The sequence below is a fragment of the Streptomyces longisporus genome (assembly GCF_039532765.1).
Lineage (GTDB): Bacteria > Actinomycetota > Actinomycetes > Streptomycetales > Streptomycetaceae > Streptomyces > Streptomyces longisporus.
This window is the reverse complement of the sequence record NZ_BAAASG010000013.1, coordinates 1-110930: the sequence shown is the minus strand read 5'-3', so window position 1 is coordinate 110930 and position 110930 is coordinate 1. Positions and strand designations below refer to the sequence as shown.

The 110930-nt window shown below is 70.0% G+C and carries 113 protein-coding genes, 1 rRNA gene and 2 pseudogenes (1 of these 116 running past the window's edge); 41 read left to right on the top strand and 75 right to left on the bottom strand.

The window, feature by feature from the left end; all coding sequences use genetic code 11:
• The 4 genes in view from ABD355_RS28540 to ABD355_RS28525 are tightly spaced (at most 14 nt apart) and all read right to left on the bottom strand, a layout consistent with a single transcriptional unit that may run on beyond the window.
• Positions 1–909: the 5' portion of an NADH-quinone oxidoreductase subunit D gene (locus ABD355_RS28540; protein ID WP_344403594.1), read on the bottom strand. It extends 414 nt beyond the left edge of the window; the window shows 909 of its 1323 coding nt (coding positions 1–909); it begins with the start codon at positions 907–909; its stop codon lies beyond the left edge, outside the window.
• On the bottom strand, positions 906–1649 hold the full coding sequence (locus tag ABD355_RS28535; protein WP_344403593.1) for an NADH-quinone oxidoreductase subunit C: 744 nt from the start codon (positions 1647–1649) through the stop codon (positions 906–908). Before ABD355_RS28535 ends, ABD355_RS28540 begins: the two co-directional genes overlap by 4 nt.
• Positions 1646–2200: a NuoB/complex I 20 kDa subunit family protein gene (locus ABD355_RS28530; RefSeq protein ID WP_007383964.1), complete on the bottom strand. Its 555-nt coding sequence runs from the start codon at positions 2198–2200 to the stop codon at positions 1646–1648. The genes ABD355_RS28535 and ABD355_RS28530 overlap by 4 nt, the downstream gene beginning before the upstream one ends.
• A gap of 14 nt (positions 2201–2214) precedes the next feature.
• Positions 2215–2574 carry an NADH-quinone oxidoreductase subunit A gene (locus ABD355_RS28525; RefSeq protein ID WP_003992243.1) on the bottom strand — a complete coding sequence of 120 codons (360 nt, stop codon included), beginning with the start codon at positions 2572–2574 and terminating at the stop codon, positions 2215–2217.
• A 765-nt stretch (positions 2575–3339) separates the two neighbouring features.
• Here ABD355_RS28525 and ABD355_RS28520 point away from each other — a divergent pair.
• Together ABD355_RS28520 and ABD355_RS44740 are read left to right on the top strand one after the other, a co-directional pair.
• Positions 3340–4131 (top strand): C40 family peptidase, encoded by a 792-nt coding sequence (locus ABD355_RS28520; protein ID WP_344403592.1) that lies wholly within the window; start codon positions 3340–3342, stop codon positions 4129–4131.
• Positions 4132–4582: 451 nt separating this feature from the next.
• Positions 4583–4753: pseudogene (locus ABD355_RS44740) on the top strand (peptide deformylase); the annotation flags it as partial.
• A 6-nt stretch (positions 4754–4759) separates the two neighbouring features.
• Here the strand turns inward: ABD355_RS44740 and ABD355_RS28515 are convergent.
• The gene (locus ABD355_RS28515) at positions 4760–6076 is read right to left on the bottom strand and encodes a geranylgeranyl reductase family protein (RefSeq protein WP_344403591.1); all 1317 of its coding nucleotides are present in this window, start codon (positions 6074–6076) and stop codon (positions 4760–4762) included.
• 100 nt (positions 6077–6176) lie between these two features.
• Here ABD355_RS28515 and ABD355_RS28510 point away from each other — a divergent pair, with 100 nt between their 5' ends.
• Together ABD355_RS28510 and ABD355_RS28505 are read left to right on the top strand one after the other, a co-directional pair.
• Entirely contained in the window at positions 6177–6701 is a 525-nt protein-coding gene (locus tag ABD355_RS28510; RefSeq protein ID WP_344403590.1) for a GNAT family N-acetyltransferase, read from the top strand.
• 116 nt (positions 6702–6817) lie between these two features.
• Positions 6818–7120, top strand: coding sequence for a PASTA domain-containing protein (locus tag ABD355_RS28505; protein ID WP_344403589.1), 303 nt, complete (start codon positions 6818–6820; stop codon positions 7118–7120).
• Between the two features lie 3 nt (positions 7121–7123).
• Here the strand turns inward: ABD355_RS28505 and ABD355_RS28500 are convergent, their stop codons facing one another.
• The 5 genes from ABD355_RS28500 to ABD355_RS28480 all read right to left on the bottom strand — a co-directional run bounded on the left by ABD355_RS28500 (position 7124) and on the right by ABD355_RS28480 (position 10740).
• On the bottom strand, positions 7124–7816 hold the full coding sequence (locus ABD355_RS28500) for a demethylmenaquinone methyltransferase (protein ID WP_344403588.1): 693 nt from the start codon (positions 7814–7816) through the stop codon (positions 7124–7126).
• 137 nt (positions 7817–7953) lie between these two features.
• Positions 7954–8400, bottom strand: a complete 447-nt coding sequence (locus tag ABD355_RS28495; RefSeq protein WP_344403587.1) for an imidazolonepropionase-like domain-containing protein — start codon at positions 8398–8400, stop codon at positions 7954–7956.
• Positions 8401–8407: 7 nt separating this feature from the next.
• Positions 8408–9607 (bottom strand): cyclic dehypoxanthinyl futalosine synthase, encoded by a 1200-nt coding sequence (gene mqnC / locus ABD355_RS28490; RefSeq protein ID WP_115906557.1) that lies wholly within the window; start codon positions 9605–9607, stop codon positions 8408–8410.
• 49 nt (positions 9608–9656) lie between these two features.
• Positions 9657–10283 carry a prepilin peptidase gene (locus ABD355_RS28485; protein WP_344403585.1) on the bottom strand — a complete coding sequence of 209 codons (627 nt, stop codon included), beginning with the start codon at positions 10281–10283 and terminating at the stop codon, positions 9657–9659.
• 43 nt (positions 10284–10326) lie between these two features.
• A complete protein-coding gene (locus ABD355_RS28480; protein WP_344403584.1) occupies positions 10327–10740 on the bottom strand; it encodes an SsgA family sporulation/cell division regulator in 414 nt (137 codons plus the stop codon).
• Between the two features lie 241 nt (positions 10741–10981).
• Here ABD355_RS28480 and ABD355_RS28475 point away from each other — a divergent pair, with 241 nt between their 5' ends.
• Positions 10982–12721: a sigma-70 family RNA polymerase sigma factor gene (locus ABD355_RS28475; RefSeq protein ID WP_344403583.1), complete on the top strand. Its 1740-nt coding sequence runs from the start codon at positions 10982–10984 to the stop codon at positions 12719–12721.
• A 204-nt stretch (positions 12722–12925) separates the two neighbouring features.
• Positions 12926–13996, top strand: a complete 1071-nt coding sequence (locus ABD355_RS28470; RefSeq protein ID WP_344403581.1) for a sugar ABC transporter substrate-binding protein — start codon at positions 12926–12928, stop codon at positions 13994–13996.
• A gap of 12 nt (positions 13997–14008) precedes the next feature.
• On the opposite strand, the gene ABD355_RS28465 is transcribed toward ABD355_RS28470, so the two are convergent.
• Positions 14009–15769 (bottom strand): serine/threonine-protein kinase, encoded by a 1761-nt coding sequence (locus ABD355_RS28465; protein WP_344403580.1) that lies wholly within the window; start codon positions 15767–15769, stop codon positions 14009–14011.
• Between the two features lie 67 nt (positions 15770–15836).
• Positions 15837–16685, bottom strand: coding sequence for a menaquinone biosynthetic enzyme MqnA/MqnD family protein (locus tag ABD355_RS28460; RefSeq protein ID WP_344403579.1), 849 nt, complete (start codon positions 16683–16685; stop codon positions 15837–15839).
• Positions 16686–16992: 307 nt separating this feature from the next.
• On the opposite strand from ABD355_RS28460, the gene ABD355_RS28455 reads away from it, so the two are divergent.
• Positions 16993–17196 (top strand): cold-shock protein, encoded by a 204-nt coding sequence (locus ABD355_RS28455; RefSeq protein ID WP_003992177.1) that lies wholly within the window; start codon positions 16993–16995, stop codon positions 17194–17196.
• 113 nt (positions 17197–17309) lie between these two features.
• On the opposite strand, the gene ABD355_RS28450 is transcribed toward ABD355_RS28455, so the two are convergent.
• Positions 17310–17876 carry a helix-turn-helix domain-containing protein gene (locus ABD355_RS28450; protein ID WP_344403578.1) on the bottom strand — a complete coding sequence of 189 codons (567 nt, stop codon included), beginning with the start codon at positions 17874–17876 and terminating at the stop codon, positions 17310–17312.
• A 65-nt stretch (positions 17877–17941) separates the two neighbouring features.
• Between ABD355_RS28450 and ABD355_RS28445 the strand changes: the two genes are divergently transcribed.
• The 3 genes from ABD355_RS28445 (at position 17942) to ABD355_RS28435 (ending at position 19734) form a co-directional block, all read left to right on the top strand.
• Positions 17942–18652 (top strand): AzlC family ABC transporter permease, encoded by a 711-nt coding sequence (locus tag ABD355_RS28445; RefSeq protein WP_344403577.1) that lies wholly within the window; start codon positions 17942–17944, stop codon positions 18650–18652.
• Positions 18649–18963 carry an AzlD domain-containing protein gene (locus tag ABD355_RS28440; protein ID WP_344403575.1) on the top strand — a complete coding sequence of 105 codons (315 nt, stop codon included), beginning with the start codon at positions 18649–18651 and terminating at the stop codon, positions 18961–18963. Before ABD355_RS28445 ends, ABD355_RS28440 begins: the two co-directional genes overlap by 4 nt.
• 87 nt (positions 18964–19050) lie before the next feature.
• Positions 19051–19734 carry a class I SAM-dependent DNA methyltransferase gene (locus tag ABD355_RS28435; RefSeq protein ID WP_344403573.1) on the top strand — a complete coding sequence of 228 codons (684 nt, stop codon included), beginning with the start codon at positions 19051–19053 and terminating at the stop codon, positions 19732–19734.
• On the opposite strand, the gene kstD is transcribed toward ABD355_RS28435, so the two are convergent.
• The 6 genes from kstD to ABD355_RS28405 all read right to left on the bottom strand — a co-directional run bounded on the left by kstD (position 19731) and on the right by ABD355_RS28405 (position 29212).
• The gene (gene kstD / locus ABD355_RS28430; RefSeq protein WP_344403572.1) at positions 19731–21521 is read right to left on the bottom strand and encodes a 3-oxosteroid 1-dehydrogenase; all 1791 of its coding nucleotides are present in this window, start codon (positions 21519–21521) and stop codon (positions 19731–19733) included. The two genes, ABD355_RS28435 and kstD, sit on opposite strands and share 4 nt — an antisense overlap.
• 240 nt (positions 21522–21761) lie before the next feature.
• Positions 21762–22061 carry a DUF7701 domain-containing protein gene (locus ABD355_RS28425; protein WP_344403571.1) on the bottom strand — a complete coding sequence of 100 codons (300 nt, stop codon included), beginning with the start codon at positions 22059–22061 and terminating at the stop codon, positions 21762–21764.
• Complete coding sequence (locus ABD355_RS28420) at positions 22058–22558, bottom strand: RipA family octameric membrane protein (protein WP_344403570.1); 501 nt, start codon at positions 22556–22558, stop codon at positions 22058–22060. The genes ABD355_RS28425 and ABD355_RS28420 overlap by 4 nt, the downstream gene beginning before the upstream one ends.
• 90 nt (positions 22559–22648) lie before the next feature.
• The gene (locus tag ABD355_RS28415; RefSeq protein WP_344403569.1) at positions 22649–24958 is read right to left on the bottom strand and encodes an MFS transporter; all 2310 of its coding nucleotides are present in this window, start codon (positions 24956–24958) and stop codon (positions 22649–22651) included.
• A gap of 125 nt (positions 24959–25083) precedes the next feature.
• Complete coding sequence (locus tag ABD355_RS28410; RefSeq protein WP_344403567.1) at positions 25084–27000, bottom strand: AMP-dependent synthetase/ligase; 1917 nt, start codon at positions 26998–27000, stop codon at positions 25084–25086.
• A 259-nt stretch (positions 27001–27259) separates the two neighbouring features.
• On the bottom strand, positions 27260–29212 hold the full coding sequence (locus ABD355_RS28405; protein WP_344403566.1) for an AMP-dependent synthetase/ligase: 1953 nt from the start codon (positions 29210–29212) through the stop codon (positions 27260–27262).
• A 284-nt stretch (positions 29213–29496) separates the two neighbouring features.
• Between ABD355_RS28405 and ABD355_RS28400 the strand changes: the two genes are divergently transcribed.
• Positions 29497–30351 carry a MaoC family dehydratase gene (locus tag ABD355_RS28400; RefSeq protein ID WP_344403665.1) on the top strand — a complete coding sequence of 285 codons (855 nt, stop codon included), beginning with the start codon at positions 29497–29499 and terminating at the stop codon, positions 30349–30351.
• Here ABD355_RS28400 and ABD355_RS28395 read toward each other — a convergent pair.
• The 7 genes from ABD355_RS28395 to ABD355_RS28365 all read right to left on the bottom strand — a co-directional run bounded on the left by ABD355_RS28395 (position 30346) and on the right by ABD355_RS28365 (position 35141).
• A complete protein-coding gene (locus ABD355_RS28395; RefSeq protein ID WP_344403565.1) occupies positions 30346–30996 on the bottom strand; it encodes a TetR/AcrR family transcriptional regulator in 651 nt (216 codons plus the stop codon). The genes ABD355_RS28400 and ABD355_RS28395 overlap by 6 nt on opposite strands.
• A 38-nt stretch (positions 30997–31034) precedes the next feature.
• The gene (locus ABD355_RS28390; RefSeq protein ID WP_115906579.1) at positions 31035–31343 is read right to left on the bottom strand and encodes a DUF4229 domain-containing protein; all 309 of its coding nucleotides are present in this window, start codon (positions 31341–31343) and stop codon (positions 31035–31037) included.
• Positions 31344–31441: 98 nt separating this feature from the next.
• A complete protein-coding gene (locus ABD355_RS28385; RefSeq protein WP_344403564.1) occupies positions 31442–31966 on the bottom strand; it encodes a GNAT family N-acetyltransferase in 525 nt (174 codons plus the stop codon).
• 16 nt (positions 31967–31982) lie between these two features.
• The gene (locus ABD355_RS28380) at positions 31983–32630 is read right to left on the bottom strand and encodes a UdgX family uracil-DNA binding protein (protein WP_344403563.1); all 648 of its coding nucleotides are present in this window, start codon (positions 32628–32630) and stop codon (positions 31983–31985) included.
• A gap of 108 nt (positions 32631–32738) precedes the next feature.
• On the bottom strand, positions 32739–33902 hold the full coding sequence (gene mqnE, locus ABD355_RS28375; protein WP_344403562.1) for an aminofutalosine synthase MqnE: 1164 nt from the start codon (positions 33900–33902) through the stop codon (positions 32739–32741).
• Between the two features lie 92 nt (positions 33903–33994).
• On the bottom strand, positions 33995–34450 hold the full coding sequence (locus tag ABD355_RS28370) for an Lrp/AsnC family transcriptional regulator (RefSeq protein ID WP_030945405.1): 456 nt from the start codon (positions 34448–34450) through the stop codon (positions 33995–33997).
• Positions 34451–34508: 58 nt separating this feature from the next.
• Positions 34509–35141 carry a UbiX family flavin prenyltransferase gene (locus tag ABD355_RS28365; protein ID WP_344403561.1) on the bottom strand — a complete coding sequence of 211 codons (633 nt, stop codon included), beginning with the start codon at positions 35139–35141 and terminating at the stop codon, positions 34509–34511.
• A gap of 144 nt (positions 35142–35285) precedes the next feature.
• Here ABD355_RS28365 and ABD355_RS28360 point away from each other — a divergent pair, with 144 nt between their 5' ends.
• Positions 35286–35891, top strand: a complete 606-nt coding sequence (locus tag ABD355_RS28360) for a rhomboid family intramembrane serine protease (protein WP_344403560.1) — start codon at positions 35286–35288, stop codon at positions 35889–35891.
• Here ABD355_RS28360 and ABD355_RS28355 read toward each other — a convergent pair.
• From ABD355_RS28355 to ABD355_RS28340, 4 genes are all read right to left on the bottom strand, one after another.
• Positions 35882–36400 (bottom strand): Uma2 family endonuclease, encoded by a 519-nt coding sequence (locus tag ABD355_RS28355; protein WP_344403664.1) that lies wholly within the window; start codon positions 36398–36400, stop codon positions 35882–35884. The two genes, ABD355_RS28360 and ABD355_RS28355, sit on opposite strands and share 10 nt — an antisense overlap.
• A gap of 102 nt (positions 36401–36502) precedes the next feature.
• The gene (gene mqnP, locus ABD355_RS28350; RefSeq protein ID WP_344403559.1) at positions 36503–37405 is read right to left on the bottom strand and encodes a menaquinone biosynthesis prenyltransferase MqnP; all 903 of its coding nucleotides are present in this window, start codon (positions 37403–37405) and stop codon (positions 36503–36505) included.
• Positions 37402–38853: a menaquinone biosynthesis decarboxylase gene (locus ABD355_RS28345; RefSeq protein ID WP_344403558.1), complete on the bottom strand. Its 1452-nt coding sequence runs from the start codon at positions 38851–38853 to the stop codon at positions 37402–37404. Before ABD355_RS28345 ends, mqnP begins: the two co-directional genes overlap by 4 nt.
• Before the next feature lie 57 nt (positions 38854–38910).
• Positions 38911–39075 (bottom strand): hypothetical protein, encoded by a 165-nt coding sequence (locus ABD355_RS28340; protein ID WP_344403557.1) that lies wholly within the window; start codon positions 39073–39075, stop codon positions 38911–38913.
• A 120-nt stretch (positions 39076–39195) separates the two neighbouring features.
• Between ABD355_RS28340 and ABD355_RS28335 the strand changes: the two genes are divergently transcribed.
• Entirely contained in the window at positions 39196–39594 is a 399-nt protein-coding gene (locus ABD355_RS28335) for a PLD nuclease N-terminal domain-containing protein (protein ID WP_344403663.1), read from the top strand.
• A complete protein-coding gene (locus ABD355_RS28330) occupies positions 39594–40478 on the top strand; it encodes a LysR family transcriptional regulator (protein ID WP_344403556.1) in 885 nt (294 codons plus the stop codon). The genes ABD355_RS28335 and ABD355_RS28330 overlap by 1 nt, the downstream gene beginning before the upstream one ends.
• Here ABD355_RS28330 and ABD355_RS28325 read toward each other — a convergent pair.
• Complete coding sequence (locus ABD355_RS28325; RefSeq protein ID WP_344403555.1) at positions 40375–41337, bottom strand: DMT family transporter; 963 nt, start codon at positions 41335–41337, stop codon at positions 40375–40377. The genes ABD355_RS28330 and ABD355_RS28325 overlap by 104 nt on opposite strands.
• 169 nt (positions 41338–41506) lie before the next feature.
• Here ABD355_RS28325 and ABD355_RS28320 point away from each other — a divergent pair, with 169 nt between their 5' ends.
• Complete coding sequence (locus ABD355_RS28320) at positions 41507–42919, top strand: purine-cytosine permease family protein (protein WP_344403554.1); 1413 nt, start codon at positions 41507–41509, stop codon at positions 42917–42919.
• Here ABD355_RS28320 and ABD355_RS28315 read toward each other — a convergent pair.
• Together ABD355_RS28315 and ABD355_RS28310 are read right to left on the bottom strand one after the other, a co-directional pair.
• The gene (locus ABD355_RS28315) at positions 42892–43521 is read right to left on the bottom strand and encodes a hypothetical protein (protein ID WP_344403553.1); all 630 of its coding nucleotides are present in this window, start codon (positions 43519–43521) and stop codon (positions 42892–42894) included. The two genes, ABD355_RS28320 and ABD355_RS28315, sit on opposite strands and share 28 nt — an antisense overlap.
• Before the next feature lie 60 nt (positions 43522–43581).
• A complete protein-coding gene (locus tag ABD355_RS28310; protein WP_344403552.1) occupies positions 43582–43917 on the bottom strand; it encodes an ArsR/SmtB family transcription factor in 336 nt (111 codons plus the stop codon).
• A 135-nt stretch (positions 43918–44052) separates the two neighbouring features.
• Between ABD355_RS28310 and ABD355_RS28305 the strand changes: the two genes are divergently transcribed.
• Positions 44053–45027, top strand: a complete 975-nt coding sequence (locus tag ABD355_RS28305) for a quinone oxidoreductase family protein (protein WP_344403551.1) — start codon at positions 44053–44055, stop codon at positions 45025–45027.
• 115 nt (positions 45028–45142) lie between these two features.
• Entirely contained in the window at positions 45143–46042 is a 900-nt protein-coding gene (locus ABD355_RS28300) for a transglutaminase-like domain-containing protein (RefSeq protein ID WP_344403550.1), read from the top strand.
• Here the strand turns inward: ABD355_RS28300 and ABD355_RS28295 are convergent.
• Positions 46029–47405, bottom strand: a complete 1377-nt coding sequence (locus ABD355_RS28295; protein ID WP_344403549.1) for a PucR family transcriptional regulator — start codon at positions 47403–47405, stop codon at positions 46029–46031. The genes ABD355_RS28300 and ABD355_RS28295 overlap by 14 nt on opposite strands.
• Positions 47406–47510: 105 nt before the next feature.
• On the opposite strand from ABD355_RS28295, the gene ABD355_RS28290 reads away from it, so the two are divergent.
• Both ABD355_RS28290 and ABD355_RS28285 read left to right on the top strand, forming a co-directional pair.
• Positions 47511–47978 carry a nucleoside deaminase gene (locus ABD355_RS28290; RefSeq protein WP_344403548.1) on the top strand — a complete coding sequence of 156 codons (468 nt, stop codon included), beginning with the start codon at positions 47511–47513 and terminating at the stop codon, positions 47976–47978.
• The gene (locus tag ABD355_RS28285) at positions 47971–48936 is read left to right on the top strand and encodes an isopenicillin N synthase family dioxygenase (protein WP_344403546.1); all 966 of its coding nucleotides are present in this window, start codon (positions 47971–47973) and stop codon (positions 48934–48936) included. The genes ABD355_RS28290 and ABD355_RS28285 overlap by 8 nt, the downstream gene beginning before the upstream one ends.
• On the opposite strand, the gene ABD355_RS28280 is transcribed toward ABD355_RS28285, so the two are convergent.
• The 8 genes from ABD355_RS28280 to hemL form a co-directional block, all read right to left on the bottom strand.
• On the bottom strand, positions 48923–49315 hold the full coding sequence (locus ABD355_RS28280; protein ID WP_344403545.1) for an SRPBCC domain-containing protein: 393 nt from the start codon (positions 49313–49315) through the stop codon (positions 48923–48925). The two genes, ABD355_RS28285 and ABD355_RS28280, sit on opposite strands and share 14 nt — an antisense overlap.
• Before the next feature lie 25 nt (positions 49316–49340).
• Positions 49341–50438, bottom strand: coding sequence for a c-type cytochrome biogenesis protein CcsB (ccsB, locus tag ABD355_RS28275; protein ID WP_344403544.1), 1098 nt, complete (start codon positions 50436–50438; stop codon positions 49341–49343).
• A complete protein-coding gene (resB, locus tag ABD355_RS28270) occupies positions 50435–52201 on the bottom strand; it encodes a cytochrome c biogenesis protein ResB (protein ID WP_344403543.1) in 1767 nt (588 codons plus the stop codon). Before resB ends, ccsB begins: the two co-directional genes overlap by 4 nt.
• A gap of 3 nt (positions 52202–52204) precedes the next feature.
• On the bottom strand, positions 52205–52975 hold the full coding sequence (locus ABD355_RS28265; protein ID WP_344403542.1) for a cytochrome c biogenesis CcdA family protein: 771 nt from the start codon (positions 52973–52975) through the stop codon (positions 52205–52207).
• Between the two features lies 1 nt (position 52976).
• The gene (locus tag ABD355_RS28260) at positions 52977–53600 is read right to left on the bottom strand and encodes a TlpA family protein disulfide reductase (protein ID WP_344403541.1); all 624 of its coding nucleotides are present in this window, start codon (positions 53598–53600) and stop codon (positions 52977–52979) included.
• A gap of 66 nt (positions 53601–53666) precedes the next feature.
• A complete protein-coding gene (locus tag ABD355_RS28255) occupies positions 53667–54950 on the bottom strand; it encodes a polysaccharide deacetylase family protein (RefSeq protein ID WP_344403540.1) in 1284 nt (427 codons plus the stop codon).
• Positions 54951–55122: 172 nt separating this feature from the next.
• Positions 55123–55770: a histidine phosphatase family protein gene (locus tag ABD355_RS28250; RefSeq protein ID WP_344403662.1), complete on the bottom strand. Its 648-nt coding sequence runs from the start codon at positions 55768–55770 to the stop codon at positions 55123–55125.
• 38 nt (positions 55771–55808) lie between these two features.
• Positions 55809–57137 (bottom strand): glutamate-1-semialdehyde 2,1-aminomutase, encoded by a 1329-nt coding sequence (hemL, locus tag ABD355_RS28245; RefSeq protein ID WP_344403539.1) that lies wholly within the window; start codon positions 57135–57137, stop codon positions 55809–55811.
• 386 nt (positions 57138–57523) lie between these two features.
• On the opposite strand from hemL, the gene ABD355_RS28240 reads away from it, so the two are divergent.
• Together ABD355_RS28240 and ABD355_RS28235 are read left to right on the top strand one after the other, a co-directional pair.
• On the top strand, positions 57524–58162 hold the full coding sequence (locus tag ABD355_RS28240) for a hypothetical protein (protein WP_344403538.1): 639 nt from the start codon (positions 57524–57526) through the stop codon (positions 58160–58162).
• Between the two features lie 98 nt (positions 58163–58260).
• Positions 58261–58823: pseudogene (locus ABD355_RS28235) on the top strand (DinB family protein).
• 47 nt (positions 58824–58870) lie between these two features.
• On the opposite strand, the gene ABD355_RS28230 reads toward ABD355_RS28235, so the two are convergent.
• The 5 genes from ABD355_RS28230 to ABD355_RS28210 all read right to left on the bottom strand — a co-directional run bounded on the left by ABD355_RS28230 (position 58871) and on the right by ABD355_RS28210 (position 63223).
• Positions 58871–59203, bottom strand: a complete 333-nt coding sequence (locus ABD355_RS28230) for a hypothetical protein (RefSeq protein WP_344403537.1) — start codon at positions 59201–59203, stop codon at positions 58871–58873.
• A 61-nt stretch (positions 59204–59264) separates the two neighbouring features.
• The gene (locus tag ABD355_RS28225) at positions 59265–60704 is read right to left on the bottom strand and encodes a sensor histidine kinase (RefSeq protein ID WP_344403536.1); all 1440 of its coding nucleotides are present in this window, start codon (positions 60702–60704) and stop codon (positions 59265–59267) included.
• Positions 60704–61411, bottom strand: a complete 708-nt coding sequence (locus tag ABD355_RS28220; RefSeq protein WP_344403661.1) for a response regulator transcription factor — start codon at positions 61409–61411, stop codon at positions 60704–60706. The genes ABD355_RS28225 and ABD355_RS28220 overlap by 1 nt, the downstream gene beginning before the upstream one ends.
• Before the next feature lie 118 nt (positions 61412–61529).
• Positions 61530–62135, bottom strand: coding sequence for an FMN reductase (locus ABD355_RS28215; RefSeq protein WP_344403535.1), 606 nt, complete (start codon positions 62133–62135; stop codon positions 61530–61532).
• Entirely contained in the window at positions 62132–63223 is a 1092-nt protein-coding gene (locus ABD355_RS28210; protein WP_344403534.1) for an LLM class flavin-dependent oxidoreductase, read from the bottom strand. The genes ABD355_RS28215 and ABD355_RS28210 overlap by 4 nt, the downstream gene beginning before the upstream one ends.
• Positions 63224–63328: 105 nt before the next feature.
• On the opposite strand from ABD355_RS28210, the gene ABD355_RS28205 reads away from it, so the two are divergent.
• Positions 63329–64135 (top strand): DUF6597 domain-containing transcriptional factor, encoded by an 807-nt coding sequence (locus tag ABD355_RS28205; protein ID WP_344403532.1) that lies wholly within the window; start codon positions 63329–63331, stop codon positions 64133–64135.
• A 146-nt stretch (positions 64136–64281) separates the two neighbouring features.
• Here the strand turns inward: ABD355_RS28205 and ABD355_RS28200 are convergent, their stop codons facing one another.
• Together ABD355_RS28200 and ABD355_RS28195 are read right to left on the bottom strand one after the other, a co-directional pair.
• Positions 64282–64773, bottom strand: a complete 492-nt coding sequence (locus tag ABD355_RS28200) for a MarR family winged helix-turn-helix transcriptional regulator (protein ID WP_344403530.1) — start codon at positions 64771–64773, stop codon at positions 64282–64284.
• A gap of 31 nt (positions 64774–64804) precedes the next feature.
• Positions 64805–65269, bottom strand: coding sequence for a hypothetical protein (locus tag ABD355_RS28195; protein WP_344403528.1), 465 nt, complete (start codon positions 65267–65269; stop codon positions 64805–64807).
• Between the two features lie 119 nt (positions 65270–65388).
• On the opposite strand from ABD355_RS28195, the gene ABD355_RS28190 reads away from it, so the two are divergent.
• The 4 genes from ABD355_RS28190 to ABD355_RS28175 all read left to right on the top strand — a co-directional run bounded on the left by ABD355_RS28190 (position 65389) and on the right by ABD355_RS28175 (position 68221).
• A complete protein-coding gene (locus ABD355_RS28190) occupies positions 65389–65727 on the top strand; it encodes a YnfA family protein (protein WP_266958647.1) in 339 nt (112 codons plus the stop codon).
• 285 nt (positions 65728–66012) lie between these two features.
• Positions 66013–66789: an SDR family NAD(P)-dependent oxidoreductase gene (locus tag ABD355_RS28185; protein WP_344403526.1), complete on the top strand. Its 777-nt coding sequence runs from the start codon at positions 66013–66015 to the stop codon at positions 66787–66789.
• Complete coding sequence (locus ABD355_RS28180; RefSeq protein ID WP_180292214.1) at positions 66786–66938, top strand: hypothetical protein; 153 nt, start codon at positions 66786–66788, stop codon at positions 66936–66938. The genes ABD355_RS28185 and ABD355_RS28180 overlap by 4 nt, the downstream gene beginning before the upstream one ends.
• A 17-nt stretch (positions 66939–66955) precedes the next feature.
• Entirely contained in the window at positions 66956–68221 is a 1266-nt protein-coding gene (locus tag ABD355_RS28175) for a tyrosine-protein phosphatase (protein ID WP_344403525.1), read from the top strand.
• Between the two features lie 60 nt (positions 68222–68281).
• Here the strand turns inward: ABD355_RS28175 and ABD355_RS28170 are convergent, their stop codons facing one another.
• Entirely contained in the window at positions 68282–69475 is a 1194-nt protein-coding gene (locus ABD355_RS28170) for an RtcB family protein (RefSeq protein ID WP_344403523.1), read from the bottom strand.
• Positions 69476–69679: 204 nt separating this feature from the next.
• Between ABD355_RS28170 and ABD355_RS28165 the strand changes: the two genes are divergently transcribed.
• The 3 genes from ABD355_RS28165 to ABD355_RS28155 all read left to right on the top strand — a co-directional run bounded on the left by ABD355_RS28165 (position 69680) and on the right by ABD355_RS28155 (position 72909).
• Positions 69680–70507 (top strand): DUF3558 domain-containing protein, encoded by an 828-nt coding sequence (locus ABD355_RS28165; protein ID WP_344403522.1) that lies wholly within the window; start codon positions 69680–69682, stop codon positions 70505–70507.
• 135 nt (positions 70508–70642) lie between these two features.
• On the top strand, positions 70643–71530 hold the full coding sequence (locus ABD355_RS28160) for a DUF3558 family protein (RefSeq protein ID WP_425585799.1): 888 nt from the start codon (positions 70643–70645) through the stop codon (positions 71528–71530).
• 167 nt (positions 71531–71697) lie between these two features.
• Positions 71698–72909: a DUF2637 domain-containing protein gene (locus tag ABD355_RS28155; protein WP_344403520.1), complete on the top strand. Its 1212-nt coding sequence runs from the start codon at positions 71698–71700 to the stop codon at positions 72907–72909.
• Between the two features lie 45 nt (positions 72910–72954).
• On the opposite strand, the gene lysS is transcribed toward ABD355_RS28155, so the two are convergent.
• Positions 72955–74700, bottom strand: a complete 1746-nt coding sequence (gene lysS, locus ABD355_RS28150) for a lysine--tRNA ligase (RefSeq protein ID WP_344403519.1) — start codon at positions 74698–74700, stop codon at positions 72955–72957.
• Positions 74701–74915: 215 nt separating this feature from the next.
• On the opposite strand from lysS, the gene argS reads away from it, so the two are divergent.
• Entirely contained in the window at positions 74916–76676 is a 1761-nt protein-coding gene (gene argS, locus ABD355_RS28145; protein ID WP_344403517.1) for an arginine--tRNA ligase, read from the top strand.
• A 74-nt stretch (positions 76677–76750) separates the two neighbouring features.
• Here argS and ABD355_RS28140 read toward each other — a convergent pair whose 3' ends face one another.
• A complete protein-coding gene (locus ABD355_RS28140; protein WP_344403516.1) occupies positions 76751–77191 on the bottom strand; it encodes a peptidoglycan-binding domain-containing protein in 441 nt (146 codons plus the stop codon).
• Positions 77192–77491: 300 nt separating this feature from the next.
• Between ABD355_RS28140 and ABD355_RS28135 the strand changes: the two genes are divergently transcribed.
• Both ABD355_RS28135 and ABD355_RS28130 read left to right on the top strand, forming a co-directional pair.
• A complete protein-coding gene (locus tag ABD355_RS28135; RefSeq protein WP_344403515.1) occupies positions 77492–78277 on the top strand; it encodes a peptidoglycan-binding protein in 786 nt (261 codons plus the stop codon).
• A complete protein-coding gene (locus ABD355_RS28130; RefSeq protein WP_344403514.1) occupies positions 78274–79098 on the top strand; it encodes a helix-turn-helix domain-containing protein in 825 nt (274 codons plus the stop codon). Before ABD355_RS28135 ends, ABD355_RS28130 begins: the two co-directional genes overlap by 4 nt.
• Positions 79099–79105: 7 nt before the next feature.
• Here the strand turns inward: ABD355_RS28130 and ABD355_RS28125 are convergent, their stop codons facing one another.
• From ABD355_RS28125 to ABD355_RS28115, 3 genes are read right to left on the bottom strand one after another with little or no spacing between them, the layout of a single operon-like run.
• Positions 79106–80422 (bottom strand): serine/threonine-protein kinase, encoded by a 1317-nt coding sequence (locus ABD355_RS28125; RefSeq protein WP_344403513.1) that lies wholly within the window; start codon positions 80420–80422, stop codon positions 79106–79108.
• Between the two features lie 56 nt (positions 80423–80478).
• A complete protein-coding gene (locus tag ABD355_RS28120; protein WP_344403511.1) occupies positions 80479–82413 on the bottom strand; it encodes a P-loop ATPase, Sll1717 family in 1935 nt (644 codons plus the stop codon).
• 16 nt (positions 82414–82429) lie between these two features.
• Complete coding sequence (locus tag ABD355_RS28115) at positions 82430–82894, bottom strand: ATP-binding protein (RefSeq protein ID WP_344403510.1); 465 nt, start codon at positions 82892–82894, stop codon at positions 82430–82432.
• Positions 82895–83007: 113 nt separating this feature from the next.
• Here ABD355_RS28115 and ABD355_RS28110 point away from each other — a divergent pair, with 113 nt between their 5' ends.
• Both ABD355_RS28110 and ABD355_RS28105 read left to right on the top strand, forming a co-directional pair.
• The gene (locus ABD355_RS28110; RefSeq protein ID WP_344403509.1) at positions 83008–83835 is read left to right on the top strand and encodes a helix-turn-helix domain-containing protein; all 828 of its coding nucleotides are present in this window, start codon (positions 83008–83010) and stop codon (positions 83833–83835) included.
• Positions 83832–84074, top strand: a complete 243-nt coding sequence (locus ABD355_RS28105) for a DUF397 domain-containing protein (RefSeq protein WP_344403508.1) — start codon at positions 83832–83834, stop codon at positions 84072–84074. Before ABD355_RS28110 ends, ABD355_RS28105 begins: the two co-directional genes overlap by 4 nt.
• Here the strand turns inward: ABD355_RS28105 and ABD355_RS28100 are convergent.
• A complete protein-coding gene (locus ABD355_RS28100) occupies positions 84058–84918 on the bottom strand; it encodes a class I SAM-dependent methyltransferase (protein WP_344403507.1) in 861 nt (286 codons plus the stop codon). The two genes, ABD355_RS28105 and ABD355_RS28100, sit on opposite strands and share 17 nt — an antisense overlap.
• A gap of 73 nt (positions 84919–84991) precedes the next feature.
• Between ABD355_RS28100 and ABD355_RS28095 the strand changes: the two genes are divergently transcribed.
• Together ABD355_RS28095 and ABD355_RS28090 are read left to right on the top strand one after the other, a co-directional pair.
• The gene (locus ABD355_RS28095) at positions 84992–85579 is read left to right on the top strand and encodes a TetR/AcrR family transcriptional regulator (RefSeq protein WP_344403506.1); all 588 of its coding nucleotides are present in this window, start codon (positions 84992–84994) and stop codon (positions 85577–85579) included.
• Positions 85580–85624: 45 nt separating this feature from the next.
• The gene (locus ABD355_RS28090) at positions 85625–86401 is read left to right on the top strand and encodes a DUF4253 domain-containing protein (RefSeq protein ID WP_344403505.1); all 777 of its coding nucleotides are present in this window, start codon (positions 85625–85627) and stop codon (positions 86399–86401) included.
• Between the two features lie 191 nt (positions 86402–86592).
• On the opposite strand, the gene ABD355_RS28085 is transcribed toward ABD355_RS28090, so the two are convergent.
• The 4 genes from ABD355_RS28085 to hemB form a co-directional block, all read right to left on the bottom strand.
• Positions 86593–87819: an aminotransferase-like domain-containing protein gene (locus ABD355_RS28085; protein ID WP_344403504.1), complete on the bottom strand. Its 1227-nt coding sequence runs from the start codon at positions 87817–87819 to the stop codon at positions 86593–86595.
• 121 nt (positions 87820–87940) lie between these two features.
• Positions 87941–88843, bottom strand: coding sequence for an SAM-dependent methyltransferase (locus tag ABD355_RS28080; protein ID WP_344403503.1), 903 nt, complete (start codon positions 88841–88843; stop codon positions 87941–87943).
• A 493-nt stretch (positions 88844–89336) separates the two neighbouring features.
• A complete protein-coding gene (locus tag ABD355_RS28075; protein WP_344403502.1) occupies positions 89337–89696 on the bottom strand; it encodes a DUF805 domain-containing protein in 360 nt (119 codons plus the stop codon).
• Between the two features lie 300 nt (positions 89697–89996).
• Positions 89997–90989, bottom strand: coding sequence for a porphobilinogen synthase (gene hemB, locus ABD355_RS28070; RefSeq protein ID WP_030945597.1), 993 nt, complete (start codon positions 90987–90989; stop codon positions 89997–89999).
• A 187-nt stretch (positions 90990–91176) separates the two neighbouring features.
• Between hemB and ABD355_RS28065 the strand changes: the two genes are divergently transcribed.
• Entirely contained in the window at positions 91177–92580 is a 1404-nt protein-coding gene (locus ABD355_RS28065) for an FAD-binding oxidoreductase (protein ID WP_344403501.1), read from the top strand.
• A gap of 53 nt (positions 92581–92633) precedes the next feature.
• Here the strand turns inward: ABD355_RS28065 and ABD355_RS28060 are convergent, their stop codons facing one another.
• The 5 genes from ABD355_RS28060 to ABD355_RS28040 all read right to left on the bottom strand — a co-directional run bounded on the left by ABD355_RS28060 (position 92634) and on the right by ABD355_RS28040 (position 98371).
• Positions 92634–94337 carry a bifunctional uroporphyrinogen-III C-methyltransferase/uroporphyrinogen-III synthase gene (locus ABD355_RS28060; RefSeq protein ID WP_344403499.1) on the bottom strand — a complete coding sequence of 568 codons (1704 nt, stop codon included), beginning with the start codon at positions 94335–94337 and terminating at the stop codon, positions 92634–92636.
• Positions 94334–95293 (bottom strand): hydroxymethylbilane synthase, encoded by a 960-nt coding sequence (hemC, locus tag ABD355_RS28055; RefSeq protein ID WP_344403498.1) that lies wholly within the window; start codon positions 95291–95293, stop codon positions 94334–94336. Before hemC ends, ABD355_RS28060 begins: the two co-directional genes overlap by 4 nt.
• Positions 95290–97047 carry a glutamyl-tRNA reductase gene (locus tag ABD355_RS28050; protein WP_344403497.1) on the bottom strand — a complete coding sequence of 586 codons (1758 nt, stop codon included), beginning with the start codon at positions 97045–97047 and terminating at the stop codon, positions 95290–95292. The genes hemC and ABD355_RS28050 overlap by 4 nt, the downstream gene beginning before the upstream one ends.
• On the bottom strand, positions 97044–97814 hold the full coding sequence (locus tag ABD355_RS28045) for a redox-sensing transcriptional repressor Rex (RefSeq protein WP_344403496.1): 771 nt from the start codon (positions 97812–97814) through the stop codon (positions 97044–97046). Before ABD355_RS28045 ends, ABD355_RS28050 begins: the two co-directional genes overlap by 4 nt.
• A gap of 281 nt (positions 97815–98095) precedes the next feature.
• Positions 98096–98371 carry a glutaredoxin family protein gene (locus tag ABD355_RS28040; RefSeq protein ID WP_344403495.1) on the bottom strand — a complete coding sequence of 92 codons (276 nt, stop codon included), beginning with the start codon at positions 98369–98371 and terminating at the stop codon, positions 98096–98098.
• Positions 98372–98532: 161 nt separating this feature from the next.
• On the opposite strand from ABD355_RS28040, the gene ABD355_RS28035 reads away from it, so the two are divergent.
• The 3 genes from ABD355_RS28035 to ABD355_RS28025 all read left to right on the top strand — a co-directional run bounded on the left by ABD355_RS28035 (position 98533) and on the right by ABD355_RS28025 (position 102252).
• Positions 98533–99444 (top strand): HAD family hydrolase, encoded by a 912-nt coding sequence (locus ABD355_RS28035; protein WP_344403494.1) that lies wholly within the window; start codon positions 98533–98535, stop codon positions 99442–99444.
• Between the two features lie 537 nt (positions 99445–99981).
• Complete coding sequence (locus ABD355_RS28030) at positions 99982–100758, top strand: ECF subfamily RNA polymerase sigma factor, BldN family (protein ID WP_275781229.1); 777 nt, start codon at positions 99982–99984, stop codon at positions 100756–100758.
• Between the two features lie 267 nt (positions 100759–101025).
• Positions 101026–102252, top strand: a complete 1227-nt coding sequence (locus tag ABD355_RS28025; protein WP_344403493.1) for a DUF5667 domain-containing protein — start codon at positions 101026–101028, stop codon at positions 102250–102252.
• 62 nt (positions 102253–102314) lie between these two features.
• On the opposite strand, the gene ABD355_RS28020 is transcribed toward ABD355_RS28025, so the two are convergent.
• The 5 genes from ABD355_RS28020 to ABD355_RS28000 all read right to left on the bottom strand — a co-directional run bounded on the left by ABD355_RS28020 (position 102315) and on the right by ABD355_RS28000 (position 106131).
• Positions 102315–103367 (bottom strand): lysophospholipid acyltransferase family protein, encoded by a 1053-nt coding sequence (locus ABD355_RS28020; protein ID WP_344403492.1) that lies wholly within the window; start codon positions 103365–103367, stop codon positions 102315–102317.
• A 14-nt stretch (positions 103368–103381) separates the two neighbouring features.
• The gene (locus ABD355_RS28015; protein ID WP_344403491.1) at positions 103382–104443 is read right to left on the bottom strand and encodes an NAD-dependent epimerase/dehydratase family protein; all 1062 of its coding nucleotides are present in this window, start codon (positions 104441–104443) and stop codon (positions 103382–103384) included.
• 280 nt (positions 104444–104723) lie between these two features.
• Positions 104724–104822 (bottom strand): 30S ribosomal protein bS22, encoded by a 99-nt coding sequence (locus tag ABD355_RS28010; protein ID WP_003948845.1) that lies wholly within the window; start codon positions 104820–104822, stop codon positions 104724–104726.
• 154 nt (positions 104823–104976) lie between these two features.
• A complete protein-coding gene (locus ABD355_RS28005; RefSeq protein WP_016437488.1) occupies positions 104977–105186 on the bottom strand; it encodes a helix-turn-helix domain-containing protein in 210 nt (69 codons plus the stop codon).
• Between the two features lie 129 nt (positions 105187–105315).
• A complete protein-coding gene (locus ABD355_RS28000; protein WP_344403490.1) occupies positions 105316–106131 on the bottom strand; it encodes a phosphatase in 816 nt (271 codons plus the stop codon).
• A 207-nt stretch (positions 106132–106338) separates the two neighbouring features.
• Between ABD355_RS28000 and ABD355_RS27995 the strand changes: the two genes are divergently transcribed.
• The gene (locus ABD355_RS27995; RefSeq protein WP_344403489.1) at positions 106339–106770 is read left to right on the top strand and encodes a spore-associated protein A; all 432 of its coding nucleotides are present in this window, start codon (positions 106339–106341) and stop codon (positions 106768–106770) included.
• A gap of 45 nt (positions 106771–106815) precedes the next feature.
• Here ABD355_RS27995 and ABD355_RS27990 read toward each other — a convergent pair whose 3' ends face one another.
• The 5 genes from ABD355_RS27990 to rrf form a co-directional block, all read right to left on the bottom strand.
• A complete protein-coding gene (locus tag ABD355_RS27990) occupies positions 106816–107988 on the bottom strand; it encodes an acetoin utilization protein AcuC (RefSeq protein WP_344403488.1) in 1173 nt (390 codons plus the stop codon).
• Complete coding sequence (locus ABD355_RS27985; RefSeq protein WP_344403487.1) at positions 107939–109162, bottom strand: MFS transporter; 1224 nt, start codon at positions 109160–109162, stop codon at positions 107939–107941. Before ABD355_RS27985 ends, ABD355_RS27990 begins: the two co-directional genes overlap by 50 nt.
• 78 nt (positions 109163–109240) lie before the next feature.
• A complete protein-coding gene (locus ABD355_RS27980; protein WP_344403485.1) occupies positions 109241–109969 on the bottom strand; it encodes a VC0807 family protein in 729 nt (242 codons plus the stop codon).
• Positions 109970–110061: 92 nt separating this feature from the next.
• Entirely contained in the window at positions 110062–110706 is a 645-nt protein-coding gene (locus ABD355_RS27975; RefSeq protein ID WP_344403484.1) for an HAD family hydrolase, read from the bottom strand.
• A 61-nt stretch (positions 110707–110767) separates the two neighbouring features.
• Positions 110768–110884: ribosomal RNA gene (gene rrf / locus ABD355_RS27970) — 5S ribosomal RNA — on the bottom strand.
• Between the last annotated feature and the right edge of the window lie 46 nt (positions 110885–110930).

Sequence of the window (110930 nt, the reverse complement as noted above, 5' to 3'; positions counted from 1 at the left end):
CCTGAGGGACTGGCGCATCTCCTCCAGGCGGATCAGGAAGCGCCCGTAGGAGTCGCAGGTGTCGGCGGTCGGGACGTCGAAGTCGTACGTCTCGTAGTCGCAGTACGGCTGCGCCTTGCGCAGGTCGTGCGGCAGACCGGTGGAGCGCAGGATCGGGCCGGTGGCGCCGAGGGCCATGCAGCCGGCCAGGTCGAGATAGCCGACGTCCTGCATACGGGCCTTGAAGATGGGGTTCCCGGTGGCGAGCTTGTCGTACTCCGGGAGGTTCTTCTTCATCTTCTTCACGAACTCGCGGATGTGGTCCACCGCGCCGGGCGGCAGGTCCTGCGCGAGTCCGCCGGGCCGGATGTACGCGTGGTTCATCCTGAGACCCGTGATGAGCTCGTAGATGTCGAGAATCATTTCACGATCACGGAATCCGTAGATCATGATCGTGGTGGCGCCGAGTTCCATTCCGCCGGTGGCGATGCACACCAGATGCGAGGAGAGCCGGTTCAGCTCCATCAGGAGCACCCGGATGATCTTGGCACGCTCGGTGATCTGCTCCTCGATGCCGAGGAGTTTCTCGACGGCGAGGCAGTAGGCGGTCTCGTTGAAGAAGGACGTCAGATAGTCCATGCGCGTCACGAACGTGGTGCCCTGCGTCCACGTGCGGAACTCGAGGTTCTTCTCGATGCCGGTGTGCAGGTAGCCGATGCCGCAGCGGGCCTCGGTCACCGTCTCGCCGTCGATCTCCAGGATCAGCCGGAGCACTCCATGGGTGGAGGGGTGCTGGGGCCCCATGTTGACGACGATGCGCTCGTCGTCGGCGCGGGCCGCGGACTGGACGATCTCGTCCCAGTCGCCACCGGTGACCGTGTAGACGGTGCCTTCGGTGGTCTCGCGAGGAGAGGCTTGAGAAGTGCTCACGAGTACGACCTCCGCTGGTCCGGAGCCGGGATCTGGGCGCCCTTGTACTCGACGGGGATGCCGCCGAGGGGGTAGTCCTTGCGCTGCGGATGGCCCTGCCAGTCGTCCGGCATCATGATCCGCGTCAGGGCCGGGTGACCGTCGAAGACGATCCCGAAGAAGTCGTAGGTCTCGCGCTCGTGCCAGTCGTTCGTGGGATAGACGGAGACGAGGGACGGGATCCTCGGGTCGGCGTCCGGGGCGCTGACTTCCAGGCGGATCAGCCGGTTGTGGGTGATCGAGCGCAGGTGGTAGACGGCGTGCAGCTCGCGGCCCTTGTCGTGCGGGTAGTGGACCCCGCTGACGCCGGTACAGAGCTCGAAGCGCAGGGCGGGGTCGTCGCGCAGGGTGCGGGCGACGCGCAGCAGGTGCTCGCGCTCGATGTGGAAGGTGAGTTCACCGCGGTCGACGACCGTCTTCTCGATCGCGTTGTCCGGGAGGAGTCCCTGCTCCTCCAGGGCGCCCTCCAGTTCGTCCGCGACCTCGTCGAACCAGCCGCCGTAGGGGCGGGCCGCCGGTCCCGGGAGGCGGACCGAGCGGACCAGGCCGCCGTAGCCGGAGGTGTCGCCGCCGTTGTTGGCGCCGAACATGCCGCGCTGGACGCGGATCTCCTCACCGCCCTCGCCGCGCCGGCCGGGGAGGTTGGAGGCGCCGAGATCCTTCTCCGGGTTGACCCCGTTGGTGCCGTTCGCGTCGCTCATCGCAGCAGCCCCTTCATCTCGATCGTGGGCAGGGCCTTGAGCGCCGCTTCCTCCGCCTCGCGGGCCGCTTCCTCGGCGTTCACGCCGAGCTTGGAGGACTGGATCTTCTGGTGCAGCTTGAGGATGGCGTCCATCAGCATCTCGGGCCGTGGCGGGCAGCCGGGCAGATAGATGTCGACCGGCACGATGTGGTCGACGCCCTGGACGATCGCGTAGTTGTTGAACATGCCGCCCGAGGAGGCGCAGACCCCCATGGAGATCACCCACTTGGGGTTTGGCATCTGGTCGTAGACCTGGCGCAGCACCGGCGCCATCTTCTGGCTCACCCGGCCGGCCACGATCATCAGGTCCGCCTGGCGGGGCGAACCGCGGAAGACCTCCATGCCGAAGCGCGCCAGGTCGTAGCGGCCGGCGCCGGTGGTCATCATTTCGATGGCGCAGCAGGCCAGCCCGAAGGTGGCCGGGAAGACGGACGCTTTGCGCACCCAGCCCGCGGCCTGCTCGACGGTGGTCAGCAGGAATCCGCTCGGCAGCTTTTCTTCGAGTCCCATGTGTTAAAGGCCCCTCAGTCCCATTCCAGGCCGCCGCGCCGCCATACGTACGCGTACGCGACGAAGACGGTGAGCACGAAGAGCAGCATCTCCACGAGCCCGAAAATCCCCAGGGCGTCGAAGGTGACGGCCCAGGGGTAGAGGAAGACGATCTCGATGTCGAAGACGATGAAGAGCATCGCCGTCAGGTAGTACTTGATCGGGAAGCGCCCGCCGCCGGCCGGCGTGGGGGTCGGCTCGATCCCGCACTCGTAGGCCTCGAGCTTGGCCCGGTTGTACCGCTTCGGACCGATCAGCGTGGCCATGACCACGGAGAAGATCGCAAAGCCTGCCCCGAGGGCTCCCAGTACGAGGATGGGCGCATACGCGTTCACCGCTCCTCGCTCCTCTCAGTCGGCACTGACTGCTGGCGATGGCATCGGACTCACACCAACCTCATACGTCTCTCCAACCCCGCCGGTCCCGGCGAAGATCGAGAACATGTGAAGCAGGTCACAAGCCCAACTGCCTCGCATCTTATGCCCGCCGCTCTGTGATCTGCGACACGGGGTATTGCACAAGCTTTGTGATCTCCACCACCTGATGAAGGATCATGAAGTCGGATGAGCGGTGATCTTCGTACGCGAAGCGTCCAAGTGATCACCAGAGGTGACATTTTCGCTCGTCGGTGCAGCTCGGGAGGGGCGTCTCAATATCAAGAGACTTCCCTTGCATGCAAATTGGTGTTGGACGAGATGTCCTGATAGTGCGCCGCGTTCACACATCAGGGGGAGTGTGCGGTCCGGTGTGGACGCGTGCACGCATTCACGAGCGGGACCCGGCCGTGACGCGAGCGCAATCGGGTCGTGATCTTCGCGCGAGACGCGCACATTGCCGTGACCGTTGCGTGACCTCCGCCACACCATGAGAGCCGCCTGAGAACGGGGCTTGGCCACCTGCCCCAACCAGTGGTAGGCGCGGGGCAATTCGGGCGTAATCATGAAACGCCGTGATCACAGGCCCGATGGGCCGTGTCCGCAATGTCCGTTACGGCGTCAATAAAGAGTGAGCCGCCCGGAATTCGGGCCGTCGGCTGAACAACTGTGGCGCACCACACGTTTCTTGAAGGTATGGAGGAGCCCCTGATACCCGTTGTCCTCATGTCCCACACCGCTCACATACGCAGCCACCGGAAGCCCCGCCGCAGCGCGACCACGAGTCTCGCAGTGCGCGCCGGAGTTGCCGGTGGCGTCCTCAGCATGGCTGCCGCAGGCGCGTCGGCCTCGGCGAGCGCCGCCGAGACCACGCAGACCCTGCAACTGCCCACCCTGACGGCCGATCTGGCCACTCAGGTCGCCCAGTCCGCGGAGGCCACGCAGCAGGCAGCCGCGAACTACGAGCTGCAGGCCGAGCGTGACGCGGCCGCCGCAAACGCCGCGAAGCAGGCCAAGGCGGACCTCGCGGAGGCGAAGAAGAAGGCCGAGGCCAAGCAGCAGGCCGAGGCCGCTCGCAAGGCAGCCGCCGAGCAGGCCGCTTCCCGCAGCGCGGAGCGGACCACCCTCGCCGCCACGACGAGCACCTCGACGTCCACGGCCACCGGTTCGGCCGCCGCGATCGTCAACTTCGTCAAGGCTCAGGTCGGTAAGGCGTATGTGTCCGGTGCGACCGGTTCCTCCGCTTACGACTGCTCGGGTCTGGTGCAGACTGCCTTCAAGCAGATCGGCATCAGCCTGCCGCGGGTCTCGCAGGACCAGTCGACCGCCGGCACCCAGGTCTCGCTGAGCAACCTGCAGCCGGGCGACATCCTGTACTGGGGCAGCGCGGGCAGCGCGTACCACGTGGCGGTGTACGTCGGCGACGGCATGTTCGTCGGCGCGCAGAACCCCTCCACCGGTGTGGTCGAGAGGCCGCTCTCCTACGACCCGCCGACCGGCGCGGTGCGGGTGCTCTGACGCACCCCGCAGCACAACACGTGCTGCACGGACGCACGGAAGGGCCGCAGCCGCTCGGGGGCAGCGGCCCCTCCGTCCGTTGCGCCGGGTCCGTGCCGGGCGGGTCTGTCCCAGGTCGAAGGTGTTGGGCAGGCCGAGCCTGTGGCGCAGTTCGTCGACCCGCTTCAGGGCCTCCGTCTCCGGCGACCGGTACAGCTCCCGGATGCCGCACGGCTCGGCGTCCGAATTGTCCGCGCCCAGGGGGCGTTGACCGCCCGTCGGGTGGATGAGGAGCTGTTCGCGGTTCTGCGGGTTCGTGCCGCCGAGACCGTCACCGCCGGGTCCATGAACCAGCCGAGGCGGTCCTCGTCCCTCAGGGTCGTCCTGCCCGAGTCACTGAGACCGTCCTTCAGCTGGACCCACAGCCCGGCGACGATCTCGTCCTTGGTGCAATCCTTGGCCGTTTTGCACTGTCGAGGGCACGGGGTCCTTCGCGCGCTGCCCGGCGCACGAGACCGGCCACCGCAACGGCCGGGCTACTGGACCGGCTGTCCAAGCGGGGGCGGAAGGACGCCTCAAAAAAGTGGCGGACCGGCGCGACGAGGGGTTCGCGCGCCGGGCCGCCAACGTGGAGGCTCTCAGCAGCTGGTCACGCCTTGGGGGCCACCCTGCTCAGCCCGTTGATGATGCGGTCCATCGCGTCGCCGCCGGTCGGGTCCGTCAGGTTCGCCAGCAGCTTGAGGGTGAACTTCATCAGCATGGGGTGGGTCAGACCGCGCTGGGCCGCGATCTTCATGACCTTCGGGTTGCCGATGAGCTTCACGAAGGCGCGGCCCAGCGTGTAGTACCCGCCGTAGGTGTCCTTGAGGACGCGCGGGTAGCGCTGCAGGGCGAGTTCGCGGCTCGCGGGGGTCGGGCGGGCGTGGGCCTGGACGATGACGTCGGCGGCGATCTGGCCGGACTCCATGGCGTAGGCGATGCCCTCGCCGTTGAAGGGGTTCACCAGGCCGCCGGCGTCGCCGACCAGGAGCAGGCCCCTGGTGTAGTGCGGCTGGCGGTTGAAGGCCATCGGGAGGGCGGCGCCGCGGATCGGCCCGGTCATGTTTTCCGGGGTGTAGCCCCAGTCCTCCGGCATGGAGGCGCACCAGGCCTTGAGGACCTCGCGCCAGTCGAGCTCCTTGAAGGAGTCGGAGGTGTTCAGCACGCCCAGGCCGACGTTGGAGGTGCCGTCGCCCATGCCGAAGATCCAGCCGTAGCCGGGGAGCAGGCGGTCCTGGGGGCCTCGGCGGTCCCAGAGTTCCAGCCAGGACTCCAGGTAGTCGTCGTCGTGGCGGGGCGACTCGAAGTACGTGCGCACCGCGACGCCCATCGGGCGGTCCTCGCGGCGGTGCAGGCCCATCGCCAGCGACAGGCGGGTCGAGTTGCCGTCGGCGGCGACCACGAGCGGGGCGTGGAAGGTGACTTCGCGCTTCTCCTCACCGAGCTTGGCGTGCACGCCGGTGATACGGCCGGTGCGGTCGTCGATGATCGGGGCGCCGACGTTGCAGCGCTCGAAGAGCCGGGCGCCCGCCTTCTGGGCGTTGCGGGCGAGCTGCTCGTCGAAGTCGTCGCGCTTGCGGACGAGGCCGTAGTCCGGGAAGGAGGCGAGATCCGGCCAGTCCAGCTGGAGGCGGACGCCGCCGCCGATGATGCGCAGGCCCTTGTTGCGCAGCCAGCCGGCCTCCTCGGAGACGTCGATGCCCATCGCCACGAGCTGCTTCACGGCGCGCGGGGTCAGACCGTCGCCGCAGACCTTCTCGCGCGGGAACTCGGTCTTCTCCAGCAGCAGCACGTCGAGGCCGGACTTGGCGAGGTGGTACGCCGTCGTGGAACCGGCCGGGCCCGCGCCCACGACGATCACATCGGCGGTGTTCTCGGAGAAGGGCTCGGGGGAGGGCTCGGAGTGGGGCTCGGTCACGACGGTCACGGCGGGATCTCCCCAAGTTCGATAAATCTCTGTGCCGAGGGGCACTGGACACAGGCAGTCTATTCAGCAGAATTGATCACCAGGCTGAAGGGCTGCCCTCGTGAACCGAGCTCTCCCCGTAGTACGGCTGCGCGTCCCCACCGACGAGGACGCGGTCGCCTGGCACCGGGTCTTCGACGACCCGGACGTCATGGAGTTCCACGGCGGGAAATCCGCCGAGCTCTCCGTCTACGAGGAGCTCACCGCCCGGCAGCGCAGACATGACGCGGAGCTCGGCTTCTGTCTGTGGACCATGGTCGACGAGTTGGGGCGGGTCATGGGCTTCACGGGCGCCCAGCCGTGGCCGCGGGACTGGGGCCCCACGGGCGAGATCGAGATCGGCTGGCGGCTCGGGCGGGACTTCTGGGGCAAGGGATATGCCACCGCGGCCGCGCAGATGACGCTGGAACGGCTCAGGGCGGTGGGCGTGCCGAGCGTGGTGGCGATGGTCAGGCCCGGGAACGAGCGGTCCATCGCGGTCACCCGGCGGCTCGGCATGGAACCGGCGGAGACCTTCCTGCACCCCCGGTTCCAGGAGGACGCCCTCTGCTTCCGGCTCCAGCTCCAAAGCGGTCACGTACAGTAACCGACTGCTACAGAAAGACACTTGGCGCTTCCGGTCGACACCCCCGTGCGGTTACCCTTCCAGTACCGCTGGGGGTGACATCTGTGCGAATAACACCCAAAACACCCGAGGTACGCGTGCCACGGCTGGTCGGACTGATGGCCATGGACGCGCGCAAGACGGCGGAGGCGACCGGCCTCTTCCTGAATGCGCCGGACCGCCCCGACTTCCACCAGACCGTGGTCGAGTACGTCGTACGGCAGTACCCGCAGCCCAATGCGGAGGTGCCGCGGGACTCCGTGATCTACGTGTGGTTCGACTTCGGCGAGGGAGAGGGCGGCGGAGGCGTGCGCGAGCCGCGCATCCCGAGGCCCCCCACCGGCGGGCTGCAGCGCGAGCTGGACGAGCCGGGCGACCCGTACGTCGTCAGCTCCGCCTGAGCGTCAGCCCTTGAAACCGCGGTGCAGGGCCACGACCCCGCCCGTCAGGTTCCGCCACGCCACCTTCGACCAGCCGGCCTTCTGCAGGTGCTCGGCCAGCGCGGGCTGGTCCGGCCAGGCGCGGATGGATTCGGCGAGATAGACGTAGGCCTCCGGGTTCGAGGAGACCGCGCGGGCCACCGGCGGCAGGGCGCGCATCAGGTATTCGGAGTAGACCGTGCGGAAGGGCGCCCAGGTCGGGTGCGAGAACTCGCAGATCACCACGCGCCCGCCGGGCCTCGTCACCCGGTACAGCTCGCGCAGGGCGGCGTCGAAGTCCTGCACGTTGCGCAGGCCGAAGGAGATCGTGACGGCGTCGAAGGTGTCGTCCTTGAACGGCAGCTTCGTCGCGTCGCCCGCGGTCAGCGGCAGCCAGGGGTGCTTCTTCTTGCCGACCTGGAGCATGCCGAGGGAGAAGTCGCAGGGGACGACGTACGCGCCCGTGCGGGCGAAGGGCAGCGAGGACGTGGCCGTGCCGGCGGCCAGGTCCAGGATCTTCTGCGCGGGCCGGGCGTCGACCGCCCGGGCCACCTCCTTGCGCCACACCCGGTCCTGGCCGAGCGACAGCACGTCGTTCGTGAGGTCGTACCGTTCCGCCACGTCGTCGAACATCGAGGCGACTTCGTGCGGCTGCTTGTTCAGGGAAGCGCGGGTCACGCCGCCATTCTTGCAGCACGGCCCGCGGCTGCCCGCTCAGGGGAGGAGCCTGGGCTTCTTCTTCTTGGGGGCGGGCGGTGGCGCAGGATCACGGCGTACCCGAGGCACAGCAAGCCGGCGAGGAGGCCGGTCCGGCGCTAACGGCGCCTGTGGACGAGGCGCCCCGCGCAGACCGTCGCGATGCACGCGCCGGTTTCGTCGAACACGGCGAGGTCGGCCCGGCCGGACTCGACCAGCACCGAAGGCACCGGACCGGACACGACGAGGACATCGTTCCGGTCGGCCGCCGCCCGCAGTTCGGGTGAGCCGGCGTACTGTGCGAGGATCGCCACGGCGCCCGACTTCAGCACCGCGTGAATACGCTCGCGCGGGCTCGGGGCGTCGGGAAGCAGACCTTCGTGGAGGCGCCCGGGCTCCAGGACGCCCGGCCAACTCCGCACCCGCGCCAGCGGAAACCGCTCCCGGACCGCTTCCAGCGGACCCACCGCGGCGATCAGGTTCCCCTCGACCGCCACGGCTCCGTCCTCGATCGGTGGGGCGTCCCGGCCGGTGCGGACCTCGTCCGCCGCGTGGATCGTCAGCACCGGTACGTCAGTTGGAGGCCAGCAGCTTCAGCTCGGGATGCGCGGTGCCGCCCGCGATCGCCGTGGACGAGATGTGCGACATCACCCGCTCGTCGACCGGGTCGTTCGCCGGGTCGTCGTGGACGACGATGTGCTCGTACGTCGTGGTCCGCTGGGCGGGAACGCGCCCCGCCTTCCTGATCAGGTCGATGATCTCGAGCCGGTTGGAGCGGTGCTTGGCACCGGCCGAGGAGACGACGTTCTCCTCCAGCATGATCGAGCCGAGGTCGTCGGCGCCGTAGTGCAGGGACAGCTGCCCGACCTCCTTGCCGGTGGTCAGCCAGGACCCCTGGATGTGCTGGACGTTGTCCATGAACAGCCGCGCGATGGCGATCATCCGCAGGTACTCGAAGAGCGTGGCCTGGGTGCGGCCCTTCAGATGGTTGTTCTCGGGCTGGTAGGTGTACGGGATGAAGGCGCGGAAGCCGCCCGTCCGGTCCTGTACGTCACGGATCATCCGCAGGTGCTCGATGCGCTCCGCGTTGGTCTCGCCCGTGCCCATGAGCATGGTGGACGTCGACTCGACACCCAGGCGGTGTGCGGTCTCCATGATCTCCAGCCAGCGCTCGCCGGACTCCTTGAGAGGAGCGATGGCCTTGCGCGGCCGCTCGGGGAGCAGTTCTGCGCCCGCGCCCGCGAAGGAGTCGAGCCCGGCGGCGTGAATACGGGAGATGGCCTCCTCCACGCTCACCTTGGAGATCCGGGCCATGTGCTCGACCTCGCTCGCCCCCAGGCTGTGGATGACGAGCTGCGGGAACTCCTTCTTGATGGCGGCGAAGTGCTTCTCGTAGTACTCGACGCCGTAGTCCGGGTGGTGCCCGCCCTGGAACATGATCTGGGTGCCGCCGAGTTCGACGGTCTCCGCGCAGCGCCGCAGGATGTCGTCCAGATCCCGCGTCCAGCCCTTCGCCGTGTCCTTGGGGGCCGCGTAGAAGGCGCAGAACTTGCACGCCGTGACACATACGTTCGTGTAGTTGATGTTGCGCTCGATGATGTACGTCGCGATGTGCTCGGTGCCGGCGTACTTACGGCGGCGTACGGCGTCGGCGGCGGCGCCCAGCGCATGCAGCGGCGCGTCGCGGTAGAGGTCGAGTGCCTCTTCGGGGGTGATCCGGCCACCCGCCGCGGCACGGTCGAGGACGGACTGAAGGTCGGCCTTCTCGGTCACCGGGGCGTCCCTTTCGTCAAGGGTTGTGGACAGACCAGCCCAGCCTACGTCAGGCCGTGTACGCCCCGATCAGCAGCCCGAGAAACGCCCCGCCGAGCAGGAACGGCCCGAACGCCACGGCCGACCTGCGTCCGGCCCGCCCCGCGACGGCGAGTGCACCCCCGTACAGCGCTCCGAGCAGGAACGCGGCGAGGGTGCCGAGCATGAGCGTCGGCCAGCCGTACCACCCGAGGGCGGCGCCCGACCCGAGCGCCAGCTTGACGTTCCCGAGACCGATGCCGCCCGGATCGATGAGGAACAGCACCAGGAAGAACCCTCCGAGCGCGAGGGCGCCGTACAGCGTGGTCGTCCAGTCGCCGGCGCGCTCGGGCAGCAGCGCCACCACCCCGAGCAGCACGAGGGCGGCGCCCGCGAGCGGCAGCGTCAGAACGTCGGGCAGCCGCTGCACCCTCACGTCGACGACCGCCAACAGCACCCCCAGGGGCCCGAGCAGCAGCCAGACGCCGAGTTCGGGTCGGGTGCCGGTGGCGGCTGCGAGGGCGGCACAGACGAAGGCGGTGGTGAGGGCGGCGGCGCCTGTGCCGTACGGCTGCACGGAGAACCGGTGGGCGGCCCTCGGCAGCAGCGCCCCTGCTGCCGCGCCCCAGAGCGCGGCGACGGCGATCAGCAACTCCATCCGTCCCCGGGGTGGTTGGCCTGCGAAACCGTGGCCCCCAGCCTCACACAGCGCCGAACAGAGAGGCGAGCCCCCGGTCGAGGGCCGGTTCCAGGGGCTCGCCGCCCGGCTCGGTGACCGTGTAGGAGCGGAGCAGGAAGCGATGCAGCGCTCTGGTGTCGAAGCGGACCGCCGCAATGCCCTGCGGGGCGTGGAGTTCCACGACGGTGTGGGCCGGGCCGTACGGGCGGAGCCGTACCGTGCCGAGACCCGCGGGGCCGCCCAGGCCCTCCTCGAGGAGGCTGCGGGCGAAGGTCCAGGTCACCTCCTCCTCGTCGAGAGAGATCCAGGCCGGGAAGACGAAATGGACCGCCAGCGGGTCGTCGGAGAGATATCGGAGGGTGACGGGCACCGCCAGCTCCTCCTGGTCGGGGGTGAGCAGGTGGGCGCCGGTGGGCTGCTCCAGGGCTATGTACACGAGGGGGGCTCCCTTTTCGGGCATGTAGAGCATTTCGAGCATGTCGGGTTGCGCATCGGCCCGTTGGGCCTGTCCACCTCTTGGGAGCCCCATCGGGACGCAGGCATTACGCCGCAACAGAAAACAACTCCCGTGACGTGCGCCACATCGGCGATACGCCGCAACTTTGATTGAAACTTTTGCCATCTAGGCTTACAAAATCTTCCCCGCCCTCAGTAGTAGGCAACTGGAGCGTTCCGCCATGTCCGACGGTTCCACTGCAGTGTCCGCACCGGCTTCCGCGTCCCCCGCCGCCACGGCCGCGTATGCCCGGATCTACGAGGAACAGCAGCCGCGACTCGTCGCCTACGCCCGCTCGCTCACCCGGAACGCCTGGACCGCCGAAGACCTCGTCGCCGAGGCGCACTTCCGGGTGTGGCGGCGGCTGGCCGCGGGGCACGAGATCGACAACGTGCCGGCGTATCTGATGACCACGGTGCGCCACCTTGCGATCGCCGCCGGGAGCGCGGTGCGCGAGACGCCGCGGGACCCGCACGGCGAGGAGCGGGTCGAGACGGACGCTCACCCCCACACGGACGACCCCGCCGAGCGGGTGTCCTCCGTCGACCTGGTGGTACGGGTGCTGGGGCAGTTGCCCGAGCGGTGGGTGAAGGCGCTGTGGCTGGCCGAGGCGGAGGGGCAGCCGCTGGCCGCGATCGGTCCGCAGCTCGGGACCAAGGAGGGTGCCACGGCGGTGCTGTTGCACCGGGCCCGGGAAGGTATGCGGCAGGCGTTCCTGCGGACGCAGACCGGTGCGCCCGACGACCCTGCCTGCCAGGTGTACTGGGCGAGGATGCCCGCGTACGTACGGGGTGCGGCGACGGCGAAGCAGTCCGAGCGGCTGCTCGGGCATGTGGACGCGTGCGACGACTGCCGGGCTCGGCTGGCCGCCCTGATGAGCGCCAACGACCGGCTGCCCGCGCTCGTCGGACCGGCACTTCTCGTGTTCGCGGTGGGCGGTGCGGGCAAGTTCCTGCTCGCCCTGACCGCCGGACCGGCCGGTGCGGCGACCGCGGCCGGCGGGCACGGCGGGCTGCTCCACGGAGTGCGCCAAGTGGCCGTCGGCGGTTCGAAGACCCAGGTGGCAGCGGTCGCCGGGGCGGTCGTGGCGGGCGCCGCCGCGCTCCTGCTCGTCCTCGGCCCGGCCGACACCGGCCGGATCCCGGCCCAGCGCACTCCGGTGGCCGACGCACCGGCGGCTCAGGTCCCGGTGGCCGGAACGCCGGCGGGGCCGCCGTCGAAGGGCCCGCGGAACGAGGCACCGAAGAAGGGCGGTACGCCGGCTCACGCGGCCGGCGTTCAGGGCAGCCAACGGGCGCGTACGGCCGGCACCGGCAGCACCGCACCGGCCGTACCGAAGCCCCATGATGCCGATGGGCCCACCCCGGCTCCGAGGGGGAACACGCCCGGGAGCAGCACGACCGACACACCTCCGCCCACCAAGCCCGCACCGAAGGAACCGAAGGAGCCGAAGAAGCCGACCAAGCCCGCGCCGAAGGGCAAGGACCCGGCTCCCCCGAAGACGGGCGGTTCGGACGAGGACCCGAAGACCCCGCCCCCATCCACCGACCCGTCCCCGGAATCCCCTCCCATGCCCACCGGCCCGTACCCGGAGCCCCCGGCCCCGACCGAACAGCCCCCGCAGACTCCGGCACCTCCGACCGAGGACACCCCCGAACCCGGGGCCCCGAGCGCGCCCGCACCGCAGCCCGAGAACCCGACTCCCGTGGAGCCCGGGCCTGTTCGAGACCCCGCTCCCCCTGCGGACGACACCGACCAGCCCCCCGTCGCACCGCCCGCCCAGGACCCGACACCGACCACGCCCGGCCCCACCGGGAACGAGCCCCCGTCCGGCTCCGGGCCCGCCGCCCCATCGGTCCCCACACCGCCCGGAGACGACTGCGGTAACCCGCACGGCGGCGCGGGGCACGGCTCGGAGTAGACGCGCCAAGGCCGAGAGGCCCCCTCACCCACGGCTCAGGTGCACGGTGTGCCCGCCGCGCACCCGCCGACCGGGCGGGCGCGACGTCTACAGTGGGGGCGAGGAGGCCTGATGAGCAGCGGAAACCACGGCGGCATGCACGGGCCACCGATCCGCCCCCGGGCCTGATCTCCGGCATGAAACCGTCCGCGAGGAGAGCCCGCCGTGAAGACCCGCTGCCTCGGACATCCCGGCCTCGGCGCCGTCACCGTCCTCGCCGTCGCCGCACTCAGCGCCTGCGGCGGCTCCGGTGCCGAACCGGGGGGCGGCGCGCACGGGGCCCCGGTGGTGGGCGTCGACTATCCCCGCTCCGACACCGACTTCTGGACCTCGTACATCGAGTACACCCCTCGGTTCGCCAAGGAACTCGGCCTGAGGCTGGAGACGACCAACTCGCAGAACGACGTCGGCAACCTCGCCGCCGACGTGCAGACGCTCATCATCCACGGGGTGAAGGGCGTGGCGATGGCTCCGCAGAGCACCGGCGCGATCGGGCCCGTCCTGCGGCAGTTGTCCGCCCAGAAGATCCCCGTGGTCACCCTGGACACCCGCCCTGACACCGGCCACGTCTACATGATCGTCCGCGCCGACAACCGTGCGTACGGCGAGAAGGCCTGCCGGTTCCTCGGCACCGAGCTCGGCGGCAAGGGCAAGGTCGTCATGCTCGAGGGCGACCTCGCCTCGATCAATGCCCGGGACCGCACCGAGGGGTTCAACGGGTGCATGAAGAAGAACTACCCCGGGATCCAGGTCTTCGGCGAGGCGACCAACTGGGACGGGGCGGTCGCGGCCCGGAAGCTGCAGACGGATCTCACCGCCCACCCGGACATCAAGGGCGTCTACATGCAGGCCAGCTCCGCACTCTCGGGCACCCTCCAGGTGCTCCGGCAGCAGGGTCTGCTGGTCGGCCCCAAGGACGCCAAGCACGTGTTCGTGGTCTCCAACGACGGCACCCCCAGGGAACTCGAGAGCATCGCCCAGGGCGAGATCGACGCCACGGTCTCCCAGCCCGCCGACCTCTATGCGAAGTACGCCCTCTCCTATCTGAAGGCGGCGATCGAAGGCAAGACGTTCAAGCCGGGCCGGACCGACCACGACAGTACGATCGTCCAGGTCCGCAAGGGTGTGCTGGAGGACCAGCTCCCCGCCCCGCTGGTGACCGCGGACGGCGGCACCTACGGCGGGGTTCCCAGTCTCAGGAGCGACGACACGTCCCTCTGGGGCAACAACCGCTGACCTGTGCTTCGTCTATTCGACCTTCGACATCCGCGCCGTGGGCTTGCCTTCCGCGTCGCTGTCCGAGATGTACTTGAGGTCGTTGCCCACCCGGGCCAGCCGCACCGTGTGCGCCACCGGGTTGCACCCGGCGTGGTTGGTCTTGGCGCCCACCGACGTCGTGACGAGTTCCTGCTTCGTCACCTTCTTCAGGGTCAGTACGTCGTTGCAGACGCCCCCGAGCTGGTCGGTCTGCCGGACTCGGCCCAACTCCTCGCCCACGCCCGCCTGATGGACCGTGACCCGGAAGGTGCCCGCGGGCAGGGCGCCGTCGAGGACGAGGCCCTGGCCCTCCCAGGTGCCGAGGTAGCCGGCCGGCACGGCGGACCCGGTGGCGCCGTCGGCGGCGGTGGGGGAGGCGCTCGACGTGGCGCCCGGCGGTGGGGAGTACGCACCGCTGCTTGAACCGCCCGCGTTGTCCTCACCGCCGCCCGGCAACAGGTCGAACACGAACATCGACCCCACCGTCACGGCCGCCAACGCCCCCGCGACCGCCAGCGCCACCGTGCAGCTCAGCCGCCGTCCGCGCCCGCTCTCCCCCGGCGCGGACGTCGCCGCAAGGGACACGGAAAGCCTGCCGGGACTCTGCTCGACGGGAGGCGCGTCCCGCGGCTCGGGCACGTGAGCGGGAGGTGCGTCAACGGCAGAGACAGGAGCGGCAGGGACAGGAACAGCAGGCGCGGAAACCGAGGGGGCGGAGAAAGCCGCGGCCCCCGGCATCACCGGCGCAGGCCCGAACTCACCCACCGTCGCCCGCCCGGCCCCTTCTCCACCCGCCGTCACCGCATCCCCGACGGAGGGGCTGCTGAACCCCACCGGCCCCGAGGGTGCCTCGTCCCCCGCCTCCAGGTTCAGCAGCTTCACGACGCTGCGGCTCACCTGTTCCACCAGCGTCCCCGGCAGCCACCCGCCCGCCACCAGCCGGGCCGCCCCCTCGGGAGCCAGCCGCCGTGCCACCTCACCGGGCGTCGGCCGCCGCCCCGGCTCCTTGACCAGGCATGCCTCCACCACGGCCCGCAACTCACCGCCCAGCGAGCCGAGTTCGGGCTCCTCGTGGACGACCTTGTAGAGCAGCGCAGCGGACGAGTCCCCGGGGAACGGCGGCTCCCCGGTCGCCGCATACGCCAGCACCGCGCCCAGCGAGAAGACGTCGGCCGCCCCCGTGGCCCCCTTCCCGAGGATCTGCTCGGGCGACATGTAACCGGGCGAACCGATGGACACGCCGGTCGACGTCAGGGACGCCGTACCGTCCGTCGCCCGCGCGATGCCGAAGTCGATCAGCAGCGGGCCGTCGAGCGTCAGCAGAACGTTGGACGGCTTCACGTCCCGGTGCACCAGGCCCAGTTCGTGCACCGCCGCCAGCGCCTCCGCCAGCCCGGCACCCAGCGCCCGTACCGAATGAGCCGGCAGCGGGCCGCCGTCCGCGACCGCCGCCGCCAGCGACGGGCCCGCCGCATACGCCGTGGCCACCCAGGGGACAGCCGCCGTGGGGTCCGCGTCGAGCACCGGAGCCGTCCACGCGCCGCCCACCCGCCGCGCGGCCTCCACCTCGCGGCGGAAGCGGGCGCGGAACTCCTCGTCGAGCGCGAAGTGCGGGTGCACGATCTTGACCGCGACCGTGCGGCCCCCGGCGCTGCGGCCCAGGTAGACGCGGCCCATCCCGCCGGAGCCGAGCCGGCCGAGCAGCCGGTAGGGCCCCACGACGGTGGGCTCGTCGGCTCCGAGCGGCTGCATGGCGTCCACCCCTCCCCCGTATCCCCCGTAACGACGAGAAAAGGGTAGTGCGCCGTTCCCGTACGGCTTACGGCTGCAGCAGATCCACCTTCACGTCGGCCGGGAACCCGGTCGTCGGCCCGACCCGCCGGGCGAACTCGGCGACCGCGGCCAGCTGCGGCCCGCCGAAGCGGAAGTCCAGCGTCGTGAAGTACTGCTCCAGGACCCGCTCGTCGAACGCCTCCCAGCGGGCCGCCTGCTCGGCGACCTTGCCGACCTCCTCCAGGGAGAGGTCGCGGGAGGCGAGGAAGGCCTCGTGGACCTTGCGGGTGATGAGCGGCTCGCGCTCCAGGTAGTCGCGCCGGGCCGCCCAGACCGCGAAGACGAACGGCAGCCCGGTCCACTCCTTCCAGAGCGTGCCGAGGTCGTGCACCTGAAGGCCGAAGCGCGGCCCGTCGTGCAGGTTCGCCCGCAGTGCCGCGTCCCCGATGAGTACGGCCGCGTCGGCCTCCTGCATCATCAGGCTGAGGTCGGGCGGGCAGGTGTAGTAGTCGGGCCGGACGCCGTAGCGCTCGGCGAACAGCAGCTGGGCGAGGCGGACGGAGGTGCGCGAGGTCGAGCCGAGGGCGACCCGGCGGCCGTCCAGCTGGTCCAGCGGGACCTGCGAGACGATCACGCAGGACATGACGGGGCCGTCGCAGCCGACCGCAATGTCGGGGAAGGCGACCAGGTCGTCGGCGTTGCGGAGGAACTCGACGAGGGTGATGGGCGCGATGTCGAGGTCACCCTGCACCAGCTGCTCGCTGAGCTTCTCCGGGGTGTCCTTGGTGAGCTCGAAGTCGAGGAGCGTGCCCGTTCTCGCGAGCCCCCAGTACAGGGGCAGGCAGTTCAGGAACTGGATGTGGCCGACGCGCGGCCGGGTGCGAGAATTGTCCACATCGCGAGGCTAGACCCTATGAGGTACGGTGCAGCCTTCAGGGTGGTGCGGCGCCGTCACCGGTGTCACGTCAATCCCACCGCGAGACCTTCAAACGTCCGAGTGACGTGATCTTGCCCTCTATTGCTTTCGGCTGCCCGCGTGCTAGGCTCGCCGCAAGTTGCAGTTTGGTTTCCCTTGCAGTACAGAGCCTGCGGAGCATGTAACCGCGGGCTCTCGTCGTTTTCAGACGTATGCAGTTGTGCGGCACTGTTTTCACACTTGCAGGTTCTGGAGCAGGGCAACCCTTTGGGCCCAAGGAGGGCTTATGGCTACCGGAACCGTGAAGTGGTTCAACGCCGAAAAGGGCTTTGGCTTCATCGCCCAGGAAGGTGGCGGCCCGGACGTCTTCGTCCACTACTCCGCCATCAACGCGAGCGGCTTCCGCTCGCTGGAGGAGAACCAGCAGGTCTCCTTCGACGTGACCCAGGGCCCGAAGGGCCCGCAGGCGGAGAACGTCACCCCCGTCTGATCATTCGGTCTCGGAGCCTGGTGCTTTGATCCGGAACTGAGAGCAGTACCCAAGGAGCCCCGCGCCGCAAGGCAGCGGGGCTCCTGCCTTTTCCCCGTACTCACCTGTACGGCTCACACATGCTGCATGACCAGCACGAACGTCGTCCCGGGCGCCAGTGCCTCGTACGAGTGCGGCACGTCCCCGCGATACGTCATGTAGTCCCCGGGCCCGAGTTCCTCGGCCTCCCCCGCCGGACCGGCCTTCACCCTGCCGGTGCTCACGATCAGATGCTCCACCGTGCCCGGGATGTGGGGCTCCGACTCTCGGGCGGGGCCGGGCTCCGCGCGCAGGTGGTAGATGTCACGCCGGGCGCCGGGCGGGCTCGCGGAGAGCAGGGTGGCCCGGTAGTCCGCCCGTTCGGAGGCCACGACCGGTCCCTCTCCCGCCCGGATCACGTGCACGGCGGGGGCGGGCGGCTCCACCAGCACACTGAAGGGCACCCCCAGGGCCACTCCCAGCGCCCACAGGGTCTCCACGCTGGGGTTTCCGCTCCCGCCCTCCAGCTGCGACAACGTCGACTTCGCGATCCCGGCCCGTTTGGCCAGTTCGGAGAGGGACAACCCGGCACGGTTGCGCTCGCGCCGCAGCGCGGCCGCGATCCAGTCCAGGGGAAGCCGCGGTGGCAGATCGGACGTCATGTTCGCTCCATCGGTACGACCGTTCGCCTTGACGAACAGCGCTTCTCCTGTTCATTCTAGAGAACATGCGTACGGTACGGCGAACGCCCCCTGGGCCCGGCCCATCGATTCCCGGCCCGCCGCGGGACCTGATCCGCGATGCCTCCCTCGTCTGGCTCGCGAGCGGCATCGTCGGTGTCTCCTTCGGCGCGATCGCCGTGGCCGGGGGTCTGCCGGTGTGGGTGCCGGTGGTGATGTCCCTCGTGGTCTACGCGGGCTCCGCCCAGTTCAGCGCGGTCGGAGTCATGCTGGCCGGCGGCGGCCCGATCGCCGCGGCGGCCACCGGCCTGCTCCTCAACACCCGCACGGCCGCCTTCAGCCTCGCGATCGCCGACACCCTCGGGCCGGGCCGCCTCACCCGCCTGATCGGCGCCCACCTCGTCACCGACGAGACGGTGGCCTTCGCCCTGGCCCAGGCCGATCCGGTACGGCGGCGGAAGGCGTTCTGGGTTTCGGGGATCGGCCTGTTCGTCGTATGGAACGTGGGTGTCCTGGCCGGGGCGCTGGCCGGGGGCGCGCTGGGCGACACGGCGACGTACGGCCTGGACGCGGCCTTCCCCGCGGTGCTGGTGGCCCTGGTGCTGCCCACCCTGCGTGCGGACGCCCGGATACGGCGGTCAGCGCTGCTCGGCGCCGCGCTGGCCCTCGCGGTGACGCCGGCCGTCCCGGCGGGGGTGCCGGTGCTGCTGGCGCTGGCAGGGCTTGTCCTGCACGGCCGCAAGGGGGCCTCCTCATGAACGCCACGGTCGCGGTGATCCTGGCCCTGACGGTCGGGACGTACGCCTTCCGGCTGGTCGGTCCGGCGCTGCACGGGCGCGTGGAGCTGCCGGCGCGCGTCCAGGAGCTGCTGTCGGCGGGCGCGGTCGTGCTGCTGGCCGCCCTGCTGGCGACGGGCGCACTGACGGAGAGCGGCGGCTTCGCGGGCTGGGCCCGCCCGGCCGGGGTCCTCGTCGGGGGCGTGCTGGCGTGGCGAAGGGCACCGTTCGCGGTGGTGGTACTGGCGGCTGCGGGGACGGCGGCGGTGCTGCGGGCGCTGGGGGTGGGGTGAGCGGGGGTGGCCGAGGAGGTCGGCGAGGGGGATGGCGCCCCATTCGCCGAGGGTCGATTGTCAGTGGTGGTCGCTACGGTTTTGAGCATGACCGAGAGCCTCGACGCGACCGCGCCCGAACCTGACTTCCTCACCGGCACCCGGACGTTCTACGACGCCGTGGCCGAGGACTACGCCGCCCGGTTCGAGCGGGAGCTCGCGGGCAGGCCGCTGGAGCGGGCCATACTCGAGGTGTTCGCCGAACTCGTGGGCGGCGAGGGGCCGGTGGCCGACCTGGGGTGCGGTCCCGGCCGGACGACGGCCCGTCTCGCCTCGCTCGGACTGGACGTCTTCGGCATCGACCTGTCGGAGTCGATGCTGGCGGTCGCCCGCCGCGAGAGCCCGGCGCTGCGTTTCGAGCAGGGCTCCATGCTGGACCTGGACATTCCCGACGGGACGCTGGCCGGGGCGCTCTCCTGGTACTCCTCCATCCACACCCCTGCGGAGGAACTGCCCGCCCTGTTCGCCGAGTTCCACAGGGTGCTCGCACCCGGCGGCCATCTCCTGGTCGGCTTCCAGGCGGGCGACGAGCACCGCCACCACGACCGCCCCTGGGGCCGCCCGGTCTCGCTGACCTTCCTGCGCCGGCGACCGGAGGAGATGATCGGGCTGTTGACGGACGCCGGCTTCACACTCCTCTCGCAGACGGTGCGGGAACCGGAGGAAAGCCTGGAGGAGACCTCCCCGCAGGCCTTCCTCATAGCCCGGAAGCCGGCGGTGGCGGCCTCCTAGAGCGCCCCGGCGATGTCCAGCGCCGCGATGTACCCGAACGTCATCGCGGGGCCGATCGTCGACCCGGCCCCGGCGTAGCTGTGTCCCATGACGGCGGCGCTGGCGTTCCCGGCGGCGTACAGGCCGGGGATCACCGAGCCGTCCGGCCGCAGCACCCGCGCCCGGGCGTCCGTGACCAGCCCGCCCTTCGTCCCGAGGTCGCCGGGGACGATGCGGAAGGCGTAGTACGGGGGCAGCCACAGGGGTGCGAGGCAGGAGTTGGGGAGGACGGAGGGGTCCGTGTAGTAGTGGTCGTACGCGCTGTCGCCGCGGTGGAAGTCGCTGTCGGCCCCTTTGAGGGCAAGGGAGTTGAAGCGGTCGACCGTGGCCCGCAGGGCCGCGGCGGGAACACCGACGGAGGCGGCGAGGGCGTCGAGGGTCCAGGCCTTGTGCGCCGCGCCCGAGCCGTACCAGTCGTCGGGGAAGGTGAGGGTCGGGGCGACGTCCTTGAACAGGTACCGGTCGCGGTAGTTCTGGTCGACGATCAGCCAGGCCGGGATGTCCGGGTCGGTGGGGTTGCGGTCGTACATGGTGTGGACGACGTCGCTGTAGGGGCCGGCCTCGTTGACGAAGCGGGAGCCCGCCGCGTTGACGAGGAGGCCGCCGGGAAGGGTGCGTTCGGCGAGGCAGAAGTAGGGCTGGCCGGGGAGCGGGATGGCCGGTCCCCACCAGGCGTCGTCCATGAGGGCGAGTGCGGCGCCCAGTTGTCGTCCCGCCCGGATGCCGTCGCCGGTGTTCTCCTTCGCTCCGACCGTCCACTCCGTCCCGATGGGCTGCCGCTGGTACTGGGCACGCATGGCCCCGTTGTGCTCGAAGCCGCCGGAGCCGACGACCACGGCACGGCGGGCGCGTACCAGCCCGGGGGCACCGTCCTTCGTGACCACCGCCCCGGTGACGGCACCGCTCTCGACGAACAGGTCGGTGAGCGGGGTGCCCAGCCGGACGGGGACGCCCGCGTCCAGCAGCCCCTTGCGCAACCCGGCGGCCAGCGACTGCCCCATCGTCAACGGCGTCTGCCCCAGCACCGCCGCCTTCGTGCCGCGCGCCAGGCACTCGGCGGCGACGGCGGCGCCCTTGACGCTCACGGCGGCGAGGGCGAGCCACTTGTAGTCGGCGCTGAACACGACCATTCCGGAAGGGACTTGCATGTACGGCGGATTGAGATGAGCGAGTTCGGCGCCGAGGAGGTTGCCGTCGAACTGGTCGGGCTCGATGGACCGGCCGCCCGGCAGACCGCCCGGCAGTTCCGGGTAGTAGTCGCTGTACCCCTCCATCCAGCGGAAGCGCAGCGGGCTGTTGGCCATGACGAAGGAGATCATCGCGGGGCCGTGGGCGAGGAAGGCGTTCTGCCGGGCCACGGGTACGTCCGGGCCGACGACCGCGGCGAGGTAGGCGGCGGCCTTGGCGGGGGTGTCCGGGACACCGGCGGCGAGGATCACGGGATTGTTGGGGATCCAGATACCGGCACCCGAACGAGCGGCGGATCCGCCGAAGGTGGGGGCCTTCTCGACCACGACGGTGCTCAGGCCCTGCTTGGCCGCCGTGAGCGCGGCGGTCATGCCGGCCGCGCCGGAGCCGATGACGACGACGTCATAGGTGCCGAGGAGGGGCAGGTCGGCGGCGGTGGCCGTCCTGGTGCCGGGGCCCGCGCCGACGGCCAGGGCGAGACCGGTGGCGCCCGCGGTACCGAGCACCTGCCTCCGGGTGGGTCGTGCCGTACCTCTTGCGGGTTCCGCGCTCGTGACCATGGCAGGTCGCTCCAACCGGACGAGGGGTGGGGTGAGTTGCGCAGGTGCGGAGGTGCGGGGTGGGAATGTGGCGCGGGGGTCTTGGGAAGTCAAGGGCGGAGGCAGAAGCGGTACGAGCAATTCCGGCGGTCGGCGGCGAATGGGATTTTGGAATGCCCGCCCGACAGCGAAGGGAATAGGCGGCCGAAAGAGCTGGGCCGCTCATTGCCGCCCTTTTTCAGGGCGCGCCTGTCGTCCTCCTCAGGACCCGTCTTTCGACCGGACCCGGGCCGCGGCCTGGATGGCCTGGACGTAGGGCTCGTCCTCGCGCTGGGTGGTCCGGGAGAGCTCGTCGAACGGGACGATTGCGGCATGGCCCGGATCCCGGCTCTCCATCCAGGCGGCCCAGGCGTCGTGGACATCGGCCGCGGTGACCAGTTCCCCCTTGGCGCGCATGAGAACGGCATAGAAAAGGAACAGGCCGTCGGCGTCCGACGGGGGCCGGGCCTCCGGCGGCAGAAGTTCGCGGATGAGACCGGCGTCCGCGCGCAGATAACTCACGTGCAGAGTATGCCGATGAACAGACCTGCGTGCAATGCCGCAAATACCCAGGGGACTTTCCGTTCGGTGGAACCCAACTCGGTGTACCTGGTCCACCACGGTCCGTCCGGATTCCCCGTCAGTATCTCCCACTCCTGGCTGAATATCTGGAGGGGGAGCCGCGGTTCGACGGCATTGATGATGTCGAATTTCGCATGGTTGAGCACGCGGTAACTGCGCAACTGGAGCCACCAGACGAGGGAGATGGAGATTCCGGCGAGCGTCAGTACGAGCGCGGCCCACCACGGCACATTCCGGTTTTCCGTGGCGGTGATGCCCAGCGCGCCGATGAATGCGGTCTGGACGGAGAGGAAGAACGCGTTCGCGGCGCCGCGCCGGGCGGAGACGCGGTCCGACATCTCGACGGCCATCTTGTAGAGGTCGAGGAGTTCCGGTGCGAGGTCGGGCGCTCCCGCACGGGCGGGGTCCCCGCCGGGGCCGGACGGTTCGGACGTCACCAACTCCTGATGCCCTGACGGAAGTTGCCTCTAACCTTGCCGGCACGCCCCTCCCCAGCCGCCTGCCGTATGGGGGTCGGTGGGCCGGCTCTAGGCCTCCTTGTGGCCGAGCCGGATGTCGACGCCCTCCTGGCTGCCGTTCAGCGTGACCTGGGTGGCCACCGGCGGGTAGCCGCTGGCGATCACGGTGTACTGCTCGCTGGAGAGATCGGTGAAGGCGTAGCTGCCATCGACGCTCGTGGTGCGGGTCCCCACGACATTGCCGGCGGCGTCGATCAGGGAGACCCGGGCGTCGTCCAGCGCCCGCCCGTCCGGGGTGCGCACCGTGCCCCGCAGGGTCGCGGCCACGACGAGCCGGATGTCGCAGCGGGCGGTGTCGGCGGTGACCGTGGCCGGGACGGCGGCCGGGCGATGGCCGGGGGCGCTGACGCTGAGCGTGTAGTCGCCGGGGAGCAGGTCGCCGATGCCGTAAGCGCCGTCCGTGGCGGTGGTGGTGGAGGCCGTCACATCACCGCGCTGGTCGGTGACCACCACCAGCGCGCCGGGCAGGACCTCGCCGTCGCCGCCGTAGACCGTGCCGGTCAGGCCGCCCGGGCTGGGCAGGATCACGAAGTCGTGGGAGACCGGTTGGCCGTTCAGGGTCAGCGTGACGACCTGCGGCTGGTAGCCGGGTGCCGAGCCGATGAGGACGAGGCTGCCGCGCTCGGCGGTGTCCACCGCGTAGCTGCCGTCCTCGCGGGAGACGGCGCGGGCCAGTTGGCGGCCCGACGCGTCCAGGAGGGTGATCGCGGTGCGGGCAACGGGGACGCCCGTGCCGTTGCGCACCTGCCCGCGGATGACGGCCGCGTCCGTACGGGCCGCGGTCACCGCCACAGCACCGTCCGGGTCAGGGGCCTCGACCTGCGTCTCGGCCTGTTCCGCGGGCTCGCTCGCCTTCCTCTTCGCGCGGAACAGCAGGGCCGTGACGACCGCGGCGAAGGCGAAGAACCCGGCCGACCACCAGTAGGCGACGGAGTAGCTGTGCAGGGCCGCGTTCGCCTTGACCAGGGGGTCGGACAGATGGTCCTTGGCGTAGTCGGTGGCGGCGGTCGCGGCCAGCGTGTTCAGCAGTGCCGTACTGATCGAACCGCCCACCTGCTGGGTGGTGTTGAGCGCCGCCGAGGCCACGCCCTGGTCGCTCGCCTGGACGCCGAGGGTGGCGTAGCTCATCGCCGCGGGCATCGACATGCCGAGCCCGGCGCCCAACAGCAGCAGCGGGCCCAGCACATGCGCCGCGTAGCTGCTGTCCAGGTCGAGGCGGGTCAGCCAGATCATGCCGCCGAGAGCGAGCAGCATGCCGGTGGGCACGACGATCTTGGGGCCGATCTTCGGCACCAGCCAGTTGGTGGAGATCTGCGCCAGCACCATCAGCGCGCCCACCATCGGCAGGAAGGCCACACCGTTCTTTACCGGCGAGTAACCGAGCGTCGACTGCAGGTAGTAGGTGAGGAAGAGGAAGACGCCGAACATCCCCGCGGAGGAGATGAGGATGGTCGACAGGGCGGCGGCGCGGTCGCGGTCGGCCAGGACGCGCAGGGGCAGCACAGGGTGCTCGGCACGGGTCTGCCAGAGGAAGAACGCCACCAGCAGGACGGCACCTGCGGCCAGGAAGCCCCAGGTCATCCAGTTGCCCCAGTCGTGCGTCTCCGCGTTGGCGAAGCCGTAGACGATGCCGAACAGGCCGCCGGAGACCAGCACGACACCGAGGATGTCCAGCTTCGGACGCTCGGCCGGGATCGAGCGTCCGATGAGGACGATCGCACCGATCAGCGCCGGAACCGCGATGGCGTCGTTGACGTACAGCGTCCAGCGCCAGTCCAGGTACTCGGTGAGCAGACCGCCGAGGACCAGGCCGACGGCCGCGCCGGAGCCGGCGATGGCGCCGAATATGCCGAACGCCCTGGCGCGTTCCTTGGGTTCGGTGAAGGTCGTGGTCAGCAGGGAGAGCGCGGCCGGCGCGAGCAGCGCGCCGAACAGACCCTGCACCGCGCGCGCGACGACCAGCATGGTGAAGCCATTGGCCGCACCGCCGACCGCGGAGGCGGCGGCGAAGCCGACGATGCCCACGATGAAGGTGGTCTTGCGGCCGAAGAGGTCGGCGAGCCGGCCGCCGAGCAGCAGCAGACTGCCGAAGGCCAGGGAGTAGGCGGTGACGATCCACTGCCGGCCGTTGTTGTCGAAGCCCAGGTCCTGCTGGGCGGACGGCAGCGCGATGTTCACGATGGTGGCGTCGAGGACGACCATGAGCTGGGCGAGGCCGATCACGGCCAGCGCCCACCAGCGGTGCTTCGACGGGGCCTGGGTGGGGCCGGGCGGCCCGGCCTGGACGGTGGTGGCAGCGGCGGCCGGGATGACTTCCACGATGGTGCTCCCCACATCGGTCCGAAACCGTTTCGTACACCAACCTAGGCGCACAAGGCAGCGAAACGCAAACGTTTCGAAGCGCTGCCGCCGGGGCGTACGAAAGATTCACAAGCGGCGGTGGCTCACCGCTCGTACAGAGCCTCGACCTCCGCAGAGAAGTCCCGCATCACGGCCTCCCGCCGCAGCTTCATCGAGGGGGTCAGATGGCCCTCCTCCTCCGTGAAGTCCCGGGGGACGATGACGAAGCGGCGGATGGACTCCGGGCGGGAGACCAGTTTGTTCGCCTCGTCGACCGCGCGTTGCAGAATCGCCTTCAACTCCTCGTCGTCGACGAGGAGTTCCGCCGGGACCGGGTGTCGTCCGTTCATCCGGCGCCAGTGGCTGACGCCCTCCATGTCGAGGGTGATGAGTGCGGCGATGTAGGGGCGGCGGTCTCCCACGACCATGCACTGGGAGATCAGGGGGTGCGAGCGCAGCCAGTTCTCCAGGGGTGCCGGCGCCGTGTTCTTGCCGCCCGCCGTGATCAGGATCTCCTTCTTGCGGCCGGTGATCGTGAGGTAGCCCTCGTCGTCGAGGCGGCCGATGTCACCCGTCGGGAACCAGCCGTCCGTCGAGGAGGGGATCACTCCCCCGCCGTGCGGGTCCCAGTAGCCGCGGAAGACCTGGCCGCCCTGGAGGAGGATCTCGCCGTCCGCCGCGATACGGACCTTCGTGCCGGGCATGGGCCAGCCCACCGTGCCCAGGCGGGGCTTGAGGGGCGGGGTGACCGTGGCGGCGCCGGTGGACTCGGTGAGGCCGTAGCCCTCGTAGATCTCCATGCCGGCGCCCGCGTAGAAGGCGGCCAGACGGCGGCCGAGCGGGGAGCCGCCGGAGATGATGTGGCGGATGCGGCCGCCCATGGCGTTGCGGATGCGCCGGTAGACGAGCGGGTCGTAGAAGGCGCGGGACGCCTTCAGGGAGGCGCCCGGACCGGAGCCGGTGCCGGCGTGCCGGGCCTCCATCGCCTCGCCGTAGCGGACGGCCACGCTCGCCGCCCGGTCGAAGGCGGAGACCCGGCCGCCGACCTCCGCCTTGGCGCGGGCGTTGTTGTAGACCTTCTCCAGCATGTACGGGATGCAGAGCAGAAAGGTCGGCCGGAAGGTGCCCAGGTCGGCCAGGAGGTCGTCCGCCTGGAGGCTCGCGGCGTGGCCCAGGCGGACCCGGGCGCGGATACAGGCGATCGCCACCATGCGGCCGAAGACGTGCGACATGGGCAGGAAGAGCAGCGTGGCCGGGTCTTCCGACTTCGACTTGAAGATGGGGTAGAGGAGTTCGGTCGCGTTGTCGACCTCGGCGAGGAAGTTGCCGTGCGTGAGCACACAGCCCTTGGGGCGGCCGGTGGTGCCCGAGGTGTAGATGACCGTGGCGAGCGTGTCGGGGACCAACATGCCGCGGCGTACGGCGACTTCCTGGTCGGGCACGGGCGCGCCGAGTTCGGCCAGCCGCTCCAGGTGCCCCTTCTCCACGATCCACATGTGCCGCAGGTCGGGAAGGCGGCTGAGCTCCGGGCCGAGGGCCGTCGCCTGCCCGGCGGTCTCCGTCACCAGCGCCACCGCGCCGGAGTCCTGGAGGATCCAACGCGTCTGGTAGACGGAGGAGGTCGGGTAGATGGGGACGGTGACGAGCCCCGCGGCCCAGGCGGCGAAGTCGAGGAGCGTCCACTCGTAGATCGTCCGCGCCATGATGGCGATACGGTCGCCGGCCACCAGCCCTTCCGAGATCAGCCCCTTGGCGAGGGCCAGGACCTGCTCCGCGAACTCCGCCGCGGTCACGTCCGCCCAGTCCCCGTCCTGGGTACGGCGGCTGAGGACGCGGGCGTCGGGTGCCGCCTCCGCGTTGTCGAACGGCAGGTCGGCGAGCGAGCCATGCGTGGGCGGCGGAACGAGCGGCGGGACCGACGCCTCACGCACTTCGCCGTCCAGCCGCCGTATCTCGGGCTCCACCAGCTGGGGGACGCCGTCGTAGTCGGACGCGGACGGGTAGGGCACGGGCACGGACATGGCAGCTCCTGGGGCGTGCAGCTCGGTACCGCTCTGCTGTTGTACGTACTGCGCGTACCGAGACGTTCACCAGCGGTGTGCGGCTTCGGGGTTACCGCGGGTTACGCGATAGTACGTGCCTGGCATGGGGAGTTGGTGCGGGCCCTCCGGGGGTTTTGGGGTGGGGTTGTGCCTTGGTTGGGCCGTTTGTTGTCTTCGGGCTCGTTGTGGCTGGTCGCGCCCACGCGGCGGAGCCGCATATCGATACAGCCCCGCGCCCCTAAAGGGGCGCTCCCGTGCCGCGAGCGTCGTAGAGCTGCTCGATTTGCTCGGCGAATTCCTCTGCGATCAGCTCCCTCTTCAGTTTCATCGACGGGGTCAAGTGGCCCGCCTCCTCCGTGAAGTCGACCGGGAGGACGGTGAAGCGGCGGATGGATTCCGGGCGCGAGACCAGTTTGTTGGCCTCGTTCACCGCGCGTTGCAGGACCTGTCGCAACTCGTCGTCGTCCAGGAGCAGTTGGGCCGGGACGGGGTGCTTGCCTCGCATGCGGCGCCAGTGGCTGACGCCCTCCATGTCCAGGGTGATCAGGGCGCCGACGTAGGGGCGGGCGTCGCCGACGACCATGACCTGGGAGATCAGGGGGTGGGCGCGCAGCCAGTTCTCCAGCGGGGCCGGGGCGACGCTCTTGCCGCCCGCGGTGATCAGCAACTCCTTCTTCCGGCCGGTGATGTAGAGGTAGCCCTCCTCGTCGAGCCGGCCGATGTCGCCGGTGGCCAGCCAGCCGTCGACGGTCGCCGGGACGACGCCGCCCGCGTTCGGGTCCCAGTAGCCGCGCAGCACATGGTCGCCGGCCAGCAGGATCTCGCCGTCGGCGGCGATACGGACCTTCGTGCCCGGTATGGGCCAGCCCACCGTGCCCAGCCGGGGCCTGAGCGGCGGGGTCACGGTGGACGCGCCCGTCACCTCCGTCAGGCCGTAGCCCTCGTAGATCTCTATGCCCGCCCCGGCGTAGAACGCGGCCAGCCGGCGGCCCAGCGGGGAGCCGCCGCAGATCATGTAGCGGACCCTGCCGCCCATGGCGCCCCGGATACGGCGGTAGACGAGCGGGTCGTAGAAGGCTCGGGCGGCCTTCAGCGCGGCGCTCGGGCCCGGCCCCGTGCCGGCCTGGCGGGCCTCCGTCGCCTCCCCGTACCGCCGGGCCACGCCCGCCGCGCGGTCGAAGGAGGTGGCCCGGCCGCCGGTCTCGGCCTTCGCGCGAGCCACGTTGAACACCTTCTCCAGCATGTACGGAATGGCGACGAGGCAGGTGGGGCGGAAGCTCGCCAGGTCGGGCAGGAGTTCGTCCGCCTTCAGGCTCGGCGCGTGGCCCAGCCGTACCCGGGCGCGGATGCAGGCGACCGCGACCATGCGGCCGAAGATGTGCGACATGGGGAGGAAGTGCAGGATGGAGGCCTCTTCGCTGGTCCGTGAGCGGAACACGGGGTAGAGGAGCTCGATGGCGTTGTCGACCTCGGCGAAGAAGTTGCCGTGGGTGATCGCACAGCCCTTGGGGCGGCCGGTGGTGCCCGAGGTGTAGACGACGGTGGCGAGCGTCTCGGGGCTCAACATCCCGCGCCGCACGTCCACTTCCTGGTCCGGCACCTGGCCGCCCTGTTCCGCCAGCCGCTCCACATGGCCCTTCTCGACGACCCACAGGTGCCGCAGGTCGGGCACGCGGTCGAGTTCCGGGCCGAGGGCCGCCGCCTGGGCGGCGGTCTCCGTGACGAGTGCGACCGCGCCGGAGTCCTGGAGGATCCACCGGGTCTGGAAGGCCGAGGAGGTGGGGTAGATCGGGACGGTGACCAGGCCCGCGGCCCAGGCGGCGAAGTCGAGGAGCGTCCACTCGTAGATCGTCCGCGCCATCACACCCAGCCGGTCCCCCGGCACCAGCCCCTCGGCGATCAGCCCTTTCGCCACCGCCAGCACCTGCTCGGCGAACTCGGCCGCCGTCACGTCCACCCAGCGGCCCGACTCGGCGCGGCGGCTGAGCACCTTGTCGTCGGGGGCGATGCGCGCGTTGTCGAAGGGCAGGTCGGCGAGCGAGCCGTAGGTCACCGGCGGGACGAAGGGCGGCACGGAGACCTCGCGCACCTCCCCGTCCAGCCGCCGGATCACGGGCTCCACGAGAACCGGCGTGCCGTCGTACGTCCTGGAGTGGACGGTGGCGGGCGTGGACGGCTGCGAGGTGGACACGGGCGACTCCAGACGTTCACCAGAGTTGCCCTGCGGGGGAGTTGCCGCAGGCTGGGGGGAGGTGATCGTACGGCGCGCCCGTGATGAGCCGGTGTGGGTTCCAAGGTGGTCCGGCGGCGGGGATGCGTCGGGGATGTGCAAGCTCGTCGCTTTTCTTGCCGATAAGGCCATGCCGGACGGTATGGTGAACGTTTTTCATCTTCTGACCCGCCCCCACCTGCCCTTACCTCGGGTAACCTGACTCTGGAGTAAGCACAGCGTCCGTGGGGAGTTTCGGTATGTCGATGTCCGTCGTCCTGCCCGGTGCCCCCGCTCTGGGGCCCCTGCTCGCCCGCGGTGCCCTGCTGTCCCCCTTCAAACGGCCGCGCCCGGACGCCGACTTCCCCCGCAGCCGGCTCGTCCTGCCCGGGCTGCGCATCGATCTCGCGCGGCTGGCGGCGTACGAGCGGGTGTGCGGCTTCGCGACCGGCGACGACGCGCTGCCGCCGACCTATCCGCATGTGCTGGGCTTCCCGCTGGCCATGCGGCTGATGAGCGACCGTGGCTTCCCGCTGCCGCTGCTCGGCCTGGTCCACACCTCGATCGAGATCACGCAGCGGCGCGCGCCCGCGGCGACCGGGGAGTACGAAATCGCCGTGTACGTCGGCGGGTTGGAGCCGCATCGACGCGGCACCGAGGCCTCGGTGATCACCGAGATGCGGGCCGACGGTGATGTCGTATGGGAGTCGCGGAGCACCTATCTGGCGCGGCACCGGACGCAGCATTCCGGTGAGCCGCCCAGGGACGACCGGGAACAGCTGCCCGCCGTGGCCGAGTGGCGGCTGGCCGCCGACGTCGGGCGGCGGTACGGCGCCGCGTCCGGCGACCGCAACCCCATCCATCTGCACCCGCTCACCGCCCGCCTCTTCGGCTTTCCCCGCGCCATCGCGCACGGCATGTGGACGGTGGCCCGCTGCCTCGCCGCGCACGGCGTGCCCGAACGGGCCCGGGTGGAGGCCCGGTTCAGGGCGCCGGTGCTGCTGCCGGGGACGGTGACCTATGCGGCGGACGGCGAGCGGTTCGAGCTGCGCGGGAGCGGGGGCCGCGTCCATGTGAGCGGGAGCGTCAGCGGCCTCGGGGCGGCCGGCGGCACGTCATGACTCGGGGGTGGGCGGCGGCGACCAGGGCCGTCCGTCCATGAGGTTGCCCAGGCCCGCCCAGGCGAAGTTCATCAGGGTGGCCGCCGCTTGGCGGGCCGTGGTGCCGGGGGTGGCGTTGGCCCAGGCGGCGAGGGCTTCGGCGGCTCCGACCAGGGCCTCGGCGAGTCCCGCGACCTCCCGCTCGGGGAGGTTCGGGTTGCGGTGGGCCTCCCTGGCCGCGACGACGATGAGCTGCGTCACGAACGCGACGATCTCCTCGCGCATCGCCGTGACCTCGGCGGCGAAGGGCTCGCGGGTACGTGCCTGCAGATGCAGCACGGCCCAGCCGTCCGGGTTCTGCGCGGTGTGCGTGAAGAACGCCCGCAGCCCCTCCCAGAGCTGGCGGTCGGCGGGCAGCTCGGGCATGACCCCGGCCCGGACGGCCTCGACGAGCGCCGTCGCCTCCCGGCGGATGCAGGCCGTGAACAGGTCTTCCTTCGAGTTGAGGTACAGGTACACCAACGGCTTGGACACGCCTGCCAGTTCGGCGATCTCGTCCATCGACGCGGCCATGTACCCACGCTGCCCGAAGGTCCGCACGGCGGCGTCCATCATCTGCTGCTCACGGACCGCCCGCGGCATCCGCTTGGTCTTCACGGCACCCATGGGGCAAGGGTAATTGGGAGCGGGCGCCCGCAACCCCGCTAGGAAGCCTGGGGTGCCTGGCCCTGCGCGCGGCTCGCGTCGTCCGCCTCGTCCTCCTGGGCGGCGTTCGCCGCGAAGCCGGCCTTCATCCGGTCGACCCGCTCGACGACCTTCACGGAGGCGCGGTCGCGCTCCTTGCGCAGGACGACGAAGCTGATGGGGGCGGAGATCACCAGCGACAGCAGAACGAGCCACATGAAGTTGGAGGCGCCGTAGCCGCGCGGGACGATGCCGGAGTAGACGAGGCCCCAGACGACCACGAAGCAGCCCGCGAAGATCCCGAGGCGCATCAGCGTGTAGCGGAGCATCTCAATCCACTCTTCCGTCAACGGTACGAACATTCCCAAAGGGCACCGTCCAGTGAAGCACGCCCGGGACCCGATCTTGCAGGGGGGTGCGCGGGGTCTCAGCCCAGCGGCAGCAGCATGAAGACGTCGTCGCGGTAGTCGTCCGGGGCGACGCGGATGGCGCCGGGGACCCGGCCGACCTCCTTGTAGCCGCAGGAGCCGTAGAACCGCTCCAGGCCGTTCCCGCCGCGGCAGGTGAGCCGGATGGCGTCGATGCCGTCGAAGCCGCGGGCCGCGTCCTCGGCGGCGGCGAGGAGGTCCCGGCCGTATCCCCTGCCCTGGTGGCGGGGGTGCACCATCACCGTGTACAGCCACACCCAGTGCTGCATCAGCCGGTGGGTGTTGAAGCTGAAGAAGGCGGTCGCCGCGACCGCGCCGGACTCGTCCAGGCCCACCAGCAGCCGGCTCCGCCCCTCCGCCATGGCGACGAAGTGCTTCACCAGCTCCGGCCGTATGTCCTCGGCCGTGACCGGCGGTACGAAGCCGACCGAGCCGCCCGCGTTCGAGACGTCTGCCCACAGGTCGAGGATCCCGTCGCGCAGGACGGGAGTGACGGCGGGGTCGAGAGTGAAGGTAAGGGACACCGGGCAATGGTACGCATTACGACAGTGCCCGCGCCGCCACCTCCAGGTCCGAGACGAGACCGCGGTAGGCCGCCTCCCTGTCGTCCGCCCGCAGCACGGCCGAGGGGTGCACGGTCGGCACGAGTCGCTCCCGTCTGCCGTGGATCTCCTCCTCCAGGACCGTCCCGCGCACCTGCGTGACCCGGAACGAGGAGCCCAGCAGTGCCTTCCCCGCGGTCGCCCCCAGCACCACGATCAGCTCGGGTTCGACCACGGCCAGCTCGGCGGCCAGCCACGGCCCGCACGCCGTCATCTCCCGCAGGCTGGGCGCCTTGTGGATACGGCGCTTGCGGGGCTCGGCCTGGGTGAACTTGAAGTGCTTGACGGCGTTGGTGACGTACGCGTCCGCGGGGTCCAGGCCGGCCTCGGCGAGAGCCCGGTCGAGCAGCTTGCCCGCGGGGCCGACGAAGGGCTTGCCCTGGCGGTCCTCCTGGTCGCCGGGCTGCTCCCCGACGAGCATCACGCGCGCGTGCGCGTTCCCCGCCCCGAAGACGGTCTGCGTGGCGTCCCTGTGCAGGGGGCAGCCCCTGCACTCTGCCGCCGCCTTGCGCAGGGCGGGGAGGCCGCCGCGCTCAGGCAGGAAGGGTTCGGCGGTATAGGCATCCTCGGGTGCCGTCGTAACCATGCGCCCCGGGTACCCCCTCAGGGGCGCGGGGCTGCATCAATTCGCGGCTCCGCCGCGCGGGCGCGACAAGCCCCCACTCAGCCGCAGCCAAGAGCGAACCGAAAAGCGTCACACCCGCATCGGCTGCGGCGACTCCCGACGAGCCGGGTCGGGCCCGTCGTACTCCCGAATGATCTCGTAGCGAGTGTTCCGCTCCACCGGCCGGAACCCGGCGTCCCGGATCAGATCCAGCAGATCCTCACGGGTCAGCTTGTTCGGCGTGCCGTAGTTGTCGGCGTCATGTGTGATCTTGTACTCGACGACCGACCCGTCCATGTCATCCGCACCGTGCTGCAGCGCGAGCTGCGCGGTCTGGACGCCGTGCATGACCCAGAAGACCTTGACGTGCGGGACGTTGTCGAACAGCAGCCGGGAGACCGCGAAGGTCTTCAGCGCCTCCGCGCCGGTCGCCATCTGCGTCCGGGCCTGGAGCCGGTTGCGGACCTTCCCGTCCTTCATGTCGACGAAGTCGTGCTGGTAGCGCAGCGGGATGAAGACCTGGAAGCCGCCGGTCTCGTCCTGGAGCTCACGCAGGCGCAGCACGTGGTCGACGCGGTGCCGCGGCTCCTCGATGTGGCCGTACAGCATGGTGCACGGGGTCTTCAGACCCTTCTCGTGCGCCAGGCGGTGGATGCGCGACCAGTCCTCCCAGTGGGTGCGGTGGTCGACGATGTGCTGGCGGACCTCCCAGTCGAAGATCTCGGCGCCGCCGCCGGTGAGGGACTCCAGGCCCGCGTCGATCAGCTCGTCCAGGATCTCGCTCGCGCTCAGCCCGGAGATCGTCTCGAAGTGGTGGATCTCCGTGGCCGTGAAGGCCTTCAGCGAGACGTTCGGCAGGGCGGCCTTGAGCTCACGCAGCGAACGCGGGTAGTAGCGCCACGGCAGGTTCGGGTGCAGGCCGTTGACGATGTGCAGCTCGGTGAGGTTCTCGCCCTCCATCGCCTTGGCGAGCTTCACCGCCTCCTCGATGCGCATCGTGTACGCGTCCTTCTCGCCCGGCTTGCGCTGGAAGGAGCAGTAGGCGCAGGAGGCGGTGCAGACGTTGGTCATGTTGAGGTGCCGGTTGACGTTGAAATGCACCACGTCACCGTTCTTGCGCGTGCGCACCTCGTGGGCGAGGCCGCCGAGCCACGCCAGGTCGTCCGACTCGTACAGCGCGATGCCGTCCTCGCGGGTCAGCCGTTCACCGGCCCTGACCTTCTCCTCCAGCTCGCGCTTGAGCCCGACGTCCATACCCTCAACCTCTTTCTACGACAGCTCGACAACCGTACTCCCCCACCCTCCGGGCGGGAGGTGCCCCCGAACGGCGCTCCGCGCCCAGGGACTCAGACCTCTTCGGGCAGCTCTCCGACCCGGTTCTCCCACTTCGTGGAGAGCACGATCGTGGTGCGGGTGCGGGAGACACCCTTGGTGCCGCTGAGCCGCCGGATGATCTTCTCCAGGCCGTCCACGTCGTTCGCCCGCACCTTGAGCATGTAGGAGTCGTCACCGGCGATGAACCAGCAGTCCTCGATCTCGCTGAGCTCCTTCATCCGCTGGGCCACGTCCTCGTGGTCGGCGGCGTCGGACAGCGAGATGCCGATGAGGGCGGTGACGCCGAGGCCCAGCGAGGCGGCGTCGACGGTGGCGCGGTAGCCGGTGATGACACCGGCCGCCTCCAGCCGGTTGATGCGGTCGGTGACGCTGGGTCCCGACAGGCCGACGAGGCGCCCCAGCTCCGCGTACGAGGCCCGGCCGTTCTCCCTCAGGGCCTGGATGAGCTGCCTGTCCACCGCGTCCATGCGATTCGATGCCTTCCGCTGAAGATTCCCGAGTAGATGAGAGGTACTGCGGCGTGCCCTACCGGCCGGCGCTCCCGCCGCCCAGTTCGCCCGCCCAGCGCCGGTACAGACCGTGCTCGACGCCCGCCGCGTCCAGCACCCGCCCGGCGACGAAGTCCACCAGGTCCTGGATGTGGGTGGCACCCGCGTAGAAGGCGGGCGAGGCGGGCACCACGGTCGCGCCCGCGTCGTCGAGCGCCACCAGGTGCCGCAGGGTCTGACCGTTCAAGGGGGTCTCCCGTACGGTCACGACCAGCGGCCGGCGTTCCTTGAGCGTGACGCTCGCCGCGCGCTGGAGCAGGTCCTTGGACAGCCCGAGGGCGACACCGGCCACACAGGCGGTGGAGGCGGGCACGATCAGCATGCCCTTGCTCGGGTACGAGCCCGAGGACGGCCCCGCGGCCAGGTCCCCGGCGGGCCAGTACCGCACCCCGTCGATGTCCGCGTCGTGGACCCCGGGCTTGCCGTCGGCTCCCCGGCCCAGCCATTCCCGCAGGTCGTCCCGCCAGTGTGCGTCGCGGAACGAGATCCCCGTCTCGTCCAGCAGCGTGAGCCGCGAGGCCCGGCTGACGACCAGGTCCACGCTCTCGCCGGCCTCCAGGAGTGCGCGCAGCACCGACGCGGCATAAGGCGTGCCGGAGGCCCCGGACACCCCTACGATCCAAGGTGTACGCGCCGTCTCTCCTGGCTTGGCTGGGTTCACAAGACCGAGCCTATCCGGCCTCGCAGCATGGGAACCGGTCGAGGGGGCTCGGGCGTTCTTCGGAGCGGGGACGAGTGAGTGGTGGGGGTTGCCATGTCGGACAGCGAGCTGGAGTGGTCGCGCACGGACCGGGCGAAGGCCGCGGCCAAGCTGATGGTGGGCTGGGTCGCGCTGCTGTGGCTGCTGGAAGTGGTCGACGTGATCAGCGGTCATGCGCTGGACGGCCTGGGCATCACGCCGCGCGAGCCCTCCGAGCTGCTGGATGTCGTACCTGCCGCCTTCATCCACTTCGGCTTCGCCCATGTGGCCGCCAACAGTGTGCCGCTGCTGGTCATGGGTTTCCTCGCGGCGCTGGGCGGGATACGCCGGTTCGCCGCGGTGTGCCTGGTCGTCATCGTGGCGGACGGTCTGGGTGTGTGGCTCGTGGCTCCTGCGCACACCAACACGGCGGGCGCCTCCGGCCTGATCTTCGGCCTCTTCGGCTTCCTGCTGGTCAGCGGCTTCGTGGAGCGGCGTCCGCTGGGCGTGCTGGTCGGGCTGCTGATCGGCGCGATATGGGGCGGCTCGATCCTGCTGGGCCTGTCCCCGCTGCAGACGGGCGTCAGCTGGCAGGGGCATCTGATCGGCCTGGCGGCGGGTGTGGGGGCGGCGTTCTGGTTCCGGCGGCGTCCCGTGGAGCCCCGCGCGATTCAGGGCTGAGGGCGGGCTTTCCGGTCGATCGGCAGGTGAGCGGTGGGAATCGTCAGCTTGCCGAGCGGGGAGTCGACGGTGAGGTCGGGGCCGTAGGGGATGGTGTCGCGGCCTCGGTAACCGTCGGGGCCGGGGTTCCACATCGTGACGGCGTGCCCCTTCAAAGGGTCGAGGATCAGGTAGTTGGCGATGCCTCGGGAGGCGTACCAGCGCGGCTTGATCTCGTAGTCGCGGCGGACACTTTCCGGCGACACCACTTCGGCCACGAACTCGATCAGGTCCGGGGAGTACGCTCCACGGTTCTCGTCCTCCGCCTCGGCCGGGATGACCGCGATGTCCGGGCAGAACTCGTTGGCGTCGTCAAAGGGGAACGCAACATCGCTCACCAACTCCCACACCGGCGCAAGCTGCGTTTCCAGATCCGCCGACACCCTCCGGATCGTCCTCCCGTGGAACGGCCTGACCGGGTTCATCACGATGCTGCCCTCGACAATCTCCGTCAGATAGCCGGGGAACATGTCCTCCAGCTTGCTGAGCTGCGAGTGCAGGCGGTCAAGGTCCGAGATGACAGTCACGGTGGCCTCCTGAGGTCCTGCCCTCGATGGTAGGCCGCACCGTACTCACACGGTCAGACCTCGAACCAAGAGATCAAGCAGCGCACACACAAACAGGGCAATCCCGATGAACCCGTTGACGCTGAAGAACGCCCGGTTGAGGCGGGACAGGTCGTGCGGGCGGACGATGGAGTGCTCGTAGACGAACGCGCCCGCGACGATCATCAGGCCGACCCAGAAGAAGCCGCCCGCGTCGGTGACGACGGCGTACCAGACCAGGAGGGACATCGTCAGCAGGTGGCAGACGCGCGCACCCCAGATCGCCGCGGGGATGCCGAAGCGGGCCGGGACCGACATCACGCCGATCTCGCGGTCCGTCTCGACGTCCTGGCAGGCGTAGATCAGGTCGAAGCCGCCGATCCAGATGCCGACGGCCAGGCCCAGGATCGTGGCGTCCCAGGACCACTCGCCGCTGATCGCCAGCCAGCCGCCGACCGGGCCCATCGCCTGGGCGAGGCCGAGGATGGCCTGCGGGAAGTTCGTGAACCGCTTGCCGTACGGGTACACCACCATCGGGATCACCGCGATGGGGGCCAGGGCGAAGCAGAGCGGGTTGAGCAGGGCCGCCGATCCGAGGAAGACGACGACCGCGATCAGCGCTCCGGTCCAGGCGTGCTTCACCGACATCGCGCCGGTGACCAGCTCCCGCTGTGCCGTGCGCGGGTTCCTGGCGTCGATCTCGCGGTCGATGATCCGGTTCACCGCCATCGCGAAGGTGCGCAGGCCCACCATGCAGATGGTGACCAGGAGCAGCCGCCCCCAGTGGATGTTCCGGTCCCACTGGAACATCGCGGTGAGTGCGGCGATGTAGGCGAAGGGCAGGGCGAAGACCGAGTGCTCGATCATCACCAGGCGGAGGAACGCCTTGGTGCGTCCTGGCTGCGGGATCGCCGCGGAGGCGCTGCTCACAGGCCGTACTCCTTCCAGCGGCGGTCGACCTTCGCCGCCGTCTCCGGGTCGGACAGGACCATGTCGGGCCAGCCGCCGTCGCGCGTGTAGCCCTCCTCGGGCCACTTCTTCGTCGCGTCGATGCCTGCCTTGCCGCCCCAGAACTGCTGGTAGGAGGCGTGGTCGAGGTGGTCGACGGGGCCTTCGACGATGCTGAGGTCGCGGGCGTAGTCCGTGTTGCCGAGCGCGCGCCACGCGACCTCGTGGAGGTCGTGGACGTCGCAGTCGGAGTCCACGACCACGATCAGCTTCGTCAGGGACATCATGTGTGCCCCCCAGATCGCGTGCATCACCTTCTGGGCGTGCTTGGGGTACTTCTTGTCGATCGAGACGATCGCACAGTTGTGGAAGCCGCCCGCCTCCGGCAGGTGGTAGTCCACGATGTCCGGCACGATGATCTTCAGGAGGGGCAGGAAGAAGCGCTCGGTCGCACGACCCAGCGGTCCGTCCTCCGTCGGAGGCCGCCCTACGACGATCGACTGAAGCAGCGGCCGCTTCCGCATGGTCACGCAGTCGATCTTCAGCGCGGGGAAGGGCTCCTGCGGGGTGTAGAACCCGGTGTGGTCACCGAAGGGCCCCTCGGGGAGCATCTCGCCGGGCTCCAGCCAGCCCTCGATGACGACCTCGGCCTGCGCCGGCACCTGCAGCGGCACGGTCTTGCAGTCGACCATCTCGATCCGCTTCCCGGCGATGAACCCGGCGAAGAGGTACTCGTCGATGTCGCCGGGGAGCGGCGCGGTGGAGGCGTAGGTGACGGCGGGCGGGCAGCCGAAGGCGATCGCGACCGGCAGCCGTTCGCCCCGCCGCGCCGCGACCTGGTAGTGGTTGCGGCTGTCCTTGTGGATCTGCCAGTGCATGCCGATGGTGCGCCGGTCGTGGCGCTGCAACCGGTACAGGCCCAGGTTGCGGATGCCGCTCTCCGGGTCCTTGGTGTGGGTGAGCCCCAGGTTGAAGAAGGAGCCGCCGTCCTGCGGCCAGGTGAAGAGGGCCGGCAGCTGGTCCAGGTCCACGTCGTCGCCGGTGAGGACGACCTCCTGGACGGGGGCTTCCTTCACCTTCTTCGGCGGGACGTGCGTCATCGCGCCGAGTTTCCCGAAGGCCTCGCGGACGCCGACGAAGCCGTGCGGCAGCTCGGGGCGGAGCAGTCCGCCGATCTTCTCGCTGATCTCGCCGTACGACTTCAGCCCGAGGGCCTTGAGCAGCCGTCGGTCGGTGCCGAAGACGTTCATCGCGAGGGGCATGGCGGAGCCCTTCACGTTCTCGAACAGCAGCGCCGGGCCCCCCGACTTCTGCACCCGGTCGACGATCTCCCCGACCTCCAGATACGGGTCCACCTCGGCCTTGATGCGCTTGAGGTCACCCTCGCGTTCCAGTGCCCTGAGCAGGGAGCGAAGATCGTCGTAAGCCATGCGTCCCAGTATCGCCGAGCCCCGCGAACCCCCGACGCCCGCCCCGCCCGCAGGGACTCAGCCGCCGGCCCGGTCCAGGTCGGCCACGGGCTTCGGCCAGTCGCGGGCGGCGGCGCAGTGCCGCTCGTCCGAGGAACCGTGGTCGCCGCCGTACACGCCGTCCCGGTCGGCGAAGGCCGGGCCGGCACAGTCGAATCTCTCTTCGACGGCTGCCGGATGCATGGCCTCTCCCCCGTTTCGGCACACTGGCGGGCGCCATTTCCCCACCCGCTACCCTGACCCCGTCACCGGGGCGGTCGAGCGCCTCGTCACCGGAAGTTCACGATGGGGGTTCGCACCACCATGATCAGATATGTGCCGTTTCTGCTGGTCCTGGCGCTGTGGATCTATGCCTTCATCGACTGTCTGAACACCCCTGAGGAGCAGGTGCGCGGGCTGCCCAAGGTGGTCTGGGTGATCATCATCCTGCTGTTCGGGGAGGTGCTGGTCGGGCCGATCGCCTGGCTGGTCGCGGGCAAGTACCGCGGACCGGTCCCGGCGGGCGGGTCCACGCCCGCCGAGTGGCACCGCAACCACCGCGCCCAGTTCGTCGCGCCCGACGACAACCCCGAGTTCCTGAAGTCCCTCAAAGAGGAGACCAAGAAGGACGAGGCCCTGCTCAAGGACTGGGAGGCCGATCTGCGGCGCCGCGAGGAGGAGCTGCGGCGGCGGGAGCGCGGCGAGGACCCCAGGGCGGACTGATGGAGCTGCGGCTGCTCGTCACCTTCGAGAAGGTCGCCACCGTGCTGAGCTTCACGCAGGCCGCGGCCGAGCTGAAGTACGCGCAGTCCAGCGTGACCAGCCAGGTAAGGGCCCTGGAGTCGTCCCTGGGTGCCGAGCTGTTCGACCGGCTCGGCAGCAGGATCCGGCTCACGGAGGCGGGTGAGCGGCTGCTCCCCTACGCCCGGCAGATCATCGAGCTCACCGAGGAGGCGCGGGCGGCGGTCGCCGGTACCGAGGAGCCCGCCGGTTCACTGGTGGTCGGGACGATGGAGTCGCTGACCTCGTACCGGCTGCCGCCGCTGCTGGAGTTCTTCCACCACCGCTACCCCCGGGTGCGGCTCTCCCTGCGCACCACCATCGGCGACGAGACCCGGCAGGCGCTGCGGCAGGGCACGTACGATCTCGGCTTCCTGATGGAGGAGGCGACCGAGCACCCGGGGCTTGAGAGCGTGGTCCTGTGCGAGGAGCCGCTCGCGCTGGTCGCCGCGCCCCGACACGCGCTCGCCGGCCGGGAGTTCGGCACCACCGATCTCGTACGGCAGTCCCTCCTCGCCACCGAACCGGGCTGCGCCTACCGGGACCTGTTCGAGCGGGAACTCAAGTCCGCCGGTGAACCGGTCGAGTTCATGGAGTTCGGGACGATCGAGGCCACCAAACGTGCGGCGGCGGCCGGCCTCGGGGTCTCGTTGCTGCCCGAGGTGACGGTCGCCGCAGAACTCGATCAGGGGTCTCTCGTACGGCTGTCGTGGCAGCCGCCGTTCACGCTTCGGACGCAACTGGCGTGGCGGGCCGGGAAGCGGCTTCCGGCACACGTACGGCTGTTTCTCGAGCAGGCGCGGAAGCTCGTGGCCGAGCAAGCGTGACCTTCAGGCTGGCCAGCACGATCAGCGGGACGCCCAGTGCCTGGACGAGGCCGATGTGGTGGCCGTACACCGCCCAGTCCATGACCATCGCGACCGCCGGGTAGACGAAGGCGAGGACGGCGATCTTCGAGGTCGGCAGCTTGGCGTAGGCGGCGTACATGAGGACGTACATCACGCCGGTGTGGAGGAAGCCGAGGCCGACCAGCCAGCCCCAGTCCCAGCCGGTGCCGGCCATCGCGCCGAAGTCGGCGAAGGGGAGCAGCAGCGGGATCCCGACGAGGACCTGGACCAGGGCGATGAGGTGCGGGCGGACGCCGGTGATGCGCTTGGTGACCAGGGTGGACAGGCCGTAGAGAAGCGCGGCGATAAGGGCCTGGCCGACGCCCTTGAGGTAGGTGCCGCCGCTGGTGAAGTCGGCCGGTGTGACGCCCGAGACCAGGATCAGGCCCGCGAAGGCCAGTGCGATCCAGCCCACCTTGGCGGCGGTGAGGCGCTCGCGGAAGAGGAGGGCGCCGAGCAGGACCACGTAGAACGGCTGCGTGTGGTAGACGACCGTGGCGACCGAGATCGACGTGTTCCGGTACGACTCGAAGAGGAACACCCAGTTGAAGACGATGAACACGCCGCCCAGGACGGCGAGTCCGAAGGTGCGCGGAGTGAAGCCGTGGTCGCGGAGCCAGCCACGGGCGAGGACGTAGGAGCCGAGCGCGAGGGCTCCGAAGACGACCCGGAAGAAGACGACATTGAAAGGCGAGGCGCCCGACTCGACGACGAAGACGCCGAGGGTGCCGGACAGCACCATCGCGGTCATCAGCTGGGCGACGCCCCTGCTCTCTGCGGACTTGCTCTGCGTGGTCATGTCCTGGACGCTACGAGCGGGCGGCGGTGCGGGTCCACGCGCCAGTGGGGCGTCCTGCCGATGGGGTCATCGGTGGCGCCGATGCCTACAGGTTGTACGCCGCAGGGCCCACCGAAGCGGACAGTGCGCCCCTGTGCCCGGACCGGTCGGAACCGGACACTTACCTCGCATGACGACTGCTCCCGCCGACTCCTCCAACGCCCTCGCCCCCGCATACGGTGACAAGGTCATCGCCGTCGAGACGGCGGGATCCGAGCCCATCCCCGACGCCGAACGCCATGGCTCGCCGCTTCAGCTGCTGTGGACCTGGGCGTCCCCGAACATCGAGTTCGCGACCGTCTTCATCGGTGTGATCTCGGTGCTGTTCTTCGGCCTGAGCTTCTGGCAGGCCACGGCCGCCATCGTGCTCGGCACCGCGCTCGGCGCCATCACGCAGGGCGTGCTGTCCCTGGACGGGCCGCGGTTCGGTGTGCCGCAGATGGTGATCGGCCGCTTCTCCTTCGGCCGTCTGGGCAACATCCTGCCGGCCGCGGCCAACGGTCTGGTGGCGGGCGTGGGCTGGTTCGCGGTGAACAGCGTGAGCGCGGCCTTCGCCCTGAACACGCTGACGGGCCTGCGCCCGCTGCCCTCGCTCCTCCTGGTGGTCGTGGCCGAGATCCTGATCGGCTTCATCGGCCACAACTTCGTGCACACCTTCGAGCGGTACGCCTTCCCTGCCCTCGCGGTGATCTTCCTGCTGGCGGGCGTGTGGACGTTCAAGGACGCGGACCTCGGCGGCGGCGGCACCGGCGGCGGCATCGGCGGCTTCCTGCTCGCCTTCAGCGCGGCCTGGGGCTACGCGGCCGGCTGGAACCCGTACGCCACGGACTACTCCCGCTATCTGCCGCGCACAGCGAACCGGTTCAGGACGGTCCTCTACCCCGCGGTCGGCCTGTTCGTGTCGGTCGCCCTCGTGGCGATCATCGGGGCGGCCTCGGCGACCATCGTGGCCCCGAAGGACGCCACCCCGACGGCGGCCTTCACCGGTCATCTCCCCGGCTGGCTGGGCGACCTGGTGCTCCTCGCCATCATCCTCGGCGGCATCTCCGCGAACGCCCTCAACATCTACTCGGGCGCGATCTCCATCGCCTCCTTCGGTCTGAAGCTGCCCACCTGGCTGAGCCGCAGCGTGCTGGTCGTGGTGTCGGGTGTCGCCGGTACGGCGGCCGCGTGGGCGTCACTGTCCGACGCGGGGTCGGCGTACGAGGCGTTCCTGCTCGTCATCGCGTACTGGGTGGCGCCGTGGCTCGGGGTCGTCCTGGTGGAGCGGTGGCTGCAGGGCCGCACGGCCACGGACGAGGAGCTGGCCGCCCGACTGAGCGACCGCTCCTTCACCAACCGGCCGGGCCTGGCAGCCCTGTTGGTCGGCATCGCGGTGTCCGTCCCGCTCTTCTCCAACCAGGAGGACTACGTCGGTTACGTACCGAAGCACTGGCCGTCCTTCGGCGACATCACTCCGGTGGTCGGGTTCGTGGTGAGCGCGGGGCTGTACGCGGTGCTGCGCCGGGCGAAGGCTCAGCTCCCGTCCACCGGTTCCGCCTGATCCGCGTGCTCGACCCTGATGTACCGGCCGTTGTGCGCGCCGTAGGCCTTCTTGAGGATCGGTTCCGCCTTGTCGGGGTCGTCGACCCCGATGAGGACGAAGCCCCGTTCGTCCGCGGATACTTCGCGCATCCGGAAGGTGCCGTCCCAGCGATGCATGTCGTCGCCGATCCGGTCGGAAAGGGCGTGCAGGGTCCTTCCGCCGACGTCGGTGTCGTGCAGCCGCACGGTCACGCCCCGCACGGCCGTCCCGCAGATCGCGTCGTCCAAGGCGGCTGAGGGCATGCGCCAGACGTCGACCGACCGGTGATCCTCGTCGACGGAGAGGCCCGTGTAGAGGTCGGGGTACTTCTTCCGCGCCAGTTCGTCGACGTGTACGACCACACGCGTCAGCGGGGTGCCGTCGTCGCGGTCGGGGAGGCTGCTGACGGGGCGGGTGCCGGCACAAGTGCGGTCCGCGACCGCGGACTTGATCCGGTCGGGATCCGCTCTGAGGCCTCCGTCGGTGTGGCCGGCCCCCATGGCCTGGACGTACAGGCTCGCGGCCACCACCAGCGCGACGCTCGCTCCGGCCGATGCGACCCAGGTGCGGTTGCTGCCCATCTCGCCCTCCATCCCCCTGCGTTGGCGTCAGCACTGTGACGCGGGAGGGGGCGCAGAGGTTCAGACCGTCGGTTCGTCGCGCAGGACGAGGTCCAGCAGACCCGGGAAGCGGGCCTCGAACTCCGCCCGCCGCAGACGGTTGACCCGCCGGGGCCCCTCGTCGCGCTGCTCGACCAGGCCCGCACCCCGCAGCACCGTGAAGTGATGGCTGAGCGCCGCCTTGCCGACCGGCACGTCGAAGCTGCCGCAGCTGCGCGACCACTCCGCCGAGCCCGCCAGCTCCCTGACGAGGCTGATGCGTACGGGATCGGCGAGCGCGGCGAGGGCGGTCTGCACCGACACGTCGTCCGGGTGGGTGTGCTCGGGGGCGGCCCGATGACTGGTGCGCTGCGCCACGCGGGTCTCCTTCACGCCTGGCCGAGATTCACGTCTTGCCGACTGTTCGATGAAAATCATACACTCGCCACTGTTCGCTTTTCATTGAACAGTCCATGGAGCGGTCGTGGACTGAACAGTCATGGGTGGTGTGGCATGCGTGCGGTCGAGTTCCAGGAGTACGGCGGACCCGAGGTCCTGAAGGTCGTGGAGACGGAGGTCCCCGAGCCCGGTCCGGGCCAGGTGAGCCTCGACGTGGCCTACACCGGGGTGAACTTCGCCGATCTCAAGGCGCGCGGCGAGGGCTACCGGGTGCCGCAGCTGCCCTTCGTGCCCGGCCTGGAGGCGTCGGGGCGCATCCGGGCGCTCGGCGAGGGGGTCACGGGGCTGTCCGTCGGCCAGGAGGTGACGGCACTGACGGAGGGCGGCGCCTACGCGGACGTGGTACTGGCGAACGCCGCGACCGTCTTCCCGGTCCCGGCCGGCATCGACCTGCGTACGGCGGCGACCCTGCCGACCGTGCTGCCGACGGCATACGCCCTGGTGCACGCGGTGGGCCGGCTGCAGCCGGGCGAGACGGTGCTCGTGCAGGGCGCGGCGGGCGGCGTCGGCACGGTGGCCGGACAGCTGGCCGAGGCGGCCGGGGCGGGGGCGGTGTACGGGGTGGTGTCGGGCGCGGCCAAGGCGGCCTACGCGCGCGAGTACGGCTACGACGAGGTGTTCGTCGGCGAGTTCACCGAGGCGGTGCGGGAGGCGACCGGCGGCCGGGGCGTCGACCTCGCGCTCGATCCGGTCGGCGGCGAGACGTTCCGGGGCAGTCTGGCCTCGCTCGCGACCTTCGGGCGCCTGGTCTCCTTCGGCAACGCGAGCTCGGCGCCGGCGTGGAACGTCGGCCAGCCGGAGCTCTATCCGTCCGGGGTGTCGGTGGGCGGCTTCTCGATCCTCACGCTGGCGAAGACGGCCCCCGGCGAGCTGCGCTCCCTCGCCGAGCGGGCCTTCGCGAAGGCGGTGGACGGCACGGTGTCGCTGCCGGTCACGGCAGAGTTCGGGCTGGAGGAGGCGGCCGAGGCGCACCGGCTGATGGGGACGCGGACCAGCACCGGGAAGCTGCTGCTGCGGGTGAGCGGCTGAGGGCGGCGCGCAGGCTGGACAATTCGCGGCAGATTTTGACACGGTGGGCCGCACCGACCCGTATTCGAACATGCGGTCGACGACTCGCCGACTCCGGACAACCGGGAGGCCCGCCATGTCACTTGCCTTCTACGCCACGCACAGCACCTTCTCCGACCCCGGCGAACTGGCCGACCGGTACGCCGACTTACCGCGCGATGCGGCCGGACTCGCCCGCACCTCCCGCGACTTGCTCGTCCACCGCCTGGAGGGCGACCTGTTCGGTCACACCCACCCGGACGACCGCCTGCACAACGACGCCGAGACCCGCTACATCGACGACATCCTGCGGATCCTGGTGGCCCGGAACGACGCCCCGCTGCACCTGCGGCGCGAGGTCGGCGACCGTTTCGTCGGGACCTGCCGGGACTTCTCGCTGCTGCACTGCTCGTTCCTGCGGCAGGCGGGCATCCCGGCACGTATCCGGTCCGGCTTCGCCGACTACTTCGGCTCCGACGGCTTCCACTGCGACCACGTGGTCACCGAGTACTGGGACGAGGAGCGGGGCTGGCTGTTCGCGGACGCCCAGCTCGCCGACCCCGGCATCACCGCCCACTGGAACGCGGACTTCGACCCGATGGACGTCCCGCGCGACCGCTTCCTGGTCGCGGGCAAGGCGTGGCGGGCCATCCGCGAGGGCGGAGCCGACCCGAGGACGTTCGGGCTGCATCCGCCGGAGCAAGGGCCGTTCTGGGGCGAGCGGTTCGTGGCCGGCAACATCCGCCTCGACCTCGCGGCCCTGAACAAGGTGGAGACGCTGTTGTGGGACGAGTGGGGATTGGACGAGGGGAAGCCCGGCACCCCCCTGTCGGCAGCGGCCCGCGAGCTCTACGACCGCGCGGCCCTGGTAGCGGGCGACGAGGTCTCCTTCGAGGCGGCCCGCAAGCTGTTCACCGAGGACGACACATTGCGGACTCCGAAAACGGTGCTCTGCTCGGCTCCCTACAACGGCCCGAGCCGGGTCACCTTGCGTTAGGAGCAGCGCCCCGAAGGGGCGCGGGGCTGTATCGATGTGCGGCTCCGCCGCGGGGCGCGACCAGCCCCAACGGCGCCACACCCGACCGACGGCGGATCACGGCACCCCCAGCGGAGCGCCCCCGCACGACCCGGTACGCACACACCGCCGCCAGCAACTCCCCCAACAGATCCGGATCGTCGATCTCAAGCCCCAGCAGGGACTCGATCCGCTCCAGCCGCTGGTAGAGCGACTGGCGGCCGATGTGCAGCAGGGCCGCGGTACGGGTCGGGGAGCAGCCGTGCCGCAGATGGACCTCCAGGGTGCGGACCAGGTCGCTGGGGTGGGCCGCCTCCCAGGCCAGCAGCGGGCCCAGGGTGTGCTGGACCAGCCGGTCGAGCCGGTCGCGGTTGGTGTCGACACCGCCGCGGGTCAGCTCCCGTTCCAGGGCGAGCGCACGGGCGGAGGTGACCAACGGGCCCTCGGGAGCGGGCGGTTCGGCCGCCGGCACGGTCAGGGCCAGCTCCAGCGTCGTACGGGCCGCCCGCAGCGTGTCGCTCCAGCGCAGCCAGCCGCTGCCGGCGTCGACGGCGTGTCCGACGGCGACGGTGAGGCCCGCGTCGGCTGCCGTGCGGAAGGCCTCCTGGACGGCACGGACGGGGTCACCGGAGCCGAAGCGACCGCCGAGGCCCGCACCGCCGTCGCCGGGGAGCGCGAGCAGTGCCAGCACATCCCCAGGGAACGGCGCCCGCAGCACCGCCGCCCCGCCCAGCAGCCGTACCGCCCGGTCCACGGCGCCCACCTCGCGCGTGCCGTGCACCGACACCCCGATGAGCCGGGCGCCGGGCCCGGGGTGGAACCCGGCGAGCGCGGACCGTGCCTCGACCTCCGGCTGGTTGAGGGCCGCGCGGTCGGCCAGGTCGGCGAGCAGGGCCGCCGTGTGGTCACCGCCCCAGGGACGCACCACCGACCGGCCGGACAGCCCCCGGGCCACGATCGCGCGGTTCGCCGCCTCCGTGATGCGTACGAAGGGCACGACCCGGTGCAGGGCCAGCAGGGGCAGGCCGAGGCGGCGGGCCTCGTCGACGACCTCGGGCGGCATCTGCGGAAGTGAGCGGCCCACCTCCACGGCCAGCCCGGCGGCGCCCCGCGCGGCCAGCTCGCGGACGTACCGGCGGCGGATCTGCTCGTCGGCGTCCATCAGGCCGAAACCGTTGGTGAGCAGCAGCTCTCCACCGTCGAGGAAGTTGGCGCCCTCGTACACCTCGCTGGAGTGCACCCAGCGGACCGGGCGGTCCAGGGCGCCCTCGCCGGCGAGGAGGGCGGGCTCGGAGGCGCGGACGGGATCGAGGTCCAGGACTTCGCGGAGGGTGAGTGCGGCCACGGGCACCTCCATGGACGGCGCGTGGACAGTTCGTCCGGCGGCGGGATGCCCGGAGAGTACTTTCCGCACGTTGCCCTCGTGTTTCGGCCACAGCAGAGTGAGGACATGGACCTTGAGGACCCCATGGACCGGGCGACGGCACGGGCCTGGCTCGCCACCGCCGTCGCGGAGGCGCGCGCAGGGCTCGCGGAGGGCGGCATCCCGATCGGCGCCGCGCTCTACGGCGCCGACGGCACCCTGCTCGGCCGCGGCCACAACCGGCGCGTCCAGGACGACGACCCCTCGATGCACGCGGAGACGGCCGCGTTCCGCAACGCGGGACGGCAGCGCTCGTATCGCGGTACGACGATGGTCACGACCCTCTCGCCGTGCTGGTACTGCTCCGGTCTGGTCCGCCAGTTCGGCATCTCCCGGGTGGTGGTCGGCGAGGCGGCCACCTTCCACGGCGGCCACGACTGGCTGGCGGAGCACGGCGTGCGGATCGTGCTCCTGGACGACGACGAATGCATCGCGATGATGCGCGACTTCATCAAGAACCATCCGGCACTGTGGAACGAGGACATCGGTGAGTGACCCGCGTATTCCGACCATCGATCTGCGGCCCTGGCTCGACGGCGACGAGGACACCCGCGCCGGCATCGCCCGCACCGTCGACCAGGCCCTGCAGACCGCCGGGTTTCTGCTGGTCACCGGGCACGGTGTGGATCCGGGGCTGCGGTCCGGGATCCGGGAGGCGGCTCGGGCGTTCTTCCGGCTGCCCGCCGGGGTCAAGCAGGCGTACGCGGCGAAGGTCGGCGGGCGCGGCTGGCTCGGGCCCGGCGCCGAGGCCAACGGCTACTCGGAGGGTACCGAGACGCCGCCGGACCTGAAGGAGTCGCTGACGTTCGCGACGCACCAGCCCTTCGAGGACCCCGTCGTCAACGCGGAGTGGTACGCGCCCAACGTGTGGCCGCGGGAGGTGCCGGAGCTCCGGGCGCTGTGCGAGGGGTACCTGGAGCGGATGGGTGAGCTGGAGAAGCAGCTCCTGTCCCTGCTCGGCGAGGCGCTCGGCCTCGAACCGGACTTCTTCTCCCGGCACATGGACCATCCGACGTACGGCTTCAACATCAACTGGTACCCGGGCACCGAGGTCGTCGGGGAGCCGCAGCCGGGTCAGTTCCGCATCGGGCCGCACACCGACTTCGGGACGGTCACGATCCTCGACCGGCAGGCGGGCAAGGGCGGGCTGCAGGTGTACACGGACGAGGGCGGCTGGGAGGACGCGCCCTTCGACCCCGAGGCCTTCACCATCAACATCGGGGATCTGATGGCCCGTTGGACCGGTGACAGGTGGCGGTCGGGGCGGCACCGGGTGCTGCCGCCGCCCGCGGACGCGCCCGCCGAGGAGCTGATGTCGCTCGTGTACTTCGGCGAGTGCACACCGGGGACGCTGGTGGAGTCCGTGCCGGCGCCGGTCGGGCGGGTGGCCTACGAGCCGGTCGACTCGCACCGCTATCTGCGGGAGAAGCTGGACTCGATCACGGTCGGCTGACCAGCTTCTCGAAGCGGGCCCGCCAGACGGGCTCCGCCGCCTCGGCTCCCCGGTACTCGTGGGTGAAGCGCAGTGCCGTGCCCTGCTCGCCGTCCCGCTCCAGGTGGAAACGGATCCGGTCGCCGTCGTCCAGGGTGTACTCGGCGACCCGGTCCACGTCCCAGGCGGTGACCCGGCCACTGCCCAGGTCACGCAGGGTGACCGCGCCGCCGAGCCTGGGTTCGAGGACGTCGGCGGCGGTGAACCAGCGGGCGAGCCCCTCGGGGGTGGCCACCGCCGGCCAGACGTCCTCCATGCGCCGTGGGACCCGCACCAGGAAGTGCAGCATGTGCGTGTTCCCGTGGCTCTGACTTGTGCCCTGTGCGATGGAACCGCTCATGACACCAGTGTCGGCCCTGTGCGGCTCAGACGCCCGCGTACGAGTGCTTGCCGGAGACGAAGATGTTGACGCCGTAGTAGTTGAACAGCCAGCAGCCGAAGGCGATCAGCGCCAGATAGGCGGCCTTGCGGCCCTTCCAGCCGGCGGTGGCGCGGGCGTGCAGGTAGCAGGCGTAGGCGACCCAGGTGATGAACGCCCAGGTCTCCTTGGGGTCCCAGCCCCAGTAGCGGCCCCAGGCCGACTCGGCCCAGATCGCGCCCGCGATGATCGTGAACGTCCACAGCGGGAAGACGGCCGCGTTGATGCGGTAGGAGAACTTGTCCAGCGAGGACGAGGAGGGCAGGCGCTCCAGGAACGAGGTGGCGAAGCGGCCGGGGGTGCCGCCGTTCTCCAGCTTCGTCTCGTAGGAGTCCTTGAAGAGGTAGAGGAGCGTGCCGACGGCGCCCACGTAGAAGACCGCGCCGCACAGGATGGCGGTGGAGACGTGGATGTACAGCCAGTACGAGTGGAGGGCGGGAACCAACTGGTCACTGGCGGTGTACAGGACGGTGACGGCGATGCCGAGGTCGAGGAGGACCGTGGTGATCAGGAACAGGCCGAGCCAGCGGACGTTCTTCTTCAGCGCGAGCAGCGCGAGGTACACGGTGACGGCCACCGCGGAGAACGTGATGTTGAACTCGTACATGTTGCCCCACGGCGCCCGCTCCACCGAGGCCGCGCGGGCGATCACGCCGGCGAGGTGGACGAGGTACGCGAGCACGGTGAGCGAGATGGCGATACGCCCGTAGAGGTCGCCCTGCTCGTCCCCGCCGTGCGCCCCGGGCCCGTCCGGCACGTCACGCGCACCGGCCGAGGCCCGTACGACGACCTTGGGCCGCTCCAGTACGGCGGTGCCGCCCGCCTTGTTCACGGTGACGGCGGGGGCCTTGCTCCCCTTCGCCTCCGTGGTGAGCGCGGCGGCCGTGCGGGCGACCTTGCTGCGGCTGCCGAAGAGCCATTCGGCGATGTACGCGAAGAAGGCCAGGGTGTAGACGGCCATCGCGGAGTAGATCAGCGTGTTGCTGATGTTCGCGAGGTGTTCGTTGGTGGCCGTGGCCAACTCGGTTCCGGCGGCGAGAGTCACTGCGTCTCAGCCCCTTCGGCAGGTACGACTTCGGTGTCGGGGGTGGTGGTGTCGTCTTGGTCCGGTGAGCCGGCGTCGGGTTCGGCGTCGGAGTCGTGGGAGTGCTCGTCGGGCTCGGGTGCGCCCGGCGCCCGGTCGTAGAGGATTCCGGCGAGGTCGCCGAGTTCCTCGGGGACCTTGGCGGACTCGCTGCGGCCGAGGCCGGCCATCTCGACGACGGTGACACCGTCGGCGCCCTTGACGGCCCGCACCCAGACGCGGCGGCGCTGGATGAACAGGGAGGCGGCGAGGCCGAAGATCGCGGTGAGGGAACCGGCGAGCGCCCAGGAGGTGCCGGGCTGCTGGACGACCTGGAAGTTCGCCCACTCCTTGGTGGACTCGTAGGTGATCGAGCCGGCGCCGTTCGGGAGCTGCATGGTCTGGCCGGGCTTCAGGTTGTCCCTGAGCTGCCGGCCCTTGGAGTCCTTGAACTCCTTCACATGCGACTTGTCGAGCTGGTAGACGCTCTGCGGGATACCGGAGTCGACACCGAGGTCGCCGTGGTACGGCGTCAGGTTCAACACCGGGTTGCGCAGCGCGGGGAAGGTGGAGGCCGTCTCGCTGCCGGGGGTGTAGGTCGGCAGGAGGAAGGCCGAGATGCCCAGCTGCTCGCTGACGCCCTGGGCGTTCCTGTAGCCGTCGAGGACCTTGACCACACCGGTGGAGGTGACGTTGGAGTCGAGCGGCAGGAGCGGGACGGCGTCGCGGTAGACGACGTTGCCCTTGCCGTCGCGGACGGTGATGACGGGGGCGTAGCCGTGGGCGGTGAGGTAGACCTTGGCGTCGCCGATCTCCAGCGGCTCGTTGACCTTGACGAGGTCCTTCTTGTCCTTGCCGTAGGCGCCCTGGCTGTAGGTGAGGGCGGCCTGGTAGGTGCGAGGGGTTCCCTTGTTGGGGCCGCTGGCCTCGTAGGTGCCGGTGAACTTGTCCAGATGGAAGCTGAACGGCACCAGGTCGTCGGTGGTGAAGAGGTTGCCGGACTTGAAGTCGTCGTACTGGGTGGTGGTGTTGGAGAAGCCGTCGCCCTCGACGATCAGTTTGTTGCCCTCGGACTTGAAGAGCTGGCCCCAGGCGAAGGCGATCAGCATCACGATCAGCGCGATGTGGAAGGCGAGGTTGCCGACCTCGCGCAGATAGCCCTTCTCGGCGGCCACGGCGTCACCGGCGAGGTGGGCGCGGAAGCGGCGCTTCTTGAGGAGGGCGAGCGCGGCCTCGCGCACCTGCTCGGGCTCGGTCCCGGTGCGCCAGGTGGTGTAGGCGGGCAGCCGGGTCAGACGCTTGGGGGCGCCCGGCGGGCGGCCGCGCAGCTGGCCGATGAACTGCCAGGTGCGCGGGACGATGCAGCCGATGAGGGAGACGAACAGCAGGATGTAGATCGCGGAGAACCACACCGAGCTGTAGACGTGGAAGAGGCCGAGCTTGTCGTAGACCGGCGCCAGGAAGGTGTGGGATTTGCGGAAGTCGGCGACCTTCGTCTCGTCGATACCGGACTGCGGGATCAGCGAGCCGGGGATCGCGCCGAGGGAGAGGAGCAGGAGCAGCAGCAGCGCCACCCGCATGGAGGTGAGCTGCCGCCAGAACCAGCGGGCCCAGCCGATGACGCCCAGGGCGGGCAGGTTCGCCAGTTCCTCCCTGGGGGCGGTGGAGAGCTGGGAGCCGGCGGCGCCGAGGTCCGGATCCTCGGCCCGCTCGGGGGGCGTACCGGTGGTGGTGGCCTTGCTCATCGATCAGATCCCCACAGTGAAGCCGGCGGACCAGGACTGCATGTCCTGAACGATGCGGTCCCAGGCGCCGGTCAGCAGCAGCAGACCGGTCACGATCATCATCGTGCCGCCGATCCGCATCACCCAGACATAGTGGCGCTTGACCCAGCCGAAGGCGCCGAGCGCCTTGCGGAAGGCGACCGCGGCGAGCACGAAGGGCACGCCGAGGCCGAGGCAGTAGGCGACGGTCAGTATGGCGCCCCGGCCCGCGCTCGACTGCTGCGCGGACAGGGTCAGCACGGAGCCGAGGGTCGGGCCGATGCACGGGGTCCAGCCGATGCCGAACAGCGCACCGAGCAGCGGGGCACCGGCGAGACCTGCCACCGGCCGCTTGTGGAAGCGGAACTCCCGTTGGGTCATCCAGGGCATCAGGCCCATGAAGAAGACACCCATGAGGATCATGAGCGCGCCCAGCACCTTGGACAGGATGCCCTTGTTGTCCTGGAGCGTGTCGCCGAAGTAGCCGAACAGGGCGCCGCTGGAGACGAACACGGCGGTGAAGCCCAGCACGAAGAGGGAGGCGCCCGCGACCATCCGCCCGCGCCGGGCCTCGGCCAGGTCGGTGCCGGCGACCCCGGTGACATAGGACAGATAGCCGGGGACGAGCGGCAGGACGCACGGGGAGAAGAAGGAGACGAGTCCGCCGAGGAGCGCGATGGGCAACGCGAGCAGCAGGGCGCCGTTGAGCACCGTGTCGTTGTAGCCCGTCGCGGCGAGCGTGGTGACTGAGGTCACGTCACTTCTCCGCGAGGACCGGGGCGATCATCTTGCGCAGCTTGTCCTCGCTGAGCGCGGCCAGCGAACGGGCGGCGATCCTGCCCTCGCGGTCGAGGACGAGCGTGGAGGGGACCGCCTGCGGGTTGAGCGTGCCCCTCTTGAAGCGGAGCATCAGCTTGCCCGTGGGGTCGTAGAGGCTCTGGTAGGTGATGCCCTGCTGCTTCTCGAAGGCGACCGCGTTCTGGGTGCTGGTGTCGCGGGTGTTGATGCCGACGAACTGGACGCCCTTGCTCCTGAGGTCCTGGTAGACCTTCTCGAAGTTGGGCGCCTCGGCACGGCAGGGGGCACACCAGGAACCCCACACGTTCAGGACGACGACCTTGCCCTTGAAGGAGGCGACGTCGAGCTGTCCCCCGTTGACGGTCTTGCCGGAGAGGTCGGGCGCCGCGGCCCGCTCCCCCTTCTTCGCGGTGGAGATGCCGTCCTTGCCCATGACGAAGTTGGTGTCACCGCCCCCGCCGGAGGTCCCTCCGGAGGAGCAGGCGGACATCAGCAGCGCGGCGACCACGGCACCGGCGGTGGTCAGGACGGTTCGGCGACGTGCGCGGTTCGGGCGCACGGCGGCGCGGCTGGCGGCACTCATGTGAAAAGTTTCGCATGCCCGTTCCCGGGGTCGTGCGCACCCCCCTTGCGGGGGGAGAACCGCATTTCAGGCAGCCTGTCCCTTGGGTGAGGACGAGGAGGAGGGCGTCTCCTTGAGGAACGTCTTCCAGCCGCCCACCGGCTGCTGACCGACACCGAGGGTGCGCAGCTTGGCGAGGACCTCCGGCTTCTGTACGTCGATCCAGTCGGCGAACTGCCGGAAGGAGACGAGGCGGACGTCGGCGCCCTTCTCCTTCGCGAGCGCGATGTGCTTGAACGCCTGCTCGACGGCGTCCATGTATATGCCGCCGTTCCAGTGCTCGAAGTGGTTGCCTATGAAGAAGGGGGCGCGGTTGGAGAAGTACGCCCGCCTGAAGCCGGCGATGTAGGCCCCGGCCGCCTGCTCGCGCCAGGCCGGGTAGTTGTAGGCCGGCGCCTTGGTCGAGTTCTGCGACTGGTTGAACATCATGTTGTAGTCCATCGAGAGGACCTGGAACCTCTTGCCGGGGAACGGGATCGACTGCAGCGGGAAGTCCCACAGCCCGTGCTTCTTCGACGGCCACACCTGCAGGCCGCCGGGTGAGGAGGCGTCGTAGCGCCAGCCCAGCTCGCGGGCGGTGGGCAGCAGGTTCTCCTGGTTGAGCAGACAGGGCGTCCGGCCGCCGACGAGCTCCTTGTCGTAGTCGAAGGGCAGGGCCGGCAGGTCGGTGAAGCCGGTGTTGGTCTTCCAGTTCTTGACGAAGGACTTGGCCTGGTCGATCTCGCTGCGCCACTGCTGGGGCGTCCACCACTTGACGGACGTGTGGGCCTCGCCACAGAAGTGACCGTTGAAGTGCGTGCCTATCTCGTGGCCTTCGAGCCAGGCCCGGCGGACGTTGGTCAGCGTCGCCTTGACGTGCTCGTCGTTGAGGTAGCCGATGTCGGAGGCGCCGACCCTGTTGTTCGGCGGGTTGTACAACCGCTTCTTCGACTCGGGCAGCAGATACAGCCCGGAGAGGAAGAAGGTCATGGACGCCTGGTGCTGCTTGGCGAGGTCGAGGAAGCGCGGGAAGAGACCGTTGCCGACCTCGCCGGCGCCGTCCCAGGAGAAGACCACGAACTGCGGCGGGGCCTGCCCCGGCTGCAACGGCTCGGGCTTGGCCGGCTGGTAGGGCTGCTTGCCCGTGAAGGAGGTCGAGCCGTCGCCGATGGCGCGGGCGGAGGGCGAAGGCTTGCCGGATCCGCCGCCGTTGGAACCCGAACCATGGGTCGACCCATCTGACTGCGTGAGGGTGCCGCAGCCGGAGAGTCCGACGGCGGCCGCGGCGCCCGCGCCGAGCCCGAGCATTCCCCTTCGAGTGAGAGCACTCATTCCAACCCCGATCGTCATGTCCTGTGGTGGTCACCCATTCAGAGGACATGGCGAAGGGAGCGGTTCCTGACGATCACGTCGATCTGGCCACAATTGTCACGAACGTGTCATGAGATCCCAAAGGGGATTTCTCATCTCCCAATGGGACCCCATGACTTCCCCAAAGGGAGCCTCAGGCGCCGAAGGCCTTGCTCTTCCCCTTCACCGGCTTGGCACCCGCGAGGAGATGGGCGGGGACGAGATCGCGGGCCGGCTCGCTGTAGCCGACGGACACGAGCTTGTCGCCCTGGTAGGTGAAGGACGTCAGCGAGGCGAGCGTGCACTGCCGCTTGCGTGGATCGTGCCACAGCCGCCGCTTCTCGACGTACGACCGCACGATCCAGATCGGCAGCTGGTGGCTGACGAGGACGGCCTCGTGTCCTCGCGCCCGGTCCTTGGCGGAGTCCAGCGCCTGCATCATCCGCACGACGATGTCGACGTACGGCTCGCCCCACGACGGCTTGAACGGGTTGACGAGGTGTTTCCAGTTGCCGGGCTTGCGCAGCGCGCCGTCCCCGACCCCGAAGGTCTTGCCCTGGAAGACGTTGTCGGCCTCGATGAGCCGCTCGTCGGTGGCCAGGTCGAGCCCGTGCGCCTTGGCGATCGGGGTGGCCGTCTCCTGGGCCCGCTCCAGCGGGGAGGAGCAGACGTAGGTGATGTCGCGGGGCGCGAGGTGCTCGGCGACCCGCTCGGCCATCTGCCGGCCCAGTTCGGAGAGGCGGTAGCCGGGCAGCCGCCCGTACAGGACCCCGTCCGGGTTGGCGACCTCGCCGTGCCGCATGACGTGGACGACGGTGATGTCGCCGCTGGTGTTCTCGCTCACGCGGTTGCCTCCGCCGCCGCTCGGGCCGCCGCCGGAAGGGCGTCGGCGATGCGCTGTACGGCCTGTTCGTCGTGGGCCGTGGACACGAACCAGGACTCGAAGGACGAGGGCGGAAGGTAGACGCCCTGCGCCAGCATCGAGTGGAAGAAGGCGGTGAAGCGGAAGGACTCCTGCTTCTTGGCGTCCTCGTAGTCACGGACCTCCCGGTCCGTGAAGAAGACGGAGAACATGTTGGAGGCGTTCTGCAGCCGGTGCGCGACGCCTTCCTTGCTCAGGGCCTCGGTGACGAGCGACTGGATGGTCGCCGACACGGCGTCGACCTTGTCGTACGCGGCCTCGTCGAGCAGGCGCAGCTGGGCGAGGCCGGCCGCGGTGGCGACCGGGTTCCCGGAGAGGGTGCCGGCCTGGTAGACGGGCCCGGCGGGCGCGAGATGCGCCATCACGTCGGCCCGCCCGCCGAAGGCGGCGGCGGGGAACCCGCCGCCCATGACCTTCCCGAAGGTCATCAGATCGGGCTTGACCCCGTCGATGCCGTACCAGCCCGCCCGGCTGGTACGGAAACCGGTCATGACCTCGTCGGAGATGAACAGGGCGCCGTTCTTGGAGCAGGCGTCCTTCAGGCCCTGGTTGAACCCGGGCCGCGGCGGCACGACACCCATGTTCCCGGGCGAGGCCTCGGTGATCACGCAGGCGATCTCACCGGGGTGCCGGTGGAAGGCCTCGTGCACGGCCTCGAGGTCGTTGTACGGCAGCACGATGGTGTCGCCGGCCTGGGCACCGGTGACGCCGGGGGTGTCCGGCAGCGCGAAGGTGGCCACGCCGCTGCCGGCGGCGGCGAGCAGCGAGTCGACGTGACCGTGGTAACACCCGGCGAACTTGATCACCTTGGTGCGCCGGGTGAACCCGCGGGCGAGCCGGATGGCGCTCATGGTGGCCTCGGTCCCGCTGGACACCAGCCGCACCTGGTCCACGGGCTCGACCCGCGCGACGATCTCCTCGGCGAGCGCGACCTCGCCCTCACCGGGCGTACCGAAGGAGGTACCGCGCGAGACGGCGTCCTGAACGGCGGCGATGACCTCCGGGTGGGAGTGCCCGAGGATCATGGGCCCCCAGGAACACACCAGGTCGACGTAGTCCCTCCCGTCCGCATCCGTCAGATACGGACCGGTACCGGACACCATGAACCGGGGCGTACCGCCCACGGCACGAAAGGCACGCACCGGGGAGTTCACACCACCGGGAGTGACGGCCGCGGCCCGGTCGAACAGTGCCTGAGAAACAGGCGCTTCGTATGAATAAGGCAGTGAATCAGGCAGTTCGCTCATGACCTGCGACTTCTCCGACCTTCTCCGACTTCTCGGGCTCCGGTTGCAAGGGACCTCCTCAGGGTAGGCCAGGGTGCACGGGCGGCGGCGGGCACCGCTGCTGACCCGAGAGACAGCCGCCGCCCGGGACGATCTGCGAAACTGGGACCTGATACACACAGCTCATACGGCCCTGACGTACGTATAGGTGTGCGGACGGATGTACGACCGGGTGCGCGGCCAGGTGTACGACGAGGTGTACGGAGGCTTGTTCAGAGGCTGCGAAGATCCTGCGGACAGGTGTTTCAACGCACGTTTCGGCGGGCGGCCGTGGGGGAGGTCACTGACACGATGATCGGGTTGCGCGGCGGGGGCCACGCGTCCTAGAAAAGCAGTCGGGTGGAGATATGCATCGCGGTGGCGGACTGGGCGAGGGGACTGATGACCTGGGTCCTCGACGTGCCCATCGAGGAAGGCACCGACGCGAGGCGGAGGAAGCGACCGAGGCACGTCGGGTACAGGGTGCACCGAGCGAGCCCGAGCGGATCGACCGGCGGATCGACCGCCGGGGCGACGCGCTCCGGGCGGGGAGCAGGAATGGTGGTCGGGTGGGGGTGACGTACAAGTACTTCGGCGCGCCGGACGGCGCTACCGCGGCCCGTGTCCCGATCTCGATGCGCCCCGAGGAACTCGGCGGCGACGAGCTCGGCATGAACGGCATGTTCACCAAGATCAAGCCGGAGACGATGGCGGCGATGGTGCTGACGGGCATCGAAGGCGTCCCCCTCCACAAGGTCCCGCCCCTGGAACTGGTCGTCCTGCACCCCGACTACGCGGTGGTCAAGCTCCCGATGACGGTCGTCGACCCGCTGCGGGGCATAGGCGAGGAGGCGGTGGGCGCGGCGGCCTTCATCTGGTCGACGGTGCCGGACCGCGGGGGTCCGCGGGACGCGTTCAACGTGTACCAACTGCTGCACGAGTGGCAGGACTTCAGCCATCGCCTTCATGAGGCGGGGCATCAGCCTTATTGCCTTGTGTGGCCGTGAGCTGGGGTTTCATTCGTTTCGGGCGGGGTCTTCGGGCCTCGCCCTTTTGGTGCCGCCGAGGGGCCGTCACGCTGTTCGGCGGTCTGTGGTGTGCGGAAATGACGAGAAGCGAACGGCTCTCGGAGCAGTTGGACTGGTACTGGCAGAGGAACTTCCGGCCGCGGTGGAGGGTCTGACCGATGAGGAGTACTTCTGGGAGCCGGTGCGCGACTGCTGGAGCATCCGCCCGCGGGGCACGTCGGCCGCACCGGTGTCGGAAGGTCCGGGGGCGTGGACGATGGACTTCGCGTCCCCCGACCCGGTGCCGGCGCCGGTGACCACGATCGCCTGGCGGCTGGCGCACATCATCGTCTCGTGCCTGGGCTATCGGGTCGGATGGTACTTCGGCGGCCAGGACGTCGACTCCGGGACCTTCGCCTACGCGGGGACCGCCGGCGAGGCGCTGAAACAGCTCGATGAGATGTACGGGAGATGGAACGCGGGGGTCCGTGAACTCTCGGACGCCGACCTGGAGAATCCGCCCACGGGGGGTCCCGAGCGGTTTCCCATGGAGAACCGGGTCCTGCACGTCAACAGGGAGCTGATCCATCACGGCGCCGAGATTTCCCTGCTCCGCGACCTCTACCGCCGGCAGGACGGAGCCGTACCGCACCGGATATGACATATGACGGAACGTGCTCCGGCCCTGGTGTCTGTGCGGAGCAGTTGCTACGAGATCCGGAACGTGGTCATCCTGGCGTCGGTCCTGGGGACGTACGCCCGCATCCAGGTCCAGGCCGCGCTGCCCGGCTCGTGGTGGAGTTCGACCGACGAGTTCTGCTTCCACCAGTAGTCCCAACCGGTGGCGCTGGTACCCGCGTTGACGGTCCAGATGGGTGAGCCGACCCAGTCGTTGTGCTGGTTGTAGCCCCTGACCCAGAACACTTGGGTCACGCCGGCGTCGTTGCAGACCGTGATCTGTACGGCAGTGACCGACTCGGCGACGGCCGGCGTCGGGACGGCGAGGCTGCAAAGGGCGGCTCCGGTGGCGAGGGCCGCCATGGCGAACTTATGGGGTGGAGCGGAATGGCCGATTCCAGCCCCTCGGACAGGAGAGCCGGCCTCACCCCGCGGGGCCCGTCCCGCTCCCCGGCACCCCGCCGACGGTGAACCCGATCACCGCTCCGCCGCCCGCCCGCTGCGCCGCGAACGGCGCCCCGCCGTGCGCCATGGCGACCTCCCGCACGATCGACAGGCCGAGCCCGGACCCGGGCAGGGACCGTGCGTCGGCCGCCCGGTAGAAGCGGTCGAAGATACGGATCAGGTCGCCGTCGGCGATTCCGGGGCCGCGGTCGAGGATCTCCACGCGGACCGTGCCCGCACGGGCGGGCCCGGAGACGGCGATCTCGATGGGCCCGGTGCCGTCGCGGTCGAACTTGGCGGCGTTCTCGACGAGGTTGGAGATGGCCCGCTGCAGCATCCCCGGCCGCCCGTCGGTCGTCGTGTCACCGCTCACCCGGACCGTGATCTGCCGCCCGCTGCGCCGGCGGGCGAGCCCGGCCACGTCCTCCGCGATGTCCGCGAGGTCGACCCGCTGCAGCGGCTCGCTGTCGGACTGACCGGCCGCCAGGTCCACCAGCTCGTTGACCAGGTCGGTCAGCTCACGCGCCTCCTGGCCCAGATCCGCGACCAGCTCGTCCCGGGTGGCCGGAGGCAGTTCGTCGATCCGGCGCAGCAGGGAGATGTTCGTACGGAGCGAGGTGAGCGGCGTACGCAGTTCGTGGCCCGCGTCCTGGACCAGGCGGCGCTGGTCCTCCTCCGACTGGGCGAGGCGGCCCAGCATGCGGTCGAAGGCACGGCCGAGGCGGCCCACCTCGTCGTAGCCGGTGACGGGCACCTCGATGCCGAGCCGCCGGGTGCGGGCGACGTCCTCCGCGGCCGAGGTCAGCAGGATCAGACGGCGGGTGATGCGCCGCGCCAGCCACCAGCCGAACAGGCCCGCCGCGATCACCACCGCGCACATCAGGATCAGCGTGCGCTGCTGCAGTGCCCGCAGCAGGTCCTCGGTGTCGCTGAACTCCTGCGCGACCTGCACCGCACCCCGCCCGGAGCCGAGCGAGACGGTCGCGATGCGGTAGACGTCCGTGTCGACGTCGACGTCCTTGTGCTCGACCAGCTTCCCGGCCTTCCGGGCCGCCGCGACGGACCGGTCGGCGGCCACCACCGGCAGCCCGGGGCTGCCCGGGTCGACGACCTTGCCGTCCGGCCCCAGCACCTGTACATCCGTACGGGCCGGCCGCACGATGTCATGGCCCGGCGCCGAGGAGGAGAAGTCGTCCGTCGTCATCCGGTGCTGCCGCACCTCGTCCCGCAGGCCCTGCACGACCTGGACGAACACCGATTCCTGGTCGACGCGGACCAGCCGGGCCGCGGCGCTGTACGACAGCACACCGACCAGCACCGTGACGGCGGCGGTGACCGCCGCGAACGAGACCGCGAACGTGGTGCGCAGGGAGACCAGTCCGGGCCGCCTTCTCGCCAGCAGCCGCCTGATCCTGCCCACTAGTCTTCCCGCAGCACGTAACCCACACCGCGCACCGTGTGGATCAGCGCCGGTGCGCCCGGCTCGTCGAGCTTGCGGCGCAGATAGCCGACGTACACGGCGAGATTCTTGGAACCCGGTCCGAAGTCGTAGCCCCAGATGCGGTCGTAGATGGTGGAGTGGTCGAGGACGATCCCGGCGTTGCGCACGAGCAGCTCCAGCAGCTCGAACTCCGTCCGCGTCAGCTCAAGCTCCCGCTCGCCGCGCCAGGCCCGCCGTGCCTGTACGTCCATGCGCAGCCCGGCGGCCTCGATCTGCCGGTCGGAGGCCGCGGGCAGCTCCTTGGGCACGTCGGCCATGGCTCCGGGGTCCGGGCTGGTCCGGCGCAGCAGCGCGCGCAGCCGCGCGAAGACCTCCTCGACGTCGAACGGCTTGACCACGTAGTCGTCGGCGCCCGCGTCCAGGCCCGCGATGCGGTCGGCGGTCTCGACGAGCGCGGTGAGCATGAGGATCGGCGTGCGGTCGCCCTCGGCCCGCAGCACCCGGCAGACCTGCAGCCCGTCGATGCCGGGCATCATCACGTCGAGCAGGAGCACGTCCGGCGGGGTCTTGTGGGCCTGCGCCAGCGCTTCGACGCCGTCGGCGACCGCGGTGACCTGGTAGCCCTCCAGGCTCAGGGCGCGTTCCAGGGCATGACGGATGGCGCGGTCGTCTTCGGCGAGCAGCACAGTTTGGGGCACGTACCCATACTGCCAATTCATCTGGCGGTTCAGCGGAGGACAGCGGCCGTACGATCTGCCTTTTTACCCGCCTCTCACCGTCACACGAGCAACCCGACGGTCCCTCCTACCGTCCTCTCACTGACGGGGCGGACAGTGCTGCGAGCTGCTCCGCGAACGGCACCACCTCGAAACCGCCCGCCCTGGCCGGCGCCTTCGCCGACAGGCCGCTCATCAGACCGGCCAGCTCCCCCGCCGCCCGTTCGATGCGCCCGTCCAGGCCCTCCGCGCCCCAGTCCTCCGACGCGGCGTACACCCCGGTCGGGACGACCACCGCACGAAGGTAGGCGAAGAGCGGACGCAGCGCGTGCTCCAGCACCAGGGAGTGCCGGGCCGTGCCGCCGGTCGCCGCGATCAGCACCGGCTTGCCCGCCAGCGCGTCCTTGTCGAGCACGTCGAAGAAGGACTTGAACAGCCCGCTGTACGAGGCCGAGAACACCGGAGTGACGACGATCAGCCCGTCCGCCTCCGTCACGGCGTCCAGCGCGGCTGCGAGTTTCCGCCCCGGGAAGCCGCTCGTGAAGTTGTGCGCGATCTCCACGGCGAGGTCGCGCAGCTCGACGACCTCGGTGTCGACCGGGGTCTGCCGGCCCACGGCGGCGGCCAGCCGGTCGCCCAGCAGCCGGGTGGACGAGGGGACGCTCAGCCCCGCCGAGACGACGACCAGTTTCATACGGCAGCCTCCTCCTTCTCCGCGGCGGCCAGCAGCGAGGCGTGCGTCGGCGCCTGAGGCACGCTCGCCGGACGCCCGGCCGCGAACTCCTTGCGCAGCACCGGCACGACCTCCTCGCCCAGCAGGTCGATCTGCTCCAGCACGGTCTTCAGCGGCAGCCCGGCGTGGTCCACCAGGAACAGCTGGCGCTGGTAGTCACCGGCGTACTCCCGGAAGGACAGGGTCTTCTCGATCACCTGCTGCGGCGAGCCGACGGTGAGCGGGGTCTGGTCCGTGAAGTCCTCCAGGGAGGGCCCGTGACCGTAGACCGGCGCGTTGTCGAAGTACGGCCGGAACTCCCGCACCGCGTCCTGCGAGTTGTGCCGCATGAACACCTGGCCGCCCAGGCCCACGATCGCCTGCTCGGGCGTGCCGTGCCCGTAGTGCGCGTACCGGGACCGGTACAGCTCGACCATCCGCTTGGTGTGGTCGGCCGGCCAGAAGATGTTGTTGTGGAAGAAGCCGTCACCGTAGTACGCGGCCTGCTCGGCGATCTCCGGAGAGCGGATCGAGCCGTGCCAGACGAACGGCGGGACGCCGTCCAGCGGCCGGGGCGTCGAGGTGAAGCCCTGCAGCGGCGTGCGGAACTTGCCCTCCCAGTTCACGACGTCCTCGCGCCACAGCCGGCGCAGCAGGGCGTAGTTCTCGATGGCGAGATTGATGCCCTCGCGGATGTCCTGCCCGAACCACGGATACACCGGCCCGGTGTTGCCGCGGCCCATCATCAGGTCCACCCGGCCGTCGGCCAGGTGCTGGAGCATCGCGAAGTCCTCGGCGATCTTCACCGGGTCGTTGGTGGTGATGAGGGTGGTGGAGGTGGAGAGGATCAATTTCTCCGTCTTCGCGGCGACATAGCCGAGCATCGTGGTCGGTGACGACGGCACGAACGGCGGGTTGTGGTGCTCACCGGTCGCGAAGACGTCCAGGCCGACCTCCTCGGCCTTCAGCGCGATGGCGACCATGGCCTTGATGCGCTCGCGCTCGGTCGGCGTACGCCCGGTGGTCGGGTCCGGCGTGACGTCGCCGACGCTGAAGATCCCGAACTGCATGGTCGCTCAACCTCCAAGTTGTTGACCGTTCAACTATAGCCGCTCAACGGTCTCCCCCGCCCGCTTATTCCGGCGACTGTCAGTGCCCCGTCCTACGATCCCGACATGGCCGCCCCCCGCCGTGACACCCGAGGCATCGTCGGCGCCGCGGACTTCCTCGCGCGCGTGGACTTCCGCCGCCCGGACCCCGCCGAGCCGCTGCGCCGCCATGTCGAGCACTACTGGCTGATCGACTGGGACCTGGAGGAGCCGTACCTCTCGCACGTGGTGCCGCACCCCGCGGTCCACCTCGTCTTCCAGCAGTTCGCGGACCAGGAGCCGTTCGTCGAGGTCGCCGGCGTCCAGCAGGGGCTCTTCGCGCAGAAGCTGGAGGGGCGCGGCCGGGTGTGCGGCATCAAGTTCCGGCCCGGCGGCTTCCGCCCCTTCGCACCCGGACAGGCGGTGAGCGAATGGACCGGACGGCGGGTCCGCTCCCCCGAGGCCTTCCCGACCGCGGACCTCACGGCCGTCCTCACCCCGGCCGACGAGAACGCCCGGATCGCCGCCCTCGACACCTTCCTGCTCTCCCTCTCCCCCCGCCCCGACCCCCAGGCCGACCTCGCGATGGCGCTGGTCGAGCGCATCCGCACCGACCGCACCATCCGCCGCGTCGCCGACTTCGCCCGCGCCGAGGGGATGTCCGTACGGCTGCTGCAGCGACTGTTCGCCGGGTACGTCGGCGTGGGCCCGAAGTGGGTCATCCTGCGCTACCGCATCCACGAGGCCCTGGAACACGCGGAGAGGGACCGCGAGGTCGACTGGGCGACCCTGGCGGCCGACCTCGGCTACGCCGACCAGGCCCACCTGGTACGGGACTTCACGGCGACGGTGGGGGTGCCACCGACCGCCTACGCCGCCAGAACCTCCGGCTAGCGAAATCCCCGGACGGCCGGTGGCTCACTCCGGACGCTTACCTGCGTCCCATGATCCGCCCGCTCCTGCTCCGCAACGGCGTGCGGTGAAGGCCTGAGCCGTAACCCACTTCGACGAGTCAAGAAGGTCCACAAGGCCCGCGAACGCTACGACGCCCCCGTCGCCCGGACCTCGCCCGCCCGCAGCCGTGCGACCTGCCGGGCGCTGAACTCCACCGTGCGCCGCATGTGCCCGATGACCACGGCCAGTTCGGCGTCGTCCAGCTCCTCGAAGAGCGCGGACCAGCCGCCGCCCAGCCGCTCCCACATCCGCCCGAACTCGGCGATCCGCTCCGGCACCGTCGCCACCAGCACCCGCCGCCGGTCCTGCGCGTCCCGCTCCCGTACGACGTAGCCCGCCTTCTCCAGCCGGTCCACCAGCCGCGTCGCGGAGCCGGTCGTCAGCCCCGTCATCTCGGCGATCCGGCCGCTGGTCACCGGCCCGCCCTCCAGTGTCAGCAGGTTCAGGCACTGCAGATCGGTGGGGTGCAAGCCCAGATGGTCGGCCGCGGCCTGGTTGAAGAGGGCGTACGAGGCCATGTAGCGGCGCGAGACACCGGCCAGCTCGTCGAGCAGCCGCTCCCGCACGTTCCCGGCCATGCTCCGCTCCTCCCTGGAAGACGCAGCCTCCCTAGAAGGAGTACTCGTCCCCGGTGGCGAGCACCAGCACCCGCTGCCGGTCGTTGTGCCGGTGGCGGTCGACGGCGCCCCCGTTCCACGCCGTGTCGATCTCCACCCTCACTTCGGACGGCGCACCCTTCAGCCGTACCCGCAACCGGATCGGCCGGGCCACCGCCTTCGCGGCCAGCGCCCCCACCCGGCACAGCATCACCCGCGCCCCCGACCGCACACACCCGCCCGGCAGCGCCTGCTTGTTCGCCGGCGCCACCGACCAGCGCAGCCGCACCGTCGCGTCCGGCACGGCGGACGGCCCGTAATTACGCGGCGTCAGCCGCAGGTCCACCCGCCCGCCGACCATGGACACGACACCGTGATAGGCCAGATCGGCCTCCGGAGCACCGACGGCGCTGCCCGGCAGAGCAGCCGCCATCACCAGGGCGGCAACCCCGACCACAGGAACCCGCATCCTCCGCATCCCACCACTCCTCACTCCACGCAGTCGTACGGATGTATCCCACGCAAAGCACGCGGCAGGCGCCGTCCAACAGGTGACAGCACACCTGCCGGTGGCGGCAGACATGCCAAGCTGCAGCCATGCTCGTCGCCCGCTCCGCCGCCCTCTTCGTCGTCGCCGCCCTCTTCGAGATCGGCGGCGCCTGGCTGATCTGGCAGGGTGTGCGGGAACACCGCGGCTGGCTGTGGATCACCGGCGGCATCCTCGCCCTCGGCGCCTACGGCTTCGTCGCCACCTTCCAGCCCGACGCCCACTTCGGCCGCATCCTCGCCGCATACGGCGGCATCTTCGTGGCCGGCTCGATCCTGTGGGGCATGGTCGCCGACGGCTACCGCCCCGACCGCTGGGACGTGACGGGCGCCCTGGTGTGCCTGGCCGGCATGGCTCTCATCATGTGGGCGCCGCGGAACGGCGGCTGAGCCCCAGAGCCTGTGTCCTATCTCCGGCCGGGCGCGCAACGCCTGGCACGCACTCCCCCACTGCCCTAAGGGCGTGGGGGGACCCCCAGCCGCGTTACCGAAACGCCCTGGTAGCTCCTCCCCCACTCTCGGCTTCGCTCGAGCGGGGGGACCCCCATCGAGGGCGCTCCGGCGCCTTGCGATCGCACGCACCAGACGCCGCGCACTGATCCGACCGGAGATATGACACAGGCTCTCGCCTACGCTGGGCACAGCCGACCGCCGACCCAACACCAGGAGCACCGCATGGCACCCGCACCGTCCGCCGCCTCCCGCATCGCCGTCGTGACGGGTGCGAGCAGCGGAATCGGCGCCGCCACCGCTCGGCAGCTCGCCGCAGCCGGCTACCGGGTCGTCCTCACCGCCCGCCGCAAGGACCGCATCGAGGCACTGGCGGAGGAGATCAACGCGGCGGGCCACCAGGCCACCGCGTACCAGCTCGACGTCACCGACCGTACGGCCGTGGACGAGTTCGCCACCGCCTTCAGGACGATCGGCGTCCTGGTCAACAACGCCGGCGGCGCACTCGGCGCCGACCCGGTCGCCACCGGCGACCCCGCCGACTGGCGCGCGATGTACGAGACGAACGTCATCGGCACCCTGAACGTCACCCAGGCCCTCCTGCCCAAGCTGGTGGCGAGCGGCGACGGCACGGTCGTGATCCTCTCCTCCACCGCGGGCCTCGGCACCTACGAGGGCGGCGCGGGCTATGTCGCCGCCAAGCACGGCGAACACGTCCTCGCCGAGACCCTCCGCCTGGAGATCGTCGGCCAGCCGGTCCGCGTCATCGAGATCGCCCCCGGCATGGTCAAGACCGACGAGTTCGCCCTCACCCGCTTCGGCGGCGACCAGGACAAGGCGTCGAAGGTCTACGAGGGCGTGGCCGAACCCCTCACGGCCGACGACGTCGCGGACACCATCACCTGGGCCGTCACCCGCCCCCACCACGTCAACGTCGACCTCCTGGTCCTGCGGCCGCGCGCGCAGGCGTCGAACACGAAGGTCCACAGGGAGCTGTCATGACGGAGGACGCCGAGCGGGAGGCCGAGCAGCAGCGCCTGCGGCTGGAGAAGAAGCGCGAACGCTACGTCTGGTACTACCTCGCGTACTTCCTCTTCGGCATCCACATCGTGGCCTTCGTGATGATCTACGCGGTGCTGCACGCGAAGTAGGCATAGGGTCACGGTCTGTGGACCGACACATAGCTTTCGACGCGCTGCACAACTTCCGCGACCTGGGCGGCTATACGACGCCGGACGGCCACCGCATCCGCCCCGGCCGCCTCTACCGCGCGGACTCCCCGGGCAAGCTGGCCGAGGGCACCGCGGACTGGGACCGCTTCCTCTCCCTCGGCATCCGCACGGTCATCGACCTGCGCCACCCCTGGGAGGCAGAGGCGCGCGGACGCATCCCGTCCCACCCCTCCTTCACGTACCACAACCTCAGCATCGAACACCGTCCCTACGAGCAGGCGGTCCAGGCCCCCGACGTCGACCCCAGCCCGTATCTGGCGGAGCGCTACATGGAGGTGGCGGAGGACGGGGTGAAGGAGATCCGCCGGGCCCTGGAACTGGTGGCGGAGGCAGCGGAGTCCGCGGAACCCCTCGTCTTCCACTGCGCCTCGGGCAAGGACCGCACGGGCCAACTGGCCGCGTTGATCCTGACCTTGCTGGGCATCCCGGAAACCACCGTCATCGAGGACTACAGCCTCACCGAACTGGCCGCCCCCGCCATCCTGGCCAGCTGGAAGTCGAGAAACGACGGCCGCGAACCGACCTGGCCGGGCTTCGGCCGGGCCCCGCAGCAGGTGATGCGCATCTTCCTGGCCGCCATGAAGCAGCGATACGGCTCGCTGGAGGACTACATCACACGGGAACTGTCCCTGGACCCGGAAGCCCTGGCGACCACCCTCCGCACGGCCCTCCTGGAACCTCCGCCCACCGACTGGCCGCCCCTGACCTACCGCAAGGCCACCCCGCCCGACGCCCGCACCCTGGTCCGCCTCCGCGACTCGGCCGCCCTCTGGCAACTGGCCCGCGGAATCGACCAATGGAAGCCGGGCGAGAAGGACGAGACCCACTTCCGTACGCGCATGCGGGAGGGCGAGGTGTGGCTGGCCCATGCAGGCCCGCACCTCGCCGGTGCCTGGGAACTCTGGTGGGACGACCCGGCGGCCTGGGGCCCCCGCCCCGCGGACGCGGGCTACATCCACCGCCTGATGTCGACACCGCACACGGCCCCACCGGGGACGGGCCGCCGGATGCTGGCGGAGGCGGAGTCCCGCATCGCCGCCACGGGCCGCCCGTACGCCCGCCTGGACTGCCTGGCCTCCAACCCCCGCCTGCGCACGTACTACGAGTCGGCGGGCTACAAGGTCGTAGGCGAACAGCCGGCAAAGGACGGCGGGTCGGGGAGTCCGTATGCGGTGACGCTGCTGGAGAAGCGGCTCCTTTGACGGAACGGGGCCCGAGCCGGATGGCTCGGGCCCCCATGGCTCGCACGGCAGTCGGCCGCGTCAGCCCTTGACGCAGACGACCTGCTTCAACTTCGCCACGACCTCCACCAGGTCCCGCTGCTGGTCGATGACCTGCTCGATCGGCTTGTAGGCACCCGGGATCTCGTCCACGACACCGGAGTCCTTACGGCACTCCACGCCCCGCGTCTGCTCCTCCAGGTCCTTCGTCGAGAACCGCCGCTTGGCCGCGTTGCGGCTCATGCGCCGGCCCGCGCCGTGCGAGGCCGAGTTGAAGGCCTTCTCGTTGCCGAGGCCCTTCACGATGTACGAACCCGTGCCCATGGAACCGGGGATGATCCCGTACTCGCCGGAACCCGCACGGATCGCGCCCTTTCGGGTGACGAGCAGGTCCATGCCCTCGTAGCGCTCTTCGGCAACGTAGTTGTGGTGAGCACTGATCTCCGGCTCGAAGGTCGGCTTCGCCTTCCGGAACTCCTTGCGGATCACGTCCTTGAGGAGTGCCATCATCAGGGTGCGGTTGTACTTCGCGTACTCCTGCGCCCAGAACAGGTCGTTGCGGTACGCCGCCATCTGCGGGGTGTCCGCCACGAAGACGGCGAGGTCACGGTCGACCAGGCCCTGGTTGTGCGGGAGCTTCTGGGCAACACCGATGTGGAACTCGGCGAGTTCCTTGCCGATGTTCCGCGATCCCGAGTGCAGCATCAACCAGACAGAACCGGTCGTATCCGTGCACACTTCGACGAAGTGGTTTCCACTCCCGAGCGTTCCCATCTGCTTTCCAGCCCGCTCGTGACGGAATTTGACCGCTTCGGCGATCCCGTCGAACCGCCCCCAGAAGTCGTCCCAGCCCGCAGTGGCGAGCCCGTGCAGCCGCCCCGGATCGACCGGATCGTCATGCATCCCCCGCCCCACCGGAATGGCCTGCTCGATCTTCGACCGGAGCCGCGACAGATCCCCCGGCAGATCATTGGCGGTCAGCGACGTCTTCACCGCCGACATCCCACACCCGATGTCCACCCCCACCGCCGCAGGACAAACAGCCCCCTGCATCGCGATGACGGACCCGACCGTCGCGCCCTTCCCGTAGTGCACGTCCGGCATGACCGCGAGGCCCTTGATCCACGGCAGTGTCGCGACATTGCGGAGCTGCTGCAGGGCCACGTCCTCGACCGTCGTCGGGTCGGTCCACATGCGGATCGGGACCTTCGCGCCCGGCATCTCTACGTACGACATATCGTCCTCATTCCCCCGAAAACATGACAGAAGTCTTAGATCGCAAAACCGGCGCCAAGGTCAGCGAAATAGGACAGCGGACCGGCGTCCACGGCAGTGCGTGCGATAGACATTGTCTCCAGGGGACGCCCCCGCGCGGCAAGCGATTAACCAGCGGGGACACTGGAGCAACGGCACTGAGCCACCGTCGAGAGGAGCCCGACCGTGCAGCGGAAGGCGTACGTATCCGGCGTCGCCGCGCTCCTCGTGGTGCTGCTGGCAGGCTGCACAGGCGGGTCAGGCGGTGGCGGCGCGACGGATGACGCGAATCCCGGTGGCGTCGGTACGGCGAGTGCCGTGGCGCAGCCGGGCAAGTACCGCACGCTGCCGGGGCCGTGCACCGCGGTGAGCCATGACACGCTGGACTCGCTGCTGCCGGGTATCAAGCAGATCACGGACGCGGACCAGCAGGAGAAGGCGTACGAGGGTGAGGCCACGCTCGCGTACGACAACGACCGCAAGGCGGGTTGCCGCTGGAAGGTGGACTCGACGACCGCGACCGACCGGCTGCTGGTCGATTTCGAGCGGGTGGTCTCCTATGACAACTCGGTGAGCGACGACACCCAGGCGCAGGAGTTGTTCGCGGGGAAGGAGACGGCGGCCGACCTGCCCGAGCCGGCGAGTTCGGACAGTGGTTCCAGCTCCGCCTCCACGCCCAGCGCCAGTTCCAGCCCCAGTGCCGATGCCAGTTCCTCGGCCTCCCCTTCCGACTCCGGCTCCGGGTCCGCCTCTTCGTCCGCCACGCCGTCGAGTCTTCAGCCCCGCACTCTCGACGATCTCGGTGACGAGGCGTTCCTGGACGACGCTCTGAGCGGCTCGGGTTCGACGGCCCGGCAGCGCACGGTGACTGTGGTGTTCCGCACGTCCAACGTCATTGTGACCATCGAGTACGAGGAGCAGCCGGTTGCTGTCGGTGCCGTGCCCGACAGCAAGGAAATGCAGGACAGGGCCCGGAATCTGGCTGCGCAGCTGGCGGACACGCTGGGTGGTTAGGGGGCGTTCGGGTGCCTCGGGCGCCCCTTCGTAAAGCTGAAGAAGCGGAAGCACACAGTTTCCTCACCGCGTACGGTGGCTCCTCGGACCCGATCCGCCGACCTCAGGAACCACAGCGTCATGAGTGAAGGAACCATGCAGCGACCAGCAGAGCGAGACCAGCGCAACCGGCGAGACAAGCGAGCGAGGCGGTCAGGCCGTCTGCTTGCGGGCGCGGTCGCAGTCCCCGTGATGGTGTTCGCCGCGGGCTGCTCCTCGGACTCCGGCTCCGGTGGCGGGGGGAGCAAGGGCGCGAGCGCCGGTGACACGGCGGCGGCGACGGCGAGTACGGCGCCGACGGTGCAGGCGGCGGCGTACAAGAAGTTGCCGGATTCGTGTGGGGTGCTGTCGGACAAGACGCTGGGCTCGCTCGTGCCGAAGGGCGTCAAGTCCGGCAAGGCGGGCAAGTCCGGCGATACGGCTACGCGGGCGAGCTGCTCGTGGAGCAGTCTGGACAACAACGGCGTGAAGGGCTCGCAGTTCCGCTGGCTCAATGTGTCGCTGCTGCGCTTCGAGTCGGATGCGACGCGCGGCGAGGGCGACCAGTTGGCGCATGCGTACTTCGAGAAGCAGGTGAAGGACGCCCAGGGCGCTCAGGGTGCGCAGAACCTGAAGTCGGAGCCGGTTGCCGGGACGGGCGCCGAGGCGACGCTGGTGCGCTACGACCTGAAGAAGAAGGAAGGCGCCTTCAAGCAGCAGACGGTGGTGACGCGCGTCGAGAACGTCGTGATCACGCTGGACTACAACGGCGCGGGCCTGGCCGGTGACAAGGCCCCGGACGCGGATGCGCTGGTGAAGCTGGCGGAGGCGGCGGCCAAGGAGGCGGTGGCCTCGGTGGCGGCGGCGAACGGCGGCGGCACCGGGAGCGGTGGTGCGGGCACGGCGAAGCCCTCGCCGTCCGGGTCGGCGTCGAAGTCGGCCTCCCCGTCTCCTTCGAAGTCCGCTTCGGCCTCTCCGTCCTCCTCAGCGTCGAAGAAGAGCTGACTGTCACATCTGGGCCGCGTCTGGACGCCAACTCGCAGCTCAGCACCGTTTTTTGAGGGAGCCCGGTCCCCTGCGGGGATCGGGCTCCACCCGTTCCGTTATCTCGTTCGGCGTACACATGTGCCACTCTGTTGCGCGCAACAGCACGCAATGGGAGGGGAGTACGGGTGGCCGCGCCACTGCAGCTGACTCGGATGCACCGCGTTCTCATCGGCGTGGTCGTTTCCGGCGCCGTGATCATCGCCGGCATCGGCTTCGCCGGTTCGTATGCGGCGGTCCGTGAGTTGGCCATCAAGAAGGGTTTCGGGAACTTCTCGTATGTCTTCCCGATCGGCATCGACGCGGGTATCTGCGTCCTGCTGGCCCTGGATCTTCTCCTGACGTGGATCCGCATACCCTTCCCGCTGCTGCGTCAGACGGCGTGGCTGCTGACGGCGGCGACGATCGCGTTCAACGGTGCGGCGGCCTGGCCGGACCCGCTCGGTGTGGGGATGCACGCCGTGATCCCGGTGCTGTTCGTGGTGGCGGTCGAGGCCGCCCGCCATGCCATCGGCCGTATCGCGGACATCACGGCGGACAAGCACATGGAGGGTGTCCGTCTGACACGGTGGATGCTCTCGCCGATTCCGACGTTTCTGCTGTGGCGCCGGATGAAGCTGTGGGAGCTGCGCTCCTACGAGCAGGTGATCAAGCTGGAGCAGGAGCGGCTGGTCTATCAGGCCCGGTTGCGTTCGCGCTTCGGCCGGGCGTGGCGGCGGAAGGCTCCGGTGGAGTCCCTGATGCCGCTCAGGCTGGCGCGGTACGGGGTTCCGCTGGCGCAGACGGCTCCGGAGGGCCTGGCGGCGGCGGGTATCGAGCCGGCACTGCTGCCGCCGGCGCCGCAGCCGGTTCCCGTGGCCAACCGTGCGGTCGAGGCGGCGCCCGCCGCACCCTATGTGCCCGAACCCGAGCCCGAGCCCGAGCAGAGCCCGTGGTTCAACGTGCCCCAGCAGGTCGAGTACCACGGCGACTACGACCCGACGTACGACCCGGAGCAGTACGCCCAGTGGTTCGCGGAGCAGCAGCAGGCGGAGCAGTACGCGGAGCAGCAGTCGTACGAGGAGCCCTCTGCGGAGGAGACCGGCAGCTTCCCCATCCCGGTCGCCGGTAACCGCACCCGCGAACTGGGCGAAGGCGGCGGCCCTCCGGAGCCGGACGAGGAGGCGTTCTACCAGGTGTTCCGTCAGTCGATAGACGGCAGCTACCCCACGCCCCGCGTCCTCGGCGACAACATCCAGGCGACGTACGGCACGACGATGAGTCCCGGCGAGCTGAAGTCGCTGGCGGAACGCTTCCAGAAGCGCCACTCGGCGGAGCTGGAAGAAGACCACATCGCATGAGAAAGCGCCCGGTGCCCCACGGCACCGGGCGCTTTGCTCAATGCGTCACTCCCCGAGCAGGGCCCGCACCCGCTCCTGTCCGACCGCCAGCAGCAGCGTGGGCAGTCGCGGACCCGTGTCGCGGCCGACCAGCAGGTGGTACAGCAGGGCGAAGAAGGTCCGCTGGGCGGTCTTGATCTCCGGCGGGAGCTCCTTGGGCGTGGCGTCCGCGGAGAACCCGGCCTGCACCTTCGGCACGCCGTAGACGAGGTGGGTGAGCCCGTCGAGCGACCAGTGGTCGGCGAGGCCGTCGGTCAGCAGCCTGAGGGACTGCTGGGAGGCCTCGTCGAGCGACTTGAGCAGTTCGGCGTCGGGTTCGTCGCGCACGATGGTCCGCTGGTCGGCGGGTACGTGCGTGTTGATCCAGGCCTCGGCCTTGTCGTAGCGCGGGCGGGCCTCGTCGAGGGAGCCGAGCGGGTTGGCGGGGTCAAGTTCGCTCAGGATCCGCAGGGCCTGGTCCTCGTGGCCTGCGGTGATGTCGGCGACGGAGGCCAGGGTGCGGTACGGCAGCGGGCGCGGGGTCTTCGGCAGTTCGCCGCCGGCGGTGCGCACGGCGCGCGAGTGGGCCGCGACGTCCGCCGGGAGGGCCGACCCGTCGGCGACCTTCGCGTCGAGCTTGTCCCACTCGTCGTAGAGGCGCTGGATCTCCTGGTCGAAGGCGATCTTGAAGGATTGGTTGGGCTTGCGCCGGGCGTACAGCCAGCGCAGGAGCTGCGGCTCCATGATCTTCAGGGCGTCGCCGGGGGTGGGGACGCCGCCGCGCGAGGAGGACATCTTGGCCATGCCGCTGATGCCCACGAAGGCGTACATCGGCCCGATGGGCTGCTTGCCGCCGAAGATCCCGACGATCTGTCCGCCGACCTGGAAGCTCGATCCCGGGGAGGAGTGGTCGACGCCGCTCGGCTCGAAGATCACTCCCTCGTAGGCCCAGCGCATGGGCCAGTCGACCTTCCAGACGAGCTTGCCGCGGTTGAACTCGTTCAGCCGGACGGTCTCGGAGAAGCCGCAGGCGGTGCAGGCGTAGGTCAGCTCGGTCGTCTCGTCGTCGTACGAGGTGACCGTCGTCAGGTCCTTCTCGCAGTTGCCGCAGTAGGGCTTGTACGGGAAGTAGCCGGCGGAGCCGGACGAGCCGTCGTCCTCGCTGGCGGCACCGGAGCCCTCCTCGGCCTCCAGTTCGGCCTCGTCGACGGGCTTCTGCTGCTGCTTGGGCTTGGCCGGGGCCTTCTTGGTGCGGTACTGGTCGAGGATCGCGTCGATCTCGGCGCGGTGGGCGACGGCGTGCAGGATCTGCTCGCGGTACACACCGGAGGTGTACTGCGCGGTCTGGCTGATCCCGTCGAACTCGACGCCCAGCTCGGCGAGCGAGGCGATCATGGCGGCCTTGAAGTGCTCGGCCCAGTTGGGGTGCGCGGACCCCTTGGGGGCGGGCACGGACGTCAGCGGCTTGCCGATGTGCTCGGCCCAGGTCTCGTCGACTCCGGCGACACCGGCCGGCACCTTGCGGTAGCGGTCGTAGTCGTCCCAGGAGATGAGGTGGCGGACCTGGTGCCCGCGGCGCCGGATCTCGTCGGCGACGAGGTGCGGGGTCATGACCTCGCGCAGGTTGCCCAGGTGGATCGGGCCGGAGGGCGACAGACCGGACGCGACGACCACGGGTTTGCCGGGGGCGCGGCGCTCCGACTCCTCGATGACGTCATCCGCGAAACGGGAGACCCAGTCGGCGGTCTCGGTGCTCTGAGCCACGATCGGCACGTCCTTCTTTCTCCGGGGCAGCCAGTACGGTCAAACGGCCGCGCCCCCTAGCTTAGGCGGCGCGGCCGCCTTTCATGGGCGCGGGACCGTGCCCGACAGCGGCTCCGCCGCGGGGCGCGACAAGCCCCCACCGGCCCGCAGCCAGAAAAACCGCTTCACCCCCCATGGGATACTGACCACGTCTATCAATCCACGAGGAGAACGGCTCCCACCCCATGGCCCCGGTCAAGTCCCTCAACAGCTCCGTCAACCAGCAACTCGCCGACGCCATCGCCTCCGCCCGCCCGGAAGCCGACGGAGTCGACCCGCTGCTGCGACGTAGCGACCGGGCCGACTTCCAGGCCAACGGGATCCTGGCCCTGGCGAAGAAGGCGAAGGCGAACCCGCGGGAGCTGGCCACGCAGGTCGTCTCCCACATCGTCACCGGTGAGGGGCCGATCAAGGACGTCGAGGTCTCCGGGCCCGGCTTCCTCAACATCACGATCTCGGACCGGGCGATCACGGAGACGCTCGCGGCGCGCGCCGCCGACGGCGACCGGCTCGGTGTGCCGCTGAAGGAGAACCCTGGCGTCACCGTCGTCGACTACGCCCAGCCGAACGTGGCCAAGGAGATGCACGTCGGCCATCTGCGCTCGGCGGTCATCGGTGACGCGCTGCGCGGCATGCTCGACTTCACCGGCGAGCGGACGATCGGCCGGCACCACATCGGCGACTGGGGCACCCAGTTCGGCATGCTCATCCAGTACCTGTTCGAGCACCCCGGCGAGCTGGCCCCGGCCGAGGACGTCGACGGTGAGCAGGCCATGTCGAACCTGAACCGGGTGTACAAGGCCTCGCGCGCGGTCTTCGACGCGGACGAGGAGTTCAAGGAGCGCGCGCGCAAGAGGGTGGTCGCCCTCCAGTCGGGCGACAAGGAGACCCTCGAGCTCTGGCAGCAGTTCGTGGACGAGTCGAAGGTCTACTTCTACTCGGTCTTCGAGAAGCTGGACATGGTGATCCGTGACGAAGAGATCGTCGGCGAGTCCGCGTACAACGAGGGCATGCCCGAGACCGCCCGCCTCCTGGAGGAGATGGGCGTCGCGGTCCGTTCCGAGGGCGCGCTCGTCGTGTTCTTCGACGAGATCCGGGGCAAGGACGACAAGCCGGTCCCGCTGATCGTGCAGAAGGCCGACGGCGGCTTCGGCTACGCGGCCTCCGACCTGACCGCCATCCGCAACCGAGTCCAGGACCTGCACGCGACGACGCTGCTGTACGTCGTGGACGTACGGCAGTCGCTGCACTTCAAGATGGTCTTCGAGACGGCCAGGCGGGCCGGCTGGCTGAACGACGGCGTCACCGCGCACAACATGGGCTACGGCACGGTGCTGGGCGCGGACGGCAAGCCGTTCAAGACGCGTGAGGGCGAGACGGTACGGCTGGAGGACCTGCTGGACGAGGCGGTGCAGCGGGCCGCCGAGGTGGTCCGGGAGAAGGCGCAGGACCTCACCGAGGACGAGATCCAGGAGCGGGCCGCGCAGGTGGGCATCGGCGCGGTGAAGTACGCCGACCTGTCCACCTCCCCCAACCGGGACTACAAGTTCGACCTGGACCAGATGGTGTCGCTGAACGGCGACACGTCGGTGTACCTGCAGTACGCCTACGCCCGTATCCAGTCGATCCTGCGCAAGGCCGGGGAGACGAAGCCGGCCGCGCACCCGGAGCTGGCACTCGCCCCGGCGGAGCGGGCCCTCGGCCTGCACCTGGACGCGTTCGGGGACACGGTCTTCGAGGCGGCCGCGGAGTACGCGCCGCACAAGCTGGCCGCGTACCTGTACCAGCTGGCCTCGCTGTACACGTCGTTCTACGACAAGTGCCCGGTGCTGAAGGCCGAGACGCCGGAGCAGGTGGAGAACCGTCTGTTCCTGTGCGACCTGACGGCCCGGACCCTGCACCAGGGCATGGCGCTGCTGGGGATCCGGACGCCCGAGCGGCTCTGAGGCCCGTACCGGCCGACGTGCCGCGGCCCGCCCTCTCCGCCGGGAGGGCGGGCCGCGGTCGTTCGGACGGGGCGTCAGCTGCCGTCGGCGAACCGCTTGAACGCGGCCCTGGTGCCCGATCCGGCGTCGCCGTCGATGGCGCCGGTGTAGCCCCAGGAGTCCTTCAGCAGGCGCTGCAGTGCCTTGATGGTGTTGGGGCCCGGGTCTCCGTCGATCGTGTCGTTGTAGCCCCAGTAGGTGTGCAGGCAGCGCTGGAACGCCTTCCAGCTGTTGGTGCCGAGCTGCCCGTCGATGCCGTCGTTGTAGCCCCAGTACGTGTGCAGCCAGTTCTGGACGTTCTTGGCCTCCGCGGAGGTCAGCCCGAAGTTGTTCGTCGCCTTGATGGTGACGGTGTGGGCGCTGGTGGCCGAGGCCGGCGCGGCGAAGCTGGTGCCGGCGGTGGCCAGTCCGCCGACGGCGAGTCCGACGACGGCGGCGGCGCTGACCAGGGTCCTGGCCAAGGCGTTCGATCGCATGCGTGTCCCTCTCGGGTCGTGGTGTGTGGTGCCGGGACGAGACTGCGGGGCGGGCGGCGAGGGCCGCCATGGCTGCCGCGCAAGTGACGTCGTCGCGGGACGTCCCACCCGTTGACCTGCGGGGACATGTGGTGGGGCGACGGTGCAAAGGGACGGCTGTCGGCGGGCGGTGGCCGATTGGGTATGGGTGCAGGGCGCAGGTTCCGGTGCGGTCCTGGGGATGCTGGTGCAGAATGCGGCACGGGGTACAGGGGCCACTGACCACGGCCGCTGTTCATGAACGCGTGGGGGGACCACACCATGTCGCGTTGGAAAGCGCTGCCCGCAGAACTCGATCCGCGTGTACGGCAGTTGCTGGTGCACCTGCGTCGGCTGAAGGACCACAGCGGGCTGAGCGTGCGTCAGCTGGCGGCGCGTACGGGATACAGCCCGAAGTCGTGGGAGCGGTATCTGGGCGGCCGTTCGCTGCCGCCGCGGGAGGCCGTGGAGGCGCTGGCCCGGATCGGCGGCGACGACCCGACCCGGCTGCTCGCCCTGCACGAGGTCGCCGCCGAGGCCTGGCAGAACCCGCACGGCGGAACCGCCGTACCGGAGACGTCAGTCGGTGGAACTGCCGTACCGGAGCCGGAGATCCTGTCGGCGGGGCCCGGCGGCGGGGGCGCGCGGTCGTTGCGCGTCGCGCTCGTCGCGGGGGCGGTGGCCCTGGTGCTGGCCGTGTCGTCGGCGGTGCTGGTGACCATGCGGCTGATGGACCACGGCGGCGGCGCGGCGGGGCAGACGACGACCACGGTCACCTTGACCGCGGGGACGTCGGCACCGTCGTACACCTGCCGTGTGAAGCAGGTCGACGGCCACTGGTACGCGGGCAACAGCCGTACCCGGAACGCCACGGTGGGATACGGCGACTCCGGGCCGGCGGTGGCCGAGGTGCAGTGTCTGCTGCGCCGGGCGGGCATCTCGCCGGGCGGTATCGACGGCATGTTCGGCCCGCTGACGCAGGGCGCGGTCAAGGCCTTCCAGAGGCAGGCGCGGCTCGACGTGGACGGTGTCGTCGGCCCGCACACCTGGAAGGCCCTGCGGGGATGACCCCGGAACTGGCCCGGCTGGCCGCCGCGCTGCGGGAGTCGAGAGCCCGAACGGGTCTGAGCCTGGCGGCTCTCGCGGCGAAGACGGCGTTCAGCAAGTCGTCCTGGGAGCGTTACCTCAACGGCAGGACACTGCCGCCGCGCACGGCGGTGCAGGAGCTGTGCCGGCTGGCCGGCGAACCGGACGGCCGGTGTCTGGCGCTGTGGGAGATCGCGGAGTCGCAGTGGAGCGGGCGGGCGACGCAGGCGGGGCGGGCGTCGCCGCCGGTCGCGGGTCCCGTGCCGCCTCCGGATCCCGTGGAGGCCGGGAAGGGCGGTGGTCACCGTGGTGCGGCAACCGTGGCGGTGCTGGCATCGGTGTGTGCGGTGGCCGTCGGCGGCGTGGCGGTCACGCTGCTCCTGCTGCCCCGCCACAGCCACGAACCCCGGCCGGCCGCCGTGTCCACCTCCAGTCCCGGGCCGCACTGCCGGGCTTCGTCCTGCGAGGGCAAGAACCCGATGGCCATGTTCTGCGCCGCCACACCGGACACCCTCGCCACGCGTCACACGGCCACCGGGGCCTGGCTGGAAGTGCGCCACAGCAAGGTGTGCGGGACGAGCTGGGCCCGGATGTGGGGCACCCGGACCGGCGACCGGCTCGAACTGACGGCGGGCGGCCGGACCCGCGGCGCCGAGGTCCACAACACCGTCGACGCGGACAGCTTCGTCTACACCCCGATGACGGTGACCCGACCGGGGACGGTGCTCCGCACCTGTTTCCGTCCGGCGGCGGGCGCCAAGGGTGGCGGCCAGGAGGAGTGCTTCAGCTCCGTCTCGCGGTGACCCCGCCCTACGCGATGTGGTCCTCCTCCAGTTCCGCCGTATGACGGTTGGTGAAGCGGAGGACCATCCGGAGGGCGTCATCCGGCAGGAGTGTGATGCCGTACGTCGCTTCGACGTCTTGGCCGAACCGGTCCGGGGTGGGGTACCTGCCGTCTATCGACAGCTTGAAGAGCTGGTAGTACTCATCGTCGGACACAGGCCCGGTGATCTTGTCGATGTCGGCGTCGATGTACTCGGTGTGCCGGACGAGGAGCTCCAACTCGTTCCGGACCTTTTCGACCGTGAACTTGGCCATACGGATCGCCTCGGCCTTGACCTCCTCGGCCTCCATGACGATCCGCGCGGCTTCGTCCCGGGCCTCCGCGAGGAGGTCATCCGCCTGCGCCCGTGCCGTTCTTATGAACTGCCCCGCGACAGAGACGCCGTGGCCGAGCCCGGCGATGTCCAGAATGCCCTCGCCGGGTGACGCCAGCTCGTGGTTCACGAGGATCGTCATCAGGGTCTCGTGGACGGCCGCGGCGTCGAAAGGACGGTCCTCGGGGCATTTCTCGAGCAGGCTCATGATGAGGCCTTCAAGGGCCGGCGGGAGCCCTTTGGCGTTCCTGCTCGGTGGCGTGGGGGTCTCCTGCTTGTGCTTGAGGACGACGGACCACTGGTTGTGGTCGTGGAAAGGCGGCCTTCCGGTCACGGCGTGGTAGAGGAGGCAGCCCAGGGAGTAGAGGTCGCTGCGACGGTCGATCGCCCCTCTGGCATCGATCTGTTCAGGAGACATGTAGGCGGGGGTGCCGAGCAGGTCCCCCGGCGCGGTCAGTTTCCGAGCGCCGACGGTGTCGCCGAGGAATTTCGCGATGCCGAAGTCCAGAACCTTCAGCGTCCCGTCGGGTGTGAGCAGTACGTTCGCCGGCTTGATGTCCCGATGGACCACTCCCTTGCGGTGTGCGGCGTGCAGCGCCTGGGCGATCTGCGCACCCCACCCCGCGGCGAGCGGCCAAGGGACGGAGTCCGGCCCCTTGAACCGCTTGTCCAGCGGGGTCCCGTCGACCAGCTCCATCACAAGGTAAAGGGTCTGACGGCCGCCGACCGAAACCTCTCCCCAGTCATGGACGGTCACGACGTTCTGGTGGGTCAAGCGGGCGGCCAGTTGCACCTCACGCTCGAATCTGTCTCGCGCCTCGGTCTCGCCCGCGCCGTACTGCGGATGCACGACCTTGACCGCGACATCCCGCCGCATCCGCACGTCCTCGGCCGCCCAGACCTGCCCCATACCGCCCGAACCCAGCAAAGCGGTGATCCTGAACCGTCCGGCGAGTACTTCGTCCAGCATCGGTCCCCTCCCCCGTCGGCACCCCGACCCGCAACTCCGCTACGAGTATGGCGCCTTCAGTACCCCGACGAGTCTCCCGAGCTGCCGTACGACCCACCCGCCGCCCGGCGCAACCGGCGTACCTCCTCCTCCACCCGGCGGGCCACGTCCCCGATGCCGGTGCTCTCCTCCAGGCCGCCGGCACGGAGTTGGGCGGCGAGGGTGGTGAAGTAGTGCGCCGTGGCGAGGAGATGGTCGTCCACGTCGATGCCCATGGACGCGGCGGTGCCCAGAGGGATGCGGTTGACCTCGTCCAAGACACGGTTGATCTCGAGGGTGATCTCGTCGCGAACGTCCTGTGTGAGCGCCACCGCCCGCCCCACCTGGGCGAGGATCGAGTGGCAGGAGCGCGCGAGCTGCATGAGGAGCCTGTCGTCACGGTTGAGGGAGGACGAACCCGACGCGCCGGGGCTGAAGCTGCCCGACGCGATGCGCGCGCCCGCGACCTGTGGCTCGTAGCGCCGCAGGTCGAAGGCGGTCCTCGCACCCAGCGCGGCCCGGAAGCAGGGGTGGACCTGGAACTCCGTCTCGTGCGGCTGGACCGGCAGCCCGTCGTCGCCCGCGTACACCACGTCGTTGCCGCGCCGCACCCCGAGGAAGCCGACCCCGTGGAGCACGTCGATGACTCCCGGGAGGCTCAGTGCGTTGGCGTACGCGGGGAAATCATGGTGGAGCGTGTCGACGGCCGCCTCCAGACGGCGGGTGAGGGCTGCGCGAGTGACGACGTACCCGGTGTTCTGGAAGAGCGGGAACAGCTGGCGCAGGAAGGGGTGCGCGACCAGGTACTCCGAGGTGAGGTCCTTGAGCTTCCACTCGGAGAATTGCCGGCCCGCCTGCGCCACGTCCGCCTCGGTGATCCGGTCCCGCTCATGGTCCAGCCAGGCCTTCTCCTGGCACAGGTTGAGGAGCTGGATGGCGTCGCGCGGCCGGGGCAGACAGCGGCCGAAGAGATGACGGGTGATCTCCTCCCCGTCCACGGTCTGCGGGAACAGTTCCTTCCACAGCCGTTCCTCGGTCAGATCCTCCCCCACGGAAGCCCGCGCGCGGGCCAACGCCAGGTTCCGCAGGGCCTGTTCCGTCCAGGAGATCCTCAGCTCGTCCCCGTGGAACTTGTCGCCCTCCGCGAAGGACAACGAATCGTAGATGTCGGCGCGCAGGAACAGCAGGAACCGCACCGAACGGCCGTACAGGCTCGCCGCGTGTTTGGCCGCCAGCAGCAGCCCGATCACCATGGAGTTGCTGTCCGGTTCGGCCGACCACACCTGTTCCAGTTGGTCGACCATGAGGAGAAACGGCGGGTGTACGGCGCCGTCGCACCCGAGGTCGCCGAAGGCTGCGGCCACGCCCTGCTCGACGATCTCCAACTGCCCTGCCGCGCGGGCACCTTCGGACGGCGACTGGGCGAGATCAACGCTCGCCTTGATCCCGAAGGCCTCAAGGGACAGCGAGGTCTGGAGCCCCCGGGCAGCCTGCGCCAGCCGCTCCACCAGCCGGCCGCTCCCGCCGGGTGCCTCGCCGTTCTGCTTGAGGAAGCGCCCGAGCGCTTTCACCGAGTCGGTCTTGTGCCCGCCTTCATGCGCTCCCTTGGCATGGTCGACGAGATACCGGGCAGCGTGCACCGCGAACACATACCGCCAGATCAACGCCTTGGCCGAGTCCCCCGGCAGCCCTTGCAGCTCGAACCGCCGGATCTCCTCCCCCGCGGCCTCGTCGGGCGTGACGAGCACCTTGCCGCCTCGGTGCCCGCCTTCGCTGTCGGACATCAACTGCATGCAGATGGCGCTCTTCCCGGACCCCTTACGCCCGATGATCAGCATCTTGCGCCCGCCGAGCGCGCCTCGGTACGCCGCATTCGGCAGAAAGCCGCCACGTAGCAAAAGCCCCTCGGTCACATCCCGTTCGGCGTCCTCACGCCCGAAGTGCAACTGCGCGAGCTGCGGCTGATCAGCCATCTCGTCCCCCTGGGTCCTACTGGTCCCCAAGGTAGCGGGAACCGCTGACAACAGGGACTCTCTCAGCGCGATACGGCAACTCGAACTCGCACCACACCACCTTGCCCAACTCCCGCTCCCGCGCCCCCCACTTGTCGCTCAGCGCGGACACCAGCAACAACCCGCGCCCGCCCTTACCCCCGACATCCCCACCCTCCACGACCCGGGGCACACCGGGTCCGCTGTCGTGCACCTCGACGCCCAGCACCCGCCCGTCGTGCCGCAGGAGCAGCCGCGACAGGCGGCCGGGCGGTACGCCGTGCAGCAGGGCGTTCGTCACCAGTTCGCTCACGCACAGCAGTACGTCGTCGGCGCGGTCCGTCCCGGCGAGGCCCCAGCCGGTGAGGGTCTCGGCTGTGAACTGCCGCGCGGCCTGCACGGATCGGCGCTCGCGGCGGAAGAACCGCTCGCGCAAGGAGGGGAGTTGAGTCGTGTGGTTCACAGGACGAGAGTTGCGGAGAGTCACTAGCCTTGATCACTCGGTTAACCCGTACAGATTTTTTGTACGGGTTAACAGGCGGTGACGTACGCGTCCCGAGGGGGAGGGAGACCTGCATGAGCGCCAGGAGGCCGCCGCGGCCGAAGAACCTCACGTCCATGAAGATGCTGGGCAAGCAACTCGGCACCGCACGCCGCGCCGCGGGTCATACCCAGAGCGCGCTCGCCGAACTCGTCAGGGTCGACGAGGAGACCATCGCCTCGATCGAGCAGGGCAGACGGGCGCTGAAGCCGGACCTGGCTGCGGTGCTCGACGAGATCCTCCAGACCAAGGGGATGCTGTCGGCGGGCGTGGCCAATCTGCCGGAGATCGACCAGTTCCCGATGTGGGCCGAGCTGTACATGGAGCATGAGCGGGAGGCGATTGCGTTGTCCTGGTACGACAACGCGGTCCTCCCCGGCCTCCTCCAGACCGAGCCGTACGTCCGCGCCGTACTGTCCAACCGCGTGCCCGCGTACGACCAGGACGAGATCGAGACGGGTACGGCGGCCCGTCTGCAGCGCCAGGAGATCTTGCACCGCAAGAACCCGCCCACCCTGAGCTTCATCGTGTGGGAGCCGGCGCTGCACATGCGCATCGGCGAGGCAGAGGTGCGACGAGAACAGCTGCGACACCTGCGAGCGATGGCTGAACTGCCTTGCGTGTCCCTGCAGTTCCTGCCGCTGAGCAGTCCGTATCACGCGGGCATGGCAGGCCCCTTCACCCTCCTCGAAACACCGGACCACCAGCACCTCGCGTACACCGAATCGCAGCGCGGCAGCCAGTGGGTTTCCGACGCGGATGAGGTGTCCAGGCTGGCGCGCAAGTATGCGATGCTGCGGACACAGGCCCTGACCACACAGGACTCCAGAGACCTGCTCGACCGCCTGCTAGGAGAGCAATGAGCGCCGAAGCACTTGAGTGGTTCAAGTCGACGTACAGCAGCGACGAAGGCGGCGCGTGCCTCGAAGTCGCCATCGCCTGGCGTAAGTCGAGCTACAGCAGCGACGAAGGCGGCCAGTGCGTCGAAGTCGCCGCCTGCCCCCACACCATCCACATCCGCGACTCCAAGAACCCCGCGGACACCGGCCCCACCCTCCAGCTCACCCCGGCCGCCTGGGCCGCCTTCACCGCAAGCAGGTGACGACCGCCAGCGTCGCGTAGGGCATCGTCACCGTCCCACCCCTCGCGTCGATGGCGGCGCCCACCGCGTCCAGGATCTCGGCGAGCGCGTCGGCGGGCAGGCGGGTGAAGGCGCCCTGCGTGGGCAGGACGTCCAGCCAGGCCTCGCGGGTGTACGTGAACTCCCAGTCGTAGCGCCAGAATTCGGGCTCCCCGAAGGCGCCGTCCGCCGCCCGGATCGCGTCTGCGGCCTTGGTCAGGAAGACCTGGTAGCCGTCGACCATGGACCGCGTCAGGGCCGCCCGGAAGTCGAACGGAGCGTCGGGCATGACGCGTTCGGCGGCGTCGGCGACCGCTTCCGCGAGGTCGGGCGGGGTCTCGGCCACGTTCCAGAAGGGGACCAGCAGACCGCCCGGCCGCAGCGCCTGCGCCGCCTTGGCCGTGCCCGCGGCGAGGTCGATCCAGTGCCAGGCGGTCCCGGCGACGACGGCGTCGAAGCGACGCTCCCCCGGCTCCCAGTCCTCGAACTTCGCCACTTCCGCGTCCGTACCGAGCCGTCGCGCCAACGCGGCCATACGGGCGTCGGGTTCGACGCCGAGGACCTTGCAGCCGGCCGCCTGGAACTGCCGGGCGGCGATTCCGGTGCCGCAGCCGACGTCGAGGAGGTCGGATCCGGGGGCGGCCGCGACGATCCGCTGGATCAGGTCGTCGGGATAGCGGGGCCGGGCCCGGTCGTAGCGCTCGGCGTCCGTGCCGAAGGACTCGGCGATGTCACGGCGCCGGTGGGGTTCGTTCGCGGACTGGTTTGCGGGCTGACTCCCGGCGGCAGACGCCGAGGAGGCCGCTGAAGACGGTAAAGTGGGCATGCGCCCACTATGGGTGGGCGCGCGCCCACTCGTCAATGGGCATGCGCCCACTCGTGCCGGGACAGGAGGCGGTATGCCGACAGGTGTGGCCATCCGCGATCCACGCCAACAGCTCTTCGACGCCGCCGAGCGCATCCTGCTGCGCGCCGGCCCGAACGCCCTGACCAGCAGGGCGGTGACGGCGGAAGCGGGCTGCGCGAAGGGGGTTCTGCACCGGCACTTCGCGGACTTCGACGCGTTCCTGGCGGAGCTGGTGCTGGACCGTATCCGCCGGCTGGCGGACCTGGAGGCGGCCCTGGGTGAGGCCGCCGGAACGGGCACGGTCGCCGGCAACCTCGCTGAGGCGCTGACGGACCTGTTCGACGCGGTGGCGATCGCCGTCGTGGGCCTGGTCATCACCCGGGACGAACTCCGCGCCCGGCTGCGCGCGGCCGGTTCCAGCGGCATCCCGCTCATGACGGAGGCGTCGGCGATGCTCACCGGCTATCTCGCCGCCGAGCGCGACCTGGGCCGTGTCGCGGCGGACGCGGACGTGGACCTCCTGGCCGCCACCCTGCTGGGCGCCGCACACCTCCTGTTCGCCGACCGGGAGGCGGGGCCGCCGGACGCGGCGGCGGTACGCGCGACGGTGGCGACGGTCGTCGCGGGTGCCGTGCGGTGACGGCCGCCCGGGGCATTGTCAGTGGCGGCCCCTACAGTCACTGACATGGCGACTCTTCCCAACCCCCTGCCACGTCTCGCGTCCCTCGGCCTCGAACTCCCGCCGGGCGCACTGGTCGACGCCACGGACGGCGGACCGTGGCACGAGCCGTTGCTGTGGCTGGCCGACGACCGGGCGGTGCCCGGTGCCCGGGCCGCGCTCCAGCAGTCGGCACCGGCCGCCGGACTGCTCCCGGTGGTCCTCGATGTCGGTGCCGGTCACGGCGGGCCGGAGGAATGGGAGTTGATACCGGGCGAGACGTCCTACCCGGGGGATCACGACGCCGAGGAGGTGCTGGAGGAGCTCTGGGACGAGTGCGCGGAGGACGGCGCCGACTGGCCCGGTCTTGCCGCCGTCCGGCCCCTGGCCGCCGACGCGGACCCCGAGTCCGTCGCCTCCGCCGTCGTGGACTCCCTCCTCGACGGAGGCGGTCCCCTCAAGGACCCCCGTCTCGCCCTGGTCCCCGCCCGCCGCAGTGCCGACATCCCCGCGGCGATCGGCTGGATGGGCCCGGCGAACCACGAGAACGACGTGGCCCGGCTCTGCTCGGTGCTGCGCTCCTGGGAGGACCGCTTCGGCATACGGGTCGTGGCGCTCGGGTTCGATCAGCTGACGGTGTCCGTCGCCGCGCCGCCCGCCACCCTCGCCGAGGCGGAGGCCGTCGCCGCCGAGCACTTCGCGTTCTGCCCGGACAACCTCCTGCAGGGCGCGGACACCACCCTGGCCGCATACGCCGAACACCAGCTCCTCGACCAGCCGGTGTGGCACTTCTGGTGGGACTGACGGTCCGCCGCGGCCGGCCCGGTGGTGGGCGCACCGGGCCGGCCGCGGCGTAGGGGTTGTCTTCGGAGGCCGAGAGCGTGGTGCAGGAGGAGAGCCACACCGGTGAGCAGAGCAGCGAGAACCATTTGAGACCTCCGTGTACGAAATGTGACGTTTCTGCCGTTCTCAATAACGTCACATTCCCACCCGCGTTACGGGCGTGGCCCAAACGGGAGGCCCTGGCCCCGCAGCCCCTCCCCCAGCCTCCTGAGCCCCTCGTGGATCTCCTCCGGCGTCTGGGTCACGAAGCACAGCCGCAGGGTGGAGCGGTCGGGGTCGCCGGCGTAGAAGGGTGCCCCGGGGACGTACGCCACATCGTGCCGCACCACCTGCGGCAGCAGCGCCGTGGTGTCGTACGGCGCCGGAAGGCGGGCCCAGAGGAACATGCCGCCTTCGGGCCGGGCCCAGGCCGATCCCTCGGGAAGGGCCTCGGGCAGTCCGGCGAGCATGGCGTCCCGGCGCTCGCGGTAGACCCGCGCGACCCGCGCCACATGGGCGTCCAGGTCATGGTCCGCCAGGTACCGTGCCGCCGCGAGCTGGTTGAGGGTCGGGGTGTGCAGGTCGGCGGCCTGCTTGGCGACGACACAGGCGCGCCGCAGTTCCCTGGGCGCCCGCAGCCAGCCGAGCCTGAGGCCCGGCGCCATGACCTTGGAGAAGGAGCCGAGCAGCACGGTCCGGTCCGCCGCCTCCTCCCACGAGGCGATCCACGGCACCCGCTCGCCCTCGAAGCGGAGTTCGCCGTAGGGGTCGTCCTCGATGATCCACAGCCCCCGGCGGGCGGCCACGGCCGCGACGGCGGCCCGTCGGTCGGCCGGCATGGTGCGGCCGGTCGGGTTCTGGAACGTGGGCACGGTGTACAGCAGCTTGGGCCGCTCCCGCACCACCAGTTCCTCCAGGGCGCCGGGGTCGACCCCGTCTCCGTCTCCGGGCACGGCCACCACCCGCGCACCGGCGAACGCGAAGACCTGAAGTGCCGCGAGATAACAGGGACTTTCGACGAGGACGACGTCCCCGGGCTCCAGCAGCGCCGTGGCCAGCAGGGACAGCGCCTGCTGTGAGCCGGTGGTGACGAGGATGTCGTCGGCGTCCGTGGGCAGACCACGGGCCGCCGTCCGCGCGGCGAGCGCGTCCCGCAGCGCCGGCTCGCCCTCGGTCGTGGAGTACTGCAGGGCCTGCGCGGACGCCTGGGCGAGCACCGAACCGAAGGCCTCCGCGACCCCCTGCGCGTCGAACAGTTCCGGCGCCGGCAGCCCGCCCGCGAAGTTGATCACCTCGGGCCGGGCGGTGACGGCGAGGATGTCCCGTACCGGCGAACCGCCGATCGACCGGGCCCGCGCGGCGAGCGGCGGGACGGGGGCAAAGGCGGGTGCGACGGTCATGGCACGGCTCCTTCGGCTGCGGTGACGGCGGCTCGTGGCCGCAGCCTAGGGATGTACGTGCCGTCTACAAGCAGGTTTCCGCGATACGGACGGACCGCCCCTCGGGCCTTCGGCCAGATCCTCAGGCCTTGTTGCCGATCGCCGCGTACACGTTGATGTCGGCGTCCGTGACGTCGTTGATGTCGGCGTACCGGACCTTCTCGATGTCGTCGAGCGCCGCCAGGTAGGAGGCGTCCGGCTGCTCCGGGACCGGAGCGGCGTGGTCGGCGCGCCAGTGATGCACGGGCACCACTCCCGGGTCCGCCGGCTCCAGTGCGCTCTGCGTGAAGAAGCGCTCGACCTCCGCCCGGGAGCGCAGCACGAAGGTGAAGCCCCGCTCGGTGTACGTCCGCTGGACCGCGCGGATGTTCTCGGGATTGAGGTCCTCGGTGAGATGGCTGAGCACCAGCCGGCTGCCGGACGGCAGCGCGTCGACGAGTTCCCGCACGATCGGGTACGCCTCCTCGTCCTCGACGAAGTGCAGGAGCGCGACGAGGCAGAGTGCGACCGGCCGGTCGAAGTCGAGGGTCTTCGCGGCCTGTTCGAGGATCTGCGCCGGGTTCCTGAAGTCGGCGTCGATGTAGTCGGTGCGGCCGTCGGGCCCGCTGGTGAGCAGGGCACGCGCGTGGGCCAGCACCACGGGGTCGTTGTCGACGTACACGACCCGCGCGTCGGGGATGATCCGCTGGGCGATCTGGTGGACGTTCTCCGCGGTGGGCAGGCCGGTGCCGATGTCCAGGAACTGGCTGATGCCGTCCTGCCCCGCCAGCGTGCTCACCGCGCGGCGCAGGAAGTCGCGGTTGTGCCGTACGTCGAGGTAGCCGCGCGGGTTGGCGGCGAGCGCGGCCGCGGCCGCCGCCCGGTCCACCGGGTAGTTGTCCTTGCCGCCCAGGAAGACGTCGTAGACGCGGGCCGGGTGTGCCTTGGTGGTGTCGATCCTCCTTCTCAGCTCGGCGGGATCCTGGCTGAGGGCGTCACCGGGCATGGGCGTCTCCCTGGAGAGTCGGGGCGGTCGTTCAAGAGACAAGGACCAGACGCCAACAACCTAGCCGTCGGCGGCACTTGCCGTGGCCCGCGCCGTGATCTCAGAGCTCCCGCGCCCGGGAAGCGTCCCGTACCGAACCCTTGGGACGCGACATCCCTGCAGGTCAGAGGCCATCGCCTGGCTTCGCCGTCCCGAATCGTCCGCAGAGTCTGGCGCGCGGAGCCGATCACCGCTCAGGCTGGAATCCCAGCCCACCGTCCACGGAAGGCACGTACCAGCATGCCCGCCCGAGCCCCTCGCACCCGCCTTTTCGCCGTCACCGCCCTGGTACTCGCCGCGTTCGCGCTGACGGGATGCAGGGACGGGAAGGGCCTCAAGGACGAGGGCCCGGCAAGGTCCCACTCCCTGCACGCTCCCGCCGGGCACGCTCCCGCCGTACGGAACGCGAAGAGGCCGCCCGGTCGTGAACCGGACGGCCTCCATGCTCAGAGGATCAGGCGTGGGCGAGAACCGCTTCCTTCGGGTTCGGACCGTACTTGTTCACGCCCGGCTGGCTGTCGGAGCAGGTGAAGACCAGCAGGGTGATGGGGCCGGCCAGCGGGACGATCCCGAACAGGAGCCACCAGCCCGAGCGGCCGGTGTCGTGCAGCCGGCGGACGCCGACGGCCAGGCTGGGCAGCAGGATCGCGACGTAGAAGACGATCGCGATGAACGGCGCCTTGATCGCGAGGCCGATGCCGAGCAGCACGGCGTAGATGATCGCCGAGAACAGCACGAACATCCAGTACTCCTTGCGGCGCGCGCGCCCGCTGAACACCGCGTACTTCTTCAGCGCCTCGATGAACCAGCTCACTTGTGTCCCCCAGGGATCGACGTTCGGACCATCCGGAACGGATCAGGCCAGGCGAGAAGGTAAGGACACTGACGAGAACTCGTCAATTCGGTGTGTACAGCGCAAGGGTTGAGCGCTTTTCGGACAGATCCACCGCGAATCGGCCCCGGGCCCGCCGCTGATCACGGAGAATGGCGGGCAACCGCGGGGCCGGGGACCTCAGTTCACGGATACGAGTCGCTTCCGTTGCCGAACCGAGTGCATTCCGATGCTGGTCAGTGGCCGATTCGAGGCCGGATGTATCCCCATTCGTAGCGCGAATCAGCGCAACTTTTCCGCCACTTCGGTCGCCCAGTACGTGAGGATGTTCTGCGCGCCCGCCCGCTTGATGCCGGTCAGCGTCTCCAGGATCGCCCGGTCGCGGTCGATCCAGCCCTTCTCGGCGGCGGCCTCGATCATCGAGTACTCCCCGGAGATCTGGTAGGCGGCGACCGGCACGTCCACCGCGTCCGCGACCCGCGCGAGGATGTCGAGGAAGGGTCCGGCCGGCTTCACCATCACCATGTCGGCGCCCTCTTCGAGGTCGAGCGCCAACTCCCGCAGCGACTCCCGCACATTGGCGGGATCCTGCTGATAGGTCTTCCGGTCACCCTTCAGGGAGGAGCCGACGGCCTCCCGGAACGGCCCGTAGAAGGCGGACGCGTACTTCACCGTGTACGCGAGGATCGCGACGTCCTCCCGACCGATCTGGTCGAGGGCGTCACGGATGACCCCGATCTGGCCGTCCATCATTCCGCTGGGCCCCACCACATGGGCGCCCGCGTCGGCCTGGACCTGCGCCATCTCGGCGTACCGCTCGAGCGTGGCGTCGTTGTCGACGCGCCCTTCCGCGTCCAGCACCCCGCAGTGACCGTGGTCGGTCGTCTCGTCGAGACAGAGATCCGACATGACGAGAAGGTCGTCCCCGACCTCGGCCCGCACATCGCGGATCGCGACCTGCAGAATCCCGTCCGGGTCGGTCCCCGGCGTGCCGAGGGCGTCCTTCTTCTCCTCCTCCGGCACGCCGAACAGCATGATCCCGGAGACCCCGGCGGCCACCGCCTCGGCGGCCGCCTTCTTCAGGCTGTCGCGCGTGTGCTGGACGACACCGGGCATCGCGGAGATCGGCACGGGCTCGGAGACGCCCTCGCGCACGAAGGCGGGGAGGATGAAGTCCGCCGGGTGCAGCCGGGTCTCGGCGACCATGCGCCGCATGACGGGGGTGGTCCGCAGCCGCCGCGGCCGCGTGCCGGGGAAGGATCCGTACTTCGTCATGCCACCTACGCTACGCCCGGCCCACAGGCACCTTTGCCGACGGTATGTCGGGCCTGCGCAGCCGCTCGCCCCTCGCGATGCGGCCCGCATCCCCCGGGTCCATCCTGAAAAAACAGCCAGGAGCAAGGACCGGGTCCCCGTCCCCTCGCCGCGCACGGCTGCTGCCTGCGCGAAGGAGGAGGACGAGATGACCGCCACCCATCACACCCCGCATCAGGCCCCGGACCTGTTCGCCCTGTCCGAGATCCACGGCCCGGTCCTGCGCCCCGGTGACGACGCCTATGTGGCCGAGGTCACCGGCTTCAATCTGGCGGCCTTCCACCATCCGGACATCGTGGTCGGGGCGGCGGGCGTCGACGACATCGTGACGGCGATGCGCTGGGCCGCGGCCACAAAGACGCCGGTGGCGGTCCAGGCCACCGGCCACGGCGCGAACTTCCCGATCGACGGCGGCCTGCTCATCAGCACCACCCGCATGACCGGCGTGACCATCGACCCGGCCGAACGCACCGCGACGGTCGCCGCCGGCGCGAGGTGGCGCGACGTCCTGGAGGCGGCCGCCCCGTACGGCCTCGCCCCGCTCAACGGGTCGTCCTCGGACGCGGGCGTCGTCGGCTACACCCTGGGCGGCGGTCTGCCCGTCCTCGGCCGGGCCTACGGCTACGCGGCCGACCGGGTCCGCTCCGTCCAGGTCGTCACCCCCGACGCAACCCTGCGCACGGTGACCGCCGACACGGAACCGGACCTCTTCTGGGCCCTGCGCGGCGGCAAGGGAAACGTGGGCGTGGTCACCGAGCTGACCTTCGAACTGCTCCCGCTGCCCTCGGTCCTCGGCGGCGGCATCTACTTCCGGGGTGAACACGCGGAGGCGGTCCTGCGCACCTGGACCGACTGGACGACCACCCTGCCCACCGAGATGTGCAGCGCGTACACGATCCTGCGTCTGCCGCCCATCCCGCAGATCCCCGAGCCTCTGCGCGGCGGCTTCTGGGCCCGCGTCGCCCTCGCCTGGACCGGCGACCCGAAGGAGGGGGAGAGCCTCCTGACCCCCGTCCGCGCGGCCGCGCCCGTCGTCATCGACACGGTGGAGGACATGCCGTACGCCGCCATGGACCGCATCTACCTGGACCCGCACGACCCGCTCCCCGCCCGCGAGGCCTGCACCCTGCTCAGGGCGCTGCCCCCGGACGCGCAGACGGCGTTCCTGGCCCAGGCGGGCCCGGCCGTCCCGGACCTCCCGCTGCTGCTGATCGAGCTGCGCCACATGGGCGGCGAACTCTCCCGCCCGGCCCCGGTCGAGGACGCCATCTGCGCCCGCGACGCCAGCTACCTCCTGGAAACGGTCGGCGTCCTGCCCGACCCGGGCACCGCGGCCGCCGTGGAATCAGCCACCACGGCCCTCCACAACGCCATGTCCCCGTGGAGCACCGGCCACACCATGGTCAACCTGCACGGCCGCCCGGGCGACGAAACGGACCGGGCCCGCGCCTGGACGGACGAGGTCTACGACCGCCTGACCAGGACGAAGTCCCACTACGACCCGGCCAACCTGCTGCGCTACGGCCACACGGTCATTCCCACTACCGCATAGCCGCACCTGCCGGGGCGGGGCGCAGCCCCCAGGGCCGCGCACCCCCACACACCTCAGGTCGTACGACGCCGCCGGGCCCCCGGCCGCCGCTCACTGGGCCGAGTAACGGGATCCCCGGCATCCAGCGCGGCAGCCCGCCTCCGCAACCCGAAGTCCGCGAGCGCCTCGGCCAACTTGTGCACGGACGGCTCCGGAGCCATCACATCCACCCGCAGCCCATGCTCCTCGGCGGTCTTGGCGGTGGCCGGCCCGATACACGCGATCACGGTCACGTTGTGCGGCTTCCCGGCAATCCCCACCAGGTTCCGCACGGTGGACGACGAAGTGAACAGCACCGCATCGAACCCACCCCCCTTGATCGCCTCCCGGGTCTCCGCCGGCGGCGGCGAGGCCCGCACGGTCCGATAGGCCGTGACGTCGTCGACCTCCCAGCCGAGCTCGATCAGCCCGGCGACCAGGGTCTCCGTGGCGATGTCCGCCCGCGGCAGGAACACCCGGTCGATCGGGTCGAAAACAGGGTCGTACGGCGGCCAGTCCTCAAGGAGCCCCGCAGCGGACTGCTCCCCGCTCGGCACCAGATCCGGCTTCACGCCGAAGGCGACGAGCGCCTTCGCGGTCTGCTCCCCCACCGCGGCGACCTTGATCCCCGCGAACGCCCGGGCATCGAGCCCGTACTCCTCGAACTTCTCCCGGACCGCCTTCACGGCATTGACCGAGGTGAACGCGATCCACTCGTAGCGCCCGGTGACGAGCCCCTTCACGGCCCGCTCCATCTGCTGGGGCGTGCGCGGCGGCTCGACGGCGATGGTCGGCACCTCGTGCGGTACGGCCCCGTAGGACCGCAGTTGGTCGGAGAGCGAAGCCGCCTGCTCCTTCGTACGCGGCACGAGCACCTTCCAGCCGAACAGCGGCTTGGACTCGAACCACGACAGCCGGTCGCGCTGGGCGGCGGCGGAACGCTCACCGACCACGGCTATCACCGGCCGCCCGCCCTCGGGCGAGGGCAGCACCTTGGCCTGCTTCAGCGTCTGGGCGATGCTCCCCAGCGTCGCCGTCCAGGTCCGCTGGCGCGTGGTCGTACCGGCCACCGTCACGGTGATCGGCGTGTCCGGCTTGCGGCCGGCCGACACCAGCTCACCCGCGGCCGCGCCCACGGAGTCGAGGGTCGTCGACACGACCACCGTCCCGTCGGAGACGCCCACCTCCGTCCAGCAGCGGTCCGAGGCGGTACGGGCGTCCACGAACCGCACGTCCGCACCCTCGGCGTCGCGCAGCGGAACACCGGCGTACGCGGGCACGCCGACGGCCGCGGCGACACCGGGCACGACCTCGAAGGGCACGCCCGCGGCGGCGCAGGCGAGCATCTCCTCGGCGGCGTACGCATCGAGTCCGGGGTCCCCGGACACCGCACGGACGACCCGCCTGCCGCCCCGCGTGGCCTCCATGACAAGATGTGCGGCATCCCGTACCGCGGGGACCCCAGCGGTTGTTGACGAGCTGTCAACAACCGCGAGCTGAGGTGTGCCCGTGCCCGGAAGCGGGTCCGACGAAGGACCCCCGTCCGTGTGCACCTCGGCGACGCCTTGTCTGGCGTGCTGACGCACCACGTCGAGCACGTCGTGCTCGGCGACGAGGACGTCCGCGTTCGCCAGCGCCTCCACGGCGCGCAGAGTCAGCAGTCCCGGATCCCCGGGTCCGGCACCGAGGAAGGTGACGTGCCCGTGTTCAAGGCCGGCGGGAAGAGTGGTGGGGCTCAATGTGCTCGCTCCCCCATCAGACCGGCCGCGCCCTGGGCAAGCATCTCGGCAGCGAGTTCACGGCCGAGCGCCATTGCTTGGTCGTACGTCTCGGGCACGGGACCGGTGGTGGACAGCTGCACCGTGCGGGAGCCGTCGGTGGTACCGACGACGCCCCGCAGGCGCATTTCCTTGACAATCTGCCCGTCGGCCAGAAGGTCGGCCAGTGCGCCCACAGGGGCGCTGCAGCCGGCCTCCAGGGCGGCGAGCAGTGACCGCTCGGCGGTCACGGCGACCCGGGTGAACGGGTCGTCGAGCTCTCCGAGCGCGGCGATCAGGTCCGCGTCGCCCGCGGCACACTCGATCGCCAGTGCCCCCTGGCCGGGGGCGGGCAGAACGGTGTCGACCGACAGGAAGTCGGTCACTTCATCGCTACGGCCTATCCGGTTGAGTCCGGCGGCGGCGAGGACCACGGCGTCCAGCTCACCGTCCCGCACGTACCCGATCCGGGTGTCGACGTTCCCCCGTATCGGGACCGTCTCTATGTCCAGCCTGTGGCTGCGCGCGTACGCGTTCAGCTGCGCCATGCGACGCGGCGAACCCGTACCGATGCGCGCCCCGCGCGGCAGGTCGGTGAACTTCAGCGCGTCCCGGGCGACGATCACGTCGCGCGGGTCCTCGCGCAGCGGGACGGCGGCGAGCGCCAGCTCCTCGGGCTGCGCGGTGGGCAGGTCCTTGAGCGAATGAACCGCGAAGTCGACCTCACCCCGCAGCAGCGCGTCGCGCAGCGCCGTGACGAACACACCCGTGCCGCCGATCTGCGCGAGGTGCTCGCGGGAGGTGTCGCCGTAGGTGGTGATCTCGACGAGCTCGACGGGCCGTCCGGTCACCTGGCTCACGGCGTCCGCCACCTGCCCGGACTGGGCCATGGCGAGTCTGCTTCGCCTCGTCCCCAGTCTCAATGCCTTGCTACTCATGCCGGCCCTCGGTTCTTGCTGTTCTCAGGTTCATCGTCGGCGCCCTCGGCCCGGGAGACGGCGGCCACCGCTTCCTGGTCGAGGTCGAACAGGGTCCTCAGGGCATCTGCGTACCCTGCTCCGCCCGGTTCGGCCGCGAGCTGCTTGACTCGTACGGTCGGCGCGTGCAGCAGCTTGTCGACAACGCGCTTGACGGTCTGGGTGATCTCGCTGCGGTGCTTGTCGTCGAGCCCGGGCAGCCGGCCCTCGAGCCGTGCGATCTCATTGGCGACGACATCGGCGGCCATGGTGCGCAGGGCCACCACGGTGGGGGTGATGTGCGCGGCCCTGAGCGCCGCCCCGAAGGCCGCGACCTCGTCCGCGACGATACGGCGGACCTGGTCGACGTCGGCCGCCATCGGAGCGTCCGCGGAGGCCTCGGCGAGTGACTCGATGTCGACGAGCCGCACCCCGGCCAGCCGGTGCACGGCCGCGTCGATGTCGCGGGGCATCGCGAGGTCCAGGAGGAACAGCACGGGCGCGGGCCGCGGAGCCTCGACGACCGGCTCGGCCTTACGACGCTCCGGAATCCGCCCGACCGTGGCCACGGTGGCGGCAAGCGCGGTGATCAGCTCGGCATCGGCCTCGGGCGCCCGCCGGGCCGCCTCACGCCGGTCGACATCCCCGTTGTCCACCCAGACGGCATGCTGCTCGAGCGTCGCCGCGTCCATCCCGGCAACGGCGGCTTCCCCCATGACGGAGAACCCCTGCTGCACGGCGGGAAGATCAAGCGGACAGCTCTCTTCCGCCGCGGGGCCCGCATGCGGTCGCGGCGCTGGGGCGGCTCCCGACCCAAAGACAGGTGACACCCCGCCACCGCCGGGCTGCGGCACCGCCCCCGCGTCGGCACCGGCGTCCGGCACCCCGTCAGCCACGCGGCCCTGCACCGCCGTGGCAACCGCGCCGGCCGACAGCACAAGCCCAGTGGCCCCGGTACAGGACACCACAACATCGGCACGTGTCAGCTCGCCAGACACCGCACCCATCGGCACCGCACGAGCCAGCACCCCCTGGTCGGAGCCCTCGTTCAAGATCTCCGCGAGCCGCTCGGCCCGCTCCCCCGTGCGGTTGGCGATCACGATCTCACCGACCCCGGCCCGCGCCAGCGTCGCAGCGGCCAGCGAGGACATCGACCCCGCCCCGATGACCAGTGCCTTCTTCCCCCGGGCCCATCCCTGCACATCCGCCCCGGACGCCAGCTGCTCCAGCCCGAAGGTGACCAGCGACTGCCCGGCCCGGTCGATCCCGGTCTCGGAGTGCGCACGCTTGCCCACCCTCAGCGCCTGCTGGAACAGATCGTTCAGCAGTCGCCCGGCACTGTGCAGATCCTGCGCCCTGGCCAGCGAGTCCTTGATCTGCCCGAGGATCTGCCCTTCCCCCACGACCATGGAGTCGAGCCCGCAAGCCACCGAGAACAGATGATGAACGGCCCGGTCCTCGTAGTGGACGTACAGATAGGGCGTGAGCTCGTCCAGCCCCACCCCGCTGTGCTGCGCGAGCAGCGTGGACAGCTCGGCGACACCGGCGTGGAACTTGTCGACGTCGGCGTACAGCTCGATGCGGTTGCAGGTCGCGAGCACCGCGGCCTCGGTGGCGGGCTCCGCGGCGATCGTGTCCTGCACCAGCTTGACCTGGGCGTCCGCGTTCAGCGCGGCCCGCTCCAGGACGCTGACCGGAGCGCTGCGGTGGCTCAGCCCGACGACGAGGAGACTCATGCCGGCATCACGGCGGGTACGTCCCCGTCGGGCCCCTGCTCGGCGGACTCCTGGCGGGCCGCGGCGACGGGCCCGGACCCGTCGGAACCCGCGGCCTCGGCCTCCTCGCCGGCCTTGCGCTGCTCGTGGAAGGCGAGGATCTGCAGCTCGATCGACAGATCCACCTTGCGTACGTCCACGCCGTCCGGGACGGACAGCACGGTCGGCGCGAAGTTCAGAATGGAGGTGACCCCGGCGGCCACGAGCCGGTCGCAGACCTGCTGGGCGGCGCCGGCGGGGGTGGCGATGACGCCGATGGACACCCCGTTGTCCTCGATGATCTTTTCCAGCTCATCGGTGTGCTGCACGGGGATACCCGCGACGGGCCTGCCCGCCATCGCCGGATCGGCGTCTATGAGGGCCGCGACCCGGAAACCACGGGAGGCGAACCCGCCGTAGTTGGCGAGAGCGGCGCCGAGGTTACCGATACCGACGATCACAACCGGCCAGTCCTGGGTGAGCCCGAGCTCACGCGAGATCTGGTAGACGAGATACTCGACGTCGTAGCCGACACCGCGCGTTCCGTACGAACCCAGGTAGGAGAAGTCCTTGCGCAGCTTGGCGGAGTTGACCCCCGCCGCGGCCGCGAGCTCCTCGGAGGAGACCGTGGGTACCGAGCGCTCCGACAGTGCGGTCAGGGCGCGGAGGTACAGCGGAAGCCTGGCGACGGTGGCCTCGGGAATCCCTCGGCTACGGGTCGCCGGTCGGTGAGTTCGGCCAGTTGCCACGGTGCTCCTGCGGGTAGAGCGGGGCTGCAGGCGGTCACACGTACCCAGACCGCCCCGTCGACAGCAGGCTATGTCTTTGTGAACGCGTGCACAAAGATGGTGTCCGATTTGCCCGGCCAACGTGACCGGGGTCACGCGCCCCCGGCGCACTGATGCGGAACCGGCGCACAAGCACCACCGCTTCTCATCTCGTGGGGGCAAAACCGCACACTCTCCTCTTACGATCCCCGCCCCCGAGACCAGTCGCCGTCGATCCTAGGCGAGGTTCCGGACGACTTGGACTACTCAGTCAGTGCCTTGCGCAACCGCTGCTCGTCCACGCGCCAGAAGGTGTGCTGCCGGCCGTCGACGAGAACCACGGGAATCTGCTCCCAATACTGGTCGTGAAGCTGTTGATCCAGGGAGATGTCCTTCGCCTCCCACGTCACCCCCACCTCCGCGCACACCTTCTCCACCACAAGCTGTGCGTCATCACACAGGTGACACCCCGCCTTACGGATGAGAGTGACGCTCCGGCTCGGGGCGTCCTGGGCCTTACGACGGAAGAGGGGACTCATGTCAGCCATTCTCCCGCGAGCGCACGGTCGCGGCACACCCGCGAAAACGCCACGGAAGGGGAGGATCGGATCAGTTCTTTAACGACACGGTCGCGGAGAGTTCACAACGTTCAAACCTCTCGCGTCTGGAGGCACCGAACAAACTGGCTATGCTCACGGACATGGCCGCTCTCGGATGGCTCACTCCCCGTAGGCACTCCGCCACGGCGCGGAGCGTGTTGGCAGGCGAGGCCTCGGCAGAGGCAGCGCGCAAGTCCTCGCAGGACGTCCCCCCGGAGGAACCGGAGTTCCCGGTGCTCGGCGACGATAAGGCCGCAGCCTTCTTCGACCTCGACAACACCGTGATGCAAGGTGCTGCCCTCTTCCACTTCGGGCGGGGCCTGTACAAGCGCAAGTTCTTCGAGACCCGCGACCTCGCCAAGTTCGCCTGGCAGCAGGCGTGGTTCCGGCTGGCCGGCGTCGAGGACCCGGAACACATGCAGGAGGCCCGCGACTCGGCCCTGTCCATCGTGAAGGGCCACCGCGTCGCGGAACTCCAGTCCATCGGCGAGGAGATCTACGACGAGTACATGGCCGAGCGCATCTGGCCGGGCACCCGCGCACTCGCCCAGGCCCACCTGGACGCCGGGCAGAAGGTGTGGCTGGTCACGGCGGCCCCGGTCGAGATCGCCACGGTGATCGCCCGCCGCCTCGGCCTCACCGGCGCGCTGGGCACGGTGGCCGAGTCCGTCGACGGCGTCTACACCGGCAAACTGGTCGGCGAACCCCTCCACGGCCCCGCGAAGGCGGAAGCCGTCCGCGCCCTCGCCTCCGCCGAAGGCCTCGACCTCTCCCGCTGCGCCGCGTACAGCGACTCCCACAACGACATCCCCATGCTGTCGCTGGTCGGCCACCCGTACGCGATCAACCCCGACACCAAGCTCCGCAAACACGCCCGCAAGCTCGACTGGCGCCTCCGTGACTACCGCACCGGCCGCAAGGCAGCCAAGGTGGGCATCCCCGCAGCGGCAGGCGTGGGCGCGGTGGCGGGCGGCACAGCAGCAGCCATCGCCCTCCACAAACGCCGCCGCTGACCCGACTCGCCCGCCCCGGACGAGAAACCACCATCAGGCAACACGACCGCCCCGAGGTCGATTCACCGCTGCGCTGAGCCGCCCCGAGAGCGGAGCGCCGCTGGACAGAACGGCGAATGACCGGCTGCAGCAAACACCCTGCGCCACAAGTCAGCCGGGGCACGGCGGCGGGGGCTGGAAAACATCAACTCCCGCACCACTCCTGATCACACCGCAACCAGCCCTGCCCCGAACACGCCAATCCCCACGACCTGCCCCCACACCCCCTGTCCAGTCCCATTGGCTGCACACGGCCACAACACGCCCCGTTCCCACTCGAAACACGACGCATACCGATCAACAACCAGTCACGCTACGACACTTGAAAGGTCGCCAATCGGTTACAGAAGCGACGTAATCGATGATTTGAGCAACTGGGTGTAGCAGCGCCTGTACGAAGCGTTATTCTCCTCAGACGCAAACCGGTACCCCTCCGTCGCTACGACGGGTGAAAGGTCCCGCACTGCACGTGATGGAAGCTCTGCCTCTGGGAGTCCCGTGTACCCACACGTCGGGGTTGACGCCTCGGGCCTGGCTACGCTGCGCGCAACGGTCCACAACCTGTTGCGCGGCTTCGTCCCCACCGCGTACGCCGTCCCCGCCCTAGCCGTAGCCAGCACCCCCGTCGGCCCGTGCTACGCCCTCGCCGACGGCAGCACCGCCGCCGTCGGCAGACGCAGCCGCGCCGCCGGTGCCACCACCACCCGCCGCCCGGCCGCGGACAGCGACAGCGCCCGGATGATGGACCTCGTCGAACGCGCCCAGGCCGGCGAGGCCGACGCCTTCGGCCGCCTCTACGACCAGTACAGCGACACCGTGTACCGGTACATCTACTACCGCGTCGGCGGCAAAGCCACCGCCGAGGATCTCACCAGCGAGACGTTCCTGCGCGCCCTGCGCCGCATCGGCACCTTCACCTGGCAGGGCCGCGACTTCGGCGCCTGGCTGGTCACCATCGCCCGCAACCTCGTCGCCGACCACTTCAAGTCGAGCCGCTTCCGCCTCGAGGTGACCACCGGCGAGATGCTCGACGCCAACGAGGTCGAGCGCTCCCCCGAGGACTCCGTCCTGGAGTCCCTCTCGAACGCCGCCCTGCTCGACGCCGTGCGACGTCTCAACCCCCAGCAGCAGGAGTGCGTGACGCTCCGCTTCCTCCAGGGCCTCTCCGTCGCCGAGACCGCCCGCGTGATGGGCAAGAACGAGGGCGCCATCAAGACCCTCCAGTACCGAGCCGTACGCACCCTGGCCCGCCTCCTCCCGGACGACGCCCGCTGACGGAACGCCGCACGCCGGACCTGACAGAACACAGCAGTGCACGCTCAGTGACGCCCAACTAGCTGTCAGTGAAAGTCCGTTGACTTCCCGATCCGATCATCCGTCGTCCGTAACCCAAGTGCCGAGACGCTCGTTGTGCGGGATGCAGGCTCCCTGTGGTCACTCCCTGGCCGTCTCCGATCACTCGATCGTGTGGATGTGGTCAGAGCGTGCAACCCTCAGGACCCCCTGGGGAGTCGACCGTCATCACGAGAGGAGGTGCCGCCAGTGATCGCGAACGTATCGGCACACCGGCGGGCGAACGCCTTCGCCCAGGCCCTGGAGGAGCAGCCGGACCAGGGCACGGCGGCCGAGCAGTCCGAAGGACCGGCCCCGGCCCCGGCTGCTGCGGAACAGACCGAGCAGGGCCGTCTGTTGGCCCTCGCGGAGTGTCTCGGCGAGCTGCCCAGACCGGAGCTCGACCCCGAGGTCAAGGTCGTCCAACGAGCACAACTGGTGGCCGCGTTCGAGGCCATGGTGCAGGAGGGCGGCGCCGGCGGCGAGGCGGCAGACACCGCGGTACCCGAACAGCGCTCCCGTGGCGCGCACCGCGCGAGCCCACTGGGCAAGCTGCGACCGCGGTCGCGGCTGACCAAGGGCCTGGCCGCGGGCGGGCTCAGCGTCGGGGTCGCGGCGGGCGCCTTCGGCGGAGTCGCGGCCGCAAGCTCGGACGCCCTGCCCGGCGATTCGCTCTACGGACTCAAACGCGGCATCGAGGACTTCAAGCTCAACTACCTGTCCGAAGGGGACGACGAGCGCGGAGTGGCCTACCTCGATCAGGCCTCCACCCGGCTGGCCGAGGCCCGCCGCCTGATGGAGCGCGGCCGCGGCGGCGGCCACCTCGATCACGAGTCCGTCGGGGAGATCCGCCGCACCTTGTCGGGCATGACGCGGGACGCGTCCGAGGGCCACCGGCTGCTGCACGAGGCGTACGAGCGGGACCCCGGGTCCCTCGGCCCCATCCAGGCCCTGTCCGCCTTCTCCCGTTCGCACCGCGAGGTCTGGGGCGCACTCCGCCAGAAACTCCCGGTCCAGCTGGGAGACGTCAGCAGCCAGGTGTCGTCGGTGTTCGCCGCCATAGACGAAGAGGTCGCCCCGCTGCAGTCCCTGCTGCCCCCGTCCGCGGCCCACGGCGGCGGCCACGGCAAGCACCACGGCTCGGGTCCGGCGTCCAAGGGCACACCCGGCTCCGGCAGGGGATCCGCGACCTCCGGCAGCGGCAGCGGCTCCTCCAAACACAGCCACTCCAGCAGCCCCAGCCAGTCGACCGGCTCCACCGGCGAGGGCCTCCTCGGAGGCAGCACCGGCGGCCTGCTCGAGCCGCCCAAGGACACCGGCAGCGCCTCCCCGTCGTCCACCAAGTCCCCGTCCACCGAACCGGACGTGACGATCCCGCCCCTACTCCCGGGCCTGCTCCCCGGCCTCGGCATCGAGGGCAACGAGACAAACCAGTAGCCCGTACGGCAACGGGGGCGCCCCTCTCCAGGGGGGCGCCCCCGTTGCCGTACGGGAAAACCTCAGAAGAACACCGACCGCCGCTGCACCAACAACTTGTACAGCGTGTGCTGGATCTGCTCCCTCACCTGGTCCGTGAGGTTGAACATCAGCATCGGGTCCTCCGCCGCCTCCGGCGGATAGCCGTCCGTCGGGATCGGCTCTCCGAACTGGATCGTCCACTTCGTCGGGAGCGGCACCGCACCGAGCGGACCGAACCACGGGAACGTCGGCGTCAGCGGGAAGTACGGGAAGCCCAGCAGGCGGGCCAGGGTCTTCGCGTTGCCGATCATCGGGTAGATCTCCTCCGCCCCGACGATCGAGCAGGGGATGATCGGCGTGCCGTGGCGCAGGGCGGTGGAGACGAAGCCGCCGCGGCCGAAGCGCTGGAGCTTGTAGCGCTCGCTGAAGGGCTTGCCGATGCCCTTGAAGCCCTCCGGCATGACCCCGACCAGCTCGCCCTGCCCCAGCAGCCGCTCGGCGTCCTCCGCGCAGGCCAGGGTGTGGCCGAGCTTGCGGGCCAGTTCGTTGACCACCGGCAGCATGAAGACGAGATCCGCCGCGAGCAGACGCAGATGCCGGTCTGCGGGATGGTTGTCGTGCACGGCGACCTGCATCATCAGGCCGTCCAGCGGGAGCGTCCCCGAGTGGTTGGCGACGATCAGCGCGCCGCCCTCCGACGGGATGTTCTCGATGCCCTTCACCTCGACCCGGAAGTACTTCTCGTACACCGGCCGCAGCAGGGACATCAGGACCTGGTCGGTCAACTCCTCGTCGTAGCCGAAGTCGTCGACCTCGTAGTCGCCCGTGAGGCGGCGGCGCAGGAAGCTCAGGCCGCTCGCGACGCGCCGTTCCAGCCCGCCGTCGTGCTGCGGCCGCTGGGGCGGCTGTTCCTCATGCGTCACAGGAACATCATCCTGCGTGCGCGCCCTGCTGGGCAGGGGCTGGACGTCGCCGACCAGCGCGGGTTCCGTGGTCTTGCGTCGGCTCCCCGCGCCCCGGCGCCGCGGCGGCCGCTGTACGGCGCTCCCACGGGACCGGTCGTCGTCGAACGGAATGACCTTGGCATCCGCCATCGTTGATGCGCTCCTCAGTTGGCGCTCTGCGTCGGGGGGTGGCCGCTGCCCGGCAGGGACAGCGCGGCGATCCGGTCGACGGCCCCCGCAAGGGCCTCCGGCGGCAGGAGCCCGGGTCCGTGACTGCGCGCGAAGTCCGCGAACGTCTCCGCGGTCGTGTACTTCGGCTTGAATCCGAGCGTCTCACGCATCTGGTCCGTCGCCACGACCCGACCGTGGGTCAGCAGCCGGATCTGTTCGGGCGAGAAGTCCGTCATACCCAGCGTACGCACCAGGGAGCCCGCCCAGGTGACCGCGGGCAGCAGCAGCGGCACCGTGGGCCTGCCGAGCCGCCTGGAGCACTGGGAGAGCAGCAGGACGCCGTCGCCGGCGATGTTGAACGTGCCGCTGTTGAGCGTGCCCCGCTCCGGCTCGTGCGAGGCGATCCGCAGCACCTCGATCACGTCGTCCTCGTGCACGAACTGCAGCCGCGGGTCGTACCCGAACACGGTCGGCAGGACCGGCAGCGCGAAGTAGGAGGCGAGCGGCGTGTCGGCCGTGGGCCCCAGGATGTTCGCGAACCGCAGCACGCACACGGCCACATCCGGCCGCCGCCGCGCGAAGCCCCGTACATACCCCTCGACCTCGACGGTGTCCTTGGCGAAGCCTCCGCTCGGGAGGGACTTGGGCGGGGTGGTCTCGGTGAACACCGCGGGATCACGGGGCGCGGACCCGTACACGTTCGTACTGGACTTCACGACGAGCCGTTTCACGGTCGGCGACTTCTGGCAGGCGCCGAGCAGCTGCATCGTGCCGATGACGTTGGTTTCCTTGATCGCGGTCCGGCTGCCGCTGCCGAGCCCGGTCGCGCTCACATCCATGTGGACGACCGTGTCGGCGCCCGTCTCGGCCAGCACGCGCGCGATGGTGGGCTGCCGGATGTCGGCCTGGATGAAGTCGGCACCGCCCAGGTGGTGCTCGGGTGGGACCGCGTCCACGGCGACGACCCGGTCCACCTGCGGGTCACGCTGGATCCGTCGTACGAACCGGCCCCCAAGCCTGCGGGCCACTCCGGTCACGAGCACGACCTTGCCCAAGATCTGCGCCTTCCTTCCAGCCCATCCGATACTCGTAGCCTGCCGCGTTCCCCGTGTGCGGCCAACTTAGCGGGTCGATGTTGCGCTGTGATGACCACCCAATGCACGAAGTGACGACATCCACAGACGTACGAACAGACCAAGCCATGTGAAACCCGTGCGTACGCACGGGCCTTGCGCGAGGTCCCGTGCGCTTCTGGGAGCTTCTGTGAACTCCAAACGCATGTGGCCCCCCACCGGTTGCGGTGGGGGGCCACAGAACACGCTCCTGGAGCGTCGCCTACTTCTTGTTGCGACGCTGAACGCGCGTGCGCTTGAGCAGCTTGCGGTGCTTCTTCTTGGCCATCCGCTTGCGCCGCTTCTTGATAACAGAGCCCACGACTACCCTCGCTCACTTCTCATCACTCGGTGCTGGGCGCCATGGGCCCATACGACCTACGAGGGGTCAGCCTACCCGCCCGAGCGCTGAGGTCGTAATCGAGGGTGCCGGGGGAGATCCAGAAGAGCCCTGAGGATCCCCCCGGGGATCGCCGTCAGGCGGTTTCCACCCCCACGTAGCTCTCGCGGAGGTACTCGTGAACCGCGTTCTCGGGGACGCGGAAGGACCGCCCCACCCTGATCGCGGGCAGATGACCGCTGTGCACCAAGCGGTACACGGTCATCTTCGACACTCGCATCACCGAGGCGACCTCCGCCACGGTAAGGAACTGAACCTCGCTCAGAGGCCTCTGCTCAGCAGCCATGACACACCTGAACCTTCCGCACTCGACGGCCACCGGCTTCCCCTTCCGGTGACTCTTCGTCGCTGCGTGCTCACTCCCCAATGTAGGGGCGGGTGATGCGAGTGGGGAAGAGGTGCACCCATCGGCGGCCTACTGTGACAGACACGCTCGATTGAGTACGTAGCGGGTAAGCGGCCGGTAGTAATCAGACCGCACAGCGTCATCAAGTGGAACGACGACGGACACGGACCCCTCGGCCTCTCCCACGAAGAGCGCGGGGTCGTCCGTATCGGCCAGCCCAATGGCCTCGAACCCCAGCTGACCTGCCCCGCAGACCCAGCCGTGGTCCCCGACGACCAGCTCGGGTAGCGGCCCGCCGGCCTCGGCCGCCGCGGCCAGCGCGATACGAACCGGGAGCGGTGAATGCGTGTGTGCGCCGGTCGCACAACCGGGGCGAGACGTGCCGGGTTCCCGCACCAGCGCGACTCCTTGTACGTAGTCAAGGTTGTACGTACGTAGACCGAACCGGGTCGTTATGTCGACACAGTGACCATGCGCCGGTGTGAGGACAGTACATCCCGCCGCCGACAACGCCTCCGCCAAGGCGGCGTAGAACCCGAGCAGCCGGTGCGGGTGACCGGTGCCGAGGAGCACAGGGGCGCTGCGCTGCGCGGCTGCGGCCAGACGGTCCGCGAAGGCATCCAGAGCGGTCAGAGTCCGCTCCGGATCGATCACGTCATGGCCGGAGACATGCCGTGGATCGGCCGAAACCCCACACTTGTCCGCCATCAACTCGATCAGATCCCGCTGCGCCCATGTCCATTCGGGATCGAGTCCGATCAGCACGCGGGGGTCACCGGCAGCGAACAGTCGATAGCTGCGCAGGCTCTCCTCCCGGGAGGTGGCCACGGGCCCGGCGAGACGGGCGGCCAGGAGATGGGCCCGCAGGGCTCCGGTGCTCAACACACATCGATGGTGGCGGACGGGCCCGGCCGGGGGCATGCGAACGCGTAAACACCGCACAGTTGGCGTAACGGCTCTTGTGACACTGGTGACAGAACAGGGACACAACAGCCCACAACCGTCGAAGCGGCTCCCTGGTCTCACTCTGCGTGGACGGCAACGACCAACCGTCCGCACCGCATTGGCCAACACATCACCAGGGGGAACACCATGAACCTGTCCCGTCGCGCCACGACCGCCGCCGCACTCACCGTGCTGGCGCTCGGCGGCACGGTCGCCGCCACCGCTCCGGCCTCGGCGGCCACCACCGCCAGGGCCGCAGCCGCGTCGTACAACGGTGCCTGCGGCGCCGGCTACAAGGTCATCGACTCCACCCCGGTCGGCAACTCCGGCAAGGTGTTCCTGACCTGGAACGAGTCGACCGGCAAGAACTGCGCCGTGACCATCCGCAACACCACGGGCGCCAGGACTTACATGCAGGTCACCTTGAAGGCCATCGACAGCAGCGAGCCCGTCGCCAAGGACTCCGGCCAGTACACGAGCTACGCCGGCCCCGTCTACATCAACGGCCGTGGCCACTGCGTCGCGTGGGGCGGCACCATCGGCACCGCCTCGGCCGGCGACTCGGGCCACTGCAGCTGACACGACACCGGGGGCGGGCCGCTGCGCCCGCCCCCGGGACCGTCTCTACGCCAGCAACCCCCGCAACGGAAACACAGCCCGCCGAGTAGCCAGCACCGCCTGGTCCAACCGGTCCGCAGGGTCGTACCCCGCCTCCCAGGAGGGGTACGACACCGGCCACCGCCCATCAGTCATCCGCGCCGGCGCCAACTGCCGCGTCCGCGCGAACACTTCCTGCCGCCACCCCTCCGGGATCACGGCCTCCGGCGCGATCTCCCGCCCCGCCGCGATCCCCACGAGATGCGTCCACGACCGCGGCACGACCTCGACCACCGCGTAACCACCACCACCCAGCGCAACCCACTTCCCGTCGGCGTACGCGTGCGCAAGCTCGTGGCAGGCGACCTGCACGGCCCGCTGCGCATCCAGCGACACCGCCAGATGCGCCAGCGGATCCTCGAAGTGCGTATCGGCCCCGTGCTGGGTCACCAGCACCTGCGGCCGGAAATCGGCGATCAGTTCCGGTACGACGGCATGGAAGGCCCGCAGCCACCCGGCGTCCCCGGTCCCGGCCGGCAGCGCCACATTGACGGCCGAGCCCTCAGCCGAGTCGGCCCCGGTCTCCTCCGGCCACCCGGTCTGCGGAAACAACGTCCGCGGATGCTCGTGCAGCGAGATCGTCAGCACCCGCGGGTCGTCCCAGAAGGCCGCCTGCACACCGTCGCCGTGATGCACGTCCACATCGACGTACGCGACCCGCTCGGCGCCCAGCTCCAGCAGCCGGGCGATCGCCAGCGAGGCGTCGTTGTAGATGCAGAACCCCGAGGCACTCCCCGGCATCGCATGATGCAGCCCGCCCGCGAAGTTCACCGCGTGCAGCGCGTCCCCGCGCCACACCGCCTCCGCGGCCCCCACCGACTGCCCCGCGATCAGGGCGGACACCTCGTGCATCCCGGCGAAGGCGGGATCGTCCATCGTGCCCAGCCCGTACGCCCCGTCCGCCGCCTCCGGATCCGCCGACGCCACCTTCACGGCGTCGACGTAGTCCTCCCGGTGGACGAGCCGCAGGGTCGACTCCCCGGCGGGCTTCGCCGCCACCACCCCGACCTCCTTGTCGAGCCCGAAGGCATCGACAAGACGCCTGGTCAGGGCGAGCCGGACCGGATCCATTGGGTGGTCCGGACCGAAGTCATAGCCCGTTACTGCCTCGTCCCACATCAGCTGTGCGCGGCCGCTCATGCCCGCCACCGTATCGGTCCGGTTGAGGAGCGAACGACCTGGCGTAGACCACGGTCACCAGCACCAACACCATCGGTACGGCCATGGCCCCGCGGTAGCTCCACGCATCCCCCAGCGCACCCACCAGCGGCGAGCCGATCAGAAAGCCGACGTAGTTGAACACATTCAGCCGCGCGACCGCCGCATCGGAGGCATGCGGGAACAACCGCCCGGCCGCCGCAAAGGTCTGCGGCACCAGCACACACAGCCCCAGCCCCAGCAGCGTGAACCCGAGCATCCCCACCCATGCCCCCGGCGCGAGGGCCACCACCGCGAACCCCAGCGCCGCCACCAGCGCCCCCAGCCGAACGACCGCCACCGCCCCGAAGCGCCGTACCCCCAGGTCCCCGAGCGACCGCCCCACCAGCGTGGTCACCATGTAGACGTTGTACGGCACGGTCGACAGCTGCTCCGAACTCCCGAGAACGTCCTTCAGATACTTGGCGCTCCAGTTGGAGACGGTCGAGTCCCCGATGTACGCGAAGGTCATCACCAGACACAGCGGCAGCAGCAGCTTGAAGACGACGGACTGCCCCTGCGCCCGGCCCTCCCCCTCTTCCACGACGCCGGCGGAGGCACCGGAGTCGACGTACCACCGGCTCCCGACCAGCGTGGCCGGCAACAGCACCGCGACGACCGGCAGATACGACACCCACAGCGCCAGATGCCAGTGCGCCCCCACCCAGGCCAGCGAGGCCCCCACGATCCCGCCCAGGCTGAACGCCGCATGGAAGCTGAGCATGATGCTGCGCCCGTACGCCCTCTGCAGGCTCACCCCGAGCATGTTCATCGAGGCGTCGAGCCCGCCCACCGCCAGCCCGAAGGCCCCCAGCGCGATCCCCAGCTCGGCCAGGTGATCCCCGGACCCGACGCCGAGGAGCGCCAGGAGCACCACGGGCTGCAGGCACCGCAGCAGCAGACCGGGCCGTATCCGCTTCACCAGCTGCTCGGTCGTCACACTCCCGACGCCCGCCAGGATCGGCACGGCGGCCAGGAAAACGGGCAGCAGCGCGTCGGAGACCCCGTACCGGTCCTGAATGGCCGGGATCCGGGTCACCAGAAGGGCGAAGGTGGCGCCCTGAGCAAGGAAGCTGAACGCCAAAGAGGCCCTACCGCGCCGCAGCACATCTGTCATGGCGGCGAGCGTAGGGCCCCGGGCTACCTGTGGGTAGATCAAGCCAAAGATGAATTTCCCTCAGCTTTACTTTCTCGGTCAGGCGGCGACGGCGACGGCGTCCCGAGCGGCCGCTTCTTCGGCCTCCGCCTCGGCGCGGAGCATCTCCTCCATCGGCCCGGCGGCCAGCCCACCGCTGACGAGGAAGGTCAGCACCATCACACCGGCCATCACGACGCCTCCGAGCCAGACCATGGTGTCGACCGGGACGGTGTACGCCCCCACGATCCGCGCCACGCACTCGGCGAGCAGCGCCACGCCCCAGACCACGGAGAACGTCCGCTCCTTGCGCAGGAAGTCGGCCGAGGCCGCCGCCCGGCCCGAGGCCAGTCGCTGCCACGCGGCCTCCTTCTTGGGGTCACCCTTCACCAGGAAGGGCTTCATCCCGGCGGTCATCATCGGCCGGCCGAGAGCCACCGAGACCAGGATGCCGATACCGACGGTGCTGCTGACCGCACTGTCCTTGGCGAGCATCAGCCGCGGGTCACCGGAGACGAAGCTCAGCAGCAGGGAGACCACGTTCACTACGAGGATCAGACCCGCCAGCCCGTTGGTCCTGCGCTCCTTCACCACGCTCCAGACGGTCCGCGCCGCGGGGACGACGCTGCTCCAGGCGAGCGCCGCGAAGGTGCTCATCCCGAAGGCGTCCTTGAACAGGTAGTACGAACCGAGCGGGACCGCCACATCCACGATCAGCGGGCGGAGGTTGTCGAGCGCGCTGGGAGTCTGGTTGCTGCTCTGGCCCTGGGCCACCGTGTTCGTCGTCATGCCCTCAGCTTCGCGTGCGGCACCCGGTCGCCAGTAGAAACGATCGTCCGGAGCTCGGCATGACAAATGTCAGCCGCCCACCGATGCCGACGTCATACGAGCAGGTCAGACAACTCCCCCAGATCACTGAAGAGTTGCGTTGCCCCGACGAGCCGCTCGGCCGGCGTCATGGCGGTGAACCCGTACACATCCATCCCGGCCGCGACAGCCGCCTGCACCCCCAGCGGACTGTCCTCGACGACCACACAACGCTCCGGCGCGACCCCCATCCGCTCGGCGGCGTAGAGGAACAGGTCCGGCGCCGGCTTCCCCCGCCCCACATCCTGCGAACTGAAGACCCGCCCGTCATCGAACCACCGGTCCAGCCCGGTCTTCCGATGCCCCACCCGAATCCGCTCATGACTCCCGGAGGACGCGACACAGTACGGCACCCCGTCAGCGGCCAGCTTCTCCACGAGACCGACGGCCCCGGCAACCGGCTCCAACTCCCGCTCGAACGCCTCGAATACCCGCGCATGGAAGACGTCGTCGAAGTCCTCCGGAAGCCGCTGCCCGGTCCGCTCCTCGATCAGGTCATGGATCCGGTGCATCGCAGAGCCCATGTAGTCGCGAAGGGAGTCCTCGTACGAGGTCTGGTGCCCCAGCTCGGTGAGGCAGGCGGCCAGGAGCCGGTTGGAGATGGGCTCGCTGTCGACGAGGACTCCGTCATTGTCGAAGATCACGAGGTCATAGCGCATAACTCGAGCCTAAACGCAGAAAACCCCCGCACCGAATGGTGCGGGGGTTTTCTCAAAAATTGTTCGGCGGCGTCCTACTCTCCCACAGGGTCCCCCCTGCAGTACCATCGGCGCTGTAAGGCTTAGCTTCCGGGTTCGGAATGTAACCGGGCGTTTCCCTGACGCTATAACCACCGAAACACTATGAAGTTACGACCGGAAAAAACACAGTCGTTGCCTCAGAA

Excerpts from the sequence above, each read along its gene's own strand:
- ABD355_RS28050 (WP_344403497.1), bottom strand. The coding sequence starts at position 97,047 with ATGAGTCTCCTCGTCGTCGGGCTGAGCCACCGCAGCGCTCCGGTCAGC.
- ABD355_RS28185 (WP_344403526.1), top strand. The coding sequence starts at position 66,013 with ATGGCACCCGCACCGTCCGCCGCCTCCCGCATCGCCGTCGTGACGGGT.
- ABD355_RS28105 (WP_344403508.1), top strand. The coding sequence starts at position 83,832 with ATGAGCGCCGAAGCACTTGAGTGGTTCAAGTCGACGTACAGCAGCGAC.
- ABD355_RS28170 (WP_344403523.1), bottom strand. The coding sequence starts at position 69,475 with ATGTCGTACGTAGAGATGCCGGGCGCGAAGGTCCCGATCCGCATGTGG.
- mqnE (WP_344403562.1), bottom strand. The coding sequence starts at position 33,902 with ATGGACGTCGGGCTCAAGCGCGAGCTGGAGGAGAAGGTCAGGGCCGGT.
- ABD355_RS28390 (WP_115906579.1), bottom strand. The coding sequence starts at position 31,343 with ATGCTCCGCTACACGCTGATGCGCCTCGGGATCTTCGCGGGCTGCTTC.
- kstD (WP_344403572.1), bottom strand. The coding sequence starts at position 21,521 with ATGGTCACGAGCGCGGAACCCGCAAGAGGTACGGCACGACCCACCCGG.
- ABD355_RS28400 (WP_344403665.1), top strand. The coding sequence starts at position 29,497 with ATGTCCGTCGTCCTGCCCGGTGCCCCCGCTCTGGGGCCCCTGCTCGCC.
- ABD355_RS28280 (WP_344403545.1), bottom strand. The coding sequence starts at position 49,315 with ATGAGCGGTTCCATCGCACAGGGCACAAGTCAGAGCCACGGGAACACG.
- ABD355_RS28440 (WP_344403575.1), top strand. The coding sequence starts at position 18,649 with ATGAACGCCACGGTCGCGGTGATCCTGGCCCTGACGGTCGGGACGTAC.
- ABD355_RS28005 (WP_016437488.1), bottom strand. The coding sequence starts at position 105,186 with ATGGCTGCTGAGCAGAGGCCTCTGAGCGAGGTTCAGTTCCTTACCGTG.
- ABD355_RS28315 (WP_344403553.1), bottom strand. The coding sequence starts at position 43,521 with ATGGGCAGCAACCGCACCTGGGTCGCATCGGCCGGAGCGAGCGTCGCG.
- ABD355_RS28455 (WP_003992177.1), top strand. The coding sequence starts at position 16,993 with ATGGCTACCGGAACCGTGAAGTGGTTCAACGCCGAAAAGGGCTTTGGC.
- ABD355_RS28020 (WP_344403492.1), bottom strand. The coding sequence starts at position 103,367 with ATGGCGGATGCCAAGGTCATTCCGTTCGACGACGACCGGTCCCGTGGG.
- ABD355_RS28520 (WP_344403592.1), top strand. The coding sequence starts at position 3,340 with ATGTCCCACACCGCTCACATACGCAGCCACCGGAAGCCCCGCCGCAGC.
- ABD355_RS28040 (WP_344403495.1), bottom strand. The coding sequence starts at position 98,371 with ATGAGTCCCCTCTTCCGTCGTAAGGCCCAGGACGCCCCGAGCCGGAGC.
- ABD355_RS28335 (WP_344403663.1), top strand. The coding sequence starts at position 39,196 with ATGATCAGATATGTGCCGTTTCTGCTGGTCCTGGCGCTGTGGATCTAT.
- ABD355_RS28110 (WP_344403509.1), top strand. The coding sequence starts at position 83,008 with ATGAGCGCCAGGAGGCCGCCGCGGCCGAAGAACCTCACGTCCATGAAG.
- argS (WP_344403517.1), top strand. The coding sequence starts at position 74,916 with ATGGCCCCGGTCAAGTCCCTCAACAGCTCCGTCAACCAGCAACTCGCC.
- ABD355_RS28135 (WP_344403515.1), top strand. The coding sequence starts at position 77,492 with ATGTCGCGTTGGAAAGCGCTGCCCGCAGAACTCGATCCGCGTGTACGG.
- ABD355_RS28370 (WP_030945405.1), bottom strand. The coding sequence starts at position 34,450 with ATGGACGCGGTGGACAGGCAGCTCATCCAGGCCCTGAGGGAGAACGGC.
- hemB (WP_030945597.1), bottom strand. The coding sequence starts at position 90,989 with ATGACGAAGTACGGATCCTTCCCCGGCACGCGGCCGCGGCGGCTGCGG.
- ABD355_RS28260 (WP_344403541.1), bottom strand. The coding sequence starts at position 53,600 with ATGAGTGCCGCCAGCCGCGCCGCCGTGCGCCCGAACCGCGCACGTCGC.
- ABD355_RS28395 (WP_344403565.1), bottom strand. The coding sequence starts at position 30,996 with ATGGGTGCCGTGAAGACCAAGCGGATGCCGCGGGCGGTCCGTGAGCAG.
- ABD355_RS28065 (WP_344403501.1), top strand. The coding sequence starts at position 91,177 with ATGACCGCCACCCATCACACCCCGCATCAGGCCCCGGACCTGTTCGCC.
- ABD355_RS28345 (WP_344403558.1), bottom strand. The coding sequence starts at position 38,853 with ATGGCTTACGACGATCTTCGCTCCCTGCTCAGGGCACTGGAACGCGAG.
- ABD355_RS28485 (WP_344403585.1), bottom strand. The coding sequence starts at position 10,283 with ATGGAGTTGCTGATCGCCGTCGCCGCGCTCTGGGGCGCGGCAGCAGGG.
- ABD355_RS28535 (WP_344403593.1), bottom strand. The coding sequence starts at position 1,649 with ATGAGCGACGCGAACGGCACCAACGGGGTCAACCCGGAGAAGGATCTC.
- ABD355_RS28380 (WP_344403563.1), bottom strand. The coding sequence starts at position 32,630 with ATGGTTACGACGGCACCCGAGGATGCCTATACCGCCGAACCCTTCCTG.
- ABD355_RS28255 (WP_344403540.1), bottom strand. The coding sequence starts at position 54,950 with ATGAGTGCTCTCACTCGAAGGGGAATGCTCGGGCTCGGCGCGGGCGCC.
- ABD355_RS28210 (WP_344403534.1), bottom strand. The coding sequence starts at position 63,223 with ATGCAGTTCGGGATCTTCAGCGTCGGCGACGTCACGCCGGACCCGACC.
- ABD355_RS28325 (WP_344403555.1), bottom strand. The coding sequence starts at position 41,337 with ATGACCACGCAGAGCAAGTCCGCAGAGAGCAGGGGCGTCGCCCAGCTG.
- ABD355_RS28435 (WP_344403573.1), top strand. The coding sequence starts at position 19,051 with ATGACCGAGAGCCTCGACGCGACCGCGCCCGAACCTGACTTCCTCACC.
- ABD355_RS28125 (WP_344403513.1), bottom strand. The coding sequence starts at position 80,422 with ATGCTGGACGAAGTACTCGCCGGACGGTTCAGGATCACCGCTTTGCTG.
- ABD355_RS28120 (WP_344403511.1), bottom strand. The coding sequence starts at position 82,413 with ATGGCTGATCAGCCGCAGCTCGCGCAGTTGCACTTCGGGCGTGAGGAC.
- ABD355_RS28320 (WP_344403554.1), top strand. The coding sequence starts at position 41,507 with ATGACGACTGCTCCCGCCGACTCCTCCAACGCCCTCGCCCCCGCATAC.
- ABD355_RS28095 (WP_344403506.1), top strand. The coding sequence starts at position 84,992 with ATGCCGACAGGTGTGGCCATCCGCGATCCACGCCAACAGCTCTTCGAC.
- ABD355_RS27990 (WP_344403488.1), bottom strand. The coding sequence starts at position 107,988 with ATGAGCGGCCGCGCACAGCTGATGTGGGACGAGGCAGTAACGGGCTAT.
- ABD355_RS28330 (WP_344403556.1), top strand. The coding sequence starts at position 39,594 with ATGGAGCTGCGGCTGCTCGTCACCTTCGAGAAGGTCGCCACCGTGCTG.
- ABD355_RS28355 (WP_344403664.1), bottom strand. The coding sequence starts at position 36,400 with ATGTTCCCCGGCTATCTGACGGAGATTGTCGAGGGCAGCATCGTGATG.
- ABD355_RS28475 (WP_344403583.1), top strand. The coding sequence starts at position 10,982 with ATGTCCGACGGTTCCACTGCAGTGTCCGCACCGGCTTCCGCGTCCCCC.
- ABD355_RS28085 (WP_344403504.1), bottom strand. The coding sequence starts at position 87,819 with ATGACCGTCGCACCCGCCTTTGCCCCCGTCCCGCCGCTCGCCGCGCGG.
- ABD355_RS28160 (WP_425585799.1), top strand. The coding sequence starts at position 70,643 with ATGCAGCGACCAGCAGAGCGAGACCAGCGCAACCGGCGAGACAAGCGA.
- ABD355_RS28180 (WP_180292214.1), top strand. The coding sequence starts at position 66,786 with ATGACGGAGGACGCCGAGCGGGAGGCCGAGCAGCAGCGCCTGCGGCTG.
- ABD355_RS28130 (WP_344403514.1), top strand. The coding sequence starts at position 78,274 with ATGACCCCGGAACTGGCCCGGCTGGCCGCCGCGCTGCGGGAGTCGAGA.
- ABD355_RS28090 (WP_344403505.1), top strand. The coding sequence starts at position 85,625 with ATGGCGACTCTTCCCAACCCCCTGCCACGTCTCGCGTCCCTCGGCCTC.
- ABD355_RS28195 (WP_344403528.1), bottom strand. The coding sequence starts at position 65,269 with ATGCGGAGGATGCGGGTTCCTGTGGTCGGGGTTGCCGCCCTGGTGATG.
- ABD355_RS28230 (WP_344403537.1), bottom strand. The coding sequence starts at position 59,203 with ATGGCGGCCCTCGCCACCGGAGCCGCCCTTTGCAGCCTCGCCGTCCCG.
- ABD355_RS28240 (WP_344403538.1), top strand. The coding sequence starts at position 57,524 with ATGCATCGCGGTGGCGGACTGGGCGAGGGGACTGATGACCTGGGTCCT.
- ABD355_RS27980 (WP_344403485.1), bottom strand. The coding sequence starts at position 109,969 with ATGACGACGAACACGGTGGCCCAGGGCCAGAGCAGCAACCAGACTCCC.
- ABD355_RS28205 (WP_344403532.1), top strand. The coding sequence starts at position 63,329 with ATGGCCGCCCCCCGCCGTGACACCCGAGGCATCGTCGGCGCCGCGGAC.
- ABD355_RS28360 (WP_344403560.1), top strand. The coding sequence starts at position 35,286 with ATGTCGGACAGCGAGCTGGAGTGGTCGCGCACGGACCGGGCGAAGGCC.
- hemC (WP_344403498.1), bottom strand. The coding sequence starts at position 95,293 with ATGAGTAGCAAGGCATTGAGACTGGGGACGAGGCGAAGCAGACTCGCC.
- ABD355_RS28080 (WP_344403503.1), bottom strand. The coding sequence starts at position 88,843 with ATGCCCGGTGACGCCCTCAGCCAGGATCCCGCCGAGCTGAGAAGGAGG.
- resB (WP_344403543.1), bottom strand. The coding sequence starts at position 52,201 with ATGAGCAAGGCCACCACCACCGGTACGCCCCCCGAGCGGGCCGAGGAT.
- ABD355_RS28035 (WP_344403494.1), top strand. The coding sequence starts at position 98,533 with ATGGCCGCTCTCGGATGGCTCACTCCCCGTAGGCACTCCGCCACGGCG.
- ABD355_RS28445 (WP_344403577.1), top strand. The coding sequence starts at position 17,942 with ATGCGTACGGTACGGCGAACGCCCCCTGGGCCCGGCCCATCGATTCCC.
- ABD355_RS28290 (WP_344403548.1), top strand. The coding sequence starts at position 47,511 with ATGGACCTTGAGGACCCCATGGACCGGGCGACGGCACGGGCCTGGCTC.
- ABD355_RS27995 (WP_344403489.1), top strand. The coding sequence starts at position 106,339 with ATGAACCTGTCCCGTCGCGCCACGACCGCCGCCGCACTCACCGTGCTG.
- ABD355_RS28305 (WP_344403551.1), top strand. The coding sequence starts at position 44,053 with ATGCGTGCGGTCGAGTTCCAGGAGTACGGCGGACCCGAGGTCCTGAAG.
- ABD355_RS28215 (WP_344403535.1), bottom strand. The coding sequence starts at position 62,135 with ATGAAACTGGTCGTCGTCTCGGCGGGGCTGAGCGTCCCCTCGTCCACC.
- ABD355_RS28530 (WP_007383964.1), bottom strand. The coding sequence starts at position 2,200 with ATGGGACTCGAAGAAAAGCTGCCGAGCGGATTCCTGCTGACCACCGTC.
- ABD355_RS28465 (WP_344403580.1), bottom strand. The coding sequence starts at position 15,769 with ATGCAGCCGCTCGGAGCCGACGAGCCCACCGTCGTGGGGCCCTACCGG.
- ABD355_RS27985 (WP_344403487.1), bottom strand. The coding sequence starts at position 109,162 with ATGACAGATGTGCTGCGGCGCGGTAGGGCCTCTTTGGCGTTCAGCTTC.
- ABD355_RS28140 (WP_344403516.1), bottom strand. The coding sequence starts at position 77,191 with ATGCGATCGAACGCCTTGGCCAGGACCCTGGTCAGCGCCGCCGCCGTC.
- ABD355_RS28300 (WP_344403550.1), top strand. The coding sequence starts at position 45,143 with ATGTCACTTGCCTTCTACGCCACGCACAGCACCTTCTCCGACCCCGGC.
- hemL (WP_344403539.1), bottom strand. The coding sequence starts at position 57,137 with ATGAGCGAACTGCCTGATTCACTGCCTTATTCATACGAAGCGCCTGTT.
- ABD355_RS27975 (WP_344403484.1), bottom strand. The coding sequence starts at position 110,706 with ATGCGCTATGACCTCGTGATCTTCGACAATGACGGAGTCCTCGTCGAC.
- ABD355_RS28190 (WP_266958647.1), top strand. The coding sequence starts at position 65,389 with ATGCTCGTCGCCCGCTCCGCCGCCCTCTTCGTCGTCGCCGCCCTCTTC.
- ABD355_RS28410 (WP_344403567.1), bottom strand. The coding sequence starts at position 27,000 with ATGTCCGTGCCCGTGCCCTACCCGTCCGCGTCCGACTACGACGGCGTC.
- ABD355_RS28200 (WP_344403530.1), bottom strand. The coding sequence starts at position 64,773 with ATGGCCGGGAACGTGCGGGAGCGGCTGCTCGACGAGCTGGCCGGTGTC.
- ABD355_RS28450 (WP_344403578.1), bottom strand. The coding sequence starts at position 17,876 with ATGACGTCCGATCTGCCACCGCGGCTTCCCCTGGACTGGATCGCGGCC.
- ABD355_RS28340 (WP_344403557.1), bottom strand. The coding sequence starts at position 39,075 with ATGCATCCGGCAGCCGTCGAAGAGAGATTCGACTGTGCCGGCCCGGCC.
- ABD355_RS28100 (WP_344403507.1), bottom strand. The coding sequence starts at position 84,918 with ATGCCCACTTTACCGTCTTCAGCGGCCTCCTCGGCGTCTGCCGCCGGG.
- ABD355_RS28250 (WP_344403662.1), bottom strand. The coding sequence starts at position 55,770 with ATGCGGCACGGCGAGGTCGCCAACCCGGACGGGGTCCTGTACGGGCGG.